The following is a 113,174-nucleotide window of genomic DNA, read 5'->3' on the forward strand; positions in this document are numbered from 1 at the left end:
TTGCCGAACTCAGAGCGCTCGCAGGATTGCCGTGACCCATCCGCGCTTCACCGTCCTGCTGCCGGTCAACAGACCTCCCGCGCTTCTGCCTTTCGCCGTCGAAAGTGTTCTGGGCCAGTCCCTGCAAGATTTCGAACTGTTCATCGTATGTGACGGCGCCCCCCAAGAGACCGTGCAGGAAGCGGAGACGCTGGCAGGGCGTGACGAGAGGATCCGTGTTTTTTCCTTCCCCAAGGGAGAACGGCACGGCGAAGCTCATCGGGACACGGCTCTCAAGCAGGCAAACGGCAAATTTGTTGCCCAGATCGGCGATGACGACATCTGGTTTCCCGAACATCTGTCGGAACTGGGCCGCCTGCTCCAAACCTGCGACTTCGGTAATCTGCTTCAGGCTGAAATTCTGCCTGACGGGGCGTTCAAGGTTCATATCGGAGATCTGTCGGACGCGGACACGCGCCGCAAGATGCTGGAGACGCGTTGGAACTTCTTCGGCCCGTCGACGGTTGGCTATTCCCTTGAGGCCTATCGGTCTCTGGATGTCGGCTGGAGCCCGGCACCACCTGACTTCTGGACCGACCTCTTCATGTGGCGGAAGTTCCTGGCACGCCCGGACTTCACCTTTGCAACACGGCCCACGGTTCAATGCATCAAGCCTTCCGCCGTGCACCGTCAGGACATGTCGCTTGCCGAGAGGCAGGGTGAAATGATGGCGCTGATGCAAAGGTTTGCCGATCCGGCGGAAAGGCAGGATTTCCAGACCAGTTGCAATGAAATGCTGATCAGCCACCTCAGGTCCGAAAGCCGGCAGTATGCGGACAACGCGGCCCGGCAGACGCAAACGGTTTCCGCCCAGCAGGGGAAGATCCGAGAATTGCAGGCCGAACTCGACCTGCAGAAACGCCGTTACGACGCAATCCTCGCCTCGTCTTCCTGGAAGATGACGGCGCCCTTTCGCAAAAGTGGCAAGCTGCTTCGCAAACTCCTGTCGAAGCGACCTTTTTGACCCCTCGACAGGCAACTGCCGGGAACTTACCTTTCGCACATGTTCATTACCTTCTTCACCGAACTGAAATCGGCCGGCATCCCGGTCTCGCTCCGCGAATATCTGACGCTGATGGAAGCGTTGGATAAGGATCTGGCGGAAAAGAGCGTCGAGGATTTCTACTATCTCGCCCGGCTCACGCTGGTGAAGGACGAGAGCAACCTGGACAAGTTCGACCGCGTCTTCGGCCACGTCTTCAAGGGGCTCGACCTCATGAGCGAGGTTGCCACCACCGAAATACCGGAGGAATGGCTGCGCCGCCTGGCGGAAAAGCATCTCAGTGAAGAGGAAAAGGCCCAGATCGAGGCACTCGGCGGCTTTGAAAAGCTGATGGAAACCCTGCGCGAACGCCTCAAGGAGCAGCAAAAGCGCCACCAGGGCGGCAACAAATGGATCGGGACGGCAGGCACGTCGCCGTTCGGTGCCTATGGCTACAATCCGGAAGGTGTGCGCATCGGCCAGCACGAAAGCCGGCACCGTCGTGCGGTGAAGGTCTGGGACAAGCGCGAATTCAAGGATCTCGACGACACCCAGTTGCTAGGCACCCGCAACATCCAGGTCGCCCTGAAGCGACTGCGCAACTTCGCACGAACGGGTGCTGCTGAAGAACTGGACCTCGACGACACCATCCGCGCAACAGCCCACAAGGGCCTTCTGGACATCAAGATGCGGCCGGAACGCCACAACGCGGTCAAGGTGTTGTTGTTTTTCGATATCGGCGGGTCGATGGACGATCATATCCGGGTCTGTGAGGAGCTGTTTTCAGCCGCACGTTCCGAATTCAAGGTGATGGAACACTTCTACTTCCACAACTGCCTTTACGAGTATGTCTGGAAGGAAAACCACCGCCGCCACACAGAGCGCATGCCGACGATGGACGTGCTGCACAAGTACCCAGCCGACTACAAGATCATCTTTGTCGGCGATGCGTCCATGAGCCCCTACGAGATTGCCTATCCCGGTGGCTCGGTTGAGCACTGGAACGAGGAAGCCGGAGCCGATTGGATGCAGCGGATCACCGGGCTTTACAAGAGCGCGGTCTGGCTGAACCCGGTTCGGCAGGAACACTGGCACTACACGCATTCCATCCAGATGTTGAACGAACTCATGGAAGGCCGCATGTTTCCCATGACCGTCGAAGGTCTGACGGACGCCATGAAGGAACTGGCCAGGTAGATTTTCCGCACAAAAGGCGCAGAAAGGGAACACATGGAACCGCCCCCAAAACCCGATCACCCTTTCGCGCAACCTGTTTCCCACGCAACCACGACCGGCATGTCAGGCGGGGGATTTTACAACGCCAACTCGGCTGCCCAATGGTCTGCCATCGAAAAGATATTGCCACTCGTTGAAGAGGCGATTGCGAGCCTGCCGATTGAGGGTAGCGGTCCCGTTGGCATTGCCGACTACGGCTGCTCGGAAGGCCGCAATTCTGTTGCCGTCATGAAACACGCCCTCCCGGCATTGCTTGCACGCACCGAACGGCCGATCCAGACCATCCATTCAGACCTTCCCACAAACGACTTTTCTGAACTTTTCCGCAGCCTCAGACCGGATGGCGGCTCGGTCTTCGGGTCTGAGAGGGTTTACTCGGCCGCGATCGGTGGCTCGATGTACGATCAGCTCTGCCCGTCGCAGAGCTTGCACCTTGCCACCACCTTCAACGCCATCGGCTTTCTCTCCTGCCGCCCTGTCGACACGTTGCCCGGCTATATCCTGCCCAACGGCCCAAGTGTGGCACGGGCAAACGGTTATGTTTCCGAAGAAGACCGGCATGCCTTTGCCGAACAGGCGAAGAACGATATCGCCCGCTTCCTTACCGTCCGTGCAAGGGAACTGGTTCCAGGTGGCAAGCTGCTGGTTCAGGTGTTTGGCTCCAAGGGCCCGGCTCGAACCTGTGATGGCCTTTATGATCTTTTGAACGACGCGGTTCTGGACTTCGTCGAGGCCGGAGACATCAGCAGGGACGTCTACGACCGCTATTACCAGCCGGTGTACATGCGGGACCTGCAAGAACTTGCAGACCCGGTCACCAACGATACGTATGGAGCTGCCGGACTTTTTTCACTCGACCGGTCAATGGAGTACGAAATTGCGGTCCCGTTCGTCGACCGCTTCAAGCAGGACGGCGATCTTGACCGCTATGCCCGCGACTATGTCAATTTCTTCCGCGCCTTCACCGAAGCGGTGTTGCGCGCCGCCCTGCCTGAAAGCCCATCACGGAAGGATCTGATCAACCGGATCTTTGCAAGGGCCGAAGACCGCCTGAAGGCTGACACCAGCCTCTACCCCTTCCGTTATGCAGCCGTCGCCATGCTGCTGACGCGCAATGGCTGACGGCTGGGGTTCACGAGCCGATCGACCTTTCTAGGCCCGGCAGCATCGAACGGCCTGATCGCTGCTTGTCGCTCTAGCTGCGCAGCACCATGACCGAGCACGGTGCGTGGCGGACAATGTGGGCGGCATTCGAGCCGATGAAGTAGGTCGACAGGCCGGGCTTGTGCGATGTCATCAGCACCAGGTCACAATTCGCCTTTTCGGCTTCCTCGATCACTTCATGATACACCGACCCCATACGCACGGTCACATCGACAGTGCCTTCGGGAACGTCCAGATCAGATGCGATCTTGTCGAGGATTTTCGCGGTTTCCTCGAATTCCCGCTTTTGCCAGCCTTCCGGAAGCTGACTCGCCACGAAGCTTTGAACTTCCGGGCAAACCGCCATCAGGTGGATCTTGGAGCCATAGTCGCGGGCAAACTGCGAGGCTTTGGCAAGCGCCTCCGTGGCAAAGCCGCTTTCGGCCGGGTCAACGGGAACGAGGATTTTCTTGAACATGTCTTGTCTCCCCAAAAAATCAGGTCGACTTTTTGTGCGCCCGGAAGACATGCACCGCCATGACAAGGATCAATCGGCTTCGACACCGTCAAAGTATCGGCCGGGTGTCACGCCGAAGGCCTTCTTGAAGGTTGAGACGAAGGCACTCGGCCCCTCGTAACCGAGCTTGTGGGAGACGTCGGAAACGCTTCGCCCGGACGCCAGCAACTCCAGAGCCCGGAACAGTTTCACCTGGCGGCACCAGGTACGGTAGCTGAGCCCCGTCTCCGCTTTTATGCGCCGCTCGAAAGAACGCACGGAAGTCGCACACCGGTCCGCAGCCTCGCTGAGCGAGGGAATATGTGCCGGACAGCGGACGACGCCTTCGCACAGGTCGCGCAGCCGGGCATCCTGCGGCATCGGCAGCTGCAGTGGGGCAACCGGCAGCATCTTCAACTGATCCAGGATTACCGCAGCGATCCGTGCCGCCGGCCCCTTGTCCGTCTCGGAGCGCGGATAGGACATGAACTCGAGAATGAGTGCCCTGAGCAGGGTCGTCACCTGCATCACCTGCGGTGTTTGCGGCAGATCCCTCGTGTAATCATACTGGACATAGATGTAACGCAGCTCCGTGTCGGTCAGATACCGGGTCTGGTGGCTGACCCTGGGCGGCAACCAGACCGCCCGCTCGGGTGGCACGAAATAGGTGCCCATCTCCGTGTCGATGGCAATCGATCCCCTGATCACATGGAAGAGCTGCGCTGCATCATGCGAATGCCAGCCATTGTTCCGGCCCTGCAACTGGGTCCGCGCGTATCCGATAATCGGCGCGGCGACAGCCTCTTTCGGAAACTCGGCAAGTTCGGGATGAATGCTCATGCGCCGGATCGTATACCTTCACCCCGATATTGCACAGAGGGCCAATAGCACCGGAGGCCCCGGCAACGCAGCACAATCGCGGCAACTATGCCCAGTTCCTGCCGGCAACGTGAAAGGCTTTCCTCGCGCCAAGCCATGATCGACAAGGATAATTTCGCCTTATTGCCGGATGCCTAGCGCTGCACCAGCCAGAATTTGGCGTGTCGGAAACATCTCATGACAAAACAGCGCTAACACGCAAACCAGAATTGGCGTTAGAAACGGCTCTCAACACTGCCGAACGTTTTCTTTTTCCACGGCCACACAATGTCTTACTTCACCCAGAATGCGCACCCGAACGAGGCGACCGGCTGGCGGTCTCCTGTGGTTCTCCTGATGATCATGGCAGGTGCCATGCAGCTTTCCTTTGCTGCCTGGTGGAACCTGATGAACAACTTCGCCGTCCAGGAGCTGGATTTCACCGGCCGGGAGATCGGCATTCAGCAATCGATCCGGGAAATCCCGGGCTTCCTGAGCTTCCTTGCGGTCTATCTCTTGTTGATGATGCGCGAGCAGACGCTCGCCTATGTGTCGCTGCTGCTCCTGGGCGTCGGCGTTGCCGTCACAGGTTATTTTCCGACCGCAATCGGCTTTTATATAACGACGCTGATCATGTCGATCGGCTTCCATTACTACGAGACGATGGCGCAGTCGCTGTCGCTGCAATGGCTGCCCAAGGCAACGGCCGCTGCAAGCATGGGCAAGATCCTGGCTGTTGGCGCCTTCGCCCAGTTGATTGCCTATGGTGTCATTTTCCTGGCGTGGAAGATGTTCGAACTGTCCTTTACGGTGGTTTTCGCCATTGCCGGTGGCCTGACGCTGGTCGTTCTTGTTTTCCTGATCTTCGCCTATCCGCATTTCCGTGAAGGCGTGCCGCAGCACAAGAAGCTGATCCTGAGAAAACGCTACTGGCTCTATTATGCCCTCACCTTCATGGCTGGTGCGCGGCGGCAGATCTTCACGGTATTCGCCGGCTTCCTGATGGTCGAACGCTTCGGCTATGACGTTCACGAAGTTGCAGGCCTGTTCCTCCTGAACGGCGCCTTCAACATGGTGCTGGCACCCAAGATCGGAAAACTGATTGTTCGCTTCGGCGAGCGCAAGGCGCTGGTTCTGGAGTATGTCGGCCTGGTCCTGGTGTTCATCTGCTATGCCTTCGTCACCAACGCGACACTGGCGGCCAGCCTTTATGTGATCGATCACGCTTTCTTCGCGATCGCCATAGCCATCAAGACCTACTTCCAGAAGATCGCCGATCCTGCCGATATCGCCCCCACCGCCGGTGTCGCCTTCACGATCAACCACATCGCTGCGGTGTTCATTCCGGTGGTATTCGGCTTCATCTGGCTGGTGTCCCCGGCTGCGGTCTTCCTGGCCGGCGCTGCCATGGCCCTGGTCAGCCTTGTGCTGGCAACCCTGATCCCGAGCAATCCGGAAGAAGGCCATGAAGTCGACTTCTGGTACCGCAAGCCTTCTGCCCAACCTGCAGAGTAAACTCTGTACCTGGACAAACCAAAACGCCCGCCGGAGTGATCCGGCGGGCGTTTTGTTTGAAATCTTGTCTGAACTGACCTGATCAGGCCTGCCGCTCAGGCACATGCACCACAAGGCCGTCGAGATCGGACGTCACCTTGATCTGGCAGGATAGGCGCGAGGTCGGCTTCACGTCGTAGGCAAAGTCGAGCATGTCCTCTTCCATCGGCTCCGGAGATCCGGTCTTGCCGCTCCAGGCATCATCTACGTAAACGTGGCAGGTAGCGCAGGCGCAAGCACCGCCGCATTCCGCTTCGATACCCTGGACCATGTTCTTGATAGCGTTTTCCATCACCGTAGAGCCTTCAGCGGCGTCAACGTCGGTCCGGGTTCCATCGGCGGTTACAAATGTGATTTTCGGCATATGTCGCGTCCAAGCCTGAATTTGCGGGTCTTCGAAGCACGACATAAAGATTTACGGCAAAAGGTCAAGGACCGTGCCATTTCCACGCGGCAATCTGCCTCTCCCGTTCTGGCCGGGGTCTGACCTTCAACCTTCCAGAAGGTCCCGGATGTATCGGTTTGCCTCATCGACCGCCGCAATCAGGCCTTCGGTGGCTGTATCGGTGCTGGAGCGCATCTTGCCTTCCAGATTTTCGCAAACGATCGCGACCCGCTCCGCGCCGATGGCCCGGGCGGACCCTTTCAGGGTATGCACGAGGTCGAGGCGAACGGAATTGTCGGTTTCCTGTTTCAACCGCTCAAGCGTCGAGATGGACTGTGACTTGAACAGATGCAGGACCTGCACTTCTAGATCCCGGTTACCCAGCGTATTGGTTGCCAGTTGCACCAGATCAATCGGTGCCTCCGGACCGGCACGTCCGGCGACGCGGGCCATGGAAGAAGGGGCCATAAGGGTGCTCCACATTACTCGATACCTGCCTGACGGCACCCCGCCGCAAGCTGTAGAGCCACAACAATGCGCCCCAAGCCCAAACACCCGGTTAAACCGGTTGCTCAAACCGTCCCTTTCGGCCCATGTCCCCAAAAAATTGATTTCATGGTTAATGCGTTTTAACGCAGGTTACGAAACAGGATTAAAAAAGTCCTTGCGTTTCCGCCGATTTCCTGAATCGCTAAAATTTTAATGATCTGATTCGCCGTTAACTTTTTTTGACTTTTTGACTTGCAGAAAGTGCTTCGATGGCGGCGGGCGTGAGCTTGCAGACCAGCCAGTCGGGCTTGATTGGGTTGGAAAACCAAGGCTCTGCCCAACCTGCATCGATACAGGCGCGGATTGTGCGCGCCGGAATTTCCCGGCCGTTGTCATCGAACAGAGGCAGCTTGCCCCCCGCCTGCCCGAGCCCTTTTTGCAACCACCGCTTTTGCGCAGCCGTCAACTTTCCCGCTTTGAGAGTAACTTCCAGAACCGTATTTTCAGCATCTGCCGATGCGTCAACCTGCTTTGAATCCGGCATCCAATCCGCCCCCTAAGTGACTCACGCTATTGCCGTTTCTTGTTCGTTAGGAGAGATTGTGCCATTACAGTTACTGATGCGGCAAGGTGGGGAGTGTACCGTCGAACGGAAAGTTCACGGTCGGTCAGCGGCGGCCCTCTCGCACGAACAGGTTTTGCGGCGTTGCCACAGCTGGGCAACGCTCGCAACGAGGACGCATCCGGTAGATAACTGTAAGGAGCTGCGCCAGCGGCTCTGCACGATTACCGGTGTGTAATGAGTACGGATGTGAGGCGACCCTAAATGGCAAATCCGACAAAGGCGAAAGATCCGGCAGAAGCGGCTCTCTCAGCAGTTGAAGAAGCCCTGAAACTTGATTTCGGCGGCCCGGATACCACAGAAACAACCTCCGCGGCAGAGGCTAGCCCTGCCCAGGCGGAACCGGCACGCCGGTCCCAGGGGGAAACGCGAGGCCAGTCCCAGCGCGAAGAGCAGCGTCAGTCAAGACGCCGTGGCCGCGGCGGACGCCCGCCGGCAGCCAACGACGATCGCCGGAACATCGGCAACCTGATCTACTCCTTGCAGCGCCGTCCGTCTTCAGCGCCGTTCTGGGGCGCCCTCGCCCTCAGCGCCCTTTGGGCCGCGCTTGGCAGCAGCCTCTTCATGACAGCGTTCCCCGACAAGGTCGGATCGCTGACCGATCCCCAGACGCTGCTCAGCTCTCCTGAAATGATCCTGGCCGTCGTCGGCATCGTCGTTCCGATCATCTTCTTCTTCGTCATGGCCATGATGATCTGGCGCGCGCAGGAGATGCGCATTGTCGCCCGTGGCATGACCGAAGTGGCCCTGCGTCTTGCCGAACCGGAAGACATGGCCAAGGAAAGCATCCTCAGCGTTGGCCAGGCCATCCGCCGCGAAGTCGCCGCCATGGGCGACGGCATCGAACGCGCGATCGCGCGCGCAAGCGAGCTGGAAGTCCTTGTCCATAATGAAGTGTCTTCGCTGGAACGCTCCTATAATGACAACGAACTGAAGATCCGCGCCCTGATCGACGAACTGATCAGCCAGCGCGAGTCCATCGTCATGAACGCCGAGCGCGTGCGCGAAACCATCGCCGGTGCCCATGAGAGCTTCGCCTCACAGCTCTCCAGCACCTCCGGTGAACTCGGCAGCACCGTGGACCATGCTACCCAGCGCATGATCGATGCGGTCAACAGCCGTGTTGAAGAACTCACATCCACCGTCGACAGCCGCATCGAGTCTCTCGGTGCAACGCTGAACGCCTCCGGCAATGAACTGGTCGACAGCCTCACGGTCCGCGCGGAAGACTATGTTGCCCGCCTCTCGTCTACCGGCAACGATCTGGTCGACAGCCTGGCGGAAACCGGTTCCACCATGTGGGAAACGCTCACGGCACGTGGCAACGAGGTCAACGAACGCTTCGCAGACACCGCGAACACCTTCGTGGAAACCCTGTCCGCTCGCAGCACGACGATCAACGAGACCCTGGCAACCTCCAGCAACTCGGTGATCAACACCTTGAGCGAAAAGGCGGACGAGTTCCGGCTCACCCTGGAAACGACCGGCAACAACGTCGGCGAAGTGATCACGGCACGCGGCGAGGAAATCAACGCCAACCTGTCGCTCACCTCCGGCCGTCTCATCGACACCATCACCTCGCGCACCGAGGAACTGGTGGCAACCGTCGACAACCGCGTGACCACGCTGGACGAGTCCCTTGCCGAAACCGGCAACCGTGTGGTCGAGAGCATTTCCGAAAAAGGCCAGGCAGTTACCGACACCATCTCGATCCGGGGTGCGGAAATCGTCGAGACCCTGTCCAGCCGGTCTACGGAAGTTGCGGAAATCTTGCGTGGCACCGGTGAGAGCATCGTGGTCGATCTGTCGCTGCGCGGCGGTGAAATCGCCTCCAAGCTCGACGAAACCGCAGGGTCCCTCACCCAGACCATCTCCGTTCGCGGTGGTGAGCTGGCCGAGAAACTCGACAACATCTCCGAACGTATCTACACCGCCATCTCCATCAACGGCAGCGAACTGGACGAACGTCTGGCTGCCCGCAGCAACGAGATGGCCACCATCCTGGAACAGCAGACCATTGGCTTCCGGGAGACCCTGGAAAGCGTCTCCGGCGAATTCTCCGCGAGCCTCGGCGACCAGACCGGTGCACTTACCCAGAAATTGGCGGAAACCGGAACCCAGCTTGCCGAACTCATCGGCAGCCGCGGCGACCGTGTCGCCGGCGACATCAACCAGATCAGCGGCAAGATCGCCGAAACTCTGGAAGTACGTGGCCAGGCGCTGCAGGACGGCCTGTCGAGCCGCCTCACCGAGCTGGAAACCATCGTCACCGATCGCGGCGGCCAGCTGATCGACGCTTTCGACACCAAGACCCTGCTCTTGTCCGAAGCGCTGGATTCACGCCTGTCCACGCTGGACACGACGTTCGCCACCCGTATCGACTCCATGGACGCCTCTCTGGGCGATCGCATCGCGACAATGGATGCATCGCTCGACCAGCGCTATTCGGCAATCGATGCAACCCTGACCGACCGTATCGCGGCCATGGATGCGACCCTCGAGCAGCGTTACACCGCCATCGACACGACCCTGACCGATCGTATCGCCACCATGGATGCGACCCTCGAACAGCGTTACACCGCCATCGACACGACCTTGACCGACCGTATCGCCACCATGGACAGCTCTCTGGAGCACCGCTTCACCACCATGGATGCGGGCCTTGGCGAGCGGATCGGCACCATGGACGCTTCGCTGGAACAGCGCTACGCCCTGATGGACGCCACCCTCACCGATCGCATCAGCACGCTGGACAATTCGCTTGAGCATCGCCTCTCGTCGATGGACAGCTCGCTCAGCGAGCGGATCTCCACGATGGACTCCTCTCTCGGCAGCCACATCAACACCCTGGACCTGACGCTCGATCAGCGGACCGCGGCCTTCGAGGCAACCCTGGAAGCCCGTACGCAGATCCTGTCCGATGCCATCGAGAACCGCACCACCGGCATCAGCGATGCGCTGGAGGAAAAGACCCGCAACATCACCGATGTACTTGCGGACCGTTCCGACGCCATCACGCTGCAGCTTGGTCAGCGCATCGAAGCGGCTGGCAATACCCTTGCCGAACGCGCCGAGGAAATCGGCCAGTCCCTGTCGCAGCGCGTTGATACAGCAACGTCAGCAATGGCCGACAAGGCCGAGCTGATCTCCGCCTCCATGACCAGCGGTACCGACCGGATCGACGAGACCCTCGATGCGCGTGCCCGCCAGATCTCCGAAACCCTGATTTCCCGCACAAAGGAAATCGCCAAGGCCTTTGTCGACGGTCAGGACGAGATGACCTCTGCCCTCGACAACCGTCTGGCGGAAGCCGGCAGCGTGCTGGGCAAGCAGAGCGAGCAGCTGACGGAATCCCTGTCCGAGCGGATCGCCGAGATCAACGTCTCCCTGGGCGCCAAGGTGTTCGAGGTTGCCGAAACCCTCGACAGCCGCGCCACCCAGCTGGAAACGCTGCTGAACGAGCGTCTGGAAAGCATTTCCGGCACCCTCACCGGCGAGAGCGAGCGTGCTCGTGACATTCTCACGGCCGTTATCTCCGAAGCCGGAGCAACGCTCTCCACCGAAAGCACGCGTCTGCGTGATGTGGTTCAGGAAGCGGTCACCGCCGCTGTCCAGACCCTCTCTGACGAACGCAATCGCACGGTCGAGATCGTCGACAGTGCTCTCAGCCAGGCGACGGAGAAGCTCTCCGGTGAAGGCGATCGCATGCGCCAGATCGTCCTGGGCTCCGTCGGCGAAGCTCGCGGCGTCCTGGTTGGCGAAAGCCAGAAGGCAGCCGATGCGGTTACCTCTGCAATGAGCCAGGCTACCGGCGCAATGTCCGGTGAAAGCGGCAAGATCCGCGAGCTGGTGCTCAGCGCGGTTGGCGATGCCGCCCGCGCCATGGCAGCCGAAAGCGAAAAGGCCCGTACACTCTACGCTGGCACCCTGGCCGAGTTCTCCGGGTCTCTGACCGGCGAAAGCGACAAGGTCCGCAACGAACTGTCCGGCCTGATTGCCGAAATCTCCGGCAACCTGTCCGCCGAAAGCGAGCAGGCCCGCATGACACTGGCGAAAACGCTGGAGGAAATCCGCGGCCAGATGTCGAGCGAAGCCGGTATGGTTCGTGCCCGCGTCAACAGCGCCGTTACTGAAGCAGCAGATCTTCTGGTCGGCCGCGGCAACGAGGTCGCCAACGAACTGCTGGACAAGGCAACCGCGCTCAACGAAGCCTTCGGCGCCCGTTCCGGCGAGCTGGCGAAGATCGTCGGCACCGACGGCAACGAACTCATCAGCGCCATCGAACTGCGTGCCAACGACCTTACCGGACGCCTGTCCGAGGTCCACACGGCGATCCTGGAAGCCATCACGGTCAAGGGCCGCGATGTCACCGATACATTCGCCCATACCGGCCTCGACGCGACCCGCTCGCTGGTGGAAGCCGGCGACCGTATCGTCGCCAGCATCAACGAGCGCAGCGAACAGGCAACCACCCTGCTCACCGACACCAAGCGTCGGCTGGAAGCGGACGTTACCGAGATCCTCAACAAGATCGAGACGTCCAACAGCAACCTGCAGGGCATCGTCGCGACTGCGGGCGAGAACCTCAACGAGGTGGAGGGTAACCTGGCCCGCCGCGCCGGCGAGTTCCGCTCTGCCGTCGACCGGGCGGTTTCGGAAACCAACTCCACCACGGCCCTCATCACCGAACAGGTTGCAAACCTGCGCGATGTGACGGACACCACGCTGGCGGACATCAAGAACCTCACCGGCCGCTTCGGCGACCAGTCGGAGGAACTGACCAAGGCAGCCCGTCACCTGGAAGACACCAACCGCTCCGTCGAGAGCCGTGTCTCCGAGCGCCGGACCGCAATCGAGGACGTTGCAGACACGCTTCTGGCGAAGACCGAAGCCGTCGACACGCTCATGCGCTCCTTCACCAAGACCCTGTCCGAAACGCTGGAAACGGCAGACGACAAGGCACGCGATGCAGCCAACATGCTGTCCGCGGCGGCTGAAGCAGCGTCCAAGCAGGTGTCCGAGCAGTTCGAATCCATGCGCCTCACGGCAGGCATGGAAGGACAGAAGGCCCGCGAAGCTATCCGCTCCGCACAGGACGACATCATCGCCGAGATGACCCGCACCGTTACCGAAGCGTCCGATCGCTTCAACGATGCGGCCGCCCGGATGCGCGATGTTGCCCGCGACGTTCACCGCGAGCTGGAAGCAACCCGCAGCGAACTGAAACAGGGTGTCCTGAACCTGCCGGAAGAAGCGGAAGAATCTTCCGCAGCGCTGCGCAAGGTGGTCAACGAGCAGATCCGCGCTCTGACGGAACTCTCCGAGATTGTCGCCAAGCAGTCCAACGCGCTCGACATCTCCCGGCCGCAGGCCCAGGCAGCAGTGGCAAGCGCCGCTCCTGCTCCTGCCCCGCAGCAGCAGGCTCCGGTGAACTATGCTCCAGCAGCCCCTGCCCGTCAGCAGAGCGCCCCGGCAAGCGAACCGCGTCCGGCACCGGTCACCACTCGCCGGCAACAGCCGGCCCCTGCCGAAACCACCAGTTCCGGTGGCAAGGGTTGGGTTGCCGACCTGCTGCGCCGCGCCTCGCGCGACGACGATGCCGGTTCGGACACGGACATGAGCCGCACGCCGCTGCACACGGTTGAAAGCCTCAACTCGCTGTCGGTCGACATTGCCCGCGCCATCGATCACGAAACCTTCGTCGATCTGTGGAACCGCTACCGCAATGGCGAACGCCACGTGTTCACCCGCCGCCTCTACACGCTGCAGGGTCAGCAGACCTTCGACGAAATCCGTCAGAAGTACTCTCGCGATCCGGAGTTCCGCACTGCCGTCGAACGGTATGTGGCAGACTTCGAGCAGCTCCTGGCCCAGGTATCGCGCAACGACCGCGACAACATGCTCGGCCAGACGTACCTGACGTCGGACACCGGCAAGGTCTACACCATGCTGGCCCACGCCAGCGGCCGGCTCGACTAAGAGACGGACAGTCAGACACGAAAAAGGCGGCCACTGGCCGCCTTTTTTATTTGCAGGGGCAAAAAACGGCCGCCGACTTCATCGCTGTACGCAAGCAACCCGTTCAAGGCCAATTACCTGCATGAGCTCAAAACGGTATCAAAATCCTCCCAAGCGAAGCAGAGCGACGGGGGACACCCGCATTTCCGCTTGGATGGGACTGCGGGCATTCCAAAGTAACGCCCGCACCGACCCACCAACGCTCTGCAAACGAGTAGGCCCCGGGTCTCACTTCGTTCGCCCGGGGTGACGCCCTGCCTGGATTGATCCAGGGACGCAAAGCGACCGACGCCGCTTGACTTGAAGATGCAAAACGGTTGTACCGTCAAATGCAATTCACTTCAGAGGTGTAGCTTGACCTATTACGTTTACATCCTGGCAAGCCGGATAAACGGCACGCTCTACATCGGGGTGACAAACGATCTTGCCCGGCGCGTTGAGGAGCATCGCGGTGGGGCAGGCGGCGATTTCACCCGCAAGCACGGCATCGGCAATTTGGTATTTGCAGAAGCGTTCGACGATGTGAGCGAAGCCATCGCCATGGAGAAACGCCTCAAGAAATGGCGCAGATCCTGGAAAGTTCAACTAATCGAGAAGTCCAATCCCGAGTGGCATGATTTAATGGCACCCTAACCCCGGTGTCCCCCCGGGCGAGCAGCGCGAGACCCGGGGCCTACTCGTTTGCAGAGCGTATGAGAGTTGGATGAGGCGATGCCTCTTTCAAGTCGGACGCAAGATCCGGCACGCAATGCCGTCTTAGGGCATCGCCCGGCCGCGGGAAGTCGAATGACCACCGCCTCTCAATCGCTCACCCCGTCCAGCTCGTCCGAGAGGTTTTCCCGGATCCGCCGGGTAACCGCGAGAAACCCCTCGATTTCCGCGGGTGAGAGGCCGCTGAGCATTTTCTGTTCGACGGCTTTCAGCTTGGGAGCAAGATCCTCGAAAGCCGCGCGTCCTTCCTCTGAAAGCTGCAATAGAAAACTGCGGCCGTCGGCCTCGTTGCTTTCGCGGGTCAGAAAGCCACGCTCTTCCATGCGTTTCACGGCCCGGCTCACGACCACCTTGTCCATGCTGGAGCGGGCAACGATCTCGCTTGCCTGCAGTCCGCCAGAGGCCGAGCCGAGAATGGCCATGGTGCGCCATTCGGCAGGCATCATGCCGTAATCACGCTGGTAAACTGCTGAAAGAGCCCGTGTGACGTCGGAATAAAAGACACGCACCCGGTAGGGGAAAAAAGTTTCCAGCTCGAAGTCGGGCAATGGCGTCTCCGGCGTTTCGCTCGCAATCCCAATGGCTTCTTGGGTCTCGGTCTCCGGATTGGTCAGCTTGGTCATCGGCGCTCAACAGTATTGGTTAGGTCGTCTGCACGATTTTACGATTGACTTGGTTTCATGTGTAACTATTTTGTTGCATATGTAACTATGTTTGGCATCACGTTTCAAGTCCGGGATCATACCGGCAAGAACGGCCTTCATGAAATGAAGGGGAGGAGAAAATCGTGAAACAGTTGAAGTGTCTTTCCATTCTCGCAGGTGTGGCAGCGTCCGCATTGACCGGTTTCATCGCCAGCGCATCCGCCGACGAGCTGGTTCTGTCGTCCTGGCTGCCGCCGAAACACCCGCTCGTTACCGACGTGATGGAGCCCTGGGCAGCAGAAGTTGCCAAGGCTACCGATGGCCGCGTAACCGTGCGCATTCTGCCCAAGCCGGTCGGCTCGCCGCCCGAGCATTTCGACCTTGCCGCCGAAGGCATCGTCGACATCACCTACGGATTGCACTCCTTCACGCGCGACGACCGTTTCCTGCGTTCGCGCATTGGCCAGTTCTCCTTCATCGCAAACACCGCAACCGAAGGCTCCAAGGCCTATTGGGACGTCTATGGCGGTACGCTCGACGCGCAAGGCGAACACAAGGGCACCAAGCTGCTCGGCCTTTGGGTGCACGGCCCCGGCATGTTCCACAACAACCAGCGCAAAATCGAAAAGCCTGAAGATTTTGCCGGTCTGAAGATCCGCACTCCGGGCGGTTATGTTGCGGACCTGTCTCAGGAACTTGACATCATCACCCAGTTCATGGGCCCGGGCGAAGTCTACGAGAAGCTGTCCCGCGGTGTCATCGATGGCGTCACTTTCCCCATGGAAGCGTTGCAGGCCTTCAATCTGACCGACTACACCAAATACTCCATGAGCCTGCCGGGTGGCTTCTACAACACCTCCTGGTTCATGGTCATGAATGAAGATGTCTGGGACGGCCTGTCGGAAGAAGACCAGGCGGCCATCGACAAGATTTCCGGTGAAGCCCTTGCCGAAATGGCCGGCGGCGTCTGGGATGGCGCGGATGCCCGTGCGGCTTCCTACATTGCCGACAAGGACATTGAGGTCTACGACGCACCGGCCCCGGTTCTGGAGGCGGTCAAGGAACTTGCAGCCAAGCATGAAGCTACCTGGGCCGCTGCCGTTGCCGAAACCGGCTTTGACGGCACCGCCGCTCTGGCCGAGTTCCGCGACAAGACCGGCATCAAGCACTAAGCATGTCTGCCGAATCCAACGGCCAGGCCCCTCGCCGGATCGATACGATCCGGCGAGGGGCCGGTTTCCTGCTCGGGCTGGCCTGTTTATGTGTGCTGGCCGCCCTGATCGGGCTAACCTGTGTCGACGTCGTCGCACGCTATGCCTTCAACAGCCCCGTGAACGGTGCTTATGAGCTGACGGAGCTGCTGCTGGCCACGCTGATCTTCCTGGCCCTGCCACTGACGACCGCTGCCGGCGAACATATCGAGGTGGAGCTGCTCGACGGGCTCAAGAGCGCCCTTCTCAAACGGCTCGGCACATTGGTTGCCGCTGTTTGCACGGTCGGTGTCCTGGCCCTGATCGCGTTCAAGCTGTTCGAGCATGCCGAGAAGATGGACCGTCGCGGACAGGTGACGGATTCCCTTCAGATCCCGCTCTCGCTGATCGGTTGGCTGGGAGCTGCCTCCTTCGCGCTCTCCGCCATCGCCGCCATAGTCTTCGCGGCCAGGCGATTCCGCGAAAAAGCTTGATACCAGTGAGTATTGAATATGCTTGAAGCTCTGATCGGTTTCGTTGCGCTCTTCGCGCTCGTGCTGCTACGCGTGCCCATTGCAATTGCAATGATCATTGTCGGCACTGCCGGGTTCGCGGCCCTGCGCAACTGGAATGCCGCGCTGAACCTGCTCGGAAATGCGGCCTTCGAAACCGGCCTTTCGTTCACCCTTTCGGTGATCCCGTTGTTCATTCTGATGGGCAACCTCCTGACCATTTCCGGTGTCAGCCAGTCCCTGTTCTCGACCGCTCACCACATGCTTCACCGCATGCGTGGTGGCCTTGCCATGGCGGCCATTGTCGCCTGTGGCGGCTTTTCGGCAGTTTGCGGCTCGTCTCTGGCAACAGCCGCCACCATGTCCAAGGTGGCCATGCCTTCCATGCGCAAGGCAGGCTATGCCGACAGTCTGGCAACCGGCTCCATCGCTGCCGGTGGCACGCTTGGCATCCTGATCCCGCCTTCTGTCATCCTGATCATCTACGGCCTGCTGACCGAGGCCGACATCGGCAAGTTGTTCATTGCCGGCATCATCCCGGGCCTGCTGGGCGTACTGTTCTATCTCGGTGCCATTTACGTCACGGTTCTGCTGAAACCCGAGCTTGCGCCAACCGCGTCCGAAGACATGAAGCTCGAAAAGCGTGACGTCTGGGGTGTTCTGGCAGTTGTCGGGCTATTTGCCGTGATCATGATCGGCATCTACGGCGGCTTATTCACGCCGACAGAAGCAGCCGGCATCGGTGCTGCCGCCGCCTTCGTGATCGCGCTCGTGTCCGGTGGTCTGACGTTTGAAAAGCTCTACACCGCCGCGCTCAACTGTGCGCGTACCACGGCGATGATCTTCGCGATCATCATTGGTGCGGAAGTCTTTTCCAACTTCATCAGCTATGCCGGTGTGCCTGACGCGCTTTTGACCTTCGTTCAGTCGCTCGACGTCAACGCCTATGTCGTCATTCTGGTTCTGGTACTGATCTACGTGGTGCTGGGGGCAGTGCTGGAAAGCCTGTCGATGATCCTGCTGACGGTCCCGGTCTTCTTCCCGCTGGTCAGCTCGCTCGATTTTGGTGGCGGTTTGCTGGCAGATCCGGAAATGGTGCTGATCTGGTTCGGCATCATCGTGGTGGTGGTCACCGAAATCAGCCTCATCTCGCCGCCGATAGGCCTCAACGTCTTCGTACTTCGCTCTGTGCTGACGGACGTACCGTTGAGGACGATGTTCGCCGGCATTCTGCCGTTCTGGCTGGCCGACATCCTGCGACTGGCGCTGTTGATTGCTGTTCCACTGCTGTCACTGGCGCTCATCTGAGGCTTTACCGGCCGGTGCATGGCCAGCAAAATCGAACTCCAAAGAATTGCCGGACGGTGGCCACACCGCCCGGCATACCTTTCATCAGGCCGCCAGCGCCTCTGCGTCGCTGCCAGCAGGAAGGTGGGCAGGACACGACGGATCGGTTACCGCCTGCCAGATGGCTTTGACCACATCTTCCGACCGGGTCGGTTCCTTGTCGGCATCTGCCATGAAGGCTCCCATCACCTCCTCGACAAAGGGCTTGTAGGCCGCAGGCGCCTCCATCGCGTCCGCCATCAACGCTCGTGCATTCGTGCCAAAGCTGGTCGAAGGTGCGCGGCCCGGCAAAACCAGCTGGACGCGGATACCAAGCGGCGCAAGCTCCAGAGCCAGGCAATCGGTATAGGCATTCACGGCCGCCTTGCTGGCGGTATAGACCGGTAGCAGCGGCAAGGACTTCAGCGTGACACTGGACGACACGTTGACGATAACGCCCTCGCCCTTCTCCCGCATCTGCGGCAGCACCGCGCGGATCATCTCGAAAGTCCCGAAGGTGTTGGTGTCGAATATCCTGCGCACCACGTCTTCCGACGTTGCCTCGAAGGGCGACAACCAGCCAACACCAGCATTGTTGACCAGCACGTCAACCGGACCGGCGGCAGCGACGGCCTCGGCAATGCTGGTGTGATCTGTCACGTCCAGCGGCAGAATGCGCAAATGTTCGGAGGCCGGCAGCAAGGTGGCGTCGGGTTTGCGCATGGTCGCAACCACCCGCCAGCCCTCGTTCAGAAAATGCCGCGCCGTTTCCAGACCGAAGCCGGAGGAACATCCAGTAATCATGATGGTCTTCATGACAAAGTCTCCTGTTGTTGGATGCTCCCCATATCGACACGACGGACAAAACTTACTATCATGAGAAGTCTCAGTCTTTTTATCGAAAGTCCGAAATGGCAGATCCCCTGTCCGAAGTGATCACACTTCTGCGGCCCAGAGCCCCCTTCTCGAAAATCGGGGAAGCCTCCGGCCCCTTCCGGGTGCGACGGGACGATGTCAACGAAGCGTTCTATTGCCTGGTGCTGATGGGGCGGCTCAACCTGGAAGTGGACGGAAGAACACCGGTGATATTGTCAGCGGGCGATTTTGCGCTGCTGCCCGCCGTTGGCGGGCTGACTGTCACCAGTCTCGATCCGCCACCACCTCCAGGCTATTTCAGCCAGCCTGTTTACGGGGAAGATGGTGTTGTGCGCGTCGGCATGCTGGACCCGCGTGAAACCCCGCCCCAGGTTCAGCAGTTGGTTGGCCATTGCAGCTTCGGAAGCCCGGATGCCGAACTGCTGGTCTCTCTTCTGCCGGAGATGGTGGTTGTGCGCGGCGAAGATCGTCTGGCGTCGCTGGCAGCCCTGGTACGCGACGAGGCACGGGCCGATCGCCCTGCAAGGGATGTGGTGCTGGAAAACCTTCTGCAGGTCCTCCTGATCGAGGCTTTCCGTTCAAGCGTCCAATCCACCGCTTCTACCGGGCTTCTCAGCGGCCTTGCGGATGCTCGGGTGGCCCCTGCCCTGCGTGCCATGCACGGCGCGCCGCAACAGGCCTGGTCGATCCGGGCGCTGGCCGGCGAGGCTGGCCTCTCCCGCTCCGCGTTCTTTACCCGTTTCAACCGCATTGTCGGCCTGCCGCCAATGAGTTACCTGCTCAACTGGCGCATGACGCTAGCCAAGCACATGCTGCGCTCAGGTCTCCACAGCATCGGCGAGATATCCAGCCGGACCGGCTATGGCTCCACCAGCGCCTTCAGCACAGCCTTTACCCGGCACGTTGGCTGCCCGCCCGTCAGATACGGCAAGGCAAGTGCAACGACCTGAACCGTCTATTGTTCCGAGAACCCCTCCCAGGATGGCTTCACCCGGCGCGTAATCGGCAGAAACTGACCGGCTTCGTAGTAAAGGTTCGGCGATATGTATCGGGCGCTGACCCAACCTGTCTGCCCTTCGAACTGACCCTGGTACCAGATGCCGACCTTGTCTGCGCGGATCATGCAACCGGTCAAGGAGAGCGTGGCGCCGGCAGGCAACATACCCAGTACCTGCCCACCCACATCAGGGCTGGAGCGGAAATTCACATTGCTTTTCACCCGGCCCGACGGGCCACCGTTTTCGCCAGCCCAGCTGTTTTTGGAAACAAGCTTGTTGTCCGAGCACCCAAGGACGTTCCCCATCAGACCCAGCGTTACAGGGGCTGAAACGACTTTCCTGGAAGCACACCAGCCCTGCAAGCCACCGTTGACCTCCTCGTTTCCGGGGCCCTGTTGCAGACAAAGAGGTTTGCCACGCCAGAGTGCAACGGACAGAGCCCCTTCTGGCGTCATCGACAGCTGGCACGAGAACGTATCGGTATAGAGGGTTGCCGTTCTGCCTTTCAAAGCTTTCAAGTCCGAAAGCGAGAACTCCGAGTTCATGAACTGAAACAGGTCGGCGACCTCGTAGTAGGCCTTGAAGGATCGCCCTGCCACGTTGACGGTGTTGCAGATTTCGTTGGCATCGTAGTCGACACCATCTCCCACATGGACAAGGTTTGCTTCAGCTTCGTTGGAAACGGGAGAAAAGCCGAGGTTCCAGGTGTTAATTCCGCCGCGCAGATAGAAGAAGCTGTCTGCCGTCGAATGCTTCAGGGCTTCCATCATCAGTTCAGGCGGATTGATGTTGAAGCCAATCAGCTTGCTGTATTGTTCGGTCACCTGGTAGCCAAAGGCCAGGATCTTGTCGATACGCTCGACCTGCGCGCCCTGATTTCCGGCAAGATATGCCATGTGAAAGCCAAGTTCCGCACCTTTTTCAACGTAGCGGGCATCGCTGGCAAAAGGGTGCACCATGTCCACGGACAGGGAGAATGCCAGAGCACAGGCAGACACACAGCTGGTATTCTTCAGCACGAAGACGCCACCGATGTTCGGATCCTGACTTTCAAGATTGTACCGGATGCTGTCAGCGATCTTGAACCCTTCGAGGAAATCGCCTCCAGGACTGTTGAAAACGAGGTAGCGTATCGACGGGCCACTTATGCTGTCCAGAAAGGCAGACAACTTGCCGGCATCGCCCTTCACGATCGGGCCTGAAAGCTCGATCACATGCGTTGCCATTTCCGGTTCCGCAGGATAAAGCGCAAACTGATCGATCTGCCCAACCACCCCGTCTTCCAAGTTCGGAAGCTGCGCCAGAACGCTGTGCGGTCCTTCAGGGGGATAGATAAGCTTGAGGCTTCTCAGGTGCGGCTCGAGATCCGGCCGCAGCCTGAAGTCGGCTGCATTTGCAAAGGGCATGGAAAACGCCCCCAGCAGAATAATGAAAAGCACGGCACCAGCCTTGCACCAGAGATCACCCGCAACTCTCGTCATGTCTCGTCTCACGTTGAACATTGGCCACCTGACTAGCAGGCAGCCGCATTGTTCACTGCCCCCAGATAGGGAAGACGGCAACGATTATTTGTTCAGGACGCTGGATTTCAGACTGCATCAAGCAGACAAATGCACACCGGAGAACGAGGATCATTCTCCGCCGCATGAGAGCCGGAGGCAACATGCGGATAAGGGTTCCCAATTGCGGCTGTTAAGGGTACCCGCCTCAGACGTTCTGCAGCGTCCAGGCAGCCATTTCTGCAAACACCCGGTCAGCTGAAGCGTTCATGGCCTCGACCGCCTTGTCGACGGTCGTGCTACCGGAAGACGTTTCCGCCCGGAAGACCTTGTTGGCAACTGTTCGACCGTTGCGGTCGTTGACGATGCGGGCCGAAATTTCGACGACACCTCGATTCGCACCCGCCACCTGCAGTTCGAAGGCACGGATTTCCGTCTGGAGCTGATAATCGATCAGCAGGCCGTCGCCCGGCAGGCCAACCCCGCGCAGGCGGTTGGTGTTTTGCAGGGTTTCGACAAGTTTCAGCTGCACCACGTTGGGCAGCGTGTCGGCCCAGGCAGAATCCGGGAAGTAGCTGTAGACCGGCCCCTTGTCGACAACCGCGATGTAACTGGTGTCGAGTGCTTTCAGTGCCCGAGGTGCGGAAACGAGAACCTGAACGCGGCTGGACCGGCCCTGTAGGCCACCGACGTCGGCCGCACCGATGCTGTAGTAGGCCGACGGCGCGGAACTGGCGCATCCGGACACAAGCACGCCGAGCCCGAGAGCGGTCAAGACGCCCCGGCGGGTCATGTCAGTGGTTGCCTTCGTCATACGCCCCTGCCTCTGCACATTCAGTCTCACCGGCGCCGCCCGCCGGAATATGTCGGCACATCTTCACCGCCGAAGATCACCCGGTTCGGACTGCGTTCAAAGCTTTCCGCCGCCCGCTGGATCGAGATCAGTGTCCGGTTAACCTGCGCCAGCGCCGCGGCGAAATCCGCAGAGCCCTGGGTCGCAAACTTGGAAAGCCCGCCGGCGATCGAATCTGCCCGGCTTTCAAACGCAACCGCAACCTTGCGGATTGCCTGCGCGGCCAAAGTCGCTTCCTTGATCAAGCCTTCACCATCGCCGTCCACCATGGTGGAAACCTTCTCGACCAGGCTTTCGACGCGCACCGAGGTGGAATTCAGCGTCGCGGTCATCTGCTTGGCATCGGTGATGATCTGGTCGACGTCCGGTGTCCGCTTGGAGAGATCGTCCGTCATCTGCTGAACGTTGTCTGCAGCCTTGCGGGCACTTTCCAGGATGGCCGGAATGCCGTCTTCCGGATTTGCAAGACCTGCTGTCGCCGTTTCGACGGAACCGACGATATTCGCAACCTTTTCCGGATCCACGGCCTTCATCAGGTCATTCGCGGTCTGAAGCGTCGTCGCAAAACGTTCGGCAGCCGCCTGAACATCCGTTATCAGCGCCGCGATCCGGTCATCCTGACCACGAACCGTCGCTGAAACCGCCTCGAAGTTCTGAACGGTGGACTTGGTCGAAGCGATGATCTCGTTGATCTGCGTCTGCTGATTGTTGAAGTTGTCGATGATGCTGGAAACATTGTCGACGGCCTTGCTGACCTTCTCCGGATCGACACTCGCCACAAGCTCGTCGACCTTACCCAGCGATGCATTGAGGCTGTCGGTGAAGGTGCTGACATTGGCAACCACTTCCTCGACCTTCAGCGGATCAATGGCAGCGGCAATTTCCACGCCGCGCGTCATGATGGCATCCACCTTGACCACGACATCACGCCCGCCTTGCACGATATCCTTGATCGCGCCTTCCTGGTTCCGGATGTTTTCCACCACCGCATTGACGTTCTGCATGGTTTCGCTGGTGGAACTGATCAGCTTGTCGATGTCCCCGGTGCGCTTCTGCAGCACCTCGCCAAGGGCTGCGGCCCCTTGCACCACCTTCTGGACATCTTCAGGATCAACCGCGCCAACAATCTTGTGAACGCGATCGAGCCCTTCATTCAGGTTCACCGTGAAGGTCTGCAGTTCCTTGGCCGCGCTCTGGGCATCGGCCATCAGGAGATCGATGTCGCTGCTGGCCTTGCCGAGACTTGCGGAAAACTTGGAAAGGTCATCGACAATGGCGGTGACCTTGTCGGAAGGCACGGCAGCCAGCAGGCGTTCACCTTCCTGCACCAGCGTCTCAAGCCGGCCGGACAGGCTGGAAAACGCATCGGAAGCCTTGCCAATGCTGGCCATGAAATCCTTCACGCCATCGGAATTGGCGGCCAGCGCGGCGGAAAAGGTCTCTGCGTTGTTGACGATCTCGGTGATTGCGGGACCGTTGTCCTTCAGCAGGTCGTCGACCGTCTTCATGGTCGAATCCGCACGCTTGAGAACATCGCGGGCACCATCCACGATGTCATCGAAGAAGGACCGTTCGGCGTAGATGACCGGAACTTTGTCCTCGTCCTGGTCGTCGGCCATGCTCAGCAGAAGCGGCGATTCAGATGATCCGCCACTGAGGTCGACATAGGCGACGCCTGTCAGGCCGGTGAAATTCAGCGTTGCCTTGGTATCTTCGCGCAAGGGCGTCGAGGGCTTGATGCCAACGGTGGCCACAACCTTGGTCGGATCCCCCGGTGCAAAGTCCAGCGATTTCACATCGCCGACCTTGATGCCGTTGAAAAGCACCTGCCCCCCGACCGGAAGCCCCGTCACTGGGCCCGGATAGACGATTTTCAGTTCAACGTTCTGCCTGGATTCCGCGGTGACGGCGAGCCAATACACAAAGCCGAACGCACCGATCAGGATTGCGACCATGAAGGCGCCGATCAGAATATAGTTCGCGCGGGTTTCCATTCAGTCCAACCTATACTCGGCGCAGGGCCCGTTCACCCCTGAAGTAAGATTTAATCCAGGGATCATCATTTTTCATCATATCGTCCATCGTGCCGATGGCCAGAACCCGCTTTTTCCCAAGAACAGCAATCCGATCACAGATAGAATGCAAACTATCAAGATCATGGGTGACCATATAAACGGTCAGTCCGAGGGTCGAACTGAGATTTGCAATAAGCGAATCAAAGGCCGCCGCCCCGATCGGATCGAGTCCGGACGTCGGTTCGTCCAGAAACACCAAATCCGGGTCGAGTGCAAGGGCGCGAGCCAGGCTGGCCCTTTTGATCATTCCCCCTGAAAGTTCAGACGGCAGCTTGTCGGCGGCATCTTGCGGCAGCCCGACTAGTTCCAGTTTCAGGGTCGCCAGTTCGTCCATCAATTGCGGCGAAAGTTTCAGGTGCTCCCGCATCGGCACCTGAATGTTCTGCTTGACCGAAAGCGAGGAAAACAGCGCGCCCTGCTGAAAAAGTACCCCCCAGCGGCGTTCGATTGCCGTGCGTTCCTTCGGGCTCGCGGTCGACAGGTCGTGTCCAAAAACCGAAATCTGCCCGGTTCGCTTGGGAGTCAGGCCCAGGATGGTGCGCATAAGCACCGACTTGCCGGTTCCCGATCCACCGACGAAACCAAGCACCTCGCCCCGGCGCACATCCAGGTCGAGATCCTGCAGAATGATCTTGGAACCGAATCCAACGGTGATGTCGCGCACGGACAGGACATTGTCCGACTTTTCGCCCGTCGCGGCGGTCTCTTTTGCAGGCGTCACGCTTTGGCTTGGCGTCATCGGTCGGTCAAACTCCAATCGCGGCAAAGAATATGGCGAAGAAACCATCCACCACGATGACTAGAAAAATCGCTTTCACCACCGACATGGTGGTGTGACGGCCAAGAGATTCGGAGGAGCCTTCGACTTTCAGCCCTTCCACACAGGCAATCAGGCCGACGATCAGTGCCATGAAAGGCGCCTTCACCAGACCCACGACCAGCGTATTGATCGTGATTGCCGCCTGCAACTGGGTCAAGAAGGCGGCCGGTGGTATATCCAGATAGGCCCATGTCACGATGCCGGACCCCAGCAGCGCCGCGAGATCCGAAATGAACGTCAGGATCGGCAGAGCAATCATTAGCGCCAGAATCCTAGGCAAAACAAGGACTTCAGTCACACTGAGGCCGATGACATGCAGTGCGTCGACTTCCTCCTGCATGCGCATCGCCCCAAGCTCCGCCGTGAAGGCGGATCCCGAGCGCCCTGCCACCATGATGGCGGTCAGGATCACGCCGATTTCCCTGAGGACCAGGATGCCTGCAAGGTCGACCACGAAGATATCGGCACCGAATTGCCTGAGGTAGAAGCCACCCTGCTGCGAGATGATGGCACCGATGAGAAAACTCATCAGCGCGACGATCGGCACGGCTCCAATGCAGCTCCGGTCGAACTGAACCGCGATCGATATGCTGCGCAGGCGTTTGGGCTGCAGCAGAACTGTCGACAGAACCAGGCCGAGCGAGCCGAGAATATGCAGCATCGCCAGGGCGTCGTGATAGACGTCCACCATCTGGCGGCCCGTGGCTTCCAGGAAGCCGGCAATGGAAAATCCGTTCCTGTCAGGCTTGTATCTCGGAGGATGGTGGCTCTCGATTTCCTCGAACAGGGTCTGGCGGACGGGAGAGACACCGGTCAGGCCAACCTTGCGTCCCTCGAATTCCAGTCGGCCGCGCGTGCGGTGGATCAGCCAGGCACCGCTCGTATCCAGATGCTCGATCTGGGACACATCGATGCAGGTCAGGCTTTTTTTGTCGATCGTGAGGCTGTTCAGCTCTTTTTCTGCGTCGGCGATGGTGCTGACAGTCCAGTCGCCGGAAAGGGCAAGGTATTGATGATCCGGCCCGTCTGCTTCCAGAACCATCTCCGGTGCGATGTTTTTTTCCAAGAATGCCATTCCGGCTGGCTGCCCTCTTGCCGCTGGTTCACCATCCCTCGTATACCTGATGGAGAAGTTCAATACCAACCGTCATTCACCATGAAGTTGGTAAACCCTCCAGCAGCCACTTGAAAGCTTAATCCATGGAAATTGCACGTCCTTACCTGTTGTTTCTCGGTGATGTTCCCGATGCCCTCGCAGCCAAGACCGCGATCGGCATCGTCGATTGGCGCAAGGACTGGTGCCTGGGCCAGGTCCGCATGCCCGGATGCGCCGCCGACACAGGCCTTGCCGACATGTCGATTGCAGAGGGGGCGGAAGCTGGCGCCAAGACGTTCATCATCGGAGCTGTGAATGCCGGTGGTCGCCTGCCGGAGCACTGGGTCGAATCTGTCGTCGAAGCACTCGATGCCGGCATGGACGTCGCTTCCGGCCTCCATGTGCGCCTTGCCAGCGTGCCGGCCATCAAGGAAGCCGCAGAACGGAACGGTCGACAGCTCCACGACGTGCGTCACAGCAGCATGGCTTTTGCCACCGGCAAGGGCACCAAACGCGCCGGCAAACGGATCCTGGCCGTGGGTACCGATTGTTCCGTCGGCAAGAAATACACCGCCCTTGCCATGGACAAGGCAATGAACGACCGGGGCTATTCCAGCACCTTCTGCGCCACCGGCCAGACCGGCGTGTTCATTTCCGGCCGAGGTGTCGCACTCGACGCGGTAATTGCCGACTTCATTTCCGGAGCTGCCGAGTGGATCTCTCCGGAGACCGATCCCGATAACTGGCAGATCATCGAAGGCCAGGGTTCGCTGTTCCATCCGTCCTTCGCCGGCGTCACCCTTGGTCTTCTGCACGGCTCCCAGCCGGACGGTTTCATCGTCTGCCATGAACCGACACGCACCAAGATGCGCGGCGTCGAGGCGGCACTGCCGACGATCCAGCAGGTCATCGACATGACCATTGCCTGCGGCAAACTCACCAATCCGGACATCCGCTGCGTCGGTATTGCGGTGAACACCACCGCACTCGATGACGATGAGGCCCTCGCTTACCTGGCAAAGGTCGGCGAAAAGCACGGCCTGCCGGCAACCGATCCGGTCCGCTACGGCATGGAAGCCATCGTTGACAAGGTTTCGGCGGAATTCGGTGCGCCATGAGCCTTGAGGTCAGCATCGAAGCGCAACGCTTCGAAATCGCGGGAGGTTTCAGGATCTCCCGCGAGACCCGAACCCATGCCCAGGTCGTGGTCGTCACCCTGAGTGACGGCAAGGCAACCGGCCATGGCGAAAGCGTGCCCTATCCGCGTTACGGCGAATCGCTCGAAACCGTTCAGACGCAGATCGAGGAAATCGCGCCCCTTTTGAAAAACGGCCTCAGCCGGGAACAGCTTCTGGAGGCGATGCCCGCCGGAGCAGCCCGCAATGCCGTCGACTGCGCTCTTTGGGACCTGGAAGCAAAACGATCCGGAACACCGGCAACGGACATTGCCGGTGTCGGTCCGCTGAAGCCGGTCACGACAGCCTTCACCATCAGCGTCGACACGCCGGAAAAGATGGCTGAAAAGACCCGCGCTGCAGCTCACCGCCCGCTTTTGAAGATCAAGCTTGCCGGGCCCGGTGATGACGAACGGATTGCCGCCGTACGCCTTGCCGCTCCTGAAAGCACCCTGATCGTTGATGCCAACGAAGCCTGGGACGAAAGCTGCTTTGAGATCAACATGGCCGCCTGCGAAGCTGCGGGCGTGGCCCTGATCGAACAACCATTGCCGTCAAAGAACGACGGTTTGTTGGCAGGGCTCGAGCGGCGTGTGGTGATCTGCGCGGACGAAAGCCTTCATCCGGGCAAGAGCATCGATGGGCTGCGCGCAAAATATGACGCGGTCAACATCAAGCTCGACAAGGCAGGTGGTCTGACGGCTGCGCTGAAGCTCTGCGACGAAGCGCGCGCCCAGGATCTCAAGGTCATGGTCGGATGCATGCTCGGCACGTCTCTCGCGATGGCGCCTGCGGTCCTGATCGCCCAGAAGGCGGATTTTGTCGACCTCGACGGACCTCTGCTCCTGGCCGAAGACCGCTCACCGGGACTGAAGTTCGAAGGCAGCACGCTCTATCCGCCTCAGCCGGAGCTGTGGGGGTAAGAACTTCAACCCTGAACAAAAGAAAAGCGCCGGTTCCTTGTCATTGGGCCGGCGATTTTTGTGGGTATGCATATCTGGACTATCGAAGGCGCTGAAATCCCTCTTCAGCGGGAGAATACGGAATTTCCCCAACCTCACTCCGCCGCCATGCGATTTCGCAGCATTGGCGTCATCGCAAGCGTCAACAGCGTGCCGATTGCCGCAACCACGGACATCACGAAAAAGGGCCAGTCCGGATTGATCTCGTAAATGGCGCCGGAAATGCTGAGGCCGATCGCCATCTGGATGCCTACGGAAGTCGCAAGCAGACCCTGCCCCGTTCCCGCCCAACGGCTCGGCACGACTCGTGCAAGGATCGCGACGGCCCCCAGATGGGCCGCGCCGAAAGATAGGCCGTGCAAAGTCTGCAAGGCAGCCATGGCGGGGAGCGTGTCGGCGAAGGGGAACAGCAGCCAACGCAAGGTTGCCGCCACCCCGGCGGCCAGCAGAAAGATTGGCGGATCAAACCGTTGTGCCAGTTTTCCGGCAACCGTGAACAGGGCGATTTCAGCCGCAACACCCGTCGCCCACAAGAGACCGATCGCAAAGTCAGGCACATCCATCGCCTGCCAGTAGAGCGTCCCGAAGCCGTAAAAGGCTGAATGGCTCGCCTGGTACAATCCAAGCACCATCAACAACGGCCAGAACCAGACGCTTTTGAACGGCGTGTCCTTGTGGTCGTCCGAAGTCCCGTCAGCCGCTTCGGAAGGCGTTTCACCACGTTTTTGCCGGGGAAGCGACATGGCAACAGCACCCGTTGCCAGGGACGCAAGGCCGACGGCAACCACGATGAGCCAGGACGTACCTTCCGCAGCCAGCGAACCTCCGAAGATGCTGGCAAACACGAAACCGGCTGAACCCCATAGCCGCATGCGGGCGTAATCCGCTCCCGTATTGCGCTGGACATCCAGCGCATAGGCATCGCTGAGCGGCACCACCGGCGCATTCATGACCATGTAGCCGATCACCGCGACGGACAGGAACACCAGCCCTAACGGCAGAAAGTAGAGCCCGATGAAAAACGCGGCGGCCAGCGAATAGATCAGGATCGACAGACGGCGCTGGCCGGTGCGGTCGGAGAGATTCGACAGAAGCGGACTTGCCGCGATCCGGGCAATCGTGCCTATCCCCAGAACAAATCCGATTTCAGCCGCTGTCAGCCCGCGAAACCCGAGCACGACCGGAATAAACGGCAGAAACAGGCCAACGCCGAAGAAATGGCTGGCGAACAGGGCCGAGACACGGCTGCTGATACTGGAACGGTCGAGCGACATGGGATACCGGGCGAAGTAGCGCCCTAAAAGGATGTTAACGTTTTCCGCCTTACCTTGGGGGCGAAGTTGTCCGTGTTACGGCAATAAACGACCCTTAGGCAAGTTGAGATTCGCGTCCACATGAAAGCGGAAGCAGCACAGGAACAGCCGGAGCTGATCGGCGAAGCCGAATACCAGACTCTCGAACAGACCCTGATGGAGTCCGATCGCGGGCGCAGGTTTCTGAAAGAGTTTCTCAATCGCAACAAGACCCCGGAAACCACCGAGATCCTGACCGCGATTGGCCGGCTAGAGAAAATGATGACCCGGCAGCGCAAGGTGCCGGATCTCGACAAGATCCGTCTCGACATTGCCGACATGCACGAGGCTATCGAGCGTACCAAGGCCGAGATTGCCAACATCAAGGCGGAAGGCGAGGAAAGCAACCGCTTTGTCGACGCCTCTCACGAACTCGATGCCATCGTCACCCAGACCGAAGGCGCGACCCAATCCATTCTGGAAGCTGCAGAGCAGATTCAGGAGAAGGCCTGGGTCCTGCGCGAGAATGGTGCGGACGATGCCGTGTGCGACGACATCGATGCCAAGGCGACCGAAATCTTCATGGCCTGTTCCTTCCAGGATCTGACCGGCCAGCGGACCAACAAGGTTGTTCAGGTACTGCGCTATCTTGAAAGCCGCATCAACCTGATGATCAACATCTGGGGCATCCAGGAGCTGGAAGCCGAAGCAACGGCTGGCCCGGTCGACACTCGTCCGGATGCACATCTCCTGAACGGCCCGCAGCTTGCGGGCGGCGTTTCCCAGAACAACGTTGATGAGCTGATGTCCGTCAGCGACGACGTGTTTGACGCCGCACTGAAGGAAACCGGAGCGGAAGCAGCCCCGGCAGAAGCTCCGAAGCATGCCAGCGAAGCTGATGTTGATGCCATTATGGCAAGCGAAGCCGACGTCGATGCCATCATGGCCGGCGGTGACGAGCCGATGGACGCAGCCGCTATCGACGACATGTTCGCCTCCGCTCCTGCTGCCGACGACGAGGAAGAAGACGACGAATTCGCCGGTGCCGACCCGGACGCCACTCTCGATGAAGCTGCCATCGAACGCCTGTTCGACAGCGAAGTGGGTGGTGGCACTCATGAAGCGGCAGACGAAGCCGAGGCCGACGCCGAATGGGAGCTGACCGAGGAAGTCAGTGAAGAAGATGGCGAAGATCCGCTGAAACAGCTGTCCGAAGCCGAGCGCCAGGCACTCTTCAACTAAGTCTGCATCCGGCAGGATTTTCGAAAAAGGCGCCCGTTACGGCGCCTTTTTTTGTTGCCTCTCCTATCGATTCTTGCAGATAGAACGCTACGGATTTCCGGGTTCGCAGAGCCGGGGCGCGCGAGCGGAATACCCTTTGCCTCCGAGGTCCCGGCGCAAGGCCGGGACAGCAAGGTGGCGGTCGGCTGGCACGTGTGCCAGTTGGTGGTCAGCGGCCGAAATTGATCTTGGCGAAGAACTGTTCCGCCTGCTGGCCAAGCTGGCCGGCCTGGTCTTTCAGCGCCGTCGACATGTCCTGAATGGTGCCGACAGCTCCCTCGACATTTTCGACCGACCCACGCACAGCGGTAATCTCGTCGGTAAAGGCTTGGGTGCCCTGTGCAGCGATCTGGACGTTGGCCGAGATTTCTGCCGTTGCCGACGCCTGTTGCTCCACCGCGGAGGCAATGCCGGTCGCGATTTCGGACAGGGCACCGATTATCGAGGTGATGCCTTCGATATCCTGCACAGACTGTCTGGTCGCCTGCTGAATGCTGGCGACCTGTTCGGTGATTTCTTCCGTCGCCTTGGTCGTCTGGCTGGCGAGTTCCTTCACTTCGGCGGCGACAACCGCAAACCCGCGGCCCATTTCCCCGGCACGCGCCGCTTCGATGGTGGCGTTCAGTGCCAGCAGGTTGGTTTGTTCGGCAATTTCAGAGATCAGCCCGATCACCGATCCGACCTGATCCGCGAAGCCGGCAAGTTTCGTCACGGAAGCGTTTGTGCTGCGTGCACCTTCCACGGCCTTCAACGCCATCTCGCGGGACTGGCCTGCCTGGCGACCGATCTCGGTGATGGAAGCGGACATTTCCTCCGTTGCCGTCGCGCTTGACTGGACACCGCTTGCGGTTTCGGCAGACGTATTGTCCATCTTGACCATCCGCTCTCCGATGGAGCCCGTCTCGCGGCGCAGACTGCCCGAAGACACTTCAAGTTGTTCGGATGCCGCGCCAAGCGTGCCGACCGTACCGCCCAGAACGCCCTGGAATTCCTGGATGGCGGCCTTCAGTTCGGTCTCGCGTCCGACAGCGTCTGCCACCATTTTCTCGTGATAGGTGGAGATCGCGACATCCATGTCCAGCATGACCAGCTTCGTCATCACCTGCATGGCCCGAATGCGCTTGCCCGTCGACATGAAGCGCTTCTTCAGGACCGTCTCCGTCAGTTGCGTGAGGGCGAAGGAATAGCCACCGATGTACCAGCTGGGATCGAGGCCGATCCGCACATGTGTGAGGCCGATCTGCACAGCGCGCTCGTGGTAGGCTTCATCCGGGCCCGTTGCAAACAGCCCTTCCCAGTGGCTCATCTGTGCCTTCACAAGGCGCGACTGCTGGTTGCCGACCAGTGCCGCCAGATGCGGCACGGTTTTAACGTGTGCGTAGAACCCGTCCAGAACGCTCGGCAAGGCTTCCTTGATTGCCGGCCACATGGACTGGGCCACAGCCCGATCCTCGTCCGTGAAACGGAAAAACTTCAGCCGATCTTTCAAGGTGTTTGTCTGCATGAATGCCTCTTGGATCAGCCGATGGAGGTCCGGTTTGACGGGCCCGTGAGCTGATCGCTCTTCAGTTGCCGGACCTCCGAGCCTCACAGTGAAGAGGCAAGAGATCCTGATTCAATAAAGCACGTGTCACCTGTTCCCTCGCGAACCCAAGTGGGCTGTTGAAAGGCACAACAAGGCGTTCCGCGCCATGCTCGATGCATCGGTACGCTGGCAATGTTCAGGTGATGAAAGGAGAAGACGCGGCGCCGTTGCCTGGCAATCCACGCTGGAATTCAATTTTCAGCAGCCCTGTTCGCGCCGTCCCGACGAAAAGGCAAACAGGACTGCCTGGTCCGGTCTCCTCCACCCGACTTCGGCAAGTCATGCTTGTGGAACCGCTCTAGCGGGTAGCCCCCTAAAGGCGCGTTAACGGGAAAGCGCAGTCTTTAGCATTTGTGGATCGATGTTTCCGCCCGTCAAAACGATACCGACGGTTTTGCCCTTGAAAGGCAGCTTTCCGGCTAAAAGTGCTGCAAGTGCAACGGCTCCGCCGGGCTCAACGACGAGCTTCAGTTCGGTGAACGCAAAGGCGACGGCAGCCAGAGCTTCCTCGTCCGTGACAGTCACGCCTTCGCCCGCTACGCGGCTTAGAATTGAAAAGCCGATATCACCCGGCGAATCGGACAGGAGCGCATCGCAGACAGAGCCGGTCTTTACGGCATTGGAAAGCCGCTCACCGGCGTCAAGCGAGCGCTTGTAGTCGTCGAACAGCTCCGGTTCAGCAGTATGGAAGACCGTACCGGGCGACTTGGCTTCCAGCGCCAGGGCAATGCCGCTGGACAATCCGCCACCGCCGGTGCAGGCGAGCACATCGTCCAGATGCAGGCCCAGCGCAGCTGCCTGGGCTGCCATCTCCAGTCCGACTGTACCCTGCCCTGCGATAACACCGACATCGTTGTAGGGGTGGACAAACGTCGCTCCTGACTTCGAACACAGGTCTCCTGCAATCGCGTCCCGGTCTTCGGTCTCACGATCGTAAGTGATGACGGTCGCCCCGTAGCCGCGTGTGCGCTCCAGCTTGATCCTTGGCGCGTCGGACGGCATGACGATGGTTGCGGGCATGCCGAGCAGCTGCGCGCTTGCAGCAACGCCCTGCGCGTGGTTTCCGGACGAACAGGCCACAACGCCTCTGGGTCGGTCTGCCGGCGGGATGAGGCTGAGGCGGTTGAAGGCCCCGCGAAACTTGAACGAGCCGCTGCGTTGCAGGTTTTCCGGTTTCACGACGACGGTTGCCCCGGTTACCTCATCCAGCAACGGATGCCTCAGGAGCGGTGTCACCAGCGCCTCGCTTCGGATCCTCTCCGCTGCGGCTTCAACATCTTCTATGGAAACGGTTTTACCAGCCAACTTTGAACCTGCTTCAGACACAGGCAGCGATTGCATATTCGTCATCGGAACTCGCTCTAAACGTCAAACAACTGCTCGGAGGCCTGCCGCAGAAGCGTACAAGGCAATGCCTCGGCCCCTTTCAGGGCCGGGTCTCGATGCAAGTGTTTTCACAGGAAAGCGGGCAGTTCCAGCGGGAACTTGTCTTGGTGTCAATTTCGTTTGCCGCACTGCGCAACGTCATCGCACATCAGGGCAGCCGCCTTATTCGGCGGCTTTTCCCTGCGTCGAACGGGCGTTGTGTATGTCCTGGGCTTCAATGCAATTGTCCAGGAACTGACGTGCGCTGGCCGCCCAGGTGTAATTCATGGCAATCGTGCGGCAATGTTCGCGTGGGATATCCAGCGCGGCTTCAGCCGCTTCGCGCAGATCTTCCGACAAGACACCCGCCCCCGTATCGCTGATGACGTCGAGCGGGCCCATTACCGGGAAAGCGGCAACCGGCACGCCGCAGGCCAGGGCCTCAAGCATAACGTTGCCGAAGGTGTCGGTGAGTGAGGGAAACACGAAGACATCCGCGTCGGAATAATGCCTTGCGAGATCTTCGCCCACCTTGGAACCGGTAAAATGCACCCCCGGGTACTCCCGGCGCAGACTGTCGAGCTGCGGGCCACCACCGACCACCACTTTCGATCCCGGCAGGTCGAGATCCAGAAACGCCTTGATGTTCTTTTCGATTGCGACCCGGCCGACATACATGAACACCGGGCGCGGCAGGTCGGCTGGCAGAACGGAACCCTCGTAAGGCTTGAACTGCTGCTCATCCACACCGCGCGACCAGCGCATCAGATTGGTAAAACCACGGTCACGCAGATCCTGCTCCAGCGACCGTGTTGCGACCATGCAGCCGCAGCCGGAATTGTGAAACCGGCGCAGCCAGCTGTAGGACCAAGTCAGCGGAACCGGCAGCCGGGCTGAAACATATTCGGGAAACCGGGTGTGGTAACTCGTGGTGAACGGACGCCCAGCCTTCTTGGCGACGCTTGCCGCCAGAAGCCCGAGCGGGCCTTCCGTTGCAATGTGCAGATGCTCGCAGCCGTAATCCTCGATCTTCCTACGCACGATGCCGCGATGGGTCAACGACAGGCGAATTTCCGGATAGGTCGGACACGGCAGCGTCGTGAATTCCTGAGGGGTCAGGAATTCCACCCGCACACCGATCTTCTCGAGTTCTTCGGCCGTGCGCTCCAGCGAGCGAACCACACCGTTTATCTGGGGATGCCAGGCATCCGTCACAATCAGAATGGAACTCATGCGGCGACCGGTGCTTCCTTGGCTTTCGCCGGCACGGCCTCCTCCTGGGTACGGTCCACCCATCGGATCACCTCAAATGTTCCATCGTGGTGCTCGGCAACCGCAGTGCAGCTTTCCACCCAGTCACCCGTGTTGATGTAGTGAATGCCGTTCATATCACGGTCCGCGGCGTGGTGAATATGACCACAAATGACGCCATCGACGCCCTGCCGGCGCGCCTCGTCGGACAGGGCTTCTTCGAAACGTCCGATAAAGCTGACCGCGTTCTTTACCTTCAACTTGGCCCAGGCGGACAATGACCAGTAGGTCAGGCCGAGACGGCGGCGGACTACATTGAGCCAGGTGTTGACGCCGAGCGCGGTCACATAGGCCTTGTCGCCAAAGAAGGCCAGCCACTTGGCATGGCGGATCACCACGTCGAACTGGTCACCATGAATGACCAGATAGCGTTTGCCGTTGGCAGCTTCGTGAATGATGCTGTCGGTCACTTCCACACCGCCGAAATGCGTACCGAGGAAGCTGCGCAGAAACTCGTCGTGATTTCCCGGAATATAGATGACCCGGGCTCCCTTGCGCCCCTTGCGCAGGATCTTCTGCACCACGTCGTTGTGAAGCTGTGGCCAGTACCAGGACCGCCGCAGACGCCAGCCATCGGCAATGTCGCCGACCAGATAGATGGTCTCGGCTTCATTGTCCTTCAGAAAGTCCAGCAGCATCTCCGCCTGACAACCGCGCGTGCCAAGATGGACGTCGGAAATAAACAAGGCCCGGTAATGCCGCGATGCCTCAGCGGTAGACATAGCACTTCTCCAAATTCCCTTTGGAGCGCTATAGACGCGATTCAAGTATCACTATTATGACAAACGGCGTGACTTCCCCGGGCCTGTTTGTTTTCCAGCTTAATGATTAACACCGGCACGGATCGGGTATTGGCCTCCCTCACTTCATTCCGTTGCTTCACGAACATCTTGCCGGATGCTGACCGGCTCCATATGTCCCTGACGGCATTTGACAGCATCGGGTTTTGCCAGCCACAAAGCATGTCCAACCTGCATCAAGGAGAACGTTCATGGACCTCGGCCTCAAGGGCAAAAAGGCAATCATCTGTGCGTCAAGCCGCGGCCTCGGCAAGGGCTGCGCCGAAGCGCTGGCGGAAGCAGGCTGCGACATCGTCCTGAACGGACGTAACGAAACGGTTCTGGAAGAAACCCGCACCCTGCTGCAGAACCGCTTCGGCGTGAGCGTTGCCGCCATCGCAGCGGATGTTTCCACACGGGAGGGACAAGAAGCGCTTCTGGCGGCCTGCCCGGACCCGGACATCCTGGTCAACAACAATGGTGGCCCGCCCCGGCGCGACTATTCCGAGCTGGACCGTGCGGCGCTGATGGAAGGTGTGGTGCAGAATTTCGTCACCCCCATCGAGCTGATCCAGGCGGTTGTTCCCGGCATGAAGAAGCGCGGTTTCGGCCGCATCGTCAACATCACTTCGCTTTCGGTAAAGATGCCGATCGAAGGTCTCGATCTGTCCAGCGGTGCTCGGGCGGGGCTCACGGCATTCCTGGCCGGCGTCTGCCGCCAGCTTGCCCCCCACGGCGTGACGGTCAACAACTTGCTGCCCGGCAAGATGGACACCGACCGTCTGAAAGGCGGCTTCGAGCGCGCCGCGCAGCAGTCAGGCAAAAGCATCGAGGATGTCCGGGCGGCACAGGCAGCGGAAATCCCGGCAAGACGTTTCGGTTCAGCCGAGGAGTTCGGCCAGACCTGCGCTTTCCTGTGCTCTCGCCACGCCGGTTACATCACCGGCCAGAACATCCTGATGGATGGCGGGCTCTATCCGGCGGCGTTCTAAGCGTCCAAAGTCATGAAGAAAGGCCGGAGCATATGCCCCGGCCTTTGCTGAATGGCTGATCTTTCTGATTAGAACTTGTAGCGCAGCGCGGCAGAAATGATGTTGACGCTGCTGTCAACATCCCCCGAATAGGTACCGAATGCCGCGTTGTAGTCCTGGTGACTGGAATCGATGTTGATATCGGTCGATTCCGGAATGATGTGCGTGTAGCCGACATCGAACGCCAGGTGCTCGTTGAAGGTGTAGCTGGCACCAGCCGACAGCCACCAGCGGTTATTGTCCGGCAGACGCGTGGAGCGGATCTTTTCGTCGATCGGCGAGATTTCGTAACCGACACCACCGCGGAAGGTCAGCTTCTCGTTGAAGTCGTATTCACCGCCCAGAGAGAAGAACCAGCCGTCGTCATAGTTGAAGTGCAGGACGGTGGCCTCTGCGCCGGTTGCGTCGTTGATCGCACGTGGCGACTTGAGCCGGCTCCAGTTGGTCCATTCCACCGTTCCAAGAACGCGGATCTTGTCGGTCACCTTCTGTTTTGCGGAAAGGTTGATCATGTCCGGCGTAACGACACCCAGGCCGATCGCCGTTGTGACACCACCGGCGAACAGGTCGCCGTCGAGATCGTGACCGACACCGGAGCGATATCCAAGTCCGATTTCAGTCCCCTCGAACGGTCGCACCGTCAGACCAGCCGTCACACCGAAACCGATGTCATCACCAGTGATCTGGTTCGAACGGGGGAAGCCCGCTCCGGAAGTGGCGTCGGCGGATTTCAGCGACACGTCCAGGTATTGCGCCTGAACACCGATCGCGATCGCGAACATGTCGTTGATCTGAAGCGCAACCGTCGGGTTGACGTTCAACGAGAACACGGAAGACGAACGGGAATAGAACTGGGCTGCCCAGTTCTGCTCCGGTTTTGTCGACAGGCCGAAGGGTGCGTTGATACCGACACCGAAGATCAGCTTTTCATTCAACCGGTAGGCTGCGTAGGAAGCGGGAATGAACGCGTCGGAAGCAATGTCGCCACTGCCGATCGAAGACGTACCGAGGAACCCGCCGGACAGCGTGCCGTTGATATCCGAACTTGGAAAGAGCCCCGTATTATGCGCTTCGATGGTGAGACCCTGCTGAGCGCCGATAAGCGACGCCGGGTTCCAGTACATCGAAGAGATCGAACCGCCGGACGTACCATACCCGGCAAAAGACATACCCTGAAAGTACGAGCTCTGCTCTCTAAGTGCGAAACCACCCGCGAACGCAGAACCTGCAACCATTGATAGAGCTACAGCTGTAGAAGCAAGTAGAACTGATTTCTTGTTTACCCACGGCATTGAGTTTCCTCCCATCCCCTAGCCACCGGATGTGTGATGACAACCTGAGACAGGGTTTTAGGAGAATGCCGTCCGTTTCAACTGAATATTTACGTCAGTTATGCGGCCGTTTTTTCATGCTGCAATGCGAAATGCGCGGCTTTTCTGGTAGGTATTGCTGCGTAGACATTCAAAACACTTCAAAAACGACAGGTTCAGAGTCTCTTCGTCATCGCACCGACACACTTTCAGACATTTGCCTAAAAAACAGGCACCCGAAATGTCAGTTTCCGATAACGTAATTTAACGGTGAATCGTTGCGGCTTTGCCACAGGTTTCGTGACGGAATGTGGATCTTTTGTAGGACAAGTTCCTTGATATTCCTTGGTAAAAACGCCAATCACCTTTCCTAACGGAAATCGCGTCGGCACACCGTTGCGCGGTAGCCTTTCCTTTCGAAATTGAATTTTTGTCAGGAAGTTTGTCAGCAGGCGACGCGCAACTGCCCGGCCAATTACAGCTTTTCCGGCAAGGCAGGTTGCAAGCTGCGAACCGGTCGGTTGCACCGGCTCGCAGAAAGAGATGGTCCAGGACCGCACTCCATTCCTTGTTTGCAGCCTCAAGCGGCAAGCCTAGCTGTCGCGAGCTTCGAGGAAGCGGCGCATGGCAACGTCACTCCAGGGGGCAAGGCGTGCCCGCGCAGCCATATGACTGTCGTAGATCCTCTGGCTAAGCGCATCCTTGCTCGCGAACTCGGACAGCACGACTGCCGAAGTCTCCCGCAAAGCATCCAGAACGTCGTCCGGATAAGGACGGACGGTAACGCCGTCTTCTTCCTGCAGGAGCTTCAGTGCGCCTGCATTCTCCCAATCGCTTTCTGCAAGCGAGCGGCCGTTTTCTGCCTTGCAGGCCTCCAGAACGATGGCGCCAAGGTCTTCCGGCAGACCTTCCAGCGCCACCTTGTTGAACAGCGCTTCACCGGTGCCGTTGGGTTCATGGAACCCCGGCGTGTAGTAGGACTTGGCTGCTTTCTGGAACCCCATTGCCCTGTCCGACCAGGGACCCAGGAATTCGGTGGCGTCCAGCACGCCGCTGTCCAACGCCTGGAACAACTCTGCAGGCGGCAGGCTGACTGGCGTCGCTCCAAGCCGATGCATCACTTCGCCGCCAAGGCCCGGCATGCGGATCTTCAGCCCCTTGAGATCGTCAAGAGTGTTGATTTCGCGCTTGAACCAGCCCCCCATCTGGACCCCGGTGTTGCCGGCCATTACGGGCCTTAGTCCGAACGGGGCATAAAGCTCGTCCCAAAGCGCCTGGCCGCCCCCCTGCTCAATCCAGGTGATATGCTCATGCGGCAACAAACCGAAAGGGATGGCGGTGAAATAGACCGAAGCCGGGATCTTGCCCTGCCAGAAAAACGAGGCCGTGTGCGCCATCTGCGCCGTCCCCGCCGAGACCGCCTCGAACACGCCCAGAGCCGGCACCAGTTCCCCTGCAGCATAAAGCCGAACGCGCAGGCGACCACCGGACATCAGCTCGATCCTGTCGGCAATGCGCTGCGCCGTGACCCCGGGCCCCGGCAGGTTCTTTGGCCAGGATGTGACCATCTTCCATTCCAGCGTCGCCTGCTCCTGCGCCACCGCCGGGGCGGCCAATGCGCTTGCACCGGCGGCGGCGGAAGCCCCCAGAAGTCCGCGACGGCTGATCCGTCCGGTTTCGGTCTTTGGCTGATCGGTCATCTCACTTGCTCCAGAACGCGTGGAAATGATGGACTGGCCCGTGACCACTGCCAATGTGAAGCGTGTCGGCAGCGGCGATGGCAGCCTGAATATAGGACTTGGCGGACCTGACGGCCGCTTCCATGTCCTGCCCCTTGGCGAGACCCGAGGCAATCGCGGATGACAGGGTGCAACCGGTGCCATGCGTGTTGTCGGTCTTGATCCGCTCTGACCTGAGCCAGACCGCATTGCCGTTGCGATCCAGAAGCAGATCGGCGCTATTCGCGCCAGACCCGTGCCCGCCCTTGAGCAGAACCGCGTTGGCTCCAAGACCGAGCAGACGTTCTGCCTGCGCCTGCATTTGCGTTTCGTCCGCGGCGACGTCGCCCAGCAACATGCGGGCAGCTTCATGCAGGTTCGGGGTAACAATATCGGCCAGCGGCAGCAGCAAGGCAATCAGCGTGTCGACCGCACTGTCGGCAAGCAACGGGTCACCGGAGGCAGCCACCATCACCGGGTCAAGCACAACCGGGCCTGTCTCGTGTTCCCGAAGTCCTTCAGCTACCACCTCGATCGTATCGACACGCGACAGCATGCCGATCTTTGTCGCCTTGACGGCAAGGTCCGAGAAGACGGCCGTCATCTGGGCCCGCACGAACTCCGGTGGCACATCATGGATGGCGCTGACGCCAAGCGTGTTCTGCGCCGTCAGGGCTGCAATAACACTGGCACCAAAGACGCCATTTGCGGAAAAGGTCTTGAGATCAGCCTGAATGCCGGCTCCGCCGCCGGAATCCGATCCTGCAATGGTTACCGCAATTGCGGTCATGGGAACCTCCTGGGAGTAGATGCCGAAAAGGCTGCGTCAGCCGGTCTTGAGACGGGCTTCAATGTCGCGGTCAGTCAGGCAATAGAGTGCGTCGAGCAACTCCGGCACCAGACTGCCTGGCCCGCCTGACCGGCTAGCCGCGATTTCGCCGGCAATGTTCAAGACGGACAGTCCGCAAGCAGCTGCAAGCGCCCTGTCCTTTTCGATGCTCAGGAACGCCGCCAGAACCGCACCGCCGGCACAGCCGGTGGCCGTCACGCGTGACATCAGTGGATCGCCGTTGCGCAGCAGGAAATCCTCGCCGCGGCTCTCGACCCTGTCTTCCGGGCCAGTGACCGCAAAAACCGTTCCGGCCTCGATCAATGCATCGGCATCCGCCCGCTCCGGCAGGAGAGCGTTGAGTTCTTCCGGATTGAGCCGCACCAGATCCGGCTTCAGGCCCAGCAATTCGCGTGCATAGGCGCAGCGCACGGGAGACCGGTTGACGAAAACCGGATCGACACAAACCGGACGTCCGGCAGTCCTGGCAGCTTCGATCGCTAGCGGAATGGCCGCACGACGTTCCTCGTCAAGGGTGCCGAGGTTCACCAGCAGCGCATCAGCCCCGCCGGCAAAAGCCGCAACTTCCTCCCGCGCGATGGTCATGGAAGGAACGGCGCCGAGCGCAAGCAGCACATTGGCGGTGAAACTCTGGGCGACCGCGTTTGTGATGGCGTGAACGCGCGGCGTTTTCTGCCGCACCCTTTCCAGAAGGGTGAAGACCTGTTCGGCGGCCAGGGCTTGCGTGGAAGCAGCAACGGAAAGGCTCATGACGGCTCTCCTGCGACAGAAAGCCCGTTGCCGGTATTCCGGAAAGGACGTGTTGAAGGGAGTGGTGTGTGCATCATGATCTCAAATCCCTCCGCCGGTATCAGCCGGATCAGGTTCAAGGAGTTGGCAGGCCGCCTCTCAGCCCGGTCCAGGATGGCCGGGCACCCCCATGAGATGATTGCACTGCTAACAAGCCGGCCGTGCGATTGCAAGGCCCGGCTTGTGCAGAGCGACTACTCGGCAATTGACTGGCGGGAGGAGATAGGCGATGTCCTAGTCTGCTTTCGTGAATCTGTTGCCCGGCATGTTTGGCTGACCGAACAGCCCGGCTGATGGTTCAGGTGACACGTTCACCCCCTTCAAACACCAACTGCCCGGAGCGCCCCATGGTACCGTTTTTCGTGATGATCAAATGCCAGTTGGGCAAGACCTACCAGGTCGCCAATGCGATCGCCGATGCGGAAATTGCGTCCGAAGTCTACTCCACCTCCGGCGACTACGATCTTCTGGTGAAATTCTATGTCGACGACGGTTCGGACATTGGCCACTTCGTGAACGAGAAGGTCCACCCGATCGACGGCATTCAGGACACCAAAACCATCATTACCTTCAAGGCCTTCTGAACTCAGACCCGGAAATTTCCATGAAACTCATTAAAATCGCCGCCCTTTGCCTGCCCCTCGCTCTTGCTCCGATCGGCTCGACCGCGTCCGCGCAAGGCATGCCACCGGAGCAGATCAAGCAGATCCTGGACCTTACCAAAGCCAACTGGGTGTCATTCCGCGACTGGCAGGGCCAGGAGCTGATCTATTTCACCCACCTGGAATCCTGGAAGTGCGGCATCGACTATGTCTTCTACGGATTGAACGACGACCCGATTGAGCAGGAATGGCAACTGGAAGCCTGTGACCCGGACAACCAGAATGTCGTTCTGAAGGACAAGCCCTATCTGGAGCTGCCCCTGGGGTCGGCCCAGTCGATCAGCGTGCAGCTGATCTTCAAGGACGGCACCAAGAGCGCTGTTGAGCGGTTCGAATACAAGTCGCAGTAAGGCCGATTTCGGAAACCACCCGCATTCGCCGTCATTCCGGACAAGCGCAGTAAAGCTGCGTGCCGATCCGGGATCCAGCGCATCAGCGTGAGCAAAGCGAACTCTTCTCTCTTTGTGTAATGCCGCGCCTAAGGCGCGAAATAAGTCTGGATTCCGGATCGGTGCACAGCATTGCTGTGCTTGTCCGGAATGACGGGGAAGACAGCGGGACCTGCCCTCTTGTCTCTCCCCCTACGAACGCGAGGGCGATGACGCCCGGCGTGCCTTTGTCCGGTCCAGCCCGAGCTTGTGTTCGCGGTAGATGACGAAAATACCGGCGGCAATCACGATCAGCGCCCCCAGCACCACTGCAGGCAAAGGCGTTTCGCTGAACACCACCCAACCGACAATGATCGCCCACAGCATGTTGACATAGTCGAACGGGGCAATGGTGGAGGCATCCGCGAACCGGTAGCTCTGCGTCAGCAGGATCTGGCCGACACCGCCCGCAAGGCCGATCAGCAGAAGCAGACCTGCCGTGGGCAGGTCCGGAATGATCCAGGCCTGACCCGGCAGCAGAAAGCCCAGCGGCAGCGTGAGCAGCGACAATACGGACGACATGCCCGCAAACCAGGTAACGATCGTGGACGTGCGCTCCGTCTCGCACAATTTGCGCACGGTGATCATGGCGAGCGCGGCAAAGCCGGCTCCTGTCAGGCCGATCAGGGCCCCGATCATCGAGTTGCTGTCCAACTCCGCGTCACCCAGATGCGGTGACAGCACAACCAGAATGCCGACAAAGCCGACACCGACTGCGCTCCAGCGATAGACCCGCACCTTTTCGCCAAGGAGCAGAAACGCCAGCACCACCACGAAGAGCGGCGATGCAAAGCCGATCGCCGTCGCATCCGGCAAGGGCAGCAGAGACAACGCGGTGAAGCCGCAAACCATCGCCGTCAGGCCGACGGACGCCCGGGTAAGATGTCCCAGCGGGTTGGCCGTTCGAAAGGCGAGCCCCAACTCCCGGCGCATCGCCACCATGATCAGCACCGGAAACAGCCCGAAGAAATTCCGTGCGAACACAAGCTCACCGATCGGCACCGTCTCTGCGGCGATCTTGAGGGCCGTTGCCATGACGAAGAACACCATGGTGGAGGCCACTTTCAGCGATATTCCGATAAGAGGTGCCTGCCGGGTCATCCCGGTAGGCGCCGGAGGTCCGGAGAAACGGGACTTCTGGCTCAAGAACGCCATGACAACTTCCAGGCCCGGCGCTCTTCATGAAGCCACGGGCGGTGCGTCGGACCGCGGAACCGCCGGGACAGAAAACTGGCTTGAACGTCTTGCGCAGACCTGACCTTAAGCTTGCGCCCCCGGTTCAGGAGTGGTGCCACCGGCAACCGCGAGCTCCCGCTCGGCAATGGAGACCTCAAAGCCTTTCAGACGTTTGTAGATGGACAGGAGCTCGATGATCGTCGTCCAGGAATTCACCAGGAACTGGAAGGACGAGGACACCTGGCTGAAGGCCGTCAGGATTTGCTGCACGATACCAAAGGTGATCTTGCCCACCACAATCGTCGGAATGAGGATGAAATAGGAGAAGATGTTGTCCGACTGAAGGTAAATGCCGCGGGCCAGGTTAAAATAGAGATAGTGGAAGTAGAGCCGGAAATAGTTTTGACGGACAAAACCGAACAGCTCGCGCAAGGTCGCCGGATTGGCGCGATCTTCATGATCTTCCCCGTACACAAGTTCCTTACGGTAGGCTGCCTCAACGCGCTGGTTGTGGAACTCCAGTCCGGGCAGCTTGATGCCGACAAGGCCGAGCAAAACCGTCCCAAACAGCGACCAGATGATTGCCGCGGTGAACAATGGCGCTGGAATTTCGCCTACGATCGGCAGGGACGAGACATGACTTGAAAGCGCAAACAGCACCGGCAAGAAGGCAATCAGTGTCATGATCGAGTCGATGAATGCAACGCCAAGTCCTTCCATGATGGAAGCAAAGCGCATCGTGTCTTCCTGAATACGCTGCGAGGCACCTTCGATGTGACGCACATTCGACCACTTTTCGACGTAGTAGTCGTTCATCGCCGTACGCCAACGGAAGACGTAGTGGCTGACGAAGAAGCGCGTGAAGATATAGAGAATCACCCAGACCGATGTAATCTGCGCGAAGATCAGCATCAGGTTATAGAAGTCTGCTGCGGTGACACCGCTTTCCTCTCCATTGAGCGCGTTTTGCAGCGTATCGAAGAACGGTCTGCGCCAGTTGTTGATCGCGACTGACACCTGAACGCTGTAGTAGGTCATGAAAATGATCAGGGACGAGCCCCAGATCGACCAGATCTGCCAGCGGTGGTCGCGAGAGAACATCCACCAGAAACCGCCGAAGAGCAGCGTGCAGATGCCGTAATAGATGTAGAACCAAAGAAAATCAGGTGTAACGAAATAGGGAAGCCCGATGGGTGGTTGCTCACCCTGTGGCGGCGTGCCGAAGCCCAGTGTTTCTGTCAGTCCTTCAGCAAACCCGTACCAGGCAAGGATTGCGGCAAGTGACCAGAGGAAGGCAGACAGGAAGAAAAGTTTGGGCTTGGGAAAGAAGGACTGAAACAACGGGAGGATCCTATTTCTTGAAGCGGAAGGATTCGCGCCACGCACCGATGAACCGCAAGATTGCGGCAAGAACCGGATAATTCATACGTTTATTTAAAAGAAACCACAGACACAATCTTGAGAACCGGGCTTTACCGGTGTCAACTTGCTGCCTGAAAGATAAAAGGCGCCTCGAAAGGGCGCCTTTTTCAGTTTCCGTTATTTTGCTGCCTGGATCGCTTCCCACACGCGAAGCGGGGTTGCCGGCATGTCGATCAGCTCACTGACCCCTGCCCCGTCCTTCAGCGCCTTCTGCACCGCATTCATGACCGATGCACAGCCGCCGATGGTTCCGGCTTCACCCGCGCCCTTGATGCCCATGGCATTGGTGGTCGATGGAACGTTGCGGGTCTCGAAGTGAATGTCCGGCAGGTCTGCCGCACGGATCATGCGGTAGTCGAGCAGCGAAGCCGTCAGAAGCTGGCCGTCTTCGTCGTAGATCGTCTGTTCGCACAGAGCCTGGCTGAGTGCGGAGGCCGCACCGCCATGCACCTGACCGGCCAGAAGAAGCGGGTTCACCGTGACACCGAAATCATCGACGATCACGTAGTTGACGATGGCAACGTCACCGGTATCCGGATCGATTTCCACCTCGCACACATGGGTGCCGTTCGGATAGGTCGCCTCGGTCTGATTGACCTCTTCGCGGGCGGTCAGGGTTTCCCCGGCGCCTGCTGCAATCTCGGCTAGTGTCACCTGCTGGTCGGTTCCGACCACACGAACCATGCCACCGTCGAGTTCAAGATCCTCGATCCCGGCCTCAAGCCGATCAGCGGCAAGTTCCTTCACCTTCTTGACCAGCGCAATGCCCGCATCGCGGACAGACGGCAGGCCGATGGGGATGGAGCGCGACCCACCCGTGCCGCCCCCCTTGCGCACCCGGTCGGTGTCGCCCTGGATAACGTCGATGTCCTCGATGGAGATGCCGAACTGTTCCGCGATGACCTGGCTGTAGGCCGTCGCATGGCCCTGGCCGTTGGTCTGCGTACCGATCAGCAACGTCAACGTACCCTTGTCGTTGAGCTCAAGGGTGGCTTCCTCGCTGCCAGGGAAGGCACAGGCCTCGATATAGGAACAGATGCCGATGCCGCGGTACTTGCCGTGCTTCGCACTGTCGTCCTGCCGGGCCTTGAAGCCGTCCCAGTCGGCAACTTCCAGCGCCTTTTGCAGATGGCCGGAAAAATCGCCGGTGTCGTACATTCGCCCGGTCTGGGTCGTGTAAGGCAGTTGCTCCGGCTTGATGAAATTGCGCTTGCGGATCTCTACCGATCCGACACCGGTTTCCTCTCCCGCCTTCTCGATCAGGCGCTCGATCAGATAGGCAGCTTCCGGACGGCCCGCGCCGCGGAAGGCATCCGTCGGCACCGTGTGCATGTAGACGCCCTCGACCTTCGCAAAGACGGCCGGAATGTCGTAGAGACCGGAGGTCATCGATGTGCCGACGAAGGGAATGAACGGGCCGAACTGGTGCAGATAGGCACCCATGGCAGCCTTGACGTGCACCTTGAGCCCCAGGATCCGGCAATCGACGTCCAGCGCCAGTTCCGCGTGGGTGACGTTGTCCCGGCCATGTGCATCCGTCACGAAGTGGTCCATGCGCTCACCCGTCCAGCGCACTGGCCGTCCAAGTTCGCGAGCCGCGACCATGCTCAGCGGGTATTCGCGGTAGCAGAACATCTTGGTACCGAAGCCACCACCGACTTCCGGCGTGATCACCTGCAGTTTGTCAGCTTCCAGATCCAGAATGCTGCAGATGATGTCACGCAGTCCGTGACCGCCCTGGGTGCCGACCGTCAGCTTGAACCGATCGCTCGCAGCGTCGAATTCGGCAACGCAGCCACGCAGTTCCATGTAGTTGGCGACGATCCGGTTGTTGACGACGTCGATGGAAACGACCTTGTCAGCCTTTTCGAAGGCAGCGTCGGCCTTGGACTGATCACCCTGACCGTATGTGAAGGCAACGTTGGTGCCGAACTCCGGCCAGACCTTCACGGCGTCCGGTGCAAGGGCCTGCTCGATCCCGACGACAACGTCCAGCGGGTCGTAGTCGATTTCCAGCATCTCGGCGGCATTCCGGGCTGCGTTGACATCGTCCGCGACGATAAAGGCAATCGCATCGCCCACATAGCGTACTTCGTCGGAGCACAGGACAGGCTGATCGGGCGCCGCGAAATTGGAGCCGTCGATCTGCTTCGGACGCGCCCGGCAAGGCATCGTCCGGCCTTCCAGCTCGGCTCCGGTGAGCACCAGCCGGACACCGTCCATCTCACGGATCTCGTCCACATTTCCAAGGCTGATGCGCGCATGTGCCATGGCAGACCGAACGACGACCCCGTGCAGGCAGCCTTCCGGCATGTAATCGCCCGTATAGATGCCCTTGCCGGTTATGAGCGGCTCATCTTCCTTGCGGCGCAATGGGGCGCCAACACCGAACTTCGGAGTGACCATCTGGTTCATGAATCTGGACCTGCTTTTTTTGGGAAGACTTTCCCTTGGGAAATATCCACGCGCCGGGAGCGCCGGTTTTGTTCAACATAGTGCCCGAAAGCCGACGTGGCCAGAGGTTTGGACAATTCTGCTTCGCACAATTGTTTTTCCGGGCAAGCTGTGGGGGCTGAGACGGCTTGCTCATTCGGTGCCAGTGGCCCATCCATCAACACGAGCCAGTCCCTCCCCTGAAGCATGCGATAGGTGGGTGAGCTGCTGCACACGCGGAGAAACGCTGAAACCAAGCCGCCTCTAGATGATTTCGTCTTCGTCGAACAGCGGATCGGCCTCAAGCTGGGAAGCCAGGCTGTCGAGGGTCGTTTCAGCGTCGTATCGTTCGTTGAACTCGGCGATATGAAACAGCCCGTCCCCTTCGTTGACCACCGGAAGGTTGGTTCTGCCCACAATGAGTCCGCCCAGTTCGGCCAGCACGTTCCGTTCCTTCTCGCCGAACGGATCAGAGGTGATGCCAAGCAGCATACCGGGTTCGACAACATCGCCGACCGATTTGAACGGCCGCAACAATCCACCGGCCGGCGAGCGGACCCAGTAGCTCGTCTTGCTGAGGATCGAGCGGGCCTTTGGCCGCGTGATGCCTTTGGCTCCCAACATCTTCAAGGAACGCATCACGCGCAAGACGCCGGAAACGCCGGCCCTGATCGCCATTTCGTCAAACCGCAGGCCTTCGCCCGCCTCGAACACCAGGACGTCGGTTCCCTTCAGCTGAGCGGCCTGTCGCAACGACCCATCGCGCACCTTGGAGGTCAGGATGACCGGAGCACCGAAAGCTTTCGCGAGCGACAGCGTGTCTGCCCGTGAAGGCGAAACGCGGATCTGCGGCAGGTTGGTCCGGTGAATGGCCGCCGAATGCAGGTCGATGCCATAATCGGACCGGTTGACGATCTCGCTCATGAAAAGATGCGCCAGCCGCCCGGCCAGCGAGCCGCGCAGGCTACCGGGGAACGAGCGGTTCAGGTCACGCCGGTCGGGCAGATAGCGCGAATGGTTCAGAAAACCGAACGCGTTGACGATCGGGATGACCATCAGCGTGCCCTTCAGCTTGTCCAGTTCCTGGATTTCGAGCTGTGGCGCTTTCAGGACACGGCGTGCGATCTCCACACCAATGACCTCGTCACCATGCACGGCCGCACTGACGAACATGACCGGCCCGGGTTTGCTTCCATGCAGGACATGCACGGACATCGTCACGGGCGTGTGGTCCGACAGCACGCTGACCGGCAGATCGATCGTACGCCGGGTTCCCGGTGCGATCTTGTGGTCGCCGATCTCGAAGGCTTTCACTTTTGTGGTCAACCGCGTCCCTTGGTCTTGGTTTTGCCAACCTGGGCATTCTTGGCAATAAAGTCGATGATCTTGCCGGCAACATCAATACCCGTTGCCTTTTCAACGCCCTCCAGCCCGGGCGAGGAGTTGACCTCCATCACCACCGGGCCATGGTTGGACCGCAGCATATCGACACCGCAGACGTTCAGCCCCATGGTCTTTGCCGCGCGAATGGCGGTCGAACGTTCCTCGGGAGAAATCTTGATGGCGGCCGCACTGCCGCCGCGGTGCAGGTTGGAACGGAATTCGCCCTCCGCACCCGTCCGCTTCATGGCCGCAATCACCTTGCCGCCAACCACCAGCGCACGGATGTCGGTGCCGCCGGCTTCCTTGATGAATTCCTGCACCAGGATGTTCACGTTGGCACCGCGAAACGCCTCGATCACCGACTTGGCAGACCGCTCCGTATCGGCAAGAACCACACCGATGCCCTGCGTGCCCTCCAGCAGCTTGATCACAACAGGGGCGCCACCCGCGGTCGCCAGCACTTCCTCGGTCATCTTCGGGTCGTGAGCGAAGGTCGTCACCGGCAGGCCTATCCCGTCGCGGGCAAGCAGCTGCATCGACCGAAGCTTGTCGCGCGATCGTCCGATGGCAACGGATTCGTTCAGCGGGTAGACGCCCATCATCTCGAACTGGCGCAACACGGCCAGACCATAGAAAGTGACCGATGCGCCGATCCTCGGAATCACGGCGTCGAAGCCGGTCAGCTTGCTGCCGTTGTAATAGATTTCCGGCCGCCGCGAGGCGATGTTCATGTAGCAGCGTAGGGTGTTGATGATTTCCAGTTCGTGACCGCGCTCCTCGGCAGCGTCCTTCAGGCGCTTGTGGGAATAGAGCTCGGGATTCCGTGCCATCATAGCAATTTTCATTGGTTCAAGTCCCTCGGTCTCAGCCTCGTTCCGACCGGTGTTGCGACACCGAATTTTCAGTGATTGTTTCCTGCCGCTCAAACGCGCAGCTTAGGGTGTGGACCCATAAATGAAGACGAAATGGCATGAAAAATGGCAAAATCGCGTTAGGAAGTGTGCGCGGAGCGGGCTTTCTGCCCGGTCAAGCACGCTGACGACGCGCGGTGAAGCCATTTTCATGTCCTTCGGATTTGACCGGATTGGTCCTCCGCAGCGTTGCGAAAGCTTGAAAATGGGCCACATTTCCTGCGCTTCCGCGCCTTGAGGAAGACCAATCCACCTCAAACCATTTCTTCTTCATTTATGGGTCCACACCCTAGTGTTTTGTTGCCAGCGCGGGCTTTCCCGCCAGGAAAGACCGGCCCGCATGCACCAGCACGTTGTGCCGCCTGATCGCCGTTCGGCCGAGGATCATGTCGAACCCCATGTTCGACCTGTCCGCCAGCGACACATCCACATGCCAGTGATGTTTTCCAAGATGAAGTAACGTCCGGATGACAATGCGCCGCTCGGGAACACCGCTGGTGTTCTTGATGTTGCGCTCGTCCAGAACCGGAACCTCCGCCCGGAAATCGCTGTGATGACGCGAGGCAGGCACCCGGAAACGTACCCAGGTCCGGCCGTCGCGTTCGAACACTTCCTGTTCTTCGGCATGGAGCGCCGAGGTGCGTGCGCCGGTGTCGATCTTGGCACGCATATCGAAAACGCCCAGTTCGGGAAGGCTCACGATTTCACGCCAGCCGATGATATCGGCAGCGGCCAAGGGACGCCCCTTCTTAGCCATTGTCATTCAAAAAAACCCTGGAGCCCCCTTGCTGGGGCCTTTCCCAAACGACCTTGTTAACCGAGCATTGCATGGCCCGCCGGAGAGCGCAACTGAGGTTGCGGTCCGGTCTGAAAACAAGATTTCGGACGCAGCTCATCATCATGATTCACATCGGCGCGCAAGCGAATTTGCGAGCGAGTGCAAAGAACGTCCGGCAGGTGCACCACCCGGATGACGCCCTACCGCTTGTACGGGTTCTTCGGGCGCCGGTCGTCAGACAGGCTGCGTCTCGTTTCGCGCGTCAACTGCTCGATGGCATCGGCAAGATGGACTTCCTGAATGTTGTAGTCACCCCGCGCCACCCGGATCTTGTGTGCTTCCAGCATGACCTCGCCCATGGCCACGCCTTCCGGTGGCACGAAGCGATAGCTGGCCAGTTCGATCAGCAGCCCGAGCGGGTCACGGAAATAGATAGAATCCATGAAGCCGCGATCCTTCGGACCGCTGTGCGATATGCCGCGTGCATCAAGCCGCTCGGCAATCTGCCGAAAGGTTGCCTGCGATACGGCAAGTGCCAGGTGGTGAACGCAGCCGATTGTCTGGGGAGCCGGCTCCGGGTCCGGTTTGCGGTCTTCGTTGGTGAAGATCGTGATGAGACGGCCGTCGCCCGGATCGAAATAGAGATGGCTCTGGTTTTCATCGTCCAGATTGGGCTGCTCGAACACGAAAGGCATGCCCAGCAGCCCTTCCCAGAAATCGATGGAAGTCTGCCTGTCGGCCCCGACAAGAGTGATGTGATGCACGCCCTGCGTCTGGATTTTTTCCATAGAAGTCCTCCCCGTTCGGCGCAGTTTAAATTGCATCTGCTGGCGATGGCAAACAGCCGCCCTCTTTCCTTCTCAGCGAAAAGCGCTAAGCTTGTTTCAACTGCAACAAACAGCCTTATCCGAGTCTTGCCTGTGCTCCGGCCCAAATGCGCCGCCGCATCCGCATACCCTCCGGCAAGGATTCACGATGGACATGCCCACCCAACAGCCGGAGCCTTCCGAGGCAACCGGCAACCGTCTTCGGCGCAAGGTGACCAGCCTGACGGAGAACCTGCCGTCGAACACCATCGGCGCGCTCTGGATCCTTCTGGCCGCCTTTCTGTTCTCGATCATGGTCACCCTGATCAAGCTGCTCGGCAAGGACCTGACGGTGTTCCAGATCCTGGTGATCCGCCAGGGCATCATGCTTGCCATCGTTGCCCCGAAGATCCTCAGCGGATTGCCGACCTCCCTGGCGACAAAACGTCCCGGACTTCAGCTGACCCGTATCGTGGTTGCCGCGACCGCCATGCTCTGCGGCTTCACGGCCGTCATCGAACTGCCGTTGGCCGATGCCACGGCAATCAGCTTCTCCAAGACGTTCTTCCTCACGATCTTCGCCATCTGGTTACTGGGAGAAACGGTCGGTGTGCACCGCTGGGGTGCAACCATCGTCGGCTTTCTGGGGGTTGTTCTGATGCTCCGCCCGCAAGGCGACGGGCTGATCGATCCCTTTGCGCTGCTCGCCATCGCCGGAGCGGCCTGCGCCGGCCTGGTGATGATTGTCGTCCGTCTGCTGACGCGCACCGATCCCCCGGTCACCATCCTGACCTACCAGGCTTTCGGCGTCGGGCTGATCATGATCATCCCCGCCATCCTGACCTGGCAGACCCCGACCCTGGCACAATGGGGAATTCTGCTTGGAATCGGCATCGTGTCCTGGGCAGCCCAGATGGCCAATATCCAGGCATTCCGCGCCGGCGAAGCCACCGCCATTGCCTCGCTGGACTACACAAGGCTGCTCTATGCCACCGTTTTCGGCGCCCTGGTTTTCCACCAGTGGCCGCGTGTGGAAACACTGGTGGGCGCCGCCGTCATCATCGCCGCGTCGATCTACACGGTCCGCCGCGAGGCCAAACGCGGCCAGAAACTGGCAAGGGCCTCGGACGGACGCGGGTACAATAGCTAGACCGTCAGGCGATTAGGTCGCCTGACGGCTCAGGCAAGCACGTGCCAGAAATCCAGATCGACGCTGGCGGGATCAAACAGGTTCAAAAGCGGCGCACAGGCCGCGTTCGACACATAGCCTCCGCAGATCTCCCTGGCAGCACCTTCCGTTTCCACAAAGCAGATCTCCGAATAGGTATCCTCCCCTGCCTGCGCCATCAGATGCGCCCTGGTTTCCGGCAACGGGGCAAGATACTCCCTCTCGATCCGTCCGGACGCAGCCATCAGCGCCTCTTCTGAAAAGCTGCCGTCGTTCCTGGGAAGAAAGGTACCGAATTCGATGGCGGAAAATCCGTCCGGCACCGCTGTGAGGTCTTTCATCAGACGGTTGAGACACAGGCGAATGCTGCCGGGCTCCAGCAGTTCCATGAATGCCCTTGAGCACGCAGCCTGCATATGCGCCTCGGACATGGCTGCGAAACTGGCCTCGTCCCTTGCCAGAATTGCATCGGCATAACCGCCTGTTGCATTGCCTAAAAAGCAGTGAAAGGCGATTCCCGGCTGGTTGCTCAGGAACTCCTTCTGCCACAGGCGGGCGGCCGCTATCAGTTCCGGCGCACCTACGCCTGCTTTCGCCTCGTAGCGAGCAAACCCCATCACTTTCATCGGTCCCAGTTCTTTTCGCAGCATGAGATGTCCTTCCGTGTTTCTGCTGCCAGCTCTATAGAAGGCGTCAGAGACAGTTTCTGTCAGGGGGATGCGCTATGATCGTGCAAAAGAGGGCGGCAGCAAATTCCTTGCAGAAACCGGCTGGAGACCGACACCCATGCGAACCATCAGGCTGTTTTCCATCCTGGATGCCCTGCGCAGCCGCAGAGGCGCCGTTCCGGCCGCCATGCTTGCGGAGCTGCTGGGCGTGACGGAACGCACCATTTATCGGGACATGGCCACGCTTAAGGCGATGGGCGCGCCCATTCGCGGTGAAGGCGGTGTCGGCTACGTTCTTGAACGCGGTTATTTCCTGCCGCCGATGCAGTTCGATCCGGACGAGCTGGATGTCATCCTGCTCGGCATTCGCATGGTCAAGGCACGTGGCGACAAAACCATGCGCGAAACGGCCGAGCGGGTGCTCGGCAAGCTTGGAGCTGTTCTGTCCGAAGGCGAACGCTCGCTGAACCGCCCTTTGCTTGCGGTCGGCAAGGCCTCCTCGGCACAAGGACATGACGCCCTGTCTCCGCTGCGCGATGCCATCCGCAAACGGCGCAAGGTGCAACTCGGCTACAGTGACCTGCAGAACCGCGTCAGTGAACGCCTCACCCGCCCGCTGGGACTGACTGCCTTCGAAAGTGTCTGGGTGCTGACTGCGTGGTGCGAAGTACGGAACGGCTTCCGGAATTTCCGGCTCGATCGCATCACATCATTTGCGATCACCGACACACGGTTTCCGAAGGAGCCGGGCAAGGAATTTCAGGACTATTTAAAGACACTGTGAGGCAATCACGCCGCTCCGTTGCAACGGGTTTATGCGACAGCAGTGTGACTGCTTGTCAGGTGGAAACCCGCTCTGCGTGACATGAAAATTGTGTCGGTTTAGACAGAAAGCATTGCACGGAAGCGCTCGATTGAGAGCGCTTCCGGTGTTTTCAGGAACGGTGCGCTCAGGCGCTCCGGGCTTCCGCCGCTGCCCGCTTCTGGGCTTCTTCCTCGACCAGTTCCTTCTTCGACAATTTGCCGACCATGGTTTTCGGCAACTCGTCACGGAACTCATAGTCTCTTGGCAGTTCGATCGTCGACAAATGGTCCTTCAGGAAGGCCTTCATGTCATCGGCGGTGAGCGCATGACCTTCCTTCAGCTTGATGAAGGCCTTCGGGCTCTGGCCGCGATAGGCATCCGGCACGGCAATGACGATGGTCTCGTCCACGGCCTCGTGCTGGTAGATCGCTTCCTCGATGACACGCGGATAGACGTTGTATCCAGAGCACAGGATCAGGTCCTTGATCCTGTCGACCAGATAGATGAAGCCGCCATCATCCTGATAACCAACATCACCCGTATGCAGATAGCCGTCATGGGTGATGGTCTCGGCGGTCGCGTCCTCGCGCTTCCAGTAGCCCTTCATCACCTGGGGCCCATGCAGCAGCAACTCGCCCTTCTCGCCTGCCGGAACCACGGTTTCACGGTCCTCGATACTCACGAAGCGGGCACTGGTCCCCGGCACCAGCCTTCCGATGGAACCCGCCCGGCGGCTGTCGTCCAGCGGGTTGACCGCGGCAACTGGCGACGTTTCGGTGAGGCCGTACCCTTCCACCAGAATGCAGCCCGTGATCTTTTCAAAGCTTTCCTTGACCTCCACCGGCAACGGCGCGCCGCCCGACAAGCAGATCCTGATGCTGGTCAGATCGTAATTCTCCGTCATGGGCGAGTTGTTGATGGCCGTGTAGATCGTCGGCACACCCGGAAAGAGGGTTACCTTCTTGCGCTTGACCGCTTCCAGCAGCGACTTCAGCTCAAAGCGCGGCTGCAGCACCATTTCAGCGCCCAAAATGATTGACAGGTTCTGCCCCACCGTCATTGCGAAGACGTGGAAGAACGGCAGAACGCACAGCATCTTTTCTTCGCCCGGCCGCGCCTTTTCGAAGACGCAGCGCATCTGCTCGATATTGGCCGACAGGTTTCTGTGCGTCAGCATCGCGCCCTTGGGAACGCCGGTGGTGCCCCCGGTATACTGCAGCACCGCAATATCGTTTGCCGGATCGATTGCGACCGGCCTGGGCTTGTCTCCCCTCGTCTGCAGGTCTTCGAAACGAATGTGGGCGTCATCACGGGGAATGTCCGCCAGTTCCTTTCGCTTGAACAGACTGAACAGCACCTTCTTGATCGTCGGCAGGCACCAGGCCATCGGGCAGACAATGATCTTGTCGAGCGCCCGTTCCCTGCGAACCTCCTCGACCTTGTCGTAGATCACCTTCAGATCCATGGTCACCATGATGCGCACATCGGCATCTCGCGCCTGGAACGACAGTTCGCGCTCGACGTAGAGCGGATTGAAGTTGGCGACCGTGGCGCCGATCTTCAGAACCGCGAAATAGAAGATCGTGTAGAAAGGCGTGTTTGGCAGGCACAGGCCGACGTGAACACCCGGGCCGACGCCCATCGCCTGCAGTCCGGCAGCCGTCCTGTCGACCAGCGCGCCGAATTCGGCATAGGTCCACACCTTGCCCATGAAATCACAGGCAGGACGGGTCCCGTATTGGGCAACGGTCGTCTCGAGATACTCGTGTACTGGACGGGGCTTGAACGCCGCGTTCCACTCCTCCGCAGTCGTCATTACGTTCTCCAACGCGTTTTATCGCTTCACTGCGCGGACGGGCCTTTATCCTGAAATTTCGTGATCCGGACAAAATCCGTACCGCGAAATGGTCCTCCTCAAGGGCCCGGCCACCAATGAGGCGTCACCTCTTTGGGTCTCTTCTGACATGACGCAACCTTCCGTTCACGTCAACTCGCGACGTAACGACACCTCGTCGTTTTTTTGCGCGTGAAGAACCATCCGCTTAAGATAAGCCGGCTGAGCCGGTTGGCAATAGAGACGTCAAATCAAAAACTTATAGACAACTCCGCAAAACAGGCGGTTTATCTCTTTGGCCAGTTCCAGCGAGGTGTGTCAGCGCTATCCACAACCGTCTCGCCAAGTTCCTTGCGCAGATCGTAGCGCATGCAGCCTCTTTCCGACGACAGCACGGACACCAGTTCTTCCGCATGGGAAACGACGATCACCTGCGTCTTTTCCGCGGCCCGTGCAATCAGCCGGGCGAGAGGCTCCAGCAATGCCGGGTGGAGGCTCGTCTCGGGCTCGTTCAGCACCACCAAGGGCGCCGGGCGCGGCGACAGGAGCGCCGCCGTCAACAGGAGATACCGGAGCGTTCCGTCAGACAATTCACTGGCCCGTAGCTCGCGCAACAGCCCCTTCTGCTGCATCAGCAGTTCAAAATAGCCGTCGTTGACCGAAATCCTGACGGATGCTCCGGGGAACGCATCATCGACAGCCTCTTCCAGGGCCCGCTCGTCACCAATTTCCAGGATGGTCTGAAGAGCGGCTGCCAGATCCCCGCCATCCCCGCTCAGCACAGGTGTCCGTGTTCCTATCTTGGGAAACCGCGCAGGAGCGTCCCTGTCGGTGCGCAGGTGATCATAAAAACGCCAGGCACGCATGCGCTCGCGCATGACCAGAAGTTCCAGACCGTCTTTCGGATCGGCGGCGTGGGTCATCATGCTGTCGAAGCGGGCAAGGTTCTGGAAAACCGGTATGCGTTGACCCTGGGCATTGAGAACCCGTACCGTCGGGCCGTTTCTGGCTGCAATCTCGTTCGAACGGGACAAGGCTTCGCCGGCCCACAGGGCCTCGGCCTTGATTTCCGGATCCATGGAAAACAGCGACCGCCCGGCGTCCGCCGGCAGACCGAGATCTATCGCATAGCCGTAGTCCTCATCGGCAAAGCCGAGCTTCAGACTGACCACACCCTTGCGCACGGTTCCCTGAACCGGCACTTCGCCCTGTTTCATTGCCCTGGAAAAAGCTTCAGGCCCCGCCCAGAGCGTCGAATTGAGGCCACCTTCCGCAGCCAGCGAGGCAATCGCCTGGCCTTGCGAGACTTCCGCCAGCAAACGGATCGACCGGTAAAGGCTCGACTTGCCGCTGCCGTTCGCACCCGTCACCAGGGTGATGCGGTCGAGCGGTAGGACGATGTCGCGTAGCGAGCGGTATCCGGAAACGGCAAGAGTGAGGATCATCGAAAGACCTGTTTCAGCTCCCCTGATCCACCAGTTCGAGCTTGTTGACATCGAAGAAACCGAATTCGGTGATCTTCAGATGCGAAATGCCCGGCAAAGGCAGGAAGGTGTCGCGCGCATTCCGAACGCTGGAGCGAACCAGACCCATAGATTTTTGTCTTGAGGAATTGCGTCACTGCTACTTTTAGGTGCATATCTTGGTGCAATACTCGAACGAAAGGTGTTGCCTTTGTATAACCCGAAAGAAGCGGCAGAAGACAGCCACGCGCTTCACCTGGCCATCCTGTTTTTTGTAGCTAGCGCTGTCGCGATCTCAATTTATTTCCACCACGACAGCGGTTTGAAGTACTGGCTTCTGAAGGGCTTTGGCGAAACCACCCCCGGCAAGGTTCTGGTCATTATCAACGACACGCCCGATGGGGACAAGGCTTGGGCGCATTATCGTTCCAATTACCGGAACACTTTCAAGAACTTCAAAAGCTGGCACGACGAAAGGATCGTCGTTGAAATCAACCCAACGAACGCACCGGCCCAAACTCTGGATTTCAGGATAAAGCCTGGGGAGATCATCCGAGAGACAGACGGCGCTCTGAACGTCACTTATTTGCCACTCAATCCGAAGATTGCCTATCCCACCCGCAGTTTGGACAGGTTTTCTCTCGACAGCCAGATCCTGTTCTGGTCCCTTGTTGCCGGAGCTGTCCTCCTGTTTCTGGCGTTGCGATCCGCGCGGAAATGGGCACGTTTTCGAGCACGATTGCGCCAGTACTGAAGGCGCGCATCAACTCCCCTGATCGATCAGTTCGAATTTGTTGACATCGAAGACGCCAAAATCGGTGATCTTCAGATGCGGAATGACCGGCAAAGGCAGGAAGGCGACCTGCAGAAACGGTTCGGCCAGCGTACAGCCGAGATCCTTGGCGGCGGCGCGCAGGTGCTCCAGTTCCTCCTTCACCGTTTCGAACGGCTCCAGGCTCATCAGTCCCGCCAGCGGCAGGGCAAGTTCGGCTTTCACACCATCCTTGTCGGCAACGGCAAATCCGCCCTTCATGGCGATCACCCGGTTGACCGCGTGGGCCATGGCTTCCTCATCCGCGCCAACCACGCAGATGTTGTGGCTGTCATGGCCGACGGACGAAGCAATTGCGCCCTGTTTCATGCCGAAACCATTGACGAAACCGAGGCCGATGTTGCCCGTGCCCTTGTGCCGTTCGACGACAGCGACCTTCAGCACATCCTGATCAAGATCGGCCAGCGTCTTGCCGCCGGTCACCGGCAGGGTGCGCTTCAGGTGTTCGGTGATGATCCTGCCCGGCACCACGCCGATGACGTCGGCCTCGCTGTTGCGCGCCGGAACGTCGAACTTCGACGCGGTGACCTGGCCGACATGGACGCTGTCGAGGCCAACCGGCGGGACAATGGTTCTTTTTGCAAAGGCTTCGTCCGTCGCCTGAACGCCGCCGCAAATCACTTGCACCACGCGGCAATCGGCAAAGTCGCTCAGCAGCGCAATGTCTGCGCGCTTGCCCGGGGCGATCACGCCCTTGTCTTTCAGGCCGAAGGCATTGGCCGCCGACCAGCTTGCGGCCCGATAGGCGTCGAGCGGACGAATGCCCTTGGCGATCAGGCGGCGGATCATGCTGTCGAGATGGCCTTCTTCGGCGATATCCAGCGGATTGCGGTCGTCCGTGCACAGTGCGACGAAAGCCGAAACATCCGGTGTCAGGATCGGAGCCAGCGCTTCCAGGTCCTTGGAAACGGAGCCTTCCCGCATCAGGATCGTCATGCCTTTGGCGAGCTTTTCCAGCGCCTCCTCGGCGGAGGTTGCCTCGTGGTCGGTGCGGATGCCTGCGGCCAGATAACCGTTGAGGCCGATACCCTGAAGCAGAGGCGCATGGCCATCGATATGACCGTCCTGAAAGGCGGCAAGCTTTGCCAGCACCTTGGGATCGCGCGCAAGCACACCTGGAAAATTCATGAATTCAGCAAGGCCGATCACGCTTGGATGATCGCGGAACGGCAGCAGGTCCTCGATCTCCAGGCAGGCCCCGGCTGTCTCGAAAGCCGTTGCGGGAACGCAGGACGAGAGATTGACCTTGAGGTCCATCACCGTTTCTAGAGAACTGTCGAGGAAATAGCGGATCCCTTCGGCACCCAGAACGTTGGCAATCTCATGCGGATCGCAAATGGCGGTGGTGACACCGTGCGGCAGCACGCAGCGGTCAAACTCGAACGGTGTGACCAGAGACGATTCCACATGAAGATGCGTGTCGATGAAACCGGGAACGGCGGTCAGTCCGCTGCCGTCGATGGTTTCCGCGGCTTCATACTGCCCGTGCGTGCCGACGATCCTGTCACCGACGATCGCAATATCCGTTTCGACAGTGGATCCGTCGACAACGCTGAACAGGCTGACATTCTTTATCACCAGATCGGCAGGGCGTTCCCCTGCTCCAGCGGCAATCGCCCGTTCAAGAAACGCTTCGTCATGTGTGGCCGGCATTTTTTTGTCTCCGATTCTCGTCCCTCCCCGACAATACGGATGTTGAAAGCTCCGGCAACGATTTCGCGAAGGTGTGTTAGGATGTCCTGCACGAAAGAGCTGAAATACGGATCGCCCGTCAATCCCGTGCGCACCCAGGCTGCGCGGATGTGCCAGACCGGCCCCTGCCGGAAAAATGTTACCGAGGCAGGCGAGAATTTTTCGTGTTGTTGCGCAGAGACTTACCGCGCCACAATATCGAAAACGTGCGTTGCAAAACAGATTGCGATTGACAGCCGGGCCACTTGGGCGAATAATTTTATCAAACTTATTTATTCTGATGCCGCCGACGAGAGCAGGCAGTTCCTGGGGAGGAGCAAGACCGGTGGAGGACACGCCAAAAAGCGGCCGTGGTTCGAATTCCGCGCAATTGCGCCGGTACAACGAACGCATCGTACTTCAGATCCTTCGGCGTGCCGGTGAGGCCTCCAAGGCGGAACTCGCCCGGGCGGTACAGCTGACGAACGCGGCCATCGGCGCCATCATCCAGAACCTCATCGAGGAAGGGCTGATCGTGGAAGCCGGCAAGCGTCACGACGGCAGCCGCGGGCAACCGGCAACCATTCTCCGGCTTGCCCCGCGCGGCGCCTATTCTTTCGGGGTGCGGCTGGACCGGACCAACATGGAAACCGTGTTGATGGATTTTTCCGGCCAGCTGATTGCCCGCCGGCTTCATGACATGATCCTGCCCGCGCCCGAAGAGGCCATGGAAATCCTCAAGGACGATCTGGAATTCCTGCGCCAGCATCTGAGCAAGGAAGACCAGTCCCGCATCACCGGCATCGGCCTGGCGCAACCGTTCAACCTCGGTGCCTGGCTGCATGAACTGGGCCTGCCCCAGGCCGATTTCATGAAGTGGGAAGACTTCGACCTGACCGACGCCCTTGAAAAGGCAACCGGCCTGCCGGTGTTCAGCGAGAACGACGGCACGGCAGCCGCGGTGGCCGAACTCTTCTACGGTCTGGGCCGGCAGAACGACAATTTCGTCTACCTTTTCCTTGGGCCTGCTATCGGTGGCGGCCTGATCCTGAAGGGCGATGTGGTGCGCGGTGTATCCGGCAACGCAGGCGACGTCGCCATGATCCCCGTTCCGCCAAGCACGCTGACCACCGCACCAAAGGCCCGCAATTCCTGGGACCTGCTGCTGACCCGCGCATCGCTGGTGGCACTCGCCCGACACATGTCGCCGGAAGATTTTCCAAAGCTCAACCGTTCCGACTTGCAGCACGCGGTTGAAACCGGAGATCCGAAATACACCGAGTGGCTGGAAGACTGCGCCGAAGCGCTCGCACTTGCCCTACGCTCGGCCTATGCGCTTCTGGACGTTCCTCTGGTCGTCCTCGACGGCGACCTTGGTGGCCCGTTCCCGGAAACGTTCCGGGCCGCCTTGAAGAAGGCCGTGGAAAAGGCCGCGCCTGAGAAACGCCATTCACCCGACATCGAAATCGGCAGCTTTGGCCACGACGCAGGCGCCATCGGCGCAGCCAGCCTGCCGCAATTCTTCAATTTCTCGCCCAGGGCAGCAATCCTGACGGGCGGGAAAGACACCGGACCCGCCGGGGCTGGCAGCTCGGAGGATAGAGCCAGCTTTCCGGCACGGGCAGCACGGTTGGGGTCACATCTGGCCACACCCAACCGTTCAACCTGAATTGGCCAGGGAGGAAAAACGCAAATGATCCGCAAACTACTCGCGACCGGTTCCATTCTCGCCGCCATGGCTGCCACTCCGGCAGTCGCAGCAGACATCTCCGCCTGCCTGATCACCAAGACGGACACCAACCCGTTCTTCGTGAAAATGAAGGAAGGCGCTACCGCAAAGGCTGAAGAACTCGGCATCGAACTGAAGTCCTTCGCAGGCAAGATCGACGGCGACCATGAAACCCAGGTGGCAGCGATCGAAACCTGCATTGCTGACGGAGCCAAGGGCATCCTGCTGACCGCATCTGACACGTCGTCCATCGTGCCGGCTGTCCAGCAGGCGCGCGACGCCGGCCTTCTGGTGATTGCACTCGACACGCCGCTCGATCCCATCGACGCAGCCGACGCAACCTTCGCCACCGACAACTTCAAGGCGGGTGAGCTGATCGGCCAGTGGGCCGCGGCCAGCCTGGGCGACGAGGCAGCCAATGCCAAGATCGCCATGCTTGATCTCGGCATCAGCCAGCCAACCGTCGGCGTGCTGCGTGACCAGGGCTTCCTGCAGGGCTTCGGCATCGAGCTTGGCGACCCGAACAAGTGGGGTGACGAAACCGATCCGCGCATCGTCGGCAACGACGTGACCGCAGGTAACGAGGAAGGTGGCCGCAAGGCCATGGAAAACCTGCTTGCCAAGGATCCGATGGTCAACGTGGTCTACACGATCAACGAACCCGCTGCTGCCGGCGCCTATGAAGCACTGAAGGCCATCGGCCGCGAAAACGACGTGCTGATCGTTTCTGTCGACGGCGGTTGCCCGGGTGTTCAGAACGTCAAGGACGGTGTTATCGGCGCCACCTCGCAGCAGTATCCGCTGCTGATGGCATCGCTCGGCATCGAGGCCATCAAGGCCTGGGCCGACAATGGCACCAAGCCGGAGCCGACCGAAGGCAAGGACTTCTTCGATACCGGTGTTGCCCTTGTGACCGACAAGCCGGTTGAAGGCGTCGAATCCATCGACACCGCCAAGGGAACGGATCTCTGCTGGGGCTAAGACACCCCTGGACGAGATCAAAAGGGGCATGGGCGACCTTGCCCCTTTTTTCAAAACCGGCGCAAAGAAGGTTAAACGGGCATGACCTTAGAAAGCAAAACGGCCAAGGGGCCGGCGGACTACGAATCCGCTGCCACCTCCGGACCGCAAGCTGTCGCCTCATTCGATGACGAACGTCATGGGATCGGGCATAAAATCCAGCACACGCTGCACCAGACCCCATCACTGGTTCCGCTGATCGTCCTGGTACTCTCCCTTGTCGTTTTCGGGCTGCTGCTCGGATCGAAACTGTTCTCCCCCTTCGCACTGACGCTGATCCTGCAGCAGGTCCAGATCGTCGGCATCGTGGCGGCAGCACAGAGCATCGTCATCCTGACCGCCGGCATCGATCTGTCGGTCGGCGCGATCATGGTGCTGTCCTCCGTCGTCATGGGGCAGTTCACCTTCCGCTATGGTTTGCCGGTGGAGGTCTCCATCGTCTGCGGCCTTATTTGCGGTACCTTTTGCGGGTATCTCAACGGCTTCCTTGTCGCCATCGTCAAGCTGCCCCCCTTCATCGTGACGCTCGGCATGTGGCAAATCGTGCTTGCCACCAACTTCCTTTATTCGGCCAATGAGACCATCCGGTCGCAGGAAATCGCCGAAGTGGCACCGCTGCTTCAGTTCTTCGGCAACAAGGTCAATGTCGGCGGCGCAGTCTTCACCTATGGCGTCATCTTCATGGTGCTTCTGGTGCTGGTGCTGGCCTACGCCCTGCGTCAGACAGCCTGGGGCAGGCATGTCTACGCCGTTGGCGACGATCCGGAAGCCGCGCAGCTTTCGGGCGTGCAGGTGAAGAAGGTTCTGATATCGGTCTACATGCTGTCCGGGCTCATCTGCGCCTTCGCCGGCTGGGCGATGATCGGCCGCATCGGCTCGGTCTCCCCGACCACGGGTCAGCTTGCCAACATCGAATCCATCACGGCCGTGGTGATCGGCGGCATCTCGCTCTTCGGCGGACGTGGATCCGTGCTCGGCACCCTGTTCGGCGCACTCATCGTCGGTGTGTTCACGCTCAGCCTGCGCCTGCTCGGCGCCGATGCGCAGTGGACCTACCTGCTGATCGGCATCCTCATCATCGGCGCGGTTGCGATCGACCAATGGATCAGAAAGGTATCTGTGTGATGGAACCTGTCCTGCAAGCGCGTAAACTGGTCAAGCGCTACGGCCGTGTCGTGGCCATGGACCGAGCCGACTTCGAACTCTATCCCGGCGAGATCCTCGCCGTGATCGGCGACAACGGGGCCGGCAAATCCACCTTGATCAAGGCTCTCAGCGGAGCCGTGCAGCCTGATGGCGGAGAGATCCTGCTCGATGGCAAGCCCGTCCACTTCACCTCGCCCATCGATGCCCGCGAAGCCGGGATCGAGACGGTGTACCAGACCCTGGCCATGTCCCCTGCCCTGTCGATCACCGACAACATGTTCATGGGCCGTGAGTTGAAGAAACCTGGCTTCCGCGGCACCTGGCTGCGCCAGCTGGACCGAAAGAAGATGGAAGAGATCGCCCGCGAAAAGCTGAACGAACTTGGGCTGCTCACCATTCAGAACATCAACCAGGCCGTTGAAACGCTTTCCGGCGGTCAGCGCCAGGGTGTGGCGGTGGCACGGGCGGCCGCTTTCGGATCCAAGGTCGTGATCATGGACGAGCCGACCGCCGCTCTCGGCGTCAAAGAAAGCCGGCGCGTGCTGGAGCTGATCAAGGATGTCAGGGCCAGGGGCTTGCCCATCGTGCTGATCAGTCACAACATGCCCCATGTCTTCGAGGTTGCCGACCGTATCCACATTCATCGGCTGGGCAGTCGGGCTTGTGTCATCAAACCGTCGGACTTTTCCATGTCCGATGCGGTGGCGATCATGACCGGAGCCATGGATCCGCCGGACAGCATGGCGGCCTAGGCCTGGGAAGAAAAACGGGAGGTGCCTTCATCCGGCGCCTCCTACCCGGGACCTCGCCCCGAAGAGAACCGAAAGGTTCATCCCGAAAGATGGGCGGTAAAATCAGCGTTCGTGGCCCATCCTTCGAGACGGGCCTATGGCCCTCCTCAGGATGAGGTGGTGGATTGATGAGCCGCTGTAGGGTTAGAGAAGACACATGCAACAAGCGCCATTGGCGCGCCTCGTTGAAACCAATAAGGGAACGGGAGACACCGGGTTCAGCACCTCTCCCTCCCGAACCCTCATCCTGAGGAGAACCGATAGGTTCGTCTCGTAGGATGGGCGGCAAATCATAGTTCGCGGCCCATCCTACGAGACGGGCCTATGGCCCCCTCAGGATGAGGTGGTGGTTTGATGAGCCGTTGTAGGGGCAGAGAAGACACATGCAACGAGCGCCATTGGCGCGCCTCGTTGAAACCAATAAGGTGGCAGGAGACACCGGGTTCAGCCCACTCCTCCCCACACCCCATCCTGAGGAGAACCGAAAGGTTCGTCTCGAAGGATGGGCGGCGAGTTCGGCGCCTTGCGGGCCTCCTTCGGATGAGGCGGTGGTCTGAAAGGCCGCTGCCGCGAAATGACACAAAGCCATGAATCCGCCGTCGATGCGGTTCCTGACAAACGACGAAAGACCAGAACGTATATGTTTTTGATTTGCGGCGAAGCACTGTTCGATCTCTTTGGAGAAGCCGGTTCCGGCGACAGTGTTTCTTTCGACGCCCGTATCGGCGGATCCCCCTTCAACGTGGCCATGGGGCTGGCGCGCCTTGAAGAGGACGCCGGGTTTTTCGGCGGCATTTCACGCGATGCCCTTGGCGAACGTCTGGCCCAGAAGTTCCGCAGTGAAGGCGTTTCGGAACGCTATATCCTGAGGACTGATTACCTGACGACGCTCAGCCTCGTCCAGAAGGATGAGCACGGCTCTCCTGCCTATACGTTCTACGGCGAGAACGCAGCTGACCGCATGGTGACCGTCGATGACCTGCCGCAGTTCGACGAACCGCCATTGTTTCTGCACATCGGGTCCTACACGGCACTGGTCGAGCCGGTTTCGGCCGCCTTCAGGGCTCTGATCGAACGCGAGCGAGACCATACGCTGGTCTCTTTCGACCCGAACATACGCCCGACCGTGGTACCGGACATGGCGCTCTGGCGCCGCAATACGGAAAGCCTTGTTCCGTTGACGGATGTCGTCAAAGTGTCGGACGAAGACCTTGCCCTGATCGCTCCCGGTGAACCCGTCGAAACCATTGCCCGCGCCTGGCTCGGCATGGGGGCTTCGCTGGTCATCGTCACACGGGGTGGCGACGGTGCAACCGCATTTGCCGAAGGCATCGAAGTCAGCCGCCCGGGCATCAAGGTAACCGTTGAAGACACCGTTGGCGCGGGCGACACCTTCCAGGCAGCCCTGCTTGCAGGGCTGAAACATCTAGGTGCAACCGACCGTGATGCGCTTGCAGCCCTTGACGCCGGCCAGCTAAATCGTCTTCTTGACTTCGCTGTCGGGGCAGCTGCCATCACTTGCTCCCGACGGGGAGCGGATCTGCCGCGCAGGAGCGAACTGGAAAAAGAGTGGTCGGCCCTGAAATGAGGGGCTGACAAGACAATTAAATCGATTTAAAAGGCAGTCGAAAACGGTCCAGGCCGGAGCGGCCCATCGGACTGGCAGCTGTGAGAAGGGATGTTTTATGGCGGTACGCGTCATTGAAGTTGAAGAATTCGACCTCGTCGTTTTCGGAGCCTCCGGAGACCTCGCCCACCGCAAGCTTCTGCCTGCCCTTTACCACCGCGACGCGGACGGCCAGATGCCGGAAAACGCCCGTATCATCTGCAGTGCTCGCCGGGACTATTCCGACGACGATTATCGCGACTATGCCAAGGCCGCGCTTGAAGAACACGTCAAGGATCTGGACGACGAGCATCTTCAGCAGTTCCTGAAGCGCCTGCGCTACGTCAAGATCGACATCGCCACAGGCGATGGCTTTGAAGATCTGAGAACCATCCTGGACGAACGCCCTGAAGTCATCCGCGCCTTCTATCTTGCGGTCGGCCCGGACCTCTTCGGCACAATCTGCGAGAACCTCGGCCGTATCGGCGTCGTCAACGATCATTCCCGCGTCGTCATGGAAAAGCCCATCGGCAAGGACGGCAAGTCCGCCAGGGCGCTCAACGACACGGTCGGTGCTGTGTTCAACGAACACCAGATCTTCCGTATCGACCACTATCTCGGCAAGGAAACGGTGCAGAACCTGATGGCCCTGCGCTTTGCCAATGCCCTGTTCGAACCGCTGTGGAACGCGGCCCATATCGATCACGTCCAGATCACCGTGGCCGAGTCGCTCGGCACCGGTGGCCGTGCCGGCTACTACGATACCGCAGGTGCCCTGCGCGACATGGTGCAGAACCACATCCTGCAGCTGCTCTGCCTTGTTGCGATGGAGCCGCCGGAAAGCATGAACGCCGACAGCGTGCGCGACGAGAAGCTGAAGGTTTTGAAAGCTCTTGCCCCGATCGACGAGCAGAGCATCGACAAGCTGACCGTGCGCGGCCAGTACCGCGCAGGAGCTTCGGCCGGAGGTGCGGTTCCCGGTTACCTGGAAGAACTCGGCAACAACGAAAGTCGGACGGAAACCTTCGTCGCCCTGAAGGCGGAAATCGCCAACTGGCGTTGGGCCGGCGTGCCCTTCTACCTGCGCACCGGCAAGCGTCTGGCGCAGCGTGTATCGGAAATCGTCGTCCAGTTCCGCCCGATCCCGCACTCGATCTTCGACGCGGAAGCCGGGGCGATCACCGCCAACCGCCTCATCATCCGTCTGCAGCCGGATGAAGGCGTCCAGATGCAGATCATGATCAAGGACCCCGGCCCCGGCGGCATGCGCCTGCGTCAGGTTCCGCTCGACATGAGTTTTGCCGAAGCCTTCAAGGTGCGTAACCCGGATGCCTACGAACGCCTGATCATGGACGTGATCCGCGGCAACCAGACCCTGTTCATGCGCCGTGACGAAGTTGACGCCGCCTGGGCGTGGATCGACCCGATCCAGGCTGCATGGGCAGCCTCCAAGGAAACGCCGAAAGGCTACACCGCCGGCACCTGGGGTCCGTCCGCCTCCATCGCTCTGGTCGAGCGTGACGGCCGCACCTGGGCCGAAGACGACAGCAACTGATATCACTCGCGCAAGGCCCGGCCTTGCGCGTTTCCGGCCTCTTAAATCGATTAGAGAGCGGCAAGCTCGCCGCAACGCCCTATGTGCCGGACATAGGACCAGCCAGGCCGCGGCGCGGCTAGCAAAGGATTTGAAGCAATGACCATCCAGGATCGCATTGGCGACGTCACCGAACGGATCGTCAAACGCAGTCACGACAGCCGCTCAAGATATCTGGACCGCATCGGCAAGGCCGCCGACAAGGGCCCGCAGCGTTCGCGCCTGTCCTGTGGCAACCTCGCACACGGGTTCGCCGCCTGTGGCCTCTCCGACAAGCAGGCCCTTTCCGGCGACGTGGTACCGAACCTCGGCATCATCACCTCCTATAACGACATGCTGTCGGCCCACCAGCCCTACGAGACCTATCCGGCCCTGATCCGCGAAGCCGCACACGAAATCGGCGCGGTTGCCCAGGTTGCCGGCGGCGTTCCGGCCATGTGCGACGGTGTCACCCAGGGGCAGGACGGCATGGAACTGTCGCTGTTTTCCCGCGATGTGATCGCCATGGCTGCTGCCGTCGGCCTGTCGCATCAGATGTTCGATGCAGCGGTCTTTCTCGGCATCTGCGACAAGATCGTTCCCGGTCTTGCCATCGCGGCCCTCTCTTTCGGCCATCTGCCGGCCGTGTTCGTTCCGGCTGGTCCGATGCCGACAGGCATTTCCAACGACGAGAAGGCCAAGATCCGCCAGCTCTATGCCGAAGGCAAAGTCGGGCGTGACGCCCTGCTGGAAAGCGAGTCCCGCGCCTATCATTCGCCAGGCACCTGCACCTTCTACGGCACGGCCAACTCCAACCAGATGCTGATGGAGATCATGGGCCTGCATATGCCGGGTGCCTCCTTCGTCAATCCGGGCACGCCCCTGCGCGACGCCCTGACCAGGGAAGCGGCCAAGCGCGCCATCGCGATTTCCGCCCTCGGCAACGAGTTCACCCCCGCCGGTGAAGTCATCAGCGAAAAGGCGATCGTCAACGGAGTTGTCGGCCTGCACGCCACGGGTGGGTCGACCAACCACACCATGCATCTGGTGGCAATTGCTGCTGCTGCAGGCATCAGGCTGACCTGGGACGACATCTCCGATCTCTCCGATGTCGTGCCGCTTCTGGCCCGCGTCTATCCGAACGGCAAGGCCGATGTGAACCACTTCCAGGCCGCCGGTGGCCTTGCCTTCCTGATCCGCGAACTACTGGGTGACGGTTACCTGCACCAGGACGTGAAGACCGTCTACGGCACCGACCTTTCCGGTTACACCGTGGAAGCGAAACTCGACGCAGACGGCAACGTGCAACGCGAAGAAGTTCCTGAGACCTCCGGCGACGAAACGGTGCTGGCTCCCGTTGCCAAGGCCTTCCAGCCGACGGGCGGCCTGAAGATGCTTACCGGCAACATGGGCAAGGCCGTCATCAAGATCTCGGCCGTTGCCAAGGAACGCCACATCATCGAGGCACCTGCCCGCGTCTTCCACGACCAGAACGATTTCCTGACCGCCTTCAACAACAAGGAACTGACCGGCGACGTTGCCGCCGTGGTCCGGTTCCAGGGCCCGAAGGCCATCGGCATGCCCGAACTGCACAAGCTGACGCCTTGCCTCGGCATCCTTCAGGACCGCGGCCACAAGGTCGCCCTGATTACCGACGGCCGCATGTCTGGTGCTTCCGGCAAGGTCCCGGCGGCAATCCACGTGACCCCGGAAGCTGCTGCCGGCGGCCCGATCGCCAAAATCCGTGACGGTGACATGATCCGCGTCGATGCGGTGACGGGTAAATTGGAAGTACTGGTCGACGAAGCCGAATTCAACGCCCGCCCGCTGGCGGAAGCTGACCTGAGCCAGAGTCAGTTCGGCACCGGCCGGGACCTTTTCGCCGCCTTCCGCGGTGCAGTTGGTTCGGCCGACACTGGCGCGCATGTGTTTGGTGAGTAAGGATCAGGTCCGGATCTGCCAGGTGAATTCGGCACGATAGTGTCTGCGATCTGCTCCAGCCGCGGTCGGTGCAGGGACGACAAGAAAGAGATTTTGGAGGCGATATGGCCCAGGACATTGAAAAGATCGAGAAGGTAATGTGCGCGGCACCGGTTATCCCGGTGCTGATCGTGGAAGACCCCAGGAAGGCCGTCCCCATGGCCGAAGCGCTTGTGCGCGGCGGCCTGCCTGCCATCGAGATCACCTTGCGCACGGCCCATGCCCTGGAAGCGATCAACGCGGTCAACGAGCACGTGGAAGGCGCGATTGTAGGCGCCGGCACGGTGCTGGACGGCAATCAATATGATGCCGCCGTTTCTGCAGGTGCCCGTTTCATCGTCTCTCCTGGCGCAACCGCCAACCTGCTGGACGCAGCCGACCAGCACAGCGTGCCTCTGCTTCCAGGTGCAGCCACCGCATCGGAAGTCATGTTCCTGCTGGAACGTGGCTATGAGCGGCTGAAGTTCTTCCCCGCCGAACAGGCAGGTGGTGCGTCCTACCTCAAGTCTCTCTCCTCCCCGCTGGCGGCGGCCAAATTCTGCCCCACCGGCGGCGTCAGTCTCGACAAGGCTCCGGACTATCTGAAACTGCCGAACGTCCTGTGCGTTGGCGGTTCCTGGATTGCGGACGCAAAGGCGATTGCGGAGGACGACTGGTCCGGCATTGAAACCCGCGCAAAGGCGGCAGCTGCCCTCAAAATCTGATCAGCAACCAGCAGATCAGCAAATTCGAACGAAAAGAGCCGGGCGACGGATCGCCCGGCTCTTTTTCATCTGTTCGACGATCAGTGGCGACTTGCCCACTCATCGACTTCGCGCTCTGCTTCGTCGCGCGACTTGCCGTAGAGCTCCTGGATCTTGCCGGCAAGCTGGTCGCGATTGCCTTCGATCCGGTCCAGATCGTCGTTGGTCAGCTTGCCCCACTGTTCCTGGGCCTTGCCTTTAACCTGTTTCCAATTGCCTTCGATAATGTCCCAGTTCATTTTCATCACTCCAGTCAGGGTGCAGTCAGCTTCTCGACCGGAGGCTTCCGGCCAACTGCTGCATGTGTTGAGGTTTGAGAAAGTGACAGACGCCTGTTGAAGCCATCTGTCTCGGGATAGGCGTCCGGATATCGGGAAGGATCTCGATAGAACCGGACGCTGTGTCAGGCTGCCCCGGGTGATGACACCCGGAGCAGTCCACTACTCTTACTCAGCGACGTAGTCCGGCTGAGCTTCCAGTTCTTCCTTGGTGGCGCCTACATAGACGCGCAGGTCCGAACCGTCTTCGTTGCGAATGATCTGCAGCTCGTCAAAGGTGACGGCAACTTCACGCTCGCCGATACCCAGGAAGCCGCCAACATCAAGGATGACCTTTTCGATGGTACCGTCCTGGCTCACGATGAGAGAATCGATTTCACCGATGTCTTCATCGTTGGCGTCGTAGATGGTGGCACCTTCAAGATCGTCGGCCGTAAGTTCGGCAACAACCGCTTCGGTGTAGCCTTCACGCTCGACTTCGGCACGCGGCAGAAGCGCACGACCCTCAGCATCGGTCTGGGGTGCCATTGCAGTTTCCGGAGCAGCCGTCACGCCGGCGTCGCTATCCTGGCTCATCGCGGTCTCGGTCGACGTGTCGGTTTCCGTCGTCATTGCCGTATCAGCAGGCTTCTCCATACCTTCAGAAGTCTGTGTGGCAGCCGTTTCCGCTTCGTCAGCATACGGGTTCTCATACGCCGCAGCATTGGTCAGCACGTCCTTGTTGGCGTTGACCACCAGGAAGTAGCTATCGGCGTCATCCTGCTCGCGGACGACCTTCAGCTGCTCCATCGGAAGGGCGATGTCTTTCTCGCCAATACCAAGGAAGCCACCGACACCCAGGATAACGGCCTTTACCGAGCCGTCGAAGCCAAGGATCACATCGTTGACTTCACCGATGTCGTCCCAGTCTTTTTCTTCGTCAGCCTGAGCCTGATAGTCTTCGTTGAACCGGTCATAGTTTTCTTCGACCGAGTAGATCCGCATGCCAATCAGATCAGATGCAAGAACATCACTCATGTTTGCAGACTCATTGAATTCATAAGTCTGGAGCGGTTTTACTTCGTTTGCCGCGTAAAGTGATGTTGTCAGCATCAAGGACATCGCGGTAGCGGTGATAATCCGTTTCATAATATTATTTCCTCTCACTGTGATTTCCCAAGCCGGCAACATCAGTATTGCTATTGATGAGGCGGTTACTGTGAGAACAACCGAGAGAGAAAGAAGTTCCGGATTAAAAACTAAATTTTTGAAAAAAGTGACAATCCCCTTTTCGAAGACAGGCCGAACACTCGCCCAGTCCCCAAGGTACGGATGGACGCGTGAAACCACCGCTCGCCGCGTTTCCTTCACGTCCTCGCGGGAAGTTCAGTCAATTGTGGGAAGTTGATTGGGACACACGCCGACCGCAGTATAAGCGGGCGATGTCAGACGCTCTGGGCTTCTTCGGTATCCGTTTCGGAGGTGCCATCGCTCTCTTCGTCGTCGTCTCCGTGATCGTCGTCCTGCTCAAGCGTCCGATCCCACAAGAGACGCATGCCGGCAGAGGTGTCATTGCGCCAGGCGAATTCGGCGACGACGGGCCTTTCGAATTTTTTCATCGTCAGCAGAACTTCCTCTGGAAGCGCTGTCAGACCTTTGGCAGTTATGCGGCAACCGTTCTTGCCCGCATCAACGATCGTGCCACTGATTTCCGTAATTCCGTCCAGGTCTGCGATCTTTACCGGAATGCTGACGTTGTTCCGTTTTTCGCGACGCTTGTCCGAAACGGATTTCTCGCTCTTGGCGAAGACCACCGCGGCATCATTGCCCTTCACGGAAGTGACGTGAGCCTTCACCAGTTTGCTTGCATCCTTGGGCCGAACCCCGATGTTCTTGTAAAGCTCGCCGATATCCGGAGAGGTCAACCGGAAGCCCCACTCGCTGACGTTGGATGCAACCGCGTTGATGACCGAGAGATTGTCGAAATCAACCACGAGGACTTCTTCCTCGGCATCAGGTTGATCGAGCAGATGGGTCAGACCGTGTGATTTGTTTTCGGAATTCATAGATTTAGTTTACCTTGAGCAAACTTTCATTTCACTTAAAATACAGTCTGACAATTCAATTTATCGTTGTTTTCCGCCAACTTCGGGGCTTTTTCCCCTGACCGGTCATTTACCCTGAGCAATTTTTGCAATTGGCGTTCCTGTCGAAAGCGCTTTCAAATCATCCACGCCACTTCGGCTGCTTTTTCTTGAAATGCGCCCAACAGCCTGCCTCAACCACATCTGCAGGAGATTCCCATGGCGAAATACATCGGACTTACATTTGCGGCCCTCGCAGGCCTCGGTTTTCTCTCCCAGGCTCAGGCAGAAGAGCTCTGTCAGGGTTTCGGCCCACAAACTCCACGCGATATCTCTCAGACTGCGGGGCTGAACACCTCCTCTGTCTCGATAGCGCCATCCGCCGACAAGCTGAACCTGTGCAACATCCACACGCATACCAACGCGGAACACAAGGGGCCTGGCTTCACCGTCTTTGCCGGCGATGGAGATCATGGCGGTTACAAGTGCAACGAGACCGCCGACCTGACCGAGGCTGAATTGGCAGAACCCTCAGGGTCATCTTTCCACGGGGTCAAGCCCGGCGACACGATCGAAGTCCACTGGGTGCATACATCCTGCAACATCACCCCGGGTGAAGGACTTGGTTCTTGCCTGAGCGATGCCTGCGCCAATCCGCAACTTCGTGTCGAGGCCCAGGTCTTCCTTGTCGTGAATGATCCCGAGGCACTGAGCTTTCTCGACTTCGATTATGACGGCAACATCGTGAATGGCCTGCATCAGGCCAAGTCATTGCCGGAAGGCACTGGCACACCGGTCACCTTCATCGGGTCGACAACAGGGCCCAGCTTCACCCAGGCGACCTGCTCCCCGCTTCAGGTGACCTGGAGCGTGCATCCGCAATGCGCCAAGCTGGACATAAACTCGCTCAACGCCTGGGCGGAAAAAGGCAACGTCTTCAAGGAAGATCATTCCCACGGCATTCGCCAACTTGTGACAGCCCCTGAATTGCTGGCCCCTATTTCCAACTGATCGGCCTTCAACCGCCGGAAACCACCTGCCTGTTTCCGGCGGCATTCTCCTTGAATTTCCTCTCCCCCTGGCCGGGCGGGTATGCTAATGGATGCCCCGCGCGCGTCGGCGCGAAAACAAGCTGTTAAATCGATTTAAGAGGATTGTTCATGGCGCTAGAAGCAGCATTTGAGGCTCTCAACCGGCAGGCGGAACAATTGAAGGGTACCTCCCTGCGGCAACTGTTTGCGGCCGCCCCCGACCGGTTCGACACATTCTCCGCCAGGACAGACGACCTGTTGCTCGATTATTCCAAGTCCCGGATCGACGACAAGGCGTTCAACCTGCTGCTCGACCTTGCCCGTGCTGCGGATGTGGAAGGCAAACGTGCGGCCATGTTTGCCGGCGAGAAGATCAACGGCACCGAAAAGCGCGCCGTCCTGCACACGGCGCTTCGCAACCAGTCGGACCAGCCGGTTCTGGTCGACGGTGCCGATGTGATGCCCGATGTACGTGCGGTTCTGGACGCGATGGCAGATTTTGCCGAAGCGGTCCGCTCCGGCGATCTGACCTCATCCACCGGCGACGCCTTTACCGACGTGGTCAACATCGGCATTGGCGGCTCGGACCTTGGGCCGGTCATGACGACAATCGCGCTCAGCCCCTATCATGACGGTCCGGAGCTGCACTACGTTTCGAACGTGGATGGCGCTCATATTGCCGATACGCTGGAAAAACTCGACCCGGCCACAACGCTGATCATCGTCGCCTCGAAAACCTTCACCACCATCGAGACCATGACCAACGCGCAGACCGCGCGCAAATGGATTGCCGGTACTCTTGGCGAAGAGGCTGTCGGCGACCACTTCGCAGCCGTTTCGACCGCCCTCGACAAGGTAGCCGCCTTCGGCATTGACGAAAGCCGCGTCTTCGGTTTCTGGGACTGGGTCGGCGGCCGGTATTCCGTCTGGTCGGCCATCGGCCTGCCCCTCATGATCGCCATCGGACCGGACGCCTTCAGTGACTTTCTGTCCGGCGCCCATGCGATGGACACCCATTTCGCTGAAGCACCGCTTGAAAAAAACCTGCCGGTTCTTATGGCGTTAATCGGCGTCTGGAACCGGGACGCGCTTGGCCTTTCCGCCCGCGCCGTCCTGCCCTACGACCAGCGCCTGTCTCGCCTGCCCGCGTACCTGCAGCAGCTCGACATGGAATCAAATGGCAAGCGCGTGAAGCTGGACGGCAGTCCCGTGACCGAGGAAACCGGTCCACTGGTCTGGGGCGAACCAGGCACGAATGGTCAGCACGCGTTCTATCAGCTCCTGCACCAGGGCACGACTGTCATCCCGTGTGAATTCCTGATTGCCGCCAACGGCCATGAAGAAGACCTGAAACATCATCACGACCTTCTGGTCGCGAACTGCCTGGCCCAGTCCGAAGCCCTGATGCTCGGCCGGACGCTTGACGAGGCAAAGGCACTCCTCAGCGCTTCCGGAATGGCTGCAGACGAAGTCGATCGTCTGGCACCCCACAAGGTGTTCCCGGGTGACAGGCCCTCCATGACCCTTGTCTATGACCAGCTGACACCTTTCGCACTCGGCCGCCTGATCGCCCTTTACGAGCACCGGGTTTTCGTTGAAGGCGTCATCTGGGGAATCAACTCCTTCGACCAGTGGGGCGTGGAACTGGGCAAGGAACTGGCCACTGCCCTGCTGCCTATGGTCAAGGGCGAAGTCTCTGCAGATTCCAAGGACGCCTCGACAAAAGGCTTGCTTGCCGCCCTGAAAAGTTGACGCGGGAACCACACCTTTGTTTACGCGTTAATACGTGAGGCGATCTCGTCATAATTTTGCCCAACCGGCCCTATCTGGTTCACATCGTTGAAGAACTCTAATTGGTATTCACGATGAACACGGGCCGGCTGTGGCAAACAGAGATTGCCCCAACGTGCAAAGCAGCTTAGGCTTGGAAAGATTTTATACATTCGACCCGCCGAGGTTGCGGTCCGACAGGGAGACTGATTTCATGAAAAAACTAGTTCTGCTCGCAGCAGTAGGCCTTGCCCTGGCGGGCTGCCAATCCGATAGCTCACGCGACCGCGCCCTCGTAGGCGGTGGTCTTGGCGCGGCAACCGGTGCAGCAATCGGTGCTGCGGCAACCGGCGATGTCGGCGGCGCCCTGGTTGGTGGTGCAATCGGTGCAGCCGGTGGTGCAATTGTCGGCAGCGCAACGACTCCGAAAAACTGCGTCGCCTACGACCGCTACGGCAATCCTTACCGGGTCGCTTGCCCGTAATCGGGAGCGATCCTTTTTCGTTTCGGTAATAGACCGTTGGGAAGAAAACCATGAAGAAACTCCTTCTGATTGCCGCTTCGGCCGCATTTCTGGCAGGCTGCCAGTCTGACAGTCAAAGAGACCGCGCGCTTGTTGGCGGCGGTCTTGGTGCGGCAACCGGCGCCGTGATCGGTGCCGCCGCCGGTAACGGCGTCGGCCCGGCACTCGCCGGTGCGGCAATCGGTGCTGCAGGCGGTGCCATCATCGGCTCCGCAACGACACCCAAGAACTGTGTCGCCTACGACCGGTATGGCAACCCGTATCGCGTCGCCTGCCCCTGATCTCAACTGACCTGAGTCGATCGGGTCTTCACAGGTTTACGAAATGAAAAAGATCCTGCTGGTGGCCCTTGCGGCCACCGCCCTCGCCGGCTGTCAGTCAAGCAGCCAGAGAGACCGCGCGCTTGTCGGCGGTGGCCTTGGTGCCGCGACCGGCGCCATTGTCGGTGCCGCTGCCGGTGCCGGTGCAGCTCCGGTTCTCGCCGGTGCCGCTATCGGTGCTGCGGGTGGCGCTGTTATCGGCGCTGCGACCACGCCGAAAAACTGCGTGGCGCATGACCGGTATGGCAACCCTTACCGAGTCGCCTGCCCGTAAGGCCAGGCTCTCTGTCGTCCTGACCACCGTCAGAGCGGACGAATTTAGCGACAATACCGGGCAGGCCCATGGATTCATGGGCCTGCCCGTTTTGCTTTCAGGATCTGCCTTGGATAAATCCGCCTTGGTAAGAAACTGTTAACCATAGATCTCCACCCTTGGCAGACACATGTTTTTCGCCAAGGGGTTCTGGATGAGATCCGTCCTTGCAGCCGCAAGTCTCGCCATTGTGCTGACAGGCTGCGCCAACACCGAAAGTCAACGGGACAGGATGCTGATCGGGGCAGGTCTCGGTGCGGCAACCGGTGCCACGATCGGCGCCGTTGCCGGTTCCACGGTGAACGCGACCCTTGCCGGTGCCGCTCTCGGCGCCGTCGGTGGCGGCCTGATCGGTGTCGTCACCACCCCGCGCAACTGCATTGCCACGGATGAACAGGGCACACCTTACAAGGTCCGCTGCCCGTAAACCCTTTCGCACGACAATAAGGTTTGTTTGCCCCCTGCGAAATCAGGAATGCAATAACCTGCGGAACAGCCGGACATTTTCGACGCAAGTTGCACAGAACAGCAGGTCACGGGCTCACCGCTGTCACGTCAGTCCAAAATCCCGCTGAGAAAGCAAAAAGCCGGCCCAACGGACCGGCTTTTCAATTCTTTGAAGCGAAGTCCCCTTATCAGGCAGCAGCGCTTTCCTTGGCCTGCTCAAGAGCAACCTTCGGATCGACGTAGGCATAGCCGAGAGCGGTTGCGACCGCCTCACAGGTCACCTGACCGCCGATCACGTTGAGGCCCGGCAGGAAGTGCGGATCATCGAGCAGCGCCTTCTTGGCCCCCTTGTCTGCCAGTGCGAGAGCGAACGGCAGGGTGGCGTTGTTCAGCGCGTAGGTGGACGTCTTCGGCACGGCGCCCGGCATGTTGGCAACGCAGTAGTGAACGACTTCATCGATGATGTAGGTCGGCTCGGAATGCGTCGTTGCCTTGGAGGTCTCGAAGCAGCCGCCCTGGTCGATGGCGACATCAACGAGAACCGAGCCCGGCTTCATGCGGCTGACCAGCTCGCGCGAAACCAGCTTTGGTGCCGCCGCACCGGCAACCAGCACCGCACCGACGACCATGTCGGCTTCCAGCACATGTTTCTCCAGGGCAGCTTTGGTCGAATAGACGGTTTTCAGTGCCGGACCGAACGTCTGTGAGAGATTGCCCAGAACGGCGGTAGACCGGTCGAGAACGGTGACATCGGCTCCGAGGCCAAGCGCCATGGTAATGGCATGCGAGCCGACCACACCGCCGCCGATGACAACGACCTTGGCCGGTTCGACGCCGGGAACACCGCCCACGAGCGTGCCGGAGCCACCCTGGGCCTTTTCCAGCGCCTTGGCGCCGGCAATCACCGACAGGCGGCCGGCAACCTGGGACATCGGCACCAGAAGCGGCAGACCACCACGAGCATCGACAACGGTTTCATAAGCAATGCAGGTCGCACCGGACTTTACCAGGTCCGCGGTCTGCTCCGCGTCTGGCGCGAGATGCAGATAGGTGAAGAGAATGTGGTCGGGGCGCAGCATGGCGCGTTCGACGGCCTGCGGTTCCTTGACCTTCACGATCATGTTCGCGGCATCGAAGACTTCCTTGGCTGTTGCCAGGATCTTCGCGCCTGCTGCTTCGTAGTCGGCATCGCTGGCGCCGATGCCGACACCGGCATTGGTTTCAACGACAACTTCGTGGCCATGAGCCACCATTTCAAGAACACTGTTCGGGGTCAGACCAACCCGATACTCGTGGTTTTTGATTTCTTTCGGCACACCAATGCGCATAACTCGACTCCTCTGGAAACATTATTGATTGCCGACGATTTTACGCCTGTTTTCGTCGAATGTGCTTGCGTTCCCGGGGGCCTCCATTCAAATACGCGCAATTTTATTGTGTCGAATTGATATTTCTTCAAATTATCTGCTATGTATTATCTTGAACTCGGCATTATGTGCGGTGCAACAAAATGAAACTCGATCGCCTCGACCAGAAGATCCTGAACGTTCTGCAAAGCGACGGCCGCATCGCCAACGCGGACCTGGCGGAAAAGGTGGGGCTTTCCCCTTCCGCCTGTTTGCGGCGCATGCGCGCGCTGGAGGAGGCCGGCATCATCGAAAAATACGTCGCGCTTCTGGACCAGAAGAAACTCGGCCGGCACATGGACGTTTTCGTGGAAATCTCGCTGACCGGCCAGTCCAAGGAAACGCTTGAGAATTTCGAACGCGCCGTGGCCCGGTCCGGCGAAATCATGGAGTGTTTCCTGATGGCAGGTGATGCCGATTACATCCTGCGCCTCTCGGCCCGGGACCCGATCGACTTCGAACGCATCCACCGCGACCACCTTGCCCAGCTCCCAGGCGTTCTCAGAATGAAATCGTCCTTCGCCATCCGGCCGATCGTCAGACGCACGGCGATTCCCCTGAACGGCGAAACATGAGTTCCTTTCAGGACCGGTCCACAACCAAACCGCCTGCAATTCCGCCACTAAATCCAGCGTCTCGACGCAGCCAGCACTGGCAGGTATAGTCCGCATCCATTCAACTGCCCGGCTTTTCAAGGAACCCGCTCCGGTGACCCATACGATCACCCGTTTCATCGATACGACTTACCAGCTTGCAGAATGCCCGACCTGGGACGACAGATTGAACCGCTTGCTCTGGGCCGACATCCAGGGCCGCTCCATCCAGTCCATGGATTGGGCCAGCCGCGAGATCACCACATGGCAATTCGACAATGAAGTCGGTTCCTTCGGCCTGACGGATGACAATCGCCTGATTGTCAGCATTTGGGACAAGATCGTTCTGTTCGATCCCGAAAGCGGTGCCAGCGAGGTTCTGGCGGAAGTTCAGGCTGATGAGCCGCGCACACGGCTGAACGACGGCAAGGTCGGTCCGGATGGGGCCTTCTGGGTCGGCACCATGGACACCAGCTCACCGCGTGAACCGATTGCCGGTCTTTACCGGGTCGACGGTAGCGGCGACGTTGCCGAGATCCGTGACGAACTGCAATGCTCCAACGGGCTCGCGTGGACGCCGGACGGTACCTACATGTACCACTCCGACACCTCCCCCGGCTGGATCGAATATTACGGCTTCGACCCGGAGACCGGTGCACTTGGCTCCAAGATGCTGTACGCCCAGCAGACCAACGACACCGGACGGCCGGATGGCGCAGCGGTCGACACCGAAGGCAACTATTGGAGCGCAGGGGTATCCGCAGGCGTTCTAAACTGCTTTGCCCCGGACGGCAACCTGCTTGCCGCCATCAAGCTTCCGGTCGACAAGCCCACCATGCCCTGCTTCTGCGGCCCGGATCTGGACCATTTGATCGTCACCAGCATCAAGCAGCCCGCTGACCCGACCGCGGTCGAACCCGACACATTGTCCGGCGGCCTGTTCCTGGTGGAAGGTCACGGCAAGACCGGCTTGAAGACCTACCGGTTCAAGACAGCAAAAAGCTGATCAAAAGCAGCGCCTTGGGCAAGTCGGTTTCTGCTGTAACCGGCTTCTGCCGCACATTTGGCCTGTCATCCGTTCCGCCGACCCGGGCACAACATCAGGGTGAAGACAAACATCTCTCTTCCTCAGGATGAGGGAGAGCCTTTGGCTCGGAGGCCATGCCGGGACGATTTTTTTGCGGCCCGCCTGACGACTGTCTGTCGACGGCAGTTGTTTAGGGCCGGTTATTCAGCGTCCTTCGGAGGCTGGCAGTCCCTGAGAGCCTCGATGATCTGTTCCGCTTTCACACCCGGCACCTGGATTTTCGTTTCCCCGTAAAGGTGAACGACGGCCCCTTCTCCCTTCACAGATTGCTCGTTGAAAATGCGAACCGACTGGTTTTCGGGAATGAGCACGGCCATGGAGCCGTCCTCCATGCTGAGCAGGATGGAAGACGCAATCAATGTGCAAATCATGTTTCAGCCCCACAACTGGTCAGGTAACCGGCTTTCAGCCTGCTCCGGAAAACGGACAGACAACCGATCTTGACCCAGTCACCTAATAGCGGCAACCCCGCACCTTTACGGGCTTCCAGACTGTCTGGGCTGGTTGAACCAGCACCCGGCGGCTGACCGTCTGGTAAACCGCGGGCTTTTGCACCCGGTAGCTCGTGGCAGGCTGAACCAGCACCTTTTCCTTCACGGAGCTGTAAATGGCGGGCTGGCGTACCGCGACACGGGACGCCGACTGCACGAGAACCTTCTGGCTGACGGTTCGATAGACGGCGGGGTTCTGCACCTTGCAAAGGATGTTGCGACCGTTGATGACCCGGTATTCCCAGCCGACGCTGGCGGGTTGAACCAGAACCCGGCTCTGCCGTGTCTGGTAGACGGCAGGCGATGTGCGATAGCTGACCCGCTCCGGCTGCACCAGAACACGCCGGGCTTGATAACTGTAGACGGCCGGCTTCTGCACCACGTAGGTGGATGCCGGCTGGACGAGCACTCGCTCGTTCACAGTTTTGTAGACGGCCGGCACGGTGGCCTGTTCATAGCAGGACAGTGCCTTGCCCCCGGCCAGCACGGACGTGCTGACCAACGGACTGACGATCAGCGCGGCAAGCGCGCTCCAGAAGCTGTGACGCATGTACTTTCCCCCAGTCTGGCGCAGGAAATCTCCCGCAACCCTGACTTTAGGGAAGTTCCACAAGGCATTAAAGCGAAAAAGTTAATATCCGTTAAGAAACGGCCCTGACGATCTGCTGTTCACCCTCTTCGTCATCAGCTTCAGCGCGGGCACTCTTCTCGTAGTCGGTGTCCTCGTTGATGATGTGACGGGCCTCTTCGGGGATCCATTCTCCCCAGCGCGGCTGCAGCTGATGGTCGACGGACACCCGATCGTCGAAGACGAAACATTCGCCCTTCCAGAGGCTGTCGGCTTCCGGCACCTTCTCCAGATAGTTCAGGATACCGCCTTCGAGGTGATAGACTTCCTCGAAGCCGTTTTTCAGCATCCAGGCCGTCGCCTTTTCACAGCGGATGCCACCGGTGCAGAACATGGCGACCTTCGGCTTTTTCTGAAGCTCGTCTTCGCCGTCCACCCAGGCCGGGAATTCCCGGAACGACTGGGTTTTCGGATTGAGCGCCCGCTCGAACGTGCCGAAGGCGAATTCGTAATCGTTACGCGTGTCGATGACGACGACATCCGGATCGGAGATCAGGGCATTCCAGTCTTCCGGCTTGACGTATTCGCCGACGATCTCGTTCGGGTCGATCCCGTCAACCGCGAGCCGCACGATCTCCTGTTTGAGCCTCACCTTCATGCGCTTGAAGACATGTCGGTGGGTCCAGGCTTCCTTGTGGTTCAGCCCGGCAAGCCGCGGGTCCGACCGCAGATGCGCAAGGACCTCACGCACACCGGCTTCCGGCCCGCAAATCGTGCCGTTGATACCCTCTCCTGCAAGCAGCAGGCTCCCGCGCACATCCCGTTCCTCGCAATAGGCCTTGAGCGGACTGCGCATGGCCTCGAAGTCGTCGAGCGGCGTAAACATATAAAGGGCGGCAACGAGAAATTCGTTCATGGGGCTTGTTCTGTTTCTTGAAAGACGCCGGGCCCAAGGGGCAAAAGCACCACCCGGCTATTGGCGCCCTCTATACAGCCTAAGCCCCCCTTCTGAAAAGTCCGCAGTTTCTCGGACCCGGTTCTCTGCAGGCGAGGCCGCCCTGCAGGTTTTGCTTGCGCACAACCGAACATGCGCCAGGGGCCATGCAACGCGGAACTTGCCGATTGAAGTTCCTCGAAAGGAACATCGCCCAAACCCTTCGGAAGAATCGAAGAATAGCCTCAGAGTAACAAAAAGATCGGCAACAATTCGCCTCAGCAAAACTCTCTACGGAGAAAGATAACATCGTTAGAAATACGAATGAATTCATATAGTTAAAAATCAAACCTCATCCGGTTTCATTTAAGGATCATTAAGCACGCAACCGTACCCTAACCCTGAATTGCCAACATGAGCAGGCGCACCAAGGATGACCCAGTACAAGGTCACCCCGACGGGGGTGGAACGGTTCTTTTCCGAACGGGACCTGATCGTCTCGAAAACAGACACGCGCGGGCGCATCACTTACGCCAACAACATCTTTCGGGATATCGCGGGTTTTGATGGCAAGGCTCTGGAGAATGCGCCGCACAGCCTCATCCGTCACCCGGACATGCCACGCTGTGTCTTCAAGCTGCTGTGGGACACGATAGAGGCCGGCGGAGAGATCTTCGCCTATGTGGTCAACATGTCCGCGAACGGCGATCACTACTGGGTGCTGGCCCATGTCACGCCGTCCTATGGCGAGAGCGGCAAGATCATCGGCTATCATTCCAATCGCCGGGTGCCCAACCGCCGTATCGTCGACGACATCATCACCCCGCTTTACGCCCAGCTGCGACAGACAGAACAGCAGGCGGACAACCGCAAGACCGGCATGCAGGCCGGTCACGATCAGCTGGTATCGATCCTTCAATCGAAAGGCGTGAGCTATGATGAGCTCATTCACACTCTTTAACGCCACGATCGCGTCGGGTGTCGCACTGGTGGGCGGCGCGGCGACGGTGGTCTGCGCCCTGCTGGGCCTGACTATGGCTACGGTCCTCTGTGGCGCCATCGTCATGCTGGCCATGCTGTTCGCGCTGACCGCGGTGCATCGGACCCGGCGGGGGCTTGGTGCTGCGACGGAGGTCTGCAGCCAGATCGGCTGGGGCAACTTCGAGGTGAGAGCCAAGGATTACACCGAAGCCGGTGAAGTCCGTGAGCTGATGACCTCCATGAACCACATGATCGACCGGACGGACGCCTTCCTGCGTGAAGCTGCCGCCTCCATGACGGCAATCGAGAACAACCGCTACTACCGCCGCATCCAGCCAGGTGGCCTTAATGGCAGCTATCTGCAGAATGCGGAAATCATGAACATGGCCATCGAGACCATCAAGGGCCGCGTCGGCGCTTTCCGCCAGTCGACGGATTCCTTTGAAAGCCAGATCAGCCAGATTGCCCAGAGCCTGATGGCTTCCGCCGAGCAGATGACCGGAACGGCCGAGGAAATGGAAACCTCTGCCGTTTCCAATTCGGAAGTCGTGACCGCCATTGCCGACGCGGCCGACCTGACAGCCGAAAATGTGAATGCGGCGGCATCCGCCGCCGATCACCTGTCCTCGACGGCCAGCGAAATCAGCGGCCAGATCGAACGCTCCATCGAAATCGCCCGTGCTGCCGTTACCCAGGTCACGCAAGGCCAGGACAAGGCAAACAGCCTTCGGACTTCCGCCGAAGCTATCGGCGAGATCATCGACCTGATTTCCTCCATTGCCGACCAGACAAACCTGCTGGCACTCAATGCCACCATCGAGGCGGCCCGCGCCGGTGAAATGGGCAAGGGTTTTGCGGTGGTTGCAGCCGAGGTCAAGGAACTGGCAACGCAGACAGCCAAGGCGACACAGGAGATCACCCAGTCTTTGGAGGAAGTCGACGCGGCCAGCCGCGATACGGCTCAGTCCTTCGACACGATTTCCAAAACCATTACGGAAATCGAATCCATTACCACGATGATTTCCAACGCCTCGGTCAAGCAGGCGGAAGCGACACAGGCCATACAGGAGAACGTGACCAACACCGTGGCCTGCACCAACAAGGTGACCGGAATTGTGGACGGTGTCGCCCAGAATGCGGCAACCACTCACGCGGCCTCCAAGACCGTGCTGAGCTCCGCGGAAAACATGTCCTCCAACGCCGGGCAGCTCACCGAAGCAGTGGCGGCCTTCTTCAAATCGCTGAAGAAAGGCCCGCTCGAGCAGCAGAACAGCGAAGCCGCCTAGGCACACTGGCTGTTAGGCAATCCAACCCGGGCGTTCGTGCCCGGATTGCCTCTTTTGGGGAATTGGGTCAAAGCCTCACACCTCTTATCTTCAGGACAGAGCCCCCCCCTCACTGGACGTTCTGGAGGCCCACATGACCATTCTCGGCGACCTGCTGTCGACCATCTTCGAGCGCCGCTATCGCACAGCGGCGCCGGACCGGCGCGACAATCGGCCGATGGAGGATCTGGTCAGCGCACTTGTCGGCACAGCTGGCGACGTGACGGGCCTTGCCGCGGCCAGCACGCTCCTGCAACGGTTTCAGGAAATGGAGGACAGCGACAAGCTGCAGTTCTTCCGCCACCTTGCCCACGACATGAACATCGATCCGGCCGGCGTGCGCACTGCCCTTGATGCCTATGAGGCGAGCCCGAACCGGAAGACATACACGGCCTTCATGGCGGCTGTGGAGCCCAAGCGCCAGGAATTGATACGGCGGCTGAACCAGATTCCCGGTGCCACCGAGCAACTGGTGCGCATGCGCGCCGACCTCCTGCGTCTCGGTGGCGCCGATCCGGAATTGCAGGCGCTCGACCAGGATTTCCGACACCTGTTCATTTCCTGGTTTAACCGGGGCTTTCTGGTGCTGCGGCCGATCAGCTGGGAAAGTCCGGCGCATATCCTTGAAAAGATCATCGCCTATGAGGCCGTGCACGAAATCACCAGCTGGGAAGACCTGCGCAGCCGCCTGGCCCCTGGCGACCGCAGGTGCTTCGCCTTTTTCCACCCGTCCATGCCCGACGAACCGCTGATCTTCGTGGAAGTCGCGCTCACCGCAGACATCCCCGGTTCCATCCAGGACCTTCTGGCAGGTGACAGGGAACCCATCACAGCGGCCACGGCCCGTACCGCCGTGTTTTATTCGATTTCCAATTGTCAGGAAGGCCTGGCCCGCATTTCCTTCGGCAACTCCCTGATCAAGCAGGTGGCGGCCGATCTTTCGGCAGAATTGCCGGGACTGAAAACCTTCGTTACCCTGTCGCCGATCCCTGGCCTGACGAAATGGCTGTCGGCGGAAAGCATTGCTTTCCAGGACGCGGACCCGAAGCTGCTACGCACCCTCGCCGCGCATTATCTTCTGTCAGCCCGCCGCGAGGACGGACAACCGGTTGACCCGGTGGCGCGCTTCCATCTGGGCAACGGCGCATTGGTGCATGCCGTCCATGCAGAAGCCGACACCTCCGCAAAGGGCCGTGCCCAATCTGCCGGCGTGATGGTGAATTACCTCTACGATCTCGGCAAGGTGGCCCAAAACCACGACCGCTATGCGGCGGCAGGGGAAATCGCCGCCTCTTCGGACATCAGGTCTCTGGACGCGGCCGCAAAGAAACTGGATTTGCGCGAAGCGGAAGCTACACAACAGGCTTGATGGCGCACGGGTCGGGAGCCAATCGCAGCTCATGCTGCCGGTGCCCTGCCCGCCGAGCCGGCGCCATTCGTCCACCCTGGCGCGCTAACTGTCCTGTTCAGAACGGTCTCTGAAACCGGGCTCGGCGCATCACGGGTCAACGCGATTCCCGCCGCCCCTCCCCAACCGATAGCTATCGGTCCCGGCGTTATCCTGACGCTGCCGGAAAGACGGATTCCGGCTGTCTTGGCCTTGTCTTCGGCTTCAAAACCGTCAACTTGCAGGTGACGTCACAGTGCCCGGGCGACTACTTCTTCGCTTCTTGGGTAACACCTAAGGAAAGTTGAAGAAGAAATCTCGCGTGCAGCAAAATTCTTTGCTAATCTGCGATTGGCGAAACGGGATCCATACCAATCTCGGATTGAAGCGGCCTCTGCACATCAGGGGACGTCTGGAAGATGTACCGGCGCGAAAAGCCGGCCGCTTTCCAGGCGAGCAGACCGTTCAATGGGTTTCTCGACGCCGGAAATTGTCTGAAAGGCAAAACAAAAAATGACATGTAAAGACAAGGCGGCAGGGATGAGCGAAGATCAATACACCAAAGAGCAGCTCGAATTCCTGGAAATATTTGAAATTGCAGCAAGATATGACTGTCTGTTCCTGCTCGATTTCCATTGCTTCGATCTGTTCGACCACGACCAGACCAGCCTGCTGAGCGACGGCGAACGTGCCCAGTTGGCGGCAGCGGCAAGATATGACATCTATGCCGAAGCCATGCAGAAGGGGTTTCTTCCGAAATCCAGTCCCTTTGGAGGCGTCCATGAGCATCAACACTTTTGTTGAGCCGCTACCCTTCTCGCTGATCGAAAACGGATTGGCGGGAGACAAGACGCAGTTTCTGTTCAAGACCTGGCGCGAAAACGAAGGCATCATCGTGCAGGACAGCCGCATGACGCAGCTGAGCCCGTATCTGCTGATGACCTTGCCGACCGCCGAGCCGGGCGACGTGCCGCCGCTGACCTTTGTGGGCAAGCACAGCACCTTCCGCCGGTTCTTTCCACAGGCTCTTGACCCGGAAACACCACGTCCGCCGACCAGCTTCCTGCCCTCAGTCTACCGCCAGGGCGTTGCTGATGCCTACCAGATTGCCATGGAGGGCGAGCCCTGGTTCGACATCCAGCGCACAGGCAACAAGCTGGGCGAAGGTGTGCCGGACATGACGCTGCAGCGTCTCCTCGTGAAATTCCGCACCAGTGCCGGGTTCACGCGGATTTTCTGCCTCATGACTTTGCTTGAAGTCCATTCGCGATCCTATCAATCAGATCGCACACATCGTCAGCTGTGTTCGCAACAAAAATCAGATTGGCATCCAGCGTACCAGGCAGCGGCTCAACCCAGTTCAGTGCATGAAAGTGTGCACGGGTAAAGCCGCAGTCGCGCCAGAAGCCGTCCATGAAGTTGAAACCCTGCACCCAGCCGTAATAGAAGCCGGCGCCCCACTCGTCCAATGCCTCGATCTGGGCCATCTGGTTGAGCAGGCCGCCGAGCTTCGAACCGCGCCACTCCTTGGCAACTTCCGTTCCGCCCAGATAAACAACGTCGCCGGTAATGCGCCGGCCAACGCGCGGCTGCTTGTCACTCAGCACAACCTTGCCGCCCTCCGCATCCGGGTAGCAGCGGTGAAAATACTTGCGCCAGAAATCGGTCAGCGTCATCGGATAGGCCATTCTGTCGAAACGGGCACACACCCGCCCGACCATCCGGTCTTCCTCGTCCACCAACGCCAGCCAGAACGCCTGTGAAGGCGTATAGGTGTTGAGACTGGGGGTGAAATGCCCCTCCAGTCGCTTCAGGCCGCTGGCCGCCGCCATGGCCTCGACAACATCGAAATCCGACCCGCGGCGCAGCATCAGCCCCAGGCGTTGAAACTCCCTGTCTATAACGCCCCAGGCACGTTTCAGCTGTGCCTTGTCCAACTCGAAATCCAGTTTATGCATGGATGTCCCGTCTGATGTTGCCCTTCATCCGCATCCTGCAAAGAGCGGCCGCGTCAAACGCGGCGATCGCCTTGTTTGCCAATAGATTAAATAGGCACCGATTTTCCCTGCTTGGCAGCACGTTAAGTTGTCTGCCAAGGCGGTCAAACAAGAAAAAATATCAAGGTTAAAACTTGCGGGTACCGGTTTGAAAGAACGGGAGTTTTCAACCGGAGATTCACAAACTTGGACAGCCCATTTAAATGTACACGCAGGAAACACAAATAAGAATTTCAACTCTGAGTAAAAAGAAAGCAGTGGACAAATTGGAACGTTACCCAAGCAGCTCGATAACAACTAAATTTAGACTGTCCAACCCAAAGAGCAGATGTGTAATATCAACGTCCACGAAATGAACGATTATAGATTCTAAACATACAAAATTTGGCTATTTATTCGGTCACCAAAATGTCAGAAATAAAGGAAGATGATGCTCAACGATCGCAAAAGTTTCGCTTTAGCGAACCGATAATACTTCTAATTCTCTCTATAGCTTCATATATTTACACCTATTCTAGTCAAAGAGCGTATCTGCGCAGTTTTGGTATTGATGAGATATTTGTTTCAGTTGAGATTGATGCTGTAGTGCGAGCTGGTGGATGGCTTGCTGCCTTAGCACTGCTTTTTTACTCAGTCCTGCAATTACCAACAAAATTAGTTTCGAGGTTTTTTCAATCACTATACGTACTTGAAATCCCATTATTGCTTTATGCGATTTTTTACGCGTTTTACGCTTCAAGCGGCTTCAGCTGGACAGCAGTAGTATTCTTCTTGCTTGGTTCATTTTACCTTTTCTTTGATTTAATATTTGTAATTCGTTTCATAAGAAAAAAAGGTTCTTTTGAAGACTACTTTTTTCAGCAAATTGAAGAATCAAATAAAATTCGAAAAAAAAGCATAGGAGAAGGGCTGGCGAAAGTAATAGGCAGAGACGACTGGATTTTAATTCTTATCCTCATATTTATGACCTACAGTCTTGGTTCACTGATCGGTTCATACATGGGAGACAGGAAGTCAGAATTTATGCAATTTCAGGACTCAGGCAAAAATTTTCTTATCATTCAAAGAGTTTCAGGATCGTATCTCGCAGTTGGATATGAAGAACAAAGAGATACCCCCCCTATTGTCAGCAACATGGTGAAAATAATACAGCCAAAAGAATTGTCTGAAAAAATTATGGTAAATAAAAAATTTGAAACCAATCTAATTCGCAAACCCACTCTCAAACGTAAATCTTTTGAAGAATGGTATCAGAAAGACTTCCTATCATTATTCATAAATAGACCAGACGATTCGCCATCGCCCACTCCATCTCCTCACGAATGACATTAAATTATTTTAAATAATAACTAAAATCTCAATAACAGCCATTATACATCTTACGTTAGATGAACGTTCACGGCGCAAGCATTGCGCTTTACCGCAATTTCTTCAGCAATTTCAAAGGAAAGAAAATGGTGGGTGAGTGGGGGCTCGAACCCCAGACCCGCTGATTAAGAGTCAGCTGCTCTACCAACTGAGCTACACACCCAAAGCGACAGGGCCGCGAGAACCGCGCGGCACGTCGGATGGCGGGTGTATATAGTGCGATCCGATTTGGCGCAACGGTTTTTATGACAATTTTTTATCATGGCCGGTCTGCGGGGAACGCAACCCGGAGAAAATCCGCAGCCGCCGGAAGGAAAGCTCGTTAACGCCGCCCAAAAGGCAACTTTCAGAAACATCTTCGATCTTTTGCGCAATTTTCGAAATTAAGGCTTGACCGGTTTTATCCGCCTGACTAGGGTGCGGCGCATCAAGACCGGGGCAGACGTGACGGGCTTGGGCCAGCTTGTTGAAGTCGCTGTCATATCGGCTTGCCTCAGGTTGGCGGGACAAACCCGGTTCCGGGAGTTCCACAACGACGTCGAACCGGGCCAGACGGCCTGCAGCATCAAAGGACCGGGACGACATGGCAATGTCGCTCATTCTAGTAGTAGTAGGAAAGCGCGCCTCCGCGGCGGGATAACCCCGTACGGACAGGATGGCGCGCGACCAAGGCTCCCAAAGGGGCCTTTTTTTGTACCCGCCTCCTGACCACGCATTTTCCACCACTGCCCGGATCTTTGACGCCGCATGCGTCAGGCCAGACAGACAGTGTTTTATCAGTCCGCGCCCTATCGGGCAGGATTGACAGAAGAACAAACAGTTATGTGAGCCAAAGCCTGATCCACAGGCGAGAATGCAAGGACGAAACGAATGACACGGGAAATGACCGGCGCCGAAATGGTCATCCAGGCGCTGAAAGACCAGGGAGTTGACACGATCTTCGGCTACCCGGGCGGTGCTGTGCTTCCCATTTACGACGAGATCATTCAGCAGGAAGGTCTGGAGCATATTCTCGTACGGCACGAACAGGGCGCAGGCCATGCCGCCGAAGGCTATGCCCGCTCCACCGGCAAACCGGGTGTTGCCCTGGTCACCTCCGGTCCAGGCGCCACCAACATGGTGACTGCCCTGACCGACGCCATGCTGGATTCCATTCCGCTTGTCTGCATTTCCGGCCAGGTACCGACCCATCTGATCGGCAACGATGCCTTCCAGGAGTGCGACACGGTCGGCATCACCCGCCCCTGCACAAAGCACAACTGGCTGGTCCGCGATGTCGACGACCTGCCGCGCATCCTGCATGAAGCCTTCTATGTCGCCACTTCCGGCCGTCCGGGCCCGGTTGTCGTCGACATTCCGAAGGACGTTCAGTTCGCGACCGGCACTTACCAGGGCCCGACGCCAAACCCGGCTGCCGCGCACAAGAGCTACCGTCCGCAATTGAAGGGCGATGCCTCCAGCATCCGCATGGCCGCCGAATTGATGGCAAACGCCAAGAAGCCGGTTCTCTATACCGGCGGCGGTGTGATCAACTCCGGCCCGCAGGCCTGCCAGTTGCTGCGCGAACTGGTGTCGCTGACCGGCTTCCCGATCACCTCCACGCTGATGGGCCTCGGCGCCTATCCGGCGTCCGGCGACAACTGGCTCGGCATGCTGGGCATGCATGGCACCTACGAAGCCAACATGACCATGCACGACTGCGATGTGATGATCTGCATCGGGGCCCGCTTCGACGACCGCATCACCGGCCGGACCGATGCCTTCTCGCCGAACTCCAAGAAAATTCATATCGACATCGATCCGTCCTCCATCAACAAGACGATCAATGTCGACCTGCCGATCATCGGCGATGTCGCCCACGTGCTGGAAGACCTGGTGCGGATATGGCGGTCTTCTTCGCTGAAATCCGATGCTAAGGCCATGAAGGACTGGTGGACGCAGATCGATCAGTGGCGGGCACGCAACTCGCTGGCCTACAAGCCGAACAGCGACGTCATCATGCCGCAATACGCGATCCAGCGTCTCTATGAACTGACCAAGCACCGCAAGACCTTCATTTCCACCGAAGTCGGCCAGCACCAGATGTGGGCGGCTCAGTTCTACGGCTTCGAGGAGCCGAACCACTGGCTCACCTCCGGCGGCCTCGGCACCATGGGCTACGGCCTGCCGGCTGCCATCGGCGCGCAGGTGGCCCACCGCGACGCGCTGTGCGTGGACATTGCCGGCGATGCATCGATCCTGATGAACATCCAGGAAATGTCGACTGCCGTTCAGTTCGGCCTGCCGGTCAAGGTGTTCATCCTCAACAACCAGTACATGGGCATGGTGCGCCAGTGGCAGCAGCTGTTGCACGGCAACCGTCTGTCCCATTCCTACACCGACAGCCTGCCGGACTTCGTCAAGCTGGCCGAGGCCTATGGCGGGGTTGGGTTCCGGGTCGAAAAGCCGGGTGATCTGGACGGGGCAATCGAGGAAATGATTGCGGTCGACAAGCCTGTCCTGTTCGACTGCCGCGTTGCCAATCTGACCAACTGTTTCCCGATGATCCCCTCGGGCAAGGCTCACAACGAAATGCTGCTGCCGGACGAAGCCAATGACGAAGCGGTTGCCAACGCCATCAGCGCCGAAGGCAAGTCGCTCGTTTAAGGTGAAATAGGCAAAAGGACTTTAAGAAAATGAACGCACAGAATGTTGATGCGCCTTCCGCCTATTTCCTGGCAGAAGTCAGCAACGAAATCGAAACCCACACCCTATCGCTCCTCGTCGACAACGAGCCGGGTGTCCTTGCCCGCGTGATCGGCCTGTTCTCCGGCCGTGGCTACAACATCGACAGCCTGACCGTGTCGGAAACCGAACACGAGAAACACCTGTCCCGCATCACCATCGTGACCACCGGTACGCCGATGATCATCGAGCAGATCCGCCATCAGCTCGACCGGCTGGTGCCGGTGCACCGGGTGACCGACCTGACCGTTCGCGCCAAACGCACCAACCAGGACAAGCCGCTGGAACGTGAGCTTGCCCTGGTGAAGGTGGCAGGCACCGGTGAAAAGCGCCTGGAGGCCCTGCGCCTTGCAGATGCCTTTCGCACCACCGTGATCGACGCGACGACGGAACATTTCGTCTTCGAGATCACCGGCCGGACCTCCAAGATCGAGCAGTTCATCTCCATCATGAAACCGCTCGGTCTGGTCGAAGTCTCCCGCACTGGCGTTGCTGCCGTTCAGCGTGGACCAGAAGGCCTTTAAGGGGTCGCTTTCTGATCTCAAGGCCCGTCGCACCCGGTGCGGCGGGCCTTTTTGTTTTCCTGCGCATATTGAGGCACGGCACACAGCAGATCGGGCGAATTCCCGCCGTCGTGTTCCTTGGCAACAGCCGAAGACTTGCCTACATGCATCGGACACCTCGAAACCGGACAGAACCTGCCCATGCCCTTCGATCTTAATATCTATCTTGAGCGGATTGGCCTGCAGACGTGCCCGGCCACCCTGGACGGCTTGCGGGCCCTGCAGGCAGCTCAGATCAGCGCCATCCCGTTCGAAAACGTTTTGCCTTTTCTTGGCAAGGTTCCAGAGCTTGGCCGGGACAGCCTCTGGCAAAAGCTCGTTCAACACCGTTGCGGCGGTTACTGCTTCGAGCTGAACTCTCTGCTGGGTGACGCACTGGCAGCCATCGGTTTTTCCTCCCGGCAGGTGCTTGCCCGGGTTCGCATGGGGGCGGCGGAGGGTGGAGCACGCTCACACCTTGCCCATGTCGTGACGTGTGATGGCAGCGAATGGCTGGTCGATGCCGGGTTCGGCGGCCAGGCTCCAGCCGAGCCTGTGCGCATTTCAGAAGAACGCCAGCAGGTCCGCGACCAGGTCTACAGGATACGCTTCGAAGCTGTGTCAGGAGAGCACGTACTGGAACGACAGACTGAGGAGGGTTGGTTCCCGCTCTACGGATTTGACCGGGTAGACGTCCGCCCTGTCGACATTGAAGCCGCCAATTTCCTGTGCGCCGCCTCGCCCAGACAGTCCTTTGCGGGCAGCATGAAATTCTACCGGCTGACGGATAGGGGTTTCATCAGTTTTCTGGACGGCCGGGCCCGGTTTGTCGGTGGCGGCAACAAGCGGGAGTGGCTGATCGAGGAAGCGGAAGACCTTGGCCGCTTCATGCGCAACGACCTTGGCCTCGGATATGACGACGACACGGTGCGAGCCATTGCCTTGCGATTGAGGGATCTGCGCCGTCTCGACTGAATTGGGTGCAACAGCACCGCAATACCGAGAGGCCTGCGGGATTTCCACAGGCCTCGCCTTTCCTAAAGCTTGCTCTCGATGTTGATCGTCAGCGTCTTGCGCAAGGGTGCGTCGTCCGGTCCGCTCATCGGCGCGACGTGGTGCCAGGAATTGTAGGTCTTCACGAACAGGACACACTGGTTTTCCTCAAACGGGAATGTCTTCAGCGTATCAACATCCTCGAGAGGCATCGCCTTGTTGATGTGGTTGAAGACCTTCGTCCGGTCCTTGGGAAGGCACACCGCCGTGCCGCCACCCCACGCGTGATCCCAGGCTCCCGGCTCCATCATGGACAGAACCAGCGTGATCAATTTATGCGGAGCGTCGGTGTGCGGCAGGATCTGACCGCCGTTTGCCGGCATCATGGAGAACTCGAACCGGGCACTGATCTCGGTCTGGCGACGGAGACGACTCAGCAGGCTGGCCTTCCGCTGCCCATCCTTCGCAATCACCTTGAGCCGGCGCAGGCCCAGGTCGATATTGTTGGCGGTCAACATATCCAGCACGTTATCTATGAAGTTCTCGGATTTCACATAATCGTAAAACGCTTTCCAGTCAGGTGTCTCCGACAGGAACTTGTAGTAGTTATCCGGATTATTGATATCGGACAGAGAATATTTGTGTCCAAGGTTTGGCATGTATTTGAACAGATCCTTGTCAGGATAGCTCTCGACGAGTGACCGGTACATTTCCGGCGGCAATACATCTGTTACATAGCAAACGGGATATGGCTCGTAATCGAATTGAGGCCCGCTCAATTTCAACATGGATCGGGGTCCCTGCTCTCGCTTGGTGTTGGATTTTATTCAAGCAGCCGGTTGGAGATCCGGCCGAAACGCGCCCCCGCCGCTTATTGGCACAGGCTGTCGTCCGTCAGCAACCGCTTTCACAAACACCGGGGTGACAAAACGCGCGGTGTCGGCTTGCGTTCCATCAAAACGGCGCCCTAGACGCGACGTGAACGAGCGCGTATACGACACGCGCGCTGTTAGCGCCGATCCGGCGCGATTCAAACCAATCAGACCAAAAGGCATTTCGCCATGATTCACGGTCTCTCCCGGCCGAAAAACCAGATCCGCTGGCTGCTGCTGGAAGGCATTTCGCCGACCGCGCGCGCGGTTCTTGAAAAACACGGTTATACAAACGTTGAAGTCCTGTCCGGAGCCCTGGAAAAGGACGCGTTGATCGACAAGCTGCAGGGCGTCCAGATGCTCGGCATCCGCTCCCGCACCCAGGTGACCGAAGAGGTTCTGGAAGCGGCCAAGAGCCTGGTTGCCGTCGGCTGCTTCTCCGTCGGCACCAACCAGGTCGACCTCAAGGGCGCGCTTACGCGCGGCATCCCGGTTTTCAACGCCCCCTTCTCGAACACGAGATCCGTGGCCGAACTCACCGTTGCCGAAATCGTCATGCTGATGCGCGGCGTCTTCCCGAAATCCACCGCGGCCCACGAAGGCCGCTGGATGAAAAGCGCTGCCGGTTCCCACGAAGTTCGCGGCAAGACACTTGGTATCGTCGGCTACGGCAATATCGGCACGCAGTTGTCGAACCTGGCCGAGGCCATGGGCTTGCGGGTGATCTACTTCGATCTCGTCGACAAGCTGCAGCACGGCAACGTGATGCCGTCCGAAAGCCTCGATGGCCTGCTGGCTGAATCCGATGTCGTGTCCCTGCATGTTCCCGATACGCCGGAAACGCGCGACATGTTCGGTGCTGACCAGATTTCGAAGATGAAGAAGGGCGCGTTCCTGATCAACAACGCCCGCGGCAAGGTTGTCGATATCGACGCTCTGGCCGCCGCGCTGAAGTCCGGTCACCTGGCAGGCGCTGCCATCGACGTCTTCCCGGTCGAGCCGAAGTCCAACAAGGACGAATTCCTGTCGCCGCTGCGCGGTCTCGACAACGTCATCCTGACCCCGCACGTGGGTGGTTCGACGGAAGAGGCCCAGGACCGGATCGGCGAGGAAGTCTCCAAGCGACTGGTGGAATACTCCGATGTCGGGTCCACCATCGGCGCCGTCTCGTTCCCGCAGGTTCAACTGCCAAAGGGCACGTCGGCCACGCGTTTCATCCAGGTGCACCACAATGCTCCCGGTGCCATGCGCACGCTGAACGACCTCTTCACCCGGCACAACCTCAACATCTGTGCCCAGTACATGCAGTCCCATCTGGACATCGGCTACGTCGTTCTGGATGTCGACAGCCCGGTGGAAGATCCGGTCAGCATTCTGGAAGAGATCCGCACCCTGCCCAACACCATCCGGGCAAGGCTGCTTAACCGGGTCTGATCGTCCCGGCCTTCAGAAACGACAAAAGCCCTGGAGTATTTCCAGGGCTTTTTCTTTTTCAAACGCTTTGGCTTACCAGATTGGTCTAATCCACCGTGACCGGGCTGAAGACCCGGTTGCGCCCCTGTTTCTTGGCTTCATAAAGCCGAAGATCCGCCTGCCGGAACAGGGCCTCCATTGTGTCGCCGTCCTGCGGCGCACTGGCCAGACCGATGCTGACCGTTACCTTTTCCGGAAGATAGATCTTGCTGAAGCGCTCGATCGCCTTGCGCAACCGCTCGGCCATGGAGGTCGCGCCTTCCACCGACAGTTTCTCGCACAGAAGCACGAACTCTTCGCCGCCCACCCTGTAGAGGTGATCGTCGGAACGCAGGTTGTCGGCCAGAAGCCGGGCAACCATCTTCAGGATCTCGTCACCGGCCTGGTGGCCATGCCGGTCGTTCACCTGCTTGAAGTGATCGATGTCGATCACGAGCAGTGACAGGGGTCGGTTTTCCTGCAGGTTCTTGGCCAGGATCTTGGGCGCATTCTGGTCGTACTGGCTGCGGTGAAGCGTGCCGGTCAGGTGATCGCGAATGGAAGCTTCCAGAAGCTTGTGGTAGCGCTCCCGGTAGGTCAGCACCTGAAACACGTCCTTGAAGGACCTGTTGGTGAGCCAGCTGCTCTCGTTGTCGAAATACTTCAGGTAGAGGATGAACAGCGCCGTATAGACCAGCGTAGCCACCATCTTGGCTGCCCAGCCGCCGACAAACACATGCCAGGGTGCACCGGAAACATAATGCAGCGCCAGGAAGAACCCGGCCTGGTCGAAAGTCAGCACTGCCGCGCCGCAGATCAGGAAACGCAGGCCAAGGTGCCGCCCGACCCAATTGCCGATCCGCTCATAAAGCACGATGATCGCGATCGCGTCGACAAACAGCAAGATGGTGCCCCAGACCATCAGCAGCCCCATTTCATCGATAAAGGCGAAATCCGGATTGCGGCCGTCCGTGACCGAGATGGTATCGTGGTTCCGCAGGATCATCACCAGTGCGACGATCAGGAAGTTGCCGATCAACAGGCCGTAGATCGGCTGGCGGACGATCAGCGCATCCTCGCGGATGTAAAGCAGCAGGATCATCAGAAGCTTGCCGGAAAAAAGCACTGTCGACCCGGGGGAGACGATACCGAACGGCAACTCGATGTAAAAGACGCTGGCGAGATATGTTTCCAGGAAATGCATCACACCAAGCGCGCACATGAAGACGCCGATACCGATCACCTGACGAGCCCGCAGAAGGCTCATCATGACGATGAAATAAACGGCTGCCTGGGCCAAGAGGAGGAGCGCGTTGGAGATGGCCATGGATTACCTGGTAGTTTTCTCGATCCGAGACCTCGATGTATGCATTGATTCTCGTTCGGATCGACACCGAAATCGGTTTCAGTCCGGAACAAGCTTAAGAATCGGGCCCCTTGCGGCCAGTCTTAGAGGAAACGGCGGAACCTGAAAACCTAGTCGTAATACTGTACTGCGACCTTGTGCGGGCTCGCCGAACCCTGCGTTGCAACCCTACATGAGAGGCGGAAACCTGTCATTGCCCGCGAAAGCCCCAAGACGATGGAAACCAGACGCAACGTCAAACCGGCCCCGCCCGCCCTTGCACATCTTCCCGACAACCTGATCGTCTTTGATGGCATTTGCGTTCTGTGCTCCGGCTTTGCCCGGTTCGTCGCCAGGCACGACCGGACAGCAGGCTTTCGCTTTGTCGACGCCCACTCGGACATCGGTCAGGCACTCTACCGGCACCACGGGCTCGACCCGCAGAAGATGGAAACCAACATCGTTATCTGCCGCGGCCGAGCCTACACCAAAATGGCGTCCTTCACCGCAGCCATGAAAAGTCTCGGCTGGCCCTGGAAGGCGCTCACGGTACTGGATCTTCTGCCGCGCAGGCTCACGGACTGGACTTATGACAGGATTGCCCAAAACCGCTATCGGCTCGGCAGACGAACCTGTCCCCTGCCGTCGGCGGCCCTGAAGGAACGGCTCCTTGACTGAACTTTCCCGAAGGAAACGCATCGTCGTACTCGGTGGCTATGGCGTTTTCGGCGGAAAGCTGGCCGAGGCGCTGCTCAGACACGAGCATCTGGAAGTCATCGTCGCAGGTCGCAGCCAGCAAAAGGCTGAAGACTTCTGTCGCCGGCATGGTGGCACTGCCGCCGTTCTGGATCGTACGGCACCTGATTTCGCTGCTGCCCTTCTCGCCCTTCGCCCTTTCGTCACCGTCGACGCCGCCGGACCGTTTCAGGCCTACCGGCAATCCCCCTACGTTGTTGCGGAAGCCGCCCTTGCCGCCGGCAGCCATTATCTGGATCTTTCCGACGATGCCGGGTTCACCAGCGGTATTCCTGTGCTCGACGAGCAGGCACGCTTGAGCGGTCTGGCCGTGCTGTCTGGCGTTTCCAGCGTACCGGCTCTCTCTTCGGTTGCGGTCGAAGCTCTTCGGCATGAGTTCTCACAGGTCGACCTGATCGAAAGCACCATCCTGCCGGGCAATCGTGCACCTCGTGGCCTCTCCGTCATCGAAGCGATCCTGGCCCAGTCCGGCAAGCCCGTTTCCGTCTACCGCGATGGCGGATGGACAAAGGTCATCGGCTGGACCGGTCTCTCCCGGCGCCGGATCGGCCCGGAAGGCAGCAGCGGCCTTTCAAAGCGCTGGTCGAGTTTCATCGGCGCGCCGGATCTGACACTCTTTCCCAAGGTCTACAACGCCCGAACGGTGCTGTTCCGGGCGGGACTTGAACTTTCACTCCTTCATCTGGGCCTCTGGGCTCTCTCCTGGCTGGTGCGTCTTCGCCTTGTCAGGTCACTGCAAGCTGCCGCTCCACTCCTTCGTACTGTCGCGGGCTGGTTCGAACGGTTCGGGTCCGACCGCGGCGGCATGGAAGTCCGGCTTGCCGGGCTTGGCAAGGACGGCCAGCCGTTGGCCGCCAGCTGGACACTGATTGCGGAAGCCGGCGACGGGCCGCATATCCCGGCAGTCCCGGGCGCTATCTTGTGCAAGCACCTTGTCGAAGGTGTTGTTCCAGCCGGAGCGCGGCCAAGCCTTGGTGAATTCAAGCTGGCAGACGTCGAGGAGGCCACCGCTCATCTGAACGTCCGCACCTTCGCTGCAAAGCAGGCTGCACCGGTCTTGTTCCAGCAGGCACTCGGCAGCAGCACCTTCAAAGCTTTGCCTGAAGAGATCCGCTCCCTTCACACAGTATTTGACCGCCGGCAATGGATCGGTGAGGCAAAGGTCACGCGCGGCACCTCGCGGCTCGGCCAGTTGCTGTGCCGTATCGTCGGCTTTCCGCCCGAAGCAGATGCAACTCCGGTGAAAGTGACCATCAAGCGGCAGGGCGACAAGGAAATCTGGCAGCGCAATTTCGGCGGCAAGACTTTCCGGTCCGTGCTCAGCCTGTCAGGTGCACCGGGCTCCGGCGTCGTTCAGGAGCGCTTCGGACCGACAACGTTCAACATTCACCTGAACCTGAAGGGCGATGCACTCGCCTATCCCGTTCGCAGTGGCAAGCTGTTTGGCATTCCCTTGCCGCGCTGGTTGTTGCCGATCAGCGAAACAGCCGAGACGGCACCGGATGGCATCTTCCGCTTCGACGTCGAGATCTCCCTGCCCGGTCTCGGGCGGCTCGTGCGATATCAAGGGTGGCTGAAGCCCCACCAACACTGAAAAACATTGTCTCTAGTGACAATTCCTCGTTTGACTTCAACGGCTTTTGACACAATCTTGCGAACCTGACCCAGTCTCTTAAAGCCAGATCAGAACCGTTTTCACCGGACTATCAATCATGCCTGCCGTTTCGCGCCTTTCCGTCAATGTCAACGCCATCGCCATGTTGCGAAATCGCCGGGATCTGCCCTGGCCGAGCGTGACTGGCCTTGCGGCCATCGCGATGGAAGCCGGCGCCAAGGGCATCACCGTGCATCCTCGTCCGGACGAACGCCATATCCGCAAGACGGACGTGTTCGAGCTGTCCGAGCTGATCGAGGACCGGTTCCCGAACAAGGAACTGTGCCTGGAAGGCTATCCGGCCCCCGATTTCATGAAGCTGGTGGAGGAAGCTCGCCCCGAACAGGTCCTGTTCGTGCCGGACGACCCGCAGCAGTCCACCTCGGACCATGGCTGGGATTTTTCGAAAGACACCGGCGCGCTGGAAACGGCGATTGCCGCCGCCAAGGAGTGGGCGGTTACAGTCTCGCTCTTCTGCGATCCGGACCCGGTTGCCCCCGAACACGCTGCCAGGCTTGGGGCGGAACGTATCGAGATCTACACCGGCCCCTATGGCGCCTGCTACGATGACCCGGCACGCGCCGAAAAGGAACTCGACATGATTGTCGCCACGGCGGAAGCCGCCCAGGCCTGCGGGCTCGGCGTCAATGCCGGGCATGATCTGACCGTCGAAAACATTCCTGCCCTGATGGCGCGCGCCCCCTTCATTCGGGAAATGTCGATTGGCCACGGCTTTACCGCCGATGCGCTGATCCATGGCTTTGCCGAAAGCGTTGCCCGCTTCCGCCGGGCCATGGGCGAGATCTGATGAACGACACTTTGGCAAAGCAGGTCGCGTTTCTTCTGGAAACCGACAAGCTGAAGGAAGTCGTCCGACTGAACCAGCTCACGGGTGGCGCCCGGCGCGAGACCACGGCCGAGCACTGCTGGCACGTGATCCTGCAGACGCTGACGCTTGCCGAGCACGCCCCTGCCAGCACCGACATCAACCACGTCGTCAAACTGCTCGCCGTTCACGACCTGGTCGAGATCGACGCAGGCGACCACTGGGTCACAGACGACAACCGGGCCGGCATCAAGGATCTTGAACAGGCAGCCGCAAGCCGACTGTTCGCCCTGCTTCCCTCATCGCAAGGCCTGGATTTCAAGGCTCTTTGGCTGGAGTTCGAAGCCAACGAAACACCGGAAGCCAAATTCGCCAACGCGATGGACGCGCTACATCCGATGGTGCTGGTCTTTGCATCCGGCCTGGACGATCCGACCCATGAACCCATTTCCGCCGAAGCGTTGAAGCTGACGAAGGAATCCCGCCTGTCTCCCTTCCCGGGTCTTTGGGATTTTGCCCAGGACCTGCTGAACAAGGCCGTACGCGACGGCCGGCTGCTGCCCTGAAACATCCTTCCGGCTGCACCCCGCAGCCTTTGCTTCGAGAACCGAAATGCCGATAGATCTTTGGCTCGTCTTTATTGCTGTCTCGCTCCTGCCTGCCGTCAGTCCCGGCCCCGCAGTCATGCTGGCCATTTCCAACACGCTCCGGTTCGGCCGTAACGCGACCCTCGCTTCCGCTGCAGGCAATGCCACGGGACTGGTAATCCTGGGATACGCGGTCGCCCTCGGCTTCGGCGCCCTGATGGCAGCCTCCGCCGTGGCCTTCACGGTGCTGAAGGTCATTGGTGCCGCCTATCTCATATTCATCGGCCTCAAGATCTGGCGCGACAAGTCTGCCTTTCACGTGGAAGATGGTGTCCTGATTGCCCGCAAAAGCCCCAGAAAGCTGTTCCTCGAAGCGCTGCTCGTTTCCGTCACCAATCCGAAGGCGATTCTGGTCATCACCGCGCTGTTCCCGCAATTCATGCGCGCCGACGGCATCGATCTCACGGAGATCTCGGTGCTGTCCTTCACCTACGCCGCATTGTGTTTCGCCAACCATGCCGCAATTGCCTATGCAGGCGGTCACATGCGCCGCTTCCTGACATCTGCAAAGCGCATGCTGTGGGTACGCCGGATCACAGGCACGCTCTTTGTCGGCTTTGGTGCAGCACTGGCCGCTGCCAGCCGGTAAAAGGCGCGAACTGGTCGGTCGTTGGGGGATCACGATACGGGGCGAATCCGATAGGCTCGCCCCTAGCCTCCTTCAACCGGACCAGTCTCTTGCGCTTCAGGATCCTTACATTTTGCGGCAGTCTTCGTGCTGCATCGTCCAATCTGGCCCTGCTGAGCGCAGCAGAACGACTGGCGCCCGACGGGCTCGTTCTCAACCGCTATGACCGCATCGGCGATCTGCCGCATTTCGTGCCGGATCTGGATATTACCGACCACCTGCCGGAGATCGTCATCGACCTGCGTGAACAGGTTGCGCGCGCCGACGGGCTGCTGTTCGCCGTGCCGGAATACATGCATGCACTACCCGGCAGCTTCAAAAACACTCTCGACTGGATGGTTGGTTGTCAGAAGTTTCCGGGCAAGCCGGTCGCGCTTGCCCACGTCACCTCCCGCCACGCCTTTGCCCCGGTTCAGCTGGAAGAGATCCTCCGGACCATGTCCGCCGAAATCGTCAGCGAAGCCGGATTTTCGCTTGGCCTCACCAGCAATGCCATCACCCCTGAGATGATCTGTACGGATGCCTCCCTCGCCGCGATCGTCACGCGACAGCTCGACCGATATCAAACCTGGCTAACCCGAGAGCGTGGCTGAGGCCCTTTCGGAAATGCAGCCCGCCTAGTCTGCCGGATCGATCACCAGAAGAAGCCGCGGTCCACCTGCCGGAGTTGCGGCCGGAGACCGGTGCAAGAGAGCGGTTCTTTCGCCGCAAGACCATTGACGGCCGCGAAAAACGGCAACGCCCCCAGACGGCACCTGACGGATGCGGCCAAGCTCCTCAGCCACATTTTCCGGAACATATTCCGTGCCCGGCCCGCGATAGGTGCACAACAACCGGGCGCGAACATTGTCCAGGTGGAACTTCGGACACATGACGTCTTCCGAAACATCCAGCCGCAATCGCAGCAGACGCACTGTCAGCGTCTTTGCCAGCATCAGGGCAAGTGCCCCGACATCACTTGCCAGCATGTTCCTCTCCCGACACGCAGGAAGTCCATGGCTCTCGCAAGCCGCCCGGACTGCCGCCTCTGCCAGATGCACAGGCACCACCGTGCGCAGGTCCGGCAGGTTGTCTTTCGGCAAGTCATTCACCCACCTCTGAAATTCGGGATCCGGCATTCGCCGCCAGATAGCGGCGGCGATGCCCGGATCGCGAATGTCGGCGAGAATGTCCGGATCCCGGCCGATAATCACATCCCTTGCGGCAGGCCCGCTCGAAAGGGCGTCCACCTTCGGTTCCAGCGCTGTCATGCTGCGCGGTCCGCATGGCGGAAGGCTGGAAAGGGATCCGGCAGTTGCGCAAAGACCGAAAGTTCGTTCCCCGCGTTTTCGCCGATCAGGCACGCGTCGAGCCGGCTTTTCAGAAGTGGCCAGTCGATGCCCGCACCGATGAAGACAATTTCCTGCCGCCGGTCGCCAAACGGTTCGACCCAGAGCGACTTCGCATAGGCCCGGGCGCGGTCGTCATCCGGCCAACGCTCCTGCGGCACCGACGCCCACCAGGTGCCAAGCGGACTGATGCTGGAGAGCGCCCCGGCCAACGAGAACTCGATCACCCATTGCGGCCGGCTGCCGATCCAGAAATGGCCCTTGGCGCGGATCACGCCCGGCAACTGCCCGTTGAGCAGCTCATGGATCTTTTCCGGTTCGAATGGCCGCCGTGCCCGGTAGACGTAGGAGGCAACACCATATTCCTCGGTTTCGGGAATGTGGTCGGCAAAGCCGTAAAGCTCCTTGGCCCACATCGGGTGTTCATGAGCCTTTTCAAAATTGAAGAGCCCCGTGTTCAGGATGTCGGAAGGCGAGACTTCCGAGTAGTCGGTCTCGATAATCTTCGCATCCGCGTTGAGACTGCGGATGATCTTGCGGGCAGCATCCACCTGTCCGGCCGACGCGGCACCCACCTTATTGAGAACCACCACATCGGCAAACTCTATCTGGTCCGTCAGGAGATGCACCAGCGTGCGTTCGTCCTCCTCGCCCAGCGTCTCTCCCCGATCGCTCAGGAAATCATGGCTGGAGTAATCCTTCAGCAGATTGACCGCATCGACCACCGTCACCATCGTGTCGAGCCTTGCCACATCGGCGAGGCTGTCGCCGGCTTCGTCTCGGAATTCGAAAGTCGCTGCCACCGGCAACGGTTCGGATATCCCCGTTGATTCAATAAGCAGGTAGTCGAACCGCCCTTCGCCAGCCAGGCGGCGAACCTCGTTCAGCAGATCGTCGCGCAAGGTGCAGCAGATGCAGCCATTGGACATCTCGACAAGGGTTTCCTCGGTCTTGCTCAGCTCCGCGCCGCCTGCCCGCACCAGGTCTGCGTCGATATTCACCTCCGACATGTCGTTGACGATTACAGCCACCTTCAACCCGGAACGGTTGTTGAGGATGCGATTGAGCAAGGTGGTTTTTCCCGCTCCAAGGAACCCGGACAGAACGGTTACAGGCAGGCGTCGATCGGACATATGGCCTCCAGCAAGTTTGATATGTTATGTTATTACATATCAAATCTGTACTTTATTGCCGGTGACCAAGGCAACCGTTTTTTAAGCCAGGGCGATCGAGGCTCACTGACGGCAGAACAATGGAAGGGAATTTCAGGCAGCAGATCCGGGGCGCTCATCAGTCGTCCGGTCTGCGAGGCCGGCGACCAGGAAGCCAGGGAAGCCGAACTATTTCAGAAAGGCAGCGGAGCGTTGTCCGTCACTTCCTTCATGACAAAAAACGTGCGGGTCTGGCGCACACCCGGCAGCGCAATCAGCTTTTCGCCGTGCAGCTTGTTGAAGTCCGCCATGTCCCGTGTGCGGATTTTCAGGAAGTAGTCGAAGTCGCCTGCCACCAGGTGGCAGTCGAGAACAAAGTCCGCCTTGCGAACCACCTCTTCAAACTCCGCAAAACTTTGTGGCGTCGACCGGTCCAGCACCACACCCACGATCACAAGGGCAGATCTGTCGACCTTTTGCGGATCGATGTGCGCGCGCACGCCCTGAATGAAGCCCTCGTCGAACAGCCGCTGCGTCCGTCTGTGACAGGTCGCCGGGCTGACATTTACCAGACCGGCAAGTTCGGCGTTGCTGAGGCGGCCATCTTCCTGCAGCAGCTTGAGAATTTTGCGGTCAATCCGGTCGAGCTCACCAGCCTTGGAAGAATCTTTCAGTTTTTTGACCTTAGTTCGATGATTGATGAATCAATATACGCTTCAAGTTCTCAATAACAGAAAAAATACATCAAACTTTGAAAGCACCTTTCTGAAAATTTCTGCAAGGCTCAAAGGGTCAACAATCAATCCGGTGTGCTCCATGAACCTCAGCAAGTTTGAACGCTATCCCCTCACCTTCGGCCCAACGCCCATCGAACCTCTACCCCGGCTTTCCGAAGCGCTTGGCGGCAAGGTGGACATTTATGCAAAGCGGGACGACTGCAACTCCGGCCTTGCCTTTGGCGGCAACAAGCTGCGGAAATTGGAATATATCGTACCCGACGCGATCGCTTCCGGTGCGGACACGCTGGTTTCCATCGGCGGTGTCCAATCCAACCACACCCGCATGGTTGCAGCCACCGCCGCAAAGATCGGCATGAAATGCGTTGTGGTGCAGGAAAAATGGGTACCGCACTACGATGCGGTCTACGACCGGGTCGGCAACATTTTGCTGACACGTCTCATGGGGGCGGATTCCCGTCTGGTCGACGACGGCTTCGACATCGGCATTCGCCAGAGCTGGGAAGACGCAATGCAGTCCGTGCGCGATGCGGGTGGCACGCCTTACGGCATTCCTGCCGGGGCATCCGTCCATAAATACGGTGGCCTTGGTTACGTGCGCTTTGCCGAGGAAGTGAAGCAGCAGGAAGAAGAGCTCGGTTTCACGTTCGACTACATCATCGTCTGCGTGGTTACCGGCTCCACCCAGGCCGGAATGATCGTGGGCTTCGCCGACCAGAACCGGGCGGACCGCGTAATCGGCATCGACGCCTCCGGCACCCTTGACCAGACCCGTGCGCAGGTTCGCCAGATCGTCGACAACACGGCCTCCCTTGTGGAACTTGGCCGCGCGGTCCGGGACGACGAGATCGTGATCAATCCTGACTACGCCTACCCCGCGTATGGTGTTCCCTCTGAAGAGACAAACGACGCCATCCGGCTTGCCGCCAAGACCGAGGCAATGATCACCGACCCGGTCTACGAGGGCAAATCCATGCAAGGCATGATCGACCTGGTCAAGAAGGGCAATATTCCAGCCGGATCGAAGGTGCTCTACGCACACCTCGGCGGCGCCCCCGCCCTCAATGGCTATAGCTACTATTACAAGGACGGCTGACTATGAGCAGTCGGCCGCTGCCTTATCGCACCGGCCGACTTTTTTCTGCGGTCTGACAGGCGGTCAAAGGCCTGTCAGCTTCGCACCTTGCAATCGAAAGACGTGCCCTGAGGCCAGTCCACCATGGCCTCGTCTCCCTTGATCCAGAAAAGAATGCCGAAATCGCCTTCGTAACGCGCGCCGGATCCGCTCGGACCCTGCACCACGATTTCCGTCGTGTCACCGCGCTCCAACCGTGCAGACGGTGGCTCGGTATCGAAGAAGGTCGCCACAATCTCGTCTGCCGGGTTTTCGTTGCAGGTGTAAAAGACCGGGGCCTGTCCCTTGATCAGTTGATAGCGCGCTGTCAGTTCTGCGATCCGGCGTTCATAGGCCGAGCGGACGCAGGAGAGTTCGTCGTCACTCTTCCAGCATTCGTCGCGCCCTTTCACCCAGCCGCGTTGATAGGCCTTCAGCGTGTTGAGTTCCTCTTCGGCGCCCGCATCAAGCGACTTCACGACGCCAACCGCGCCTTCATAGATATCAGCCAGTTTCTGGTCCAGTGTTCCAAGATCATCATTCGAACAGACCAGCTTTTCGGCCGAACTTTCCGCCTTCGCACAATCGAAGGCCGGGCCGGCTGCCCAAGCCGCCGGCACAAAGGCGAACCCGGCAACAACGAGCCCAAGACCAACTGCAAAACCACGCATGAGAATGCCTCCCGAAAGACCTGTAACAACAGATCTAACGGATCTCAGGTTGATGGCAAGATTTGGGTCGCCGGAAGATATTCGACCACACGGTCAGACCGGCGTTCTGCATCCACCCGGTTGGAGCGAGCCCAACCGGCGAGAAGTGCGATGTTCCAGCAAGAGGCCTCAGGCGGCTTCCGCCCGTTTGAGCTGCTGATGCTCGTCCTCGACAAGTCCGATTTTCCAGTAGCCGGAAATGTAGGTGTCCGCCTTCGGCACTTTCCGCTCGTTGTGAAGATGATCCCGAAGGGCCCGAATGACGGAGCTTTCACCTGCAATGCAGGTCTGGATCGTTCCCGCAGGCCATTCCAGAGATTTCACGAGGTCAACCTGCGCGGTTGAAGGCAGATGCGGGTTATCCTGGACCAGCCATCTGATTTCCACGCCTTCTGGTGCTGCAATCTCGCGCTTGTCGTCTTCTGACGGAACTTCGAACAACACGAGACCCCTTGCCTCGCGCGGCATAGCCTCCAGCGTCGCTTCGACCACCGGCATTGCCGAAAGGTCTGCCGCAAGCAAATACCAGTCGGCATGAAACTCGGTGATTTTCGGCTGGCTTGGGCCGAGAAAACCCAGGAAATCTCCCTCTGCCGCCCGCTGCGCCCAGCGCGTTGCAGGCCCTTCGTCGCCGTGAGCAACAAAGTCGATATCGAGTTCCAGCGTATCCCGGCGGAAAGAACGGACGGTATAGGTGCGAACCGGATGGACGCGTTCGGAAGGCCCGTCCGGCGCATAATGCGCTTCGAAGGCTTCGCGGCTTTCGCCGTCGCGCGGCAACAGCAACTTGCAGTTCGCGCCCTCGTGCCCTTCGGGAAAACCCTGCAACTCCGGGCCGGCAAAGGTGACACGGATAAGATTTGGACTGAGGTAGTGCGTCGACTTGACGGTTAGAAATCTGGGCTGGCGTTTCGCAGGAGTGGCCAAGGAGGACCTCATAAATCTTGAGTAATAATCTCAAGATTTAACATCGACGATCGCCGATTAAAAGATCTGCCTTTCGGAAAAGTGTAACGGCACCTTGCAGAAGGGACCTGCGCGGTCCGGAGCCAGGTTCGCGCAACGCCTAGCCTGGATGGCGCGTGCGCGGATCATGTTATTCCGAAAAAAGCCTGAGCCCGCCGATTGACGGGCTCAGGCCAGGAAAACACTCGACAGATCAGTCGCGGATGATCGGCTCTTTCAGATCGCCCGGGTTCTTCTCCTTGATGATGTCCCAATTGAGGGTCGCCTTGCGGATATATCCCGGCACATCTTCCTCGAACCGCTCCTGCACCTTCAGGGAGTTGTTCAGGTAAAGCTTGCCGTCGACGATCGACCAGGCTTCCGGCACCACCGGAACCTTGAAACCCATGGCGGCACCGAAAGCACAAAAGCCGCCGTATTGAGGGGCATATTTCGCCGGGTCGGCAACAAACTTGTCACGGTTTTCCGCGGACGAGAACTTCCAGGTCACATCGTCATACTCTGCGGTGAATTCATCGGAGCCGGCAACGGGCTTGCCATCCGTGAAATAGGCAACCGGATCGGTGCCGCCGATTGCAGCCCCGCCTTTGGTGAAAGTGGTGATCTCATCAGCGGAAGCGGTAAAGGCAGCAGCGGAGAAGAGCGCGGTCAGTCCGAGCAGAACGGATTTGGACGTATAGAGCGGCATGTGCGTCTCCATTGGGGTGAGAATGGCGTGATCAGGTGAAGCCTAACGCTCCACGCGGAAAAAAACATGTCTTCTGCCGCAGAATTTGGCCAATCACCCTTGATCACAGAGCCGCTAACGGCGAGCGAGAAAATCGTGATGGCGGCTGTCTTCACAATCCGGGGAGGCCCGGCAGATCCGGGCGTGGTACGGGTTGGCGCGGTGCCACCAGCCCCAGCACCAGATAGATGGCCGTTTCTATGTCCCTCGTCTCGATCCTGATATTGCGGATCAGCAGGCGGAAATAGATGAGGCCGAGAAGCAGGTCGATCCGCGCTTCCATGTCAGCTTCGAACGGGGTCGCGATGAAGATCTGCCGCAGGACCAGACGTCTGGCAGTCTCCGCCTCATCGAGGACGCCGGCAAGGTCCGGCCTGCTTCGATAGGGAACCAGTGCCCGAACCGCCGCGCCCAACGCGGTATCCTGCAAGGCCGCAACGGTGTTCGACAGACACTGCCGCAGATCCTCCGCAACGCTGCCCCGCTGAGGCGGTGCCGGGTTCACGCTGGCAAGAGCTGCTTCGACAGACGCCGCAATCAGCGCCCCCTTGTCCGCATAGCGCCGGTAGACCGCCTGCTTGCTGGTGCGCGCTCGCGCCGCAATGGCGGCAATCGTCGTCTTTTCGTAGCCGTTTTCGGCAAGCTCAATCAGCGTGGCCTCCAGAAGCGCCTTGCTGACCCTGCCCTCCCGCGGCCGGCCGGCATTGCCTTCCTCAGGCATCTCCAGCCTCCGCAACCACAGCACTTTGAAGATTTGCCTCGTAGTCCTGAAAGCCATTCTCGATGCCGGTGGTCACGTTGACGATCCGCGCATAGGGTTTTGAGAAGATCACCGTGTCGCGCAGTTCCTCCCACAAGTGATGATAGGCGCGCATGTCGGAAAACCGGCAGATCGCGAAATCCGAAAACCCGCCAGCCAGGGCATCGGCGTCAAACCATTCGAAAGCAACCTCTGGATGACGCGCCAGGATTGTGCCGATCTGGCCGGCAATCTCGCCTCTTTCCTTGCGGCTGAGCGCCAGCCAGGCTGGTTCGAAAGCCAGATAGACGATGGCCGCCATCGGCAATGGCCGGATCGTTTCGCAAGACTGGATCACGTGCAAATTCCTATTTCGGTTCCCATTGGTACCGATTTATTCTTATTTCTCCCGCAAGGCAAGCCTGCGCTCTTGCCTTCCCCGCGCGGCCGCCGCAAGAAGAGCGCAAGCCATGAGCGGATTTCCGCTTCAGGCACCAGTAACGACGAGGAACACATGTCTGTTGATACCGATACGGTGAAACGCGTTGCCCGGCTGGCGCGCATCAAGGTGAGCGAAGAAGACGCGACCCGCATGACTGGCGAATTGAACGCCATTCTCGGCTTTGTCGAGCAACTGGACGAAGTCGATATTTCCGGCGTCGAACCGCTGACGTCCGTGGTTGAACAGACCATGAAAAAGCGCGCCGACGGCGTGACCGACGGCAACAAGGCTGCCGACATCACCCTGAACGCACCGGCCTCCGAAGATAATTTCTTCATGGTGCCGAAAGTCGTCGAATAAGCGGACCAACCCGGATGATCGCACCCGTTCCAGCTATTGCCGTCGAAACGCCCCTGTCTGCCGACATGGGTGAGATGATTGCCGAGCTGAACGACCTGCTGCTGACACTTAGCCCGCCCGAGGCCTGCTACCACATGACGGCTGAAGAGATGTCCGGCGAGGCAACGACTGTCTTCGTTGCACGGATTGACGGCAAGGCAGCTGCCTGCGGTGCCCTGCACCGGCACGCTGACGGCATTGCCGAGGTCAAGCGCATGTACACCAGACCGACCTTTCAGGGCCTCGGCCTGGGAAGCAGCATTCTGGACCGGATCATTGAGCTGGCAACCCGGGAGGGCATTTCCATGCTCGTTCTGGAAACCGGCGACAAACACCCGGCTGCCTGGCGCATCTATGAACGAGCCGGCTTCAGCCGCTGCGGACCGGTGCTCGATTATCCCGACAGTCCCTATTCCATCTTCTATTCCCGGCCGCTGGCGGCCGCCTGAGAGTTCAAATCCATGACCGATCTGACCAAACTGACCATTGCCGAGGCCCGCGAAGGCCTCAAAAACAAGGACTACACGTCCCTGGAACTGACCGATGCCTTCATCAAGAACATCGAAGCCGCCAATGAAAAGCTGAATGCCTATGTCACCGTGACCACCGACAAGGCGCGCGACATGGCAAAGGCATCCGACGCCAAGCTTGCCAAGGGCGAAGGCGGTGCGCTGGAAGGCATCCCTCTTGGCATCAAGGACCTTTTCGCCACCCAGGGCGTACACACCCAGGCCTGCAGCCACATTCTGGACGGCTTCAAACCCGCTTATGAATCCACCGTTACGTCCAACCTGTGGGCCGACGGCGCGGTCATGCTCGGCAAGCTGAACATGGACGAGTTCGCCATGGGCTCCTCCAACGAGACCTCCTATTACGGGCCGGTGATCAACCCATGGCGGAAGAAGAACTCGAACCAGGATCTCGTCCCCGGCGGGTCTTCCGGTGGTTCTGCCGCCGCCGTTGCCGCCCGCATGTGCATGGGTGCCACCGCAACCGACACCGGCGGCTCCATCCGTCAGCCAGCCGCGTTCACTGGCACTGTCGGCATCAAGCCGACCTATGGCCGTTGTTCCCGCTGGGGCGTTGTTGCCTTTGCTTCCTCGCTCGACCAGGCCGGCCCGATTGCTCACACCGTTCGTGACAGCGCGATCATGCTGAAATCCATGGCCTCCGTCGACGCCAAGGACACCACCTCGGTCGATCTGCCTGTGCCGGACTATGAAGCGGCCATCGGAAAATCCGTGAAGGGCCTCAAGATCGGCATTCCGGCAGAATACCGCCTGGACGGCATGCCTGCCGACATCGAAGCGCTCTGGCAGAAGGGTATCGATTGGCTGAAGGACGCCGGTGCGGAAATCGTCGACATTGCGATGCCGCACACCAAATACGCCCTGCCGGCCTACTACATCGTGGCACCGGCGGAAGCTTCCTCGAACCTCGCACGTTACGACGGTGTGCGCTACGGCCTGCGCGTGCCGGGCAAGGACATCGTAGAGATGTACGAGAACACCCGTGCAGCAGGCTTCGGGGAAGAGGTCAAGCGCCGTATCCTGATCGGCACCTATGTGCTGTCCGCCGGTTACTACGATGCCTACTACCTGAAGGCCCAGAAGGTTCGCACTCTCATCAAGCGCGACTTCGACCTGGCCTGGGAAAACGGCGTCGACGCAATCCTGACCCCGGCAACCCCTTCGGCAGCCTTCGGCGTTGCCGACCAGGACCTTCATTCCGACCCGGTGAAAATGTACCTCAACGATATCTTTACCGTGACCGTGAACATGGCCGGTCTTCCGGGCATTTCCGTTCCGGCCGGCCTCGACAACAATGGCCTGCCGCTCGGTCTTCAGCTGATCGGCAAACCCTTTGAGGAAAGCACCCTGTTCCAGGTCGGTCAGGTCATCGAAGATGCCGCCGGCTCGTTCTCACCGGAAGCCTGGTGGAGCTGATCCCGTTTGTTGATATGCGCCCCGGACCTTTCATCGGCCCGGGGCTGCACACCCGATTTTCTCCGGTCCGTCCAGCCTGACCATAACATTGCCGTCGCTTTGAGCCGGCAGTCCCCTCAAGAGCATGTTCCTGGCGTGAACTGGGTTGGAGCAAACATCCCTCCACCGTCATGCCATGGCTCAGACGTGGCATTGAAGCCGCGCCCTTTCATCGTTATTCGCTGATGCTTGCGGCTCCTCATACGAACCGGACGGATTGCCGGGTCGAGCCCGGCAACAACGGAGTGTGGATTATGGGTTTCAATCCAAGGCAGAGCGAAGTTCGTTGATTTGACTCCCAGGCCTGTGTTTCCATCCGCAGTTCCAGCATCGACGTCTGGAGCAAGCCGTGGCATGACGGGCTGACAAGGAAAAGAACGCGCGACCAGGATTGCCGGCAACACCATGCATGACATTGAAACCCTCGTTATCGGTGCCGGTGCCGTTGGACTTGCGATTGCGCGTGAACTGGCGCTGACCGGTCGCGAGGTCATGGTGCTGGAACAGCATGGCCTGATCGGATCGGAAACCAGCGCCCGCAATTCGGAAGTCATCCACGCGGGCATCTACTATCCCACGGGCAGCCTGAAGGCTCGTTTTTGTGTGGAGGGCAAAGAACGGCTTTACCGGTTTTGTGCCGAGAATGGCGTCGGTTTC

General features: G+C 59.4%; 109 protein-coding genes, 1 tRNA gene and 1 riboswitch (2 of these 111 only partly in view). Of the genes, 55 read left to right on the forward strand and 55 right to left on the reverse strand.

Going from position 1 to position 113,174, the window contains the following annotated elements; translation table 11 throughout:
* The 4 genes in view from HCG46_RS02175 to HCG46_RS02190 are tightly spaced (at most 39 nt apart) and all read left to right on the forward strand, a layout consistent with a single transcriptional unit that may run on beyond the window.
* A protein-coding gene (locus HCG46_RS02175; RefSeq protein WP_168684413.1) for a Gfo/Idh/MocA family oxidoreductase crosses the window boundary here: on the forward strand, positions 1 to 35 show its end. 871 nt of this gene lie to the left of the window's left edge; only the last 35 of its 906 coding nucleotides appear in the window; its start codon lies beyond the left edge, outside the window; it ends in the stop codon at positions 33 to 35.
* Positions 32 to 1,003, forward strand: a complete 972-nt coding sequence (locus tag HCG46_RS02180; RefSeq protein ID WP_168684415.1) for a glycosyltransferase family 2 protein — start codon at positions 32 to 34, stop codon at positions 1,001 to 1,003. Before HCG46_RS02175 ends, HCG46_RS02180 begins: the two co-directional genes overlap by 4 nt.
* A gap of 39 nt (positions 1,004 to 1,042) precedes the next feature.
* Positions 1,043 to 2,218 (forward strand): VWA domain-containing protein, encoded by a 1,176-nt coding sequence (locus HCG46_RS02185; protein WP_168684418.1) that lies wholly within the window; start codon positions 1,043 to 1,045, stop codon positions 2,216 to 2,218.
* 33 nt (positions 2,219 to 2,251) lie between these two features.
* On the forward strand, positions 2,252 to 3,379 hold the full coding sequence (locus HCG46_RS02190; RefSeq protein WP_168684420.1) for a class I SAM-dependent methyltransferase: 1,128 nt from the start codon (positions 2,252 to 2,254) through the stop codon (positions 3,377 to 3,379).
* A gap of 73 nt (positions 3,380 to 3,452) precedes the next feature.
* Here the strand turns inward: HCG46_RS02190 and HCG46_RS02195 are convergent, their stop codons facing one another.
* Positions 3,453 to 3,878 (reverse strand): universal stress protein, encoded by a 426-nt coding sequence (locus HCG46_RS02195; protein WP_023000675.1) that lies wholly within the window; start codon positions 3,876 to 3,878, stop codon positions 3,453 to 3,455.
* Positions 3,879 to 3,947: 69 nt separating this feature from the next.
* Complete coding sequence (locus tag HCG46_RS02200; RefSeq protein WP_023000674.1) at positions 3,948 to 4,736, reverse strand: helix-turn-helix transcriptional regulator; 789 nt, start codon at positions 4,734 to 4,736, stop codon at positions 3,948 to 3,950.
* 306 nt (positions 4,737 to 5,042) lie between these two features.
* Here HCG46_RS02200 and HCG46_RS02205 point away from each other — a divergent pair, with 306 nt between their 5' ends.
* Positions 5,043 to 6,269 (forward strand): MFS transporter, encoded by a 1,227-nt coding sequence (locus tag HCG46_RS02205; RefSeq protein ID WP_168684422.1) that lies wholly within the window; start codon positions 5,043 to 5,045, stop codon positions 6,267 to 6,269.
* A gap of 82 nt (positions 6,270 to 6,351) precedes the next feature.
* Here HCG46_RS02205 and HCG46_RS02210 read toward each other — a convergent pair whose 3' ends face one another.
* The 3 genes from HCG46_RS02210 to HCG46_RS02220 all read right to left on the reverse strand — a co-directional run bounded on the left by HCG46_RS02210 (position 6,352) and on the right by HCG46_RS02220 (position 7,726).
* Complete coding sequence (locus tag HCG46_RS02210) at positions 6,352 to 6,672, reverse strand: 2Fe-2S iron-sulfur cluster-binding protein (protein ID WP_023000672.1); 321 nt, start codon at positions 6,670 to 6,672, stop codon at positions 6,352 to 6,354.
* A 126-nt stretch (positions 6,673 to 6,798) separates the two neighbouring features.
* Entirely contained in the window at positions 6,799 to 7,161 is a 363-nt protein-coding gene (locus HCG46_RS02215; protein WP_208984210.1) for an Hpt domain-containing protein, read from the reverse strand.
* A gap of 250 nt (positions 7,162 to 7,411) precedes the next feature.
* Positions 7,412 to 7,726 carry a hypothetical protein gene (locus HCG46_RS02220; RefSeq protein ID WP_023000670.1) on the reverse strand — a complete coding sequence of 105 codons (315 nt, stop codon included), beginning with the start codon at positions 7,724 to 7,726 and terminating at the stop codon, positions 7,412 to 7,414.
* 282 nt (positions 7,727 to 8,008) lie between these two features.
* On the opposite strand from HCG46_RS02220, the gene HCG46_RS02225 reads away from it, so the two are divergent.
* Together HCG46_RS02225 and HCG46_RS02230 are read left to right on the forward strand one after the other, a co-directional pair.
* Positions 8,009 to 13,783, forward strand: a complete 5,775-nt coding sequence (locus HCG46_RS02225) for an antitoxin (protein WP_023000669.1) — start codon at positions 8,009 to 8,011, stop codon at positions 13,781 to 13,783.
* 393 nt (positions 13,784 to 14,176) lie between these two features.
* Positions 14,177 to 14,455: a GIY-YIG nuclease family protein gene (locus HCG46_RS02230; RefSeq protein ID WP_205838350.1), complete on the forward strand. Its 279-nt coding sequence runs from the start codon at positions 14,177 to 14,179 to the stop codon at positions 14,453 to 14,455.
* Positions 14,456 to 14,622: 167 nt separating this feature from the next.
* On the opposite strand, the gene HCG46_RS02235 is transcribed toward HCG46_RS02230, so the two are convergent.
* The gene (locus tag HCG46_RS02235; protein ID WP_062488244.1) at positions 14,623 to 15,156 is read right to left on the reverse strand and encodes a MarR family transcriptional regulator; all 534 of its coding nucleotides are present in this window, start codon (positions 15,154 to 15,156) and stop codon (positions 14,623 to 14,625) included.
* Positions 15,157 to 15,320: 164 nt separating this feature from the next.
* Here HCG46_RS02235 and HCG46_RS02240 point away from each other — a divergent pair, with 164 nt between their 5' ends.
* Genes HCG46_RS02240 through HCG46_RS02250 form a run of 3 tightly spaced genes read left to right on the forward strand, consistent with a single transcriptional unit; the run spans position 15,321 to position 18,187 of the window.
* Positions 15,321 to 16,349 (forward strand): TRAP transporter substrate-binding protein, encoded by a 1,029-nt coding sequence (locus HCG46_RS02240; protein WP_228148033.1) that lies wholly within the window; start codon positions 15,321 to 15,323, stop codon positions 16,347 to 16,349.
* A 2-nt stretch (positions 16,350 to 16,351) separates the two neighbouring features.
* The gene (locus HCG46_RS02245) at positions 16,352 to 16,861 is read left to right on the forward strand and encodes a TRAP transporter small permease (RefSeq protein ID WP_055655292.1); all 510 of its coding nucleotides are present in this window, start codon (positions 16,352 to 16,354) and stop codon (positions 16,859 to 16,861) included.
* Between the two features lie 18 nt (positions 16,862 to 16,879).
* Positions 16,880 to 18,187 carry a TRAP transporter large permease gene (locus HCG46_RS02250; RefSeq protein ID WP_168684426.1) on the forward strand — a complete coding sequence of 436 codons (1,308 nt, stop codon included), beginning with the start codon at positions 16,880 to 16,882 and terminating at the stop codon, positions 18,185 to 18,187.
* Positions 18,188 to 18,271: 84 nt separating this feature from the next.
* Here the strand turns inward: HCG46_RS02250 and HCG46_RS02255 are convergent, their stop codons facing one another.
* Positions 18,272 to 19,021, reverse strand: a complete 750-nt coding sequence (locus HCG46_RS02255) for an SDR family oxidoreductase (RefSeq protein ID WP_062488241.1) — start codon at positions 19,019 to 19,021, stop codon at positions 18,272 to 18,274.
* 95 nt (positions 19,022 to 19,116) lie between these two features.
* Between HCG46_RS02255 and HCG46_RS02260 the strand changes: the two genes are divergently transcribed.
* Positions 19,117 to 20,031, forward strand: coding sequence for an AraC family transcriptional regulator (locus tag HCG46_RS02260; RefSeq protein WP_031269175.1), 915 nt, complete (start codon positions 19,117 to 19,119; stop codon positions 20,029 to 20,031).
* A 5-nt stretch (positions 20,032 to 20,036) separates the two neighbouring features.
* Here HCG46_RS02260 and HCG46_RS02265 read toward each other — a convergent pair whose 3' ends face one another.
* The 5 genes from HCG46_RS02265 to HCG46_RS02285 form a co-directional block, all read right to left on the reverse strand.
* Positions 20,037 to 21,560, reverse strand: a complete 1,524-nt coding sequence (locus HCG46_RS02265; protein ID WP_168684428.1) for an SH3 domain-containing protein — start codon at positions 21,558 to 21,560, stop codon at positions 20,037 to 20,039.
* A gap of 226 nt (positions 21,561 to 21,786) precedes the next feature.
* Positions 21,787 to 22,392: an ABC-type transport auxiliary lipoprotein family protein gene (locus tag HCG46_RS02270; RefSeq protein WP_023014540.1), complete on the reverse strand. Its 606-nt coding sequence runs from the start codon at positions 22,390 to 22,392 to the stop codon at positions 21,787 to 21,789.
* A 26-nt stretch (positions 22,393 to 22,418) separates the two neighbouring features.
* Positions 22,419 to 24,425 (reverse strand): MlaD family protein, encoded by a 2,007-nt coding sequence (locus HCG46_RS02275; RefSeq protein WP_023000658.1) that lies wholly within the window; start codon positions 24,423 to 24,425, stop codon positions 22,419 to 22,421.
* A gap of 10 nt (positions 24,426 to 24,435) precedes the next feature.
* Complete coding sequence (locus HCG46_RS02280; RefSeq protein WP_023000657.1) at positions 24,436 to 25,245, reverse strand: ABC transporter ATP-binding protein; 810 nt, start codon at positions 25,243 to 25,245, stop codon at positions 24,436 to 24,438.
* Between the two features lie 7 nt (positions 25,246 to 25,252).
* Positions 25,253 to 26,401, reverse strand: a complete 1,149-nt coding sequence (locus HCG46_RS02285) for an ABC transporter permease (RefSeq protein WP_023000656.1) — start codon at positions 26,399 to 26,401, stop codon at positions 25,253 to 25,255.
* A gap of 125 nt (positions 26,402 to 26,526) precedes the next feature.
* Between HCG46_RS02285 and dgcN the strand changes: the two genes are divergently transcribed.
* Both dgcN and dgcA read left to right on the forward strand, forming a co-directional pair.
* Positions 26,527 to 27,540, forward strand: a complete 1,014-nt coding sequence (gene dgcN / locus HCG46_RS02290) for an N-acetyltransferase DgcN (protein WP_062488239.1) — start codon at positions 26,527 to 26,529, stop codon at positions 27,538 to 27,540.
* Entirely contained in the window at positions 27,537 to 28,520 is a 984-nt protein-coding gene (gene dgcA, locus HCG46_RS02295; protein WP_055655302.1) for an N-acetyl-D-Glu racemase DgcA, read from the forward strand. Before dgcN ends, dgcA begins: the two co-directional genes overlap by 4 nt.
* 134 nt (positions 28,521 to 28,654) lie before the next feature.
* On the opposite strand, the gene HCG46_RS02300 is transcribed toward dgcA, so the two are convergent.
* Entirely contained in the window at positions 28,655 to 29,833 is a 1,179-nt protein-coding gene (locus HCG46_RS02300; RefSeq protein WP_055655304.1) for an MFS transporter, read from the reverse strand.
* Between the two features lie 120 nt (positions 29,834 to 29,953).
* Between HCG46_RS02300 and HCG46_RS02305 the strand changes: the two genes are divergently transcribed.
* Positions 29,954 to 31,093, forward strand: a complete 1,140-nt coding sequence (locus HCG46_RS02305; protein ID WP_023000652.1) for a protein phosphatase CheZ — start codon at positions 29,954 to 29,956, stop codon at positions 31,091 to 31,093.
* Positions 31,094 to 31,301: 208 nt separating this feature from the next.
* Here HCG46_RS02305 and HCG46_RS02310 read toward each other — a convergent pair whose 3' ends face one another.
* The 4 genes from HCG46_RS02310 to HCG46_RS02325 form a co-directional block, all read right to left on the reverse strand.
* Positions 31,302 to 32,636 carry a globin-coupled sensor protein gene (locus HCG46_RS02310; RefSeq protein ID WP_168684430.1) on the reverse strand — a complete coding sequence of 445 codons (1,335 nt, stop codon included), beginning with the start codon at positions 32,634 to 32,636 and terminating at the stop codon, positions 31,302 to 31,304.
* Positions 32,637 to 33,041: 405 nt separating this feature from the next.
* Complete coding sequence (locus HCG46_RS02315; RefSeq protein WP_023000650.1) at positions 33,042 to 34,067, reverse strand: threonine/serine dehydratase; 1,026 nt, start codon at positions 34,065 to 34,067, stop codon at positions 33,042 to 33,044.
* A gap of 198 nt (positions 34,068 to 34,265) precedes the next feature.
* Complete coding sequence (locus HCG46_RS02320) at positions 34,266 to 35,315, reverse strand: glycosyltransferase family 1 protein (RefSeq protein ID WP_023000649.1); 1,050 nt, start codon at positions 35,313 to 35,315, stop codon at positions 34,266 to 34,268.
* On the reverse strand, positions 35,312 to 36,115 hold the full coding sequence (locus HCG46_RS02325) for a UDP-2,3-diacylglucosamine diphosphatase (RefSeq protein ID WP_023000648.1): 804 nt from the start codon (positions 36,113 to 36,115) through the stop codon (positions 35,312 to 35,314). Before HCG46_RS02325 ends, HCG46_RS02320 begins: the two co-directional genes overlap by 4 nt.
* Before the next feature lie 269 nt (positions 36,116 to 36,384).
* Between HCG46_RS02325 and HCG46_RS02330 the strand changes: the two genes are divergently transcribed.
* Positions 36,385 to 37,164, forward strand: coding sequence for an SDR family oxidoreductase (locus tag HCG46_RS02330; protein WP_168684432.1), 780 nt, complete (start codon positions 36,385 to 36,387; stop codon positions 37,162 to 37,164).
* Positions 37,165 to 37,232: 68 nt separating this feature from the next.
* Here the strand turns inward: HCG46_RS02330 and HCG46_RS02335 are convergent, their stop codons facing one another.
* The 4 genes from HCG46_RS02335 to HCG46_RS02350 form a co-directional block, all read right to left on the reverse strand.
* Entirely contained in the window at positions 37,233 to 38,510 is a 1,278-nt protein-coding gene (locus HCG46_RS02335) for an OmpP1/FadL family transporter (RefSeq protein ID WP_353621805.1), read from the reverse strand.
* 596 nt (positions 38,511 to 39,106) lie between these two features.
* Entirely contained in the window at positions 39,107 to 40,213 is a 1,107-nt protein-coding gene (locus HCG46_RS02340) for a TRAP transporter substrate-binding protein (RefSeq protein ID WP_023000645.1), read from the reverse strand.
* A gap of 1 nt (position 40,214) precedes the next feature.
* Positions 40,215 to 41,021 (reverse strand): bifunctional hydroxymethylpyrimidine kinase/phosphomethylpyrimidine kinase, encoded by an 807-nt coding sequence (gene thiD, locus HCG46_RS02345; RefSeq protein WP_168684436.1) that lies wholly within the window; start codon positions 41,019 to 41,021, stop codon positions 40,215 to 40,217.
* Between the two features lie 36 nt (positions 41,022 to 41,057).
* Positions 41,058 to 41,831, reverse strand: coding sequence for a hydroxyethylthiazole kinase (locus tag HCG46_RS02350; protein ID WP_168684438.1), 774 nt, complete (start codon positions 41,829 to 41,831; stop codon positions 41,058 to 41,060).
* A gap of 68 nt (positions 41,832 to 41,899) precedes the next feature.
* Positions 41,900 to 42,010: riboswitch (TPP riboswitch) on the reverse strand.
* Positions 42,011 to 42,217: 207 nt separating this feature from the next.
* On the opposite strand from HCG46_RS02350, the gene HCG46_RS02355 reads away from it, so the two are divergent.
* Complete coding sequence (locus HCG46_RS02355) at positions 42,218 to 42,454, forward strand: Lrp/AsnC ligand binding domain-containing protein (protein WP_023000641.1); 237 nt, start codon at positions 42,218 to 42,220, stop codon at positions 42,452 to 42,454.
* A 20-nt stretch (positions 42,455 to 42,474) separates the two neighbouring features.
* Positions 42,475 to 42,882: a hypothetical protein gene (locus tag HCG46_RS02360; protein ID WP_023000640.1), complete on the forward strand. Its 408-nt coding sequence runs from the start codon at positions 42,475 to 42,477 to the stop codon at positions 42,880 to 42,882.
* Positions 42,883 to 43,113: 231 nt separating this feature from the next.
* On the opposite strand, the gene HCG46_RS02365 is transcribed toward HCG46_RS02360, so the two are convergent.
* From HCG46_RS02365 to HCG46_RS02395, 7 genes are all read right to left on the reverse strand, one after another.
* A complete protein-coding gene (locus HCG46_RS02365; protein ID WP_051990128.1) occupies positions 43,114 to 44,115 on the reverse strand; it encodes a DMT family transporter in 1,002 nt (333 codons plus the stop codon).
* Positions 44,116 to 44,220: 105 nt separating this feature from the next.
* Entirely contained in the window at positions 44,221 to 45,477 is a 1,257-nt protein-coding gene (sbmA, locus tag HCG46_RS02370; protein WP_023000637.1) for a peptide antibiotic transporter SbmA, read from the reverse strand.
* Positions 45,478 to 45,675: 198 nt separating this feature from the next.
* Positions 45,676 to 47,973: a xanthine dehydrogenase family protein molybdopterin-binding subunit gene (locus HCG46_RS02375; RefSeq protein WP_168684440.1), complete on the reverse strand. Its 2,298-nt coding sequence runs from the start codon at positions 47,971 to 47,973 to the stop codon at positions 45,676 to 45,678.
* 282 nt (positions 47,974 to 48,255) lie between these two features.
* The gene (locus HCG46_RS02380; RefSeq protein WP_023000635.1) at positions 48,256 to 49,317 is read right to left on the reverse strand and encodes a succinylglutamate desuccinylase/aspartoacylase family protein; all 1,062 of its coding nucleotides are present in this window, start codon (positions 49,315 to 49,317) and stop codon (positions 48,256 to 48,258) included.
* Entirely contained in the window at positions 49,314 to 50,219 is a 906-nt protein-coding gene (gene rimK, locus HCG46_RS02385; protein WP_006932769.1) for a 30S ribosomal protein S6--L-glutamate ligase, read from the reverse strand. The genes HCG46_RS02380 and rimK overlap by 4 nt, the downstream gene beginning before the upstream one ends.
* A gap of 355 nt (positions 50,220 to 50,574) precedes the next feature.
* A complete protein-coding gene (locus tag HCG46_RS02390) occupies positions 50,575 to 51,048 on the reverse strand; it encodes a RimK/LysX family protein (RefSeq protein WP_208984212.1) in 474 nt (157 codons plus the stop codon).
* Between the two features lie 215 nt (positions 51,049 to 51,263).
* On the reverse strand, positions 51,264 to 51,851 hold the full coding sequence (locus HCG46_RS02395; protein WP_062488229.1) for a VOC family protein: 588 nt from the start codon (positions 51,849 to 51,851) through the stop codon (positions 51,264 to 51,266).
* 187 nt (positions 51,852 to 52,038) lie between these two features.
* On the opposite strand from HCG46_RS02395, the gene HCG46_RS02400 reads away from it, so the two are divergent.
* Entirely contained in the window at positions 52,039 to 53,019 is a 981-nt protein-coding gene (locus HCG46_RS02400) for a DMT family transporter (protein ID WP_023000631.1), read from the forward strand.
* A 29-nt stretch (positions 53,020 to 53,048) separates the two neighbouring features.
* On the opposite strand, the gene HCG46_RS02405 is transcribed toward HCG46_RS02400, so the two are convergent.
* Positions 53,049 to 53,687: a hypothetical protein gene (locus HCG46_RS02405; protein ID WP_205838351.1), complete on the reverse strand. Its 639-nt coding sequence runs from the start codon at positions 53,685 to 53,687 to the stop codon at positions 53,049 to 53,051.
* A 136-nt stretch (positions 53,688 to 53,823) separates the two neighbouring features.
* Here HCG46_RS02405 and HCG46_RS02410 point away from each other — a divergent pair, with 136 nt between their 5' ends.
* Positions 53,824 to 54,489 (forward strand): YafY family protein, encoded by a 666-nt coding sequence (locus HCG46_RS02410; protein WP_168684442.1) that lies wholly within the window; start codon positions 53,824 to 53,826, stop codon positions 54,487 to 54,489.
* A 166-nt stretch (positions 54,490 to 54,655) separates the two neighbouring features.
* Here the strand turns inward: HCG46_RS02410 and HCG46_RS02415 are convergent, their stop codons facing one another.
* The 3 genes from HCG46_RS02415 to HCG46_RS28500 form a co-directional block, all read right to left on the reverse strand.
* Entirely contained in the window at positions 54,656 to 56,326 is a 1,671-nt protein-coding gene (locus HCG46_RS02415) for a long-chain fatty acid--CoA ligase (RefSeq protein WP_168684444.1), read from the reverse strand.
* A gap of 305 nt (positions 56,327 to 56,631) precedes the next feature.
* Positions 56,632 to 57,789, reverse strand: a complete 1,158-nt coding sequence (locus HCG46_RS02420) for an AAA family ATPase (RefSeq protein WP_055655328.1) — start codon at positions 57,787 to 57,789, stop codon at positions 56,632 to 56,634.
* Between the two features lie 13 nt (positions 57,790 to 57,802).
* Entirely contained in the window at positions 57,803 to 57,937 is a 135-nt protein-coding gene (locus tag HCG46_RS28500) for a hypothetical protein (RefSeq protein ID WP_023000626.1), read from the reverse strand.
* 81 nt (positions 57,938 to 58,018) lie between these two features.
* Between HCG46_RS28500 and HCG46_RS02425 the strand changes: the two genes are divergently transcribed.
* Positions 58,019 to 58,561 carry a hypothetical protein gene (locus HCG46_RS02425; RefSeq protein WP_023000625.1) on the forward strand — a complete coding sequence of 181 codons (543 nt, stop codon included), beginning with the start codon at positions 58,019 to 58,021 and terminating at the stop codon, positions 58,559 to 58,561.
* A 9-nt stretch (positions 58,562 to 58,570) separates the two neighbouring features.
* On the opposite strand, the gene ade is transcribed toward HCG46_RS02425, so the two are convergent.
* A complete protein-coding gene (gene ade, locus HCG46_RS02430) occupies positions 58,571 to 60,292 on the reverse strand; it encodes an adenine deaminase (protein ID WP_168684446.1) in 1,722 nt (573 codons plus the stop codon).
* 364 nt (positions 60,293 to 60,656) lie between these two features.
* Between ade and HCG46_RS02435 the strand changes: the two genes are divergently transcribed.
* The 8 genes from HCG46_RS02435 to eda all read left to right on the forward strand — a co-directional run bounded on the left by HCG46_RS02435 (position 60,657) and on the right by eda (position 70,859).
* The gene (locus HCG46_RS02435) at positions 60,657 to 61,979 is read left to right on the forward strand and encodes an ROK family transcriptional regulator (RefSeq protein WP_201030462.1); all 1,323 of its coding nucleotides are present in this window, start codon (positions 60,657 to 60,659) and stop codon (positions 61,977 to 61,979) included.
* Between the two features lie 24 nt (positions 61,980 to 62,003).
* Positions 62,004 to 63,020: a sugar ABC transporter substrate-binding protein gene (locus HCG46_RS02440; RefSeq protein WP_168684448.1), complete on the forward strand. Its 1,017-nt coding sequence runs from the start codon at positions 62,004 to 62,006 to the stop codon at positions 63,018 to 63,020.
* Positions 63,021 to 63,101: 81 nt separating this feature from the next.
* Positions 63,102 to 64,184: an ABC transporter permease gene (locus HCG46_RS02445; RefSeq protein ID WP_023000621.1), complete on the forward strand. Its 1,083-nt coding sequence runs from the start codon at positions 63,102 to 63,104 to the stop codon at positions 64,182 to 64,184.
* Entirely contained in the window at positions 64,160 to 64,957 is a 798-nt protein-coding gene (locus HCG46_RS02450; protein ID WP_208984213.1) for an ATP-binding cassette domain-containing protein, read from the forward strand. Before HCG46_RS02445 ends, HCG46_RS02450 begins: the two co-directional genes overlap by 25 nt.
* A 679-nt stretch (positions 64,958 to 65,636) precedes the next feature.
* On the forward strand, positions 65,637 to 66,584 hold the full coding sequence (locus tag HCG46_RS02455; RefSeq protein ID WP_168684450.1) for a carbohydrate kinase: 948 nt from the start codon (positions 65,637 to 65,639) through the stop codon (positions 66,582 to 66,584).
* 97 nt (positions 66,585 to 66,681) lie between these two features.
* Entirely contained in the window at positions 66,682 to 68,157 is a 1,476-nt protein-coding gene (gene zwf / locus HCG46_RS02460; protein WP_055655338.1) for a glucose-6-phosphate dehydrogenase, read from the forward strand.
* A gap of 138 nt (positions 68,158 to 68,295) precedes the next feature.
* Positions 68,296 to 70,116, forward strand: coding sequence for a phosphogluconate dehydratase (gene edd, locus HCG46_RS02465; protein ID WP_062488222.1), 1,821 nt, complete (start codon positions 68,296 to 68,298; stop codon positions 70,114 to 70,116).
* A 104-nt stretch (positions 70,117 to 70,220) separates the two neighbouring features.
* Positions 70,221 to 70,859: a bifunctional 4-hydroxy-2-oxoglutarate aldolase/2-dehydro-3-deoxy-phosphogluconate aldolase gene (eda, locus tag HCG46_RS02470; RefSeq protein ID WP_168684452.1), complete on the forward strand. Its 639-nt coding sequence runs from the start codon at positions 70,221 to 70,223 to the stop codon at positions 70,857 to 70,859.
* Positions 70,860 to 70,939: 80 nt separating this feature from the next.
* Here the strand turns inward: eda and HCG46_RS02475 are convergent, their stop codons facing one another.
* The 3 genes from HCG46_RS02475 to HCG46_RS02485 all read right to left on the reverse strand — a co-directional run bounded on the left by HCG46_RS02475 (position 70,940) and on the right by HCG46_RS02485 (position 73,221).
* Complete coding sequence (locus HCG46_RS02475) at positions 70,940 to 71,137, reverse strand: CsbD family protein (protein WP_031269168.1); 198 nt, start codon at positions 71,135 to 71,137, stop codon at positions 70,940 to 70,942.
* A 207-nt stretch (positions 71,138 to 71,344) separates the two neighbouring features.
* Entirely contained in the window at positions 71,345 to 72,304 is a 960-nt protein-coding gene (locus HCG46_RS02480; RefSeq protein WP_209009286.1) for a PRC-barrel domain-containing protein, read from the reverse strand.
* Positions 72,305 to 72,600: 296 nt separating this feature from the next.
* Positions 72,601 to 73,221, reverse strand: coding sequence for a PilZ domain-containing protein (locus tag HCG46_RS02485; protein ID WP_208992463.1), 621 nt, complete (start codon positions 73,219 to 73,221; stop codon positions 72,601 to 72,603).
* 237 nt (positions 73,222 to 73,458) lie between these two features.
* On the opposite strand from HCG46_RS02485, the gene HCG46_RS02490 reads away from it, so the two are divergent.
* The 6 genes from HCG46_RS02490 (at position 73,459) to HCG46_RS02515 (ending at position 77,623) form a co-directional block, all read left to right on the forward strand.
* The gene (locus HCG46_RS02490) at positions 73,459 to 74,250 is read left to right on the forward strand and encodes a delta-class carbonic anhydrase (protein WP_168684454.1); all 792 of its coding nucleotides are present in this window, start codon (positions 73,459 to 73,461) and stop codon (positions 74,248 to 74,250) included.
* A gap of 149 nt (positions 74,251 to 74,399) precedes the next feature.
* The gene (gene pgi, locus HCG46_RS02495) at positions 74,400 to 76,022 is read left to right on the forward strand and encodes a glucose-6-phosphate isomerase (protein WP_075284427.1); all 1,623 of its coding nucleotides are present in this window, start codon (positions 74,400 to 74,402) and stop codon (positions 76,020 to 76,022) included.
* 232 nt (positions 76,023 to 76,254) lie between these two features.
* A complete protein-coding gene (locus tag HCG46_RS02500; RefSeq protein ID WP_055655348.1) occupies positions 76,255 to 76,524 on the forward strand; it encodes a glycine zipper domain-containing protein in 270 nt (89 codons plus the stop codon).
* A gap of 50 nt (positions 76,525 to 76,574) precedes the next feature.
* Entirely contained in the window at positions 76,575 to 76,844 is a 270-nt protein-coding gene (locus tag HCG46_RS02505; RefSeq protein WP_023000609.1) for a glycine zipper domain-containing protein, read from the forward strand.
* Positions 76,845 to 76,887: 43 nt separating this feature from the next.
* Positions 76,888 to 77,157: a lipoprotein gene (locus HCG46_RS02510; RefSeq protein ID WP_055655350.1), complete on the forward strand. Its 270-nt coding sequence runs from the start codon at positions 76,888 to 76,890 to the stop codon at positions 77,155 to 77,157.
* 193 nt (positions 77,158 to 77,350) lie between these two features.
* Positions 77,351 to 77,623, forward strand: coding sequence for a hypothetical protein (locus HCG46_RS02515; protein ID WP_006932815.1), 273 nt, complete (start codon positions 77,351 to 77,353; stop codon positions 77,621 to 77,623).
* A gap of 208 nt (positions 77,624 to 77,831) precedes the next feature.
* On the opposite strand, the gene ald is transcribed toward HCG46_RS02515, so the two are convergent.
* Positions 77,832 to 78,971, reverse strand: coding sequence for an alanine dehydrogenase (gene ald, locus HCG46_RS02520; RefSeq protein ID WP_023000606.1), 1,140 nt, complete (start codon positions 78,969 to 78,971; stop codon positions 77,832 to 77,834).
* A gap of 182 nt (positions 78,972 to 79,153) precedes the next feature.
* Here ald and HCG46_RS02525 point away from each other — a divergent pair, with 182 nt between their 5' ends.
* On the forward strand, positions 79,154 to 79,624 hold the full coding sequence (locus tag HCG46_RS02525; RefSeq protein WP_023000605.1) for an Lrp/AsnC family transcriptional regulator: 471 nt from the start codon (positions 79,154 to 79,156) through the stop codon (positions 79,622 to 79,624).
* A 133-nt stretch (positions 79,625 to 79,757) separates the two neighbouring features.
* Positions 79,758 to 80,648, forward strand: a complete 891-nt coding sequence (locus tag HCG46_RS02530; RefSeq protein ID WP_168684456.1) for an SMP-30/gluconolactonase/LRE family protein — start codon at positions 79,758 to 79,760, stop codon at positions 80,646 to 80,648.
* A gap of 221 nt (positions 80,649 to 80,869) precedes the next feature.
* Here the strand turns inward: HCG46_RS02530 and HCG46_RS02535 are convergent, their stop codons facing one another.
* The 3 genes from HCG46_RS02535 to HCG46_RS02545 all read right to left on the reverse strand — a co-directional run bounded on the left by HCG46_RS02535 (position 80,870) and on the right by HCG46_RS02545 (position 82,704).
* Positions 80,870 to 81,100, reverse strand: a complete 231-nt coding sequence (locus HCG46_RS02535) for a hypothetical protein (RefSeq protein ID WP_023000603.1) — start codon at positions 81,098 to 81,100, stop codon at positions 80,870 to 80,872.
* Positions 81,101 to 81,182: 82 nt separating this feature from the next.
* The gene (locus tag HCG46_RS02540) at positions 81,183 to 81,770 is read right to left on the reverse strand and encodes a hypothetical protein (RefSeq protein ID WP_168684458.1); all 588 of its coding nucleotides are present in this window, start codon (positions 81,768 to 81,770) and stop codon (positions 81,183 to 81,185) included.
* Between the two features lie 91 nt (positions 81,771 to 81,861).
* The gene (locus tag HCG46_RS02545; RefSeq protein ID WP_023000601.1) at positions 81,862 to 82,704 is read right to left on the reverse strand and encodes a rhodanese-related sulfurtransferase; all 843 of its coding nucleotides are present in this window, start codon (positions 82,702 to 82,704) and stop codon (positions 81,862 to 81,864) included.
* A gap of 451 nt (positions 82,705 to 83,155) precedes the next feature.
* Between HCG46_RS02545 and HCG46_RS02550 the strand changes: the two genes are divergently transcribed.
* The 3 genes from HCG46_RS02550 to HCG46_RS02560 all read left to right on the forward strand — a co-directional run bounded on the left by HCG46_RS02550 (position 83,156) and on the right by HCG46_RS02560 (position 86,397).
* On the forward strand, positions 83,156 to 83,683 hold the full coding sequence (locus tag HCG46_RS02550; protein WP_023000600.1) for a PAS domain-containing protein: 528 nt from the start codon (positions 83,156 to 83,158) through the stop codon (positions 83,681 to 83,683).
* Positions 83,658 to 84,989 (forward strand): methyl-accepting chemotaxis protein, encoded by a 1,332-nt coding sequence (locus HCG46_RS02555; protein ID WP_209009288.1) that lies wholly within the window; start codon positions 83,658 to 83,660, stop codon positions 84,987 to 84,989. Before HCG46_RS02550 ends, HCG46_RS02555 begins: the two co-directional genes overlap by 26 nt.
* A gap of 133 nt (positions 84,990 to 85,122) precedes the next feature.
* Complete coding sequence (locus HCG46_RS02560) at positions 85,123 to 86,397, forward strand: malonyl-CoA decarboxylase (RefSeq protein WP_168684460.1); 1,275 nt, start codon at positions 85,123 to 85,125, stop codon at positions 86,395 to 86,397.
* Positions 86,398 to 86,880: 483 nt separating this feature from the next.
* Here the strand turns inward: HCG46_RS02560 and HCG46_RS02565 are convergent, their stop codons facing one another.
* The 3 genes from HCG46_RS02565 to HCG46_RS02575 all read right to left on the reverse strand — a co-directional run bounded on the left by HCG46_RS02565 (position 86,881) and on the right by HCG46_RS02575 (position 88,373).
* Entirely contained in the window at positions 86,881 to 87,408 is a 528-nt protein-coding gene (locus HCG46_RS02565) for a hypothetical protein (protein WP_168684462.1), read from the reverse strand.
* A gap of 76 nt (positions 87,409 to 87,484) precedes the next feature.
* Positions 87,485 to 87,679 carry a hypothetical protein gene (locus HCG46_RS02570; protein WP_023000595.1) on the reverse strand — a complete coding sequence of 65 codons (195 nt, stop codon included), beginning with the start codon at positions 87,677 to 87,679 and terminating at the stop codon, positions 87,485 to 87,487.
* Positions 87,657 to 88,373 (reverse strand): hypothetical protein, encoded by a 717-nt coding sequence (locus tag HCG46_RS02575; RefSeq protein ID WP_023000594.1) that lies wholly within the window; start codon positions 88,371 to 88,373, stop codon positions 87,657 to 87,659. The genes HCG46_RS02570 and HCG46_RS02575 overlap by 23 nt, the downstream gene beginning before the upstream one ends.
* Before the next feature lie 447 nt (positions 88,374 to 88,820).
* Between HCG46_RS02575 and HCG46_RS02580 the strand changes: the two genes are divergently transcribed.
* The gene (locus tag HCG46_RS02580; RefSeq protein WP_168684464.1) at positions 88,821 to 89,738 is read left to right on the forward strand and encodes a hypothetical protein; all 918 of its coding nucleotides are present in this window, start codon (positions 88,821 to 88,823) and stop codon (positions 89,736 to 89,738) included.
* Positions 89,739 to 89,867: 129 nt separating this feature from the next.
* On the opposite strand, the gene HCG46_RS02585 is transcribed toward HCG46_RS02580, so the two are convergent.
* Together HCG46_RS02585 and HCG46_RS02590 are read right to left on the reverse strand one after the other, a co-directional pair.
* A tRNA-Lys gene (locus HCG46_RS02585) sits at positions 89,868 to 89,943 on the reverse strand.
* 80 nt (positions 89,944 to 90,023) lie between these two features.
* Positions 90,024 to 90,380, reverse strand: coding sequence for a hypothetical protein (locus HCG46_RS02590; RefSeq protein ID WP_168684466.1), 357 nt, complete (start codon positions 90,378 to 90,380; stop codon positions 90,024 to 90,026).
* Positions 90,381 to 90,650: 270 nt separating this feature from the next.
* Here HCG46_RS02590 and HCG46_RS02595 point away from each other — a divergent pair, with 270 nt between their 5' ends.
* The 3 genes from HCG46_RS02595 (at position 90,651) to HCG46_RS02605 (ending at position 94,021) form a co-directional block, all read left to right on the forward strand.
* On the forward strand, positions 90,651 to 92,426 hold the full coding sequence (locus HCG46_RS02595) for an acetolactate synthase 3 large subunit (RefSeq protein ID WP_055655364.1): 1,776 nt from the start codon (positions 90,651 to 90,653) through the stop codon (positions 92,424 to 92,426).
* Positions 92,427 to 92,455: 29 nt separating this feature from the next.
* On the forward strand, positions 92,456 to 93,028 hold the full coding sequence (ilvN, locus tag HCG46_RS02600; RefSeq protein ID WP_023000590.1) for an acetolactate synthase small subunit: 573 nt from the start codon (positions 92,456 to 92,458) through the stop codon (positions 93,026 to 93,028).
* A gap of 180 nt (positions 93,029 to 93,208) precedes the next feature.
* A complete protein-coding gene (locus HCG46_RS02605) occupies positions 93,209 to 94,021 on the forward strand; it encodes an arylamine N-acetyltransferase (protein ID WP_168684468.1) in 813 nt (270 codons plus the stop codon).
* A 62-nt stretch (positions 94,022 to 94,083) separates the two neighbouring features.
* Here the strand turns inward: HCG46_RS02605 and HCG46_RS02610 are convergent, their stop codons facing one another.
* Positions 94,084 to 94,827: a hypothetical protein gene (locus tag HCG46_RS02610; RefSeq protein WP_168684470.1), complete on the reverse strand. Its 744-nt coding sequence runs from the start codon at positions 94,825 to 94,827 to the stop codon at positions 94,084 to 94,086.
* A gap of 273 nt (positions 94,828 to 95,100) precedes the next feature.
* Between HCG46_RS02610 and serA the strand changes: the two genes are divergently transcribed.
* Positions 95,101 to 96,345, forward strand: a complete 1,245-nt coding sequence (gene serA, locus HCG46_RS02615; protein ID WP_023000587.1) for a phosphoglycerate dehydrogenase — start codon at positions 95,101 to 95,103, stop codon at positions 96,343 to 96,345.
* An 85-nt stretch (positions 96,346 to 96,430) separates the two neighbouring features.
* Here the strand turns inward: serA and HCG46_RS02620 are convergent, their stop codons facing one another.
* Positions 96,431 to 97,690: a GGDEF domain-containing protein gene (locus tag HCG46_RS02620; RefSeq protein ID WP_023000586.1), complete on the reverse strand. Its 1,260-nt coding sequence runs from the start codon at positions 97,688 to 97,690 to the stop codon at positions 96,431 to 96,433.
* A gap of 255 nt (positions 97,691 to 97,945) precedes the next feature.
* On the opposite strand from HCG46_RS02620, the gene HCG46_RS02625 reads away from it, so the two are divergent.
* The 6 genes from HCG46_RS02625 to HCG46_RS02650 all read left to right on the forward strand — a co-directional run bounded on the left by HCG46_RS02625 (position 97,946) and on the right by HCG46_RS02650 (position 102,812).
* Positions 97,946 to 98,386 (forward strand): DCC1-like thiol-disulfide oxidoreductase family protein, encoded by a 441-nt coding sequence (locus tag HCG46_RS02625; protein ID WP_168684473.1) that lies wholly within the window; start codon positions 97,946 to 97,948, stop codon positions 98,384 to 98,386.
* Positions 98,379 to 100,058, forward strand: a complete 1,680-nt coding sequence (locus tag HCG46_RS02630) for an SDR family oxidoreductase (RefSeq protein WP_168684475.1) — start codon at positions 98,379 to 98,381, stop codon at positions 100,056 to 100,058. Before HCG46_RS02625 ends, HCG46_RS02630 begins: the two co-directional genes overlap by 8 nt.
* Before the next feature lie 118 nt (positions 100,059 to 100,176).
* A complete protein-coding gene (locus tag HCG46_RS02635; RefSeq protein ID WP_077292396.1) occupies positions 100,177 to 100,926 on the forward strand; it encodes a pyridoxine 5'-phosphate synthase in 750 nt (249 codons plus the stop codon).
* Complete coding sequence (locus HCG46_RS02640; protein WP_168684477.1) at positions 100,926 to 101,510, forward strand: HD domain-containing protein; 585 nt, start codon at positions 100,926 to 100,928, stop codon at positions 101,508 to 101,510. The genes HCG46_RS02635 and HCG46_RS02640 overlap by 1 nt, the downstream gene beginning before the upstream one ends.
* Before the next feature lie 46 nt (positions 101,511 to 101,556).
* Positions 101,557 to 102,180, forward strand: a complete 624-nt coding sequence (locus HCG46_RS02645; protein WP_023000581.1) for a LysE family translocator — start codon at positions 101,557 to 101,559, stop codon at positions 102,178 to 102,180.
* Between the two features lie 89 nt (positions 102,181 to 102,269).
* The gene (locus HCG46_RS02650; protein ID WP_168684479.1) at positions 102,270 to 102,812 is read left to right on the forward strand and encodes an NADPH-dependent FMN reductase; all 543 of its coding nucleotides are present in this window, start codon (positions 102,270 to 102,272) and stop codon (positions 102,810 to 102,812) included.
* A gap of 24 nt (positions 102,813 to 102,836) precedes the next feature.
* On the opposite strand, the gene HCG46_RS02655 is transcribed toward HCG46_RS02650, so the two are convergent.
* From HCG46_RS02655 to HCG46_RS02665, 3 genes are all read right to left on the reverse strand, one after another.
* The gene (locus HCG46_RS02655; protein ID WP_168684481.1) at positions 102,837 to 103,469 is read right to left on the reverse strand and encodes a DUF1826 domain-containing protein; all 633 of its coding nucleotides are present in this window, start codon (positions 103,467 to 103,469) and stop codon (positions 102,837 to 102,839) included.
* Complete coding sequence (locus HCG46_RS02660) at positions 103,466 to 104,680, reverse strand: GTP-binding protein (protein WP_168684483.1); 1,215 nt, start codon at positions 104,678 to 104,680, stop codon at positions 103,466 to 103,468. The genes HCG46_RS02655 and HCG46_RS02660 overlap by 4 nt, the downstream gene beginning before the upstream one ends.
* A gap of 212 nt (positions 104,681 to 104,892) precedes the next feature.
* On the reverse strand, positions 104,893 to 105,372 hold the full coding sequence (locus HCG46_RS02665; RefSeq protein ID WP_168685563.1) for an Lrp/AsnC ligand binding domain-containing protein: 480 nt from the start codon (positions 105,370 to 105,372) through the stop codon (positions 104,893 to 104,895).
* Positions 105,373 to 105,514: 142 nt separating this feature from the next.
* Between HCG46_RS02665 and HCG46_RS02670 the strand changes: the two genes are divergently transcribed.
* Positions 105,515 to 106,531 (forward strand): 1-aminocyclopropane-1-carboxylate deaminase, encoded by a 1,017-nt coding sequence (locus HCG46_RS02670; RefSeq protein WP_168684486.1) that lies wholly within the window; start codon positions 105,515 to 105,517, stop codon positions 106,529 to 106,531.
* Between the two features lie 74 nt (positions 106,532 to 106,605).
* On the opposite strand, the gene HCG46_RS02675 is transcribed toward HCG46_RS02670, so the two are convergent.
* The 5 genes from HCG46_RS02675 to HCG46_RS02695 all read right to left on the reverse strand — a co-directional run bounded on the left by HCG46_RS02675 (position 106,606) and on the right by HCG46_RS02695 (position 110,049).
* Positions 106,606 to 107,220 carry an MliC family protein gene (locus tag HCG46_RS02675; protein WP_023000575.1) on the reverse strand — a complete coding sequence of 205 codons (615 nt, stop codon included), beginning with the start codon at positions 107,218 to 107,220 and terminating at the stop codon, positions 106,606 to 106,608.
* 168 nt (positions 107,221 to 107,388) lie between these two features.
* Positions 107,389 to 108,186, reverse strand: coding sequence for a siderophore-interacting protein (locus tag HCG46_RS02680; protein WP_173017336.1), 798 nt, complete (start codon positions 108,184 to 108,186; stop codon positions 107,389 to 107,391).
* Between the two features lie 232 nt (positions 108,187 to 108,418).
* On the reverse strand, positions 108,419 to 108,913 hold the full coding sequence (locus HCG46_RS02685; protein WP_031269160.1) for a YHS domain-containing (seleno)protein: 495 nt from the start codon (positions 108,911 to 108,913) through the stop codon (positions 108,419 to 108,421).
* 151 nt (positions 108,914 to 109,064) lie between these two features.
* Entirely contained in the window at positions 109,065 to 109,673 is a 609-nt protein-coding gene (locus tag HCG46_RS02690) for a TetR-like C-terminal domain-containing protein (protein WP_168684488.1), read from the reverse strand.
* A complete protein-coding gene (locus HCG46_RS02695; RefSeq protein WP_168684490.1) occupies positions 109,666 to 110,049 on the reverse strand; it encodes a darcynin family protein in 384 nt (127 codons plus the stop codon). Before HCG46_RS02695 ends, HCG46_RS02690 begins: the two co-directional genes overlap by 8 nt.
* A gap of 156 nt (positions 110,050 to 110,205) precedes the next feature.
* Here HCG46_RS02695 and gatC point away from each other — a divergent pair, with 156 nt between their 5' ends.
* The 4 genes from gatC to HCG46_RS02715 all read left to right on the forward strand — a co-directional run.
* Positions 110,206 to 110,493, forward strand: a complete 288-nt coding sequence (gene gatC, locus HCG46_RS02700; RefSeq protein WP_152506052.1) for an Asp-tRNA(Asn)/Glu-tRNA(Gln) amidotransferase subunit GatC — start codon at positions 110,206 to 110,208, stop codon at positions 110,491 to 110,493.
* 14 nt (positions 110,494 to 110,507) lie between these two features.
* A complete protein-coding gene (locus HCG46_RS02705; protein ID WP_168684492.1) occupies positions 110,508 to 110,981 on the forward strand; it encodes a GNAT family N-acetyltransferase in 474 nt (157 codons plus the stop codon).
* 12 nt (positions 110,982 to 110,993) lie between these two features.
* A complete protein-coding gene (gene gatA, locus HCG46_RS02710) occupies positions 110,994 to 112,478 on the forward strand; it encodes an Asp-tRNA(Asn)/Glu-tRNA(Gln) amidotransferase subunit GatA (protein ID WP_023000568.1) in 1,485 nt (494 codons plus the stop codon).
* A gap of 444 nt (positions 112,479 to 112,922) precedes the next feature.
* Positions 112,923 to 113,174 carry the beginning of an NAD(P)/FAD-dependent oxidoreductase gene (locus HCG46_RS02715; protein WP_168684494.1) on the forward strand. Its footprint extends 858 nt past the window's final position, so only the first 252 of its 1,110 coding nucleotides appear in the window; its start codon is at positions 112,923 to 112,925; the stop codon falls past the right edge of the window.

The sequence above is a fragment of the Labrenzia sp. PO1 genome (assembly GCF_012273635.1).
Lineage (GTDB): Bacteria > Pseudomonadota > Alphaproteobacteria > Rhizobiales > Stappiaceae > Roseibium > Roseibium algicola.

Bases quoted from the DNA above. Each gene is read 5' to 3' on its own strand.
- HCG46_RS02580 (WP_168684464.1), top strand. From the start codon at position 88,821: ATGTCAGAAATAAAGGAAGATGATGCTCAACGATCGCAAAAGTTTCGC.
- HCG46_RS02535 (WP_023000603.1), bottom strand. From the start codon at position 81,100: ATGATTTGCACATTGATTGCGTCTTCCATCCTGCTCAGCATGGAGGAC.
- HCG46_RS02205 (WP_168684422.1), top strand. From the start codon at position 5,043: ATGTCTTACTTCACCCAGAATGCGCACCCGAACGAGGCGACCGGCTGG.
- pgi (WP_075284427.1), top strand. From the start codon at position 74,400: ATGGCGCTAGAAGCAGCATTTGAGGCTCTCAACCGGCAGGCGGAACAA.
- HCG46_RS02275 (WP_023000658.1), bottom strand. From the start codon at position 24,425: ATGGAAACCCGCGCGAACTATATTCTGATCGGCGCCTTCATGGTCGCA.
- HCG46_RS02195 (WP_023000675.1), bottom strand. From the start codon at position 3,878: ATGTTCAAGAAAATCCTCGTTCCCGTTGACCCGGCCGAAAGCGGCTTT.
- HCG46_RS02315 (WP_023000650.1), bottom strand. From the start codon at position 34,067: ATGACGAATATGCAATCGCTGCCTGTGTCTGAAGCAGGTTCAAAGTTG.
- HCG46_RS02285 (WP_023000656.1), bottom strand. From the start codon at position 26,401: ATGGCATTCTTGGAAAAAAACATCGCACCGGAGATGGTTCTGGAAGCA.
- HCG46_RS02485 (WP_208992463.1), bottom strand. From the start codon at position 73,221: ATGAATTCCGAAAACAAATCACACGGTCTGACCCATCTGCTCGATCAA.
- HCG46_RS02405 (WP_205838351.1), bottom strand. From the start codon at position 53,687: ATGCTGCGAAAAGAACTGGGACCGATGAAAGTGATGGGGTTTGCTCGC.
- edd (WP_062488222.1), top strand. From the start codon at position 68,296: ATGACCATCCAGGATCGCATTGGCGACGTCACCGAACGGATCGTCAAA.
- HCG46_RS02185 (WP_168684418.1), top strand. From the start codon at position 1,043: ATGTTCATTACCTTCTTCACCGAACTGAAATCGGCCGGCATCCCGGTC.
- HCG46_RS02540 (WP_168684458.1), bottom strand. From the start codon at position 81,770: ATGCGTCACAGCTTCTGGAGCGCGCTTGCCGCGCTGATCGTCAGTCCG.
- HCG46_RS02245 (WP_055655292.1), top strand. From the start codon at position 16,352: ATGTCTGCCGAATCCAACGGCCAGGCCCCTCGCCGGATCGATACGATC.
- HCG46_RS02515 (WP_006932815.1), top strand. From the start codon at position 77,351: ATGAGATCCGTCCTTGCAGCCGCAAGTCTCGCCATTGTGCTGACAGGC.
- HCG46_RS02705 (WP_168684492.1), top strand. From the start codon at position 110,508: ATGATCGCACCCGTTCCAGCTATTGCCGTCGAAACGCCCCTGTCTGCC.
- HCG46_RS02560 (WP_168684460.1), top strand. From the start codon at position 85,123: ATGACCATTCTCGGCGACCTGCTGTCGACCATCTTCGAGCGCCGCTAT.
- HCG46_RS02410 (WP_168684442.1), top strand. From the start codon at position 53,824: ATGCGAACCATCAGGCTGTTTTCCATCCTGGATGCCCTGCGCAGCCGC.
- gatC (WP_152506052.1), top strand. From the start codon at position 110,206: ATGTCTGTTGATACCGATACGGTGAAACGCGTTGCCCGGCTGGCGCGC.
- rimK (WP_006932769.1), bottom strand. From the start codon at position 50,219: ATGAAAATTGCTATGATGGCACGGAATCCCGAGCTCTATTCCCACAAG.
- HCG46_RS02500 (WP_055655348.1), top strand. From the start codon at position 76,255: ATGAAAAAACTAGTTCTGCTCGCAGCAGTAGGCCTTGCCCTGGCGGGC.
- HCG46_RS02305 (WP_023000652.1), top strand. From the start codon at position 29,954: ATGAAAGCGGAAGCAGCACAGGAACAGCCGGAGCTGATCGGCGAAGCC.
- HCG46_RS02420 (WP_055655328.1), bottom strand. From the start codon at position 57,789: ATGATCCTCACTCTTGCCGTTTCCGGATACCGCTCGCTACGCGACATC.
- HCG46_RS02250 (WP_168684426.1), top strand. From the start codon at position 16,880: ATGCTTGAAGCTCTGATCGGTTTCGTTGCGCTCTTCGCGCTCGTGCTG.
- thiD (WP_168684436.1), bottom strand. From the start codon at position 41,021: ATGACCGCAATTGCGGTAACCATTGCAGGATCGGATTCCGGCGGCGGA.
- HCG46_RS02360 (WP_023000640.1), top strand. From the start codon at position 42,475: ATGAAACTCATTAAAATCGCCGCCCTTTGCCTGCCCCTCGCTCTTGCT.
- HCG46_RS02475 (WP_031269168.1), bottom strand. From the start codon at position 71,137: ATGAACTGGGACATTATCGAAGGCAATTGGAAACAGGTTAAAGGCAAG.
- HCG46_RS02610 (WP_168684470.1), bottom strand. From the start codon at position 94,827: ATGTTGAAATTGAGCGGGCCTCAATTCGATTACGAGCCATATCCCGTT.
- HCG46_RS02235 (WP_062488244.1), bottom strand. From the start codon at position 15,156: ATGACCAAGCTGACCAATCCGGAGACCGAGACCCAAGAAGCCATTGGG.
- HCG46_RS02635 (WP_077292396.1), top strand. From the start codon at position 100,177: ATGCCTGCCGTTTCGCGCCTTTCCGTCAATGTCAACGCCATCGCCATG.
- HCG46_RS02670 (WP_168684486.1), top strand. From the start codon at position 105,515: ATGAACCTCAGCAAGTTTGAACGCTATCCCCTCACCTTCGGCCCAACG.
- HCG46_RS02300 (WP_055655304.1), bottom strand. From the start codon at position 29,833: ATGTCGCTCGACCGTTCCAGTATCAGCAGCCGTGTCTCGGCCCTGTTC.
- HCG46_RS02340 (WP_023000645.1), bottom strand. From the start codon at position 40,213: ATGACCGATCAGCCAAAGACCGAAACCGGACGGATCAGCCGTCGCGGA.
- HCG46_RS02550 (WP_023000600.1), top strand. From the start codon at position 83,156: ATGACCCAGTACAAGGTCACCCCGACGGGGGTGGAACGGTTCTTTTCC.
- HCG46_RS02365 (WP_051990128.1), bottom strand. From the start codon at position 44,115: ATGGCGTTCTTGAGCCAGAAGTCCCGTTTCTCCGGACCTCCGGCGCCT.
- HCG46_RS02445 (WP_023000621.1), top strand. From the start codon at position 63,102: ATGACCTTAGAAAGCAAAACGGCCAAGGGGCCGGCGGACTACGAATCC.
- HCG46_RS02350 (WP_168684438.1), bottom strand. From the start codon at position 41,831: ATGAGCCTTTCCGTTGCTGCTTCCACGCAAGCCCTGGCCGCCGAACAG.
- HCG46_RS02685 (WP_031269160.1), bottom strand. From the start codon at position 108,913: ATGCCGCTCTATACGTCCAAATCCGTTCTGCTCGGACTGACCGCGCTC.
- HCG46_RS02325 (WP_023000648.1), bottom strand. From the start codon at position 36,115: ATGTCTACCGCTGAGGCATCGCGGCATTACCGGGCCTTGTTTATTTCC.
- HCG46_RS02545 (WP_023000601.1), bottom strand. From the start codon at position 82,704: ATGAACGAATTTCTCGTTGCCGCCCTTTATATGTTTACGCCGCTCGAC.
- HCG46_RS02330 (WP_168684432.1), top strand. From the start codon at position 36,385: ATGGACCTCGGCCTCAAGGGCAAAAAGGCAATCATCTGTGCGTCAAGC.
- HCG46_RS02255 (WP_062488241.1), bottom strand. From the start codon at position 19,021: ATGAAGACCATCATGATTACTGGATGTTCCTCCGGCTTCGGTCTGGAA.
- HCG46_RS02690 (WP_168684488.1), bottom strand. From the start codon at position 109,673: ATGCCTGAGGAAGGCAATGCCGGCCGGCCGCGGGAGGGCAGGGTCAGC.
- HCG46_RS02220 (WP_023000670.1), bottom strand. From the start codon at position 7,726: ATGCCGGATTCAAAGCAGGTTGACGCATCGGCAGATGCTGAAAATACG.
- HCG46_RS02620 (WP_023000586.1), bottom strand. From the start codon at position 97,690: ATGGCCATCTCCAACGCGCTCCTCCTCTTGGCCCAGGCAGCCGTTTAT.
- ade (WP_168684446.1), bottom strand. From the start codon at position 60,292: ATGCCGGCCACACATGACGAAGCGTTTCTTGAACGGGCGATTGCCGCT.
- HCG46_RS02320 (WP_023000649.1), bottom strand. From the start codon at position 35,315: ATGAGTTCCATTCTGATTGTGACGGATGCCTGGCATCCCCAGATAAAC.
- ald (WP_023000606.1), bottom strand. From the start codon at position 78,971: ATGCGCATTGGTGTGCCGAAAGAAATCAAAAACCACGAGTATCGGGTT.
- HCG46_RS02625 (WP_168684473.1), top strand. From the start codon at position 97,946: ATGGAAACCAGACGCAACGTCAAACCGGCCCCGCCCGCCCTTGCACAT.
- HCG46_RS28500 (WP_023000626.1), bottom strand. From the start codon at position 57,937: ATGGGTCTGGTTCGCTCCAGCGTTCGGAATGCGCGCGACACCTTCCTG.
- HCG46_RS02570 (WP_023000595.1), bottom strand. From the start codon at position 87,679: ATGGACTTCAAGCAAAGTCATGAGGCAGAAAATCCGCGTGAACCCGGC.
- HCG46_RS02400 (WP_023000631.1), top strand. From the start codon at position 52,039: ATGGACATGCCCACCCAACAGCCGGAGCCTTCCGAGGCAACCGGCAAC.
- HCG46_RS02605 (WP_168684468.1), top strand. From the start codon at position 93,209: ATGCCCTTCGATCTTAATATCTATCTTGAGCGGATTGGCCTGCAGACG.
- HCG46_RS02190 (WP_168684420.1), top strand. From the start codon at position 2,252: ATGGAACCGCCCCCAAAACCCGATCACCCTTTCGCGCAACCTGTTTCC.
- HCG46_RS02355 (WP_023000641.1), top strand. From the start codon at position 42,218: ATGGTACCGTTTTTCGTGATGATCAAATGCCAGTTGGGCAAGACCTAC.
- HCG46_RS02590 (WP_168684466.1), bottom strand. From the start codon at position 90,380: ATGAGCGACATTGCCATGTCGTCCCGGTCCTTTGATGCTGCAGGCCGT.
- HCG46_RS02200 (WP_023000674.1), bottom strand. From the start codon at position 4,736: ATGAGCATTCATCCCGAACTTGCCGAGTTTCCGAAAGAGGCTGTCGCC.
- HCG46_RS02510 (WP_055655350.1), top strand. From the start codon at position 76,888: ATGAAAAAGATCCTGCTGGTGGCCCTTGCGGCCACCGCCCTCGCCGGC.
- serA (WP_023000587.1), top strand. From the start codon at position 95,101: ATGATTCACGGTCTCTCCCGGCCGAAAAACCAGATCCGCTGGCTGCTG.
- HCG46_RS02640 (WP_168684477.1), top strand. From the start codon at position 100,926: ATGAACGACACTTTGGCAAAGCAGGTCGCGTTTCTTCTGGAAACCGAC.
- HCG46_RS02595 (WP_055655364.1), top strand. From the start codon at position 90,651: ATGACACGGGAAATGACCGGCGCCGAAATGGTCATCCAGGCGCTGAAA.
- HCG46_RS02480 (WP_209009286.1), bottom strand. From the start codon at position 72,304: ATGAAACGGATTATCACCGCTACCGCGATGTCCTTGATGCTGACAACA.
- HCG46_RS02555 (WP_209009288.1), top strand. From the start codon at position 83,658: ATGATGAGCTCATTCACACTCTTTAACGCCACGATCGCGTCGGGTGTC.
- HCG46_RS02655 (WP_168684481.1), bottom strand. From the start codon at position 103,469: ATGACAGCGCTGGAACCGAAGGTGGACGCCCTTTCGAGCGGGCCTGCC.
- HCG46_RS02505 (WP_023000609.1), top strand. From the start codon at position 76,575: ATGAAGAAACTCCTTCTGATTGCCGCTTCGGCCGCATTTCTGGCAGGC.
- HCG46_RS02310 (WP_168684430.1), bottom strand. From the start codon at position 32,636: ATGCAGACAAACACCTTGAAAGATCGGCTGAAGTTTTTCCGTTTCACG.
- HCG46_RS02215 (WP_208984210.1), bottom strand. From the start codon at position 7,161: ATGGCCCCTTCTTCCATGGCCCGCGTCGCCGGACGTGCCGGTCCGGAG.
- HCG46_RS02260 (WP_031269175.1), top strand. From the start codon at position 19,117: ATGGCAGATCCCCTGTCCGAAGTGATCACACTTCTGCGGCCCAGAGCC.
- HCG46_RS02210 (WP_023000672.1), bottom strand. From the start codon at position 6,672: ATGCCGAAAATCACATTTGTAACCGCCGATGGAACCCGGACCGACGTT.
- HCG46_RS02575 (WP_023000594.1), bottom strand. From the start codon at position 88,373: ATGCATAAACTGGATTTCGAGTTGGACAAGGCACAGCTGAAACGTGCC.
- HCG46_RS02645 (WP_023000581.1), top strand. From the start codon at position 101,557: ATGCCGATAGATCTTTGGCTCGTCTTTATTGCTGTCTCGCTCCTGCCT.
- HCG46_RS02395 (WP_062488229.1), bottom strand. From the start codon at position 51,851: ATGGAAAAAATCCAGACGCAGGGCGTGCATCACATCACTCTTGTCGGG.
- HCG46_RS02525 (WP_023000605.1), top strand. From the start codon at position 79,154: ATGAAACTCGATCGCCTCGACCAGAAGATCCTGAACGTTCTGCAAAGC.
- HCG46_RS02490 (WP_168684454.1), top strand. From the start codon at position 73,459: ATGGCGAAATACATCGGACTTACATTTGCGGCCCTCGCAGGCCTCGGT.
- HCG46_RS02455 (WP_168684450.1), top strand. From the start codon at position 65,637: ATGTTTTTGATTTGCGGCGAAGCACTGTTCGATCTCTTTGGAGAAGCC.
- gatA (WP_023000568.1), top strand. From the start codon at position 110,994: ATGACCGATCTGACCAAACTGACCATTGCCGAGGCCCGCGAAGGCCTC.
- HCG46_RS02265 (WP_168684428.1), bottom strand. From the start codon at position 21,560: ATGACGAGAGTTGCGGGTGATCTCTGGTGCAAGGCTGGTGCCGTGCTT.
- eda (WP_168684452.1), top strand. From the start codon at position 70,221: ATGGCCCAGGACATTGAAAAGATCGAGAAGGTAATGTGCGCGGCACCG.
- dgcA (WP_055655302.1), top strand. From the start codon at position 27,537: ATGAGCCTTGAGGTCAGCATCGAAGCGCAACGCTTCGAAATCGCGGGA.
- HCG46_RS02375 (WP_168684440.1), bottom strand. From the start codon at position 47,973: ATGAACCAGATGGTCACTCCGAAGTTCGGTGTTGGCGCCCCATTGCGC.
- HCG46_RS02390 (WP_208984212.1), bottom strand. From the start codon at position 51,048: ATGACAATGGCTAAGAAGGGGCGTCCCTTGGCCGCTGCCGATATCATC.
- ilvN (WP_023000590.1), top strand. From the start codon at position 92,456: ATGAACGCACAGAATGTTGATGCGCCTTCCGCCTATTTCCTGGCAGAA.
- HCG46_RS02415 (WP_168684444.1), bottom strand. From the start codon at position 56,326: ATGACGACTGCGGAGGAGTGGAACGCGGCGTTCAAGCCCCGTCCAGTA.
- HCG46_RS02225 (WP_023000669.1), top strand. From the start codon at position 8,009: ATGGCAAATCCGACAAAGGCGAAAGATCCGGCAGAAGCGGCTCTCTCA.
- HCG46_RS02440 (WP_168684448.1), top strand. From the start codon at position 62,004: ATGATCCGCAAACTACTCGCGACCGGTTCCATTCTCGCCGCCATGGCT.
- dgcN (WP_062488239.1), top strand. From the start codon at position 26,527: ATGGAAATTGCACGTCCTTACCTGTTGTTTCTCGGTGATGTTCCCGAT.
- HCG46_RS02270 (WP_023014540.1), bottom strand. From the start codon at position 22,392: ATGACGAAGGCAACCACTGACATGACCCGCCGGGGCGTCTTGACCGCT.
- HCG46_RS02675 (WP_023000575.1), bottom strand. From the start codon at position 107,220: ATGCGTGGTTTTGCAGTTGGTCTTGGGCTCGTTGTTGCCGGGTTCGCC.
- HCG46_RS02450 (WP_208984213.1), top strand. From the start codon at position 64,160: ATGGATCAGAAAGGTATCTGTGTGATGGAACCTGTCCTGCAAGCGCGT.
- HCG46_RS02335 (WP_353621805.1), bottom strand. From the start codon at position 38,510: ATGGGAGGAAACTCAATGCCGTGGGTAAACAAGAAATCAGTTCTACTT.
- HCG46_RS02280 (WP_023000657.1), bottom strand. From the start codon at position 25,245: ATGACGCCAAGCCAAAGCGTGACGCCTGCAAAAGAGACCGCCGCGACG.
- zwf (WP_055655338.1), top strand. From the start codon at position 66,682: ATGGCGGTACGCGTCATTGAAGTTGAAGAATTCGACCTCGTCGTTTTC.
- HCG46_RS02660 (WP_168684483.1), bottom strand. From the start codon at position 104,680: ATGTCCGATCGACGCCTGCCTGTAACCGTTCTGTCCGGGTTCCTTGGA.